Origin of the sequence: Acidovorax sp. Root219 (genome assembly GCF_001428665.1) — a bacterium.
In the GTDB taxonomy this organism is placed as follows: Bacteria; Pseudomonadota; Gammaproteobacteria; order Burkholderiales; family Burkholderiaceae_C; genus Acidovorax.
Map to the genome: position 1 here is coordinate 281906 of NZ_LMIJ01000023.1, position 83327 is coordinate 365232.

An 83327-nucleotide genomic window follows, 5' to 3' on the forward strand; every position below is an offset into this window, starting at 1 on the left:
AACCTGCCGCTGGGCACCACGCTGCGCCAGCTGTTCGCCGCCCCCAACGACAAGCCCCTGGAGTCCTACCAGCAATGAACGCCGCCATCCCCGCCACGGCCTTTCGCGCGGCCGACCGCATCAGCGCCATCGGCGTGTCGGACATCGTGCGCATCACCCAGGCCGCCAACGAGCTCAAGCGCCAGGGCCAGCCCGTGATCGTGCTGGGCCTGGGCGAGCCGGACTTCGATACGCCGATCCACATCCAGGAGGCCGCGCAGCAGGCCATGGCGCGGGGCGACACGCACTACACGGTGCTGGACGGCACGCCCGCACTCAAGGCGGCCATAGCGCTCAAGTTCCGCCGCGACAACGCCCTGGAGTTCGCCGCCAACGAGATCACCGTGGGCGCGGGTGCCAAGCAGGTCATCTACAACGCGCTGATGGCTAGCCTGAACCCCGGCGATGAGGTGATCCTGGCCGCACCCTACTGGACGTCGTACGCCGACATGGTGCTGATCGCGGGTGGCGTGCCCGTGGTGGTGCCGTGCAGCGAGGCCAATGGCTTTCGCATCACGGCCGAACAGCTCGAAGCAGCGATCACGCCGCGCACCCGATGGGTGTTCATCAACTCTCCCTCCAACCCCAGCGGCACGGCCTACAGCGCCGAGCAACTGCGGCCCATCCTGGAGGTGGTGCTGCGCCACCCGCAGGTCTGGGTGCTGGCGGACGACATCTATGAGCACATCCTTTACGATGGCCATGCGTTTGCCACGCCGGCGGTGGTGATGCCCGCGCTGCGCGAGCGCACGCTCACCGTGAACGGCGTTTCCAAGTCGTATGCCATGACGGGCTGGCGCATCGGCTACGGCGCGGGCCCGCGTGCACTGATTGCGGCCATGGCCGTGGTGCAGAGCCAGGCCACCTCGTGCGCCTCGTCCATCAGCCAGGCAGCGGCCGTGGCGGCCCTGACCGGGCCGCAGGACATCGTGGCCGAGCGCTGCCGCGAGTTCCAGGCGCGGCGCGACTTGGTGGTGGCCGCGCTCAACGCTTCGCCCGGGCTGCGCTGCCGCGTGCCCGAAGGCGCGTTCTACACCTTCGCCAGCTGCGAAGGCGTGCTGGGCCGCACCACGCCGGGCGGCGCCACGCTGCGCACCGATGCGGATTTTTGCGACTACCTGCTGCGCGAGTTCCACGTGGCGGTGGTCCCTGGCAGCGTGCTGGGACTGGCGCCGTACTTCCGGATCTCGTACGCTGCGTCCATGGCCGACCTGCAGGAAGCCTGCGCGCGCATCCGCCGTGCGTGCGATGCGCTGCGCTGACGGTTTGCCGATTTCTTTTTTGTTTGTTTCTCTCGTTCCGGAACCCTGACATGACCACGCCCTCCACCTCCAGCACCGCCGCCAGCCGCACGGGCGGCCAGATCCTGGTCCAGCAGCTCATCACCCATGGCGTGAAGCAACTCTTCTGCGTGCCCGGTGAAAGCTACCTGGCCGTGCTGGATGCGCTGCACGACGCCGACATCGCCGTCACCGTCTGCCGCCAGGAGGGGGGCGCGGCCATGATGGCCGAGGCCCAGGGCAAGCTCACGGGCCAGCCCGGCATCTGCTTCGTCACGCGGGGGCCGGGGGCCACCAATGCCTCGGCTGGCGTGCACATCGCGCACCAGGACTCCACGCCGTTGATTCTGTTCGTGGGCCAGGTGGCGCGGGGGGCGCTGGGGCGCGAGGCCTTCCAGGAGCTGGACTACAGCGCCGTCTTTGGCACCATGGCCAAGTGGGTGGTGCAGATCGACGACCCGGCGCGCGTGCCCGAACTCATTTCGCGCGCCTTCCACGTTGCCACCTCGGGCCGGCCCGGCCCCGTGGTGGTGGCTCTGCCCGAAGACATGTTGACCGAGGCAGCGGTGGTGGCCGATGCGCTGCCCTACCAGGTGGCCGAAACCCACCCCGGCGCCACGCAGATGGCCGAGCTGGCCGAGCGCCTGGGCAAGGCCAAGCAGCCCGTGGCCATTCTGGGCGGCAGCCGCTGGTCCGAGCAGGCCGTGCGCGAGTTCACAGCCTTTGCCGAGGCCTGGTCGCTGCCCGTGTACTGCTCGTTCCGCCGGCAGATGCTGTTTCCGGCCAACCACGCCTGCTACGGCGGCGACCTGGGCCTGGGGGTGAACCCCAAGCTGCTGGCGCGCATCCGCGCGTCGGACTTGGTGCTGGTGGTCGGCGGGCGCCTGTCCGAAGTGCCCTCCCAGGGCTATGAGTTGTTCGCCATTCCCAACCCCGTGCAGCCCATCGTGCACGTGCATGCCGACGCCGATGAACTGGGCCGGCTCTACCGTCCCGCGCAACCGATCCATGCCACGCCCCAGGCCTTCACTGCGGCGCTGGCCACGGTACGCCCCACGGCCGCCGTGCCCTGGCAGGCCCATGTCGAGGCCGCCCATGCCGAGTACCTTGCCTGGAGCGATACCACCCCCATCCGCATCCCCGGCGAGCTGCAGATGGGCCAGGTGATGCAGCACCTCAAGGAGGTGCTGCCAGCCGACACCATCTTCTGCAACGGCGCAGGCAACTTCGCGACCTGGATCCACCGCTTCTGGCCCTTCACCACCTTTGCCAGCCAGCTGGCGCCCACCAGCGGCTCCATGGGCTACGGCCTGCCGGCCGGCGTGGGCGGCAAACGCCTGTGGCCGCAGCGCGAGGTGGTGATCTTCGCGGGCGACGGCGATTTCCTGATGCACGGCCAGGAGTTCGCCACCGCCGTGCAGTACGGCCTGCCGATCATCGTGGTGCTGCTGGACAACGCCATGTACGGCACCATCCGCATGCACCAGGAGCGCGAGTACCCGGGCCGCGTGAGTGCGACTGCCCTGAAGAACCCCGATTTCAAGGCCTATGCCCAGGCCTTCGGCGGCCATGGTGAGCGTGTCACGACCACCGAGGAATTCGCCCCGGCCCTGGCCCGTGCGCGCGCCAGCGGCCTGCCCAGCGTGCTGCACTGCCTGATCGATCCCGAGGCCATCACGCCCACGGGCACGCTGCAGGGGATGCGCAACGCGGCACTCGCCAAGAAGTAATTCCGCTGCCCCAACCCTGTTGTCGGCTGGGCGGCTGACAGCAGGGTGGCGGCCCTTTTGCGCACAATGGAGGCCGTGACCTCCCCACTGCCCGACGAACCTTCCGCGCCGCGCCTGCGCCGCATCGCGCACCTGGACATGGATGCCTTCTTCGCCTCCGTGGAGCTGCTGCGCTACCCGCAGCTCAAGGGCCTGGCCGTGGTGATCGGCGGCGGGCGTCGCAAGGTGGACGAACTGCTGCACCAGACGCCCGACGGCGAAGGCCTGCGCGAGCCGCATTTCATCCCGGTGGCTGACTTTCCCCTGCTCAAGGACTATGTGGGCCGCGGCGTCATCACCACGGCGACCTACGCGGCGCGGCAGTTCGGCGTGGGCTCGGCCATGGGCATGATGAAGGCGGCCAAACTCTGCCCCCAGGCCATCGTGCTGCCCGTCGATTTCGACGAGGTGCGCCGCTTCTCGCGCCTGTTCAAGAGCACCATCACCGACATCGCGCCCGTGATGCAGGACCGGGGCGTGGACGAGGTGTACATCGACTTCACCGACGTGCCCGGCGGCCAGCGCGAAGGAGGCCGGGTGCTGGCCCGGCTGATCCAGAAGAGCATCTTCGACGTGACGGGGCTGACCTGCTCCATCGGGGTGGCGCCCAACCGGCTCTTGGCCAAGATGGCCAGCGAGTTCAACAAGCCCAACGGCATCTCCATCGTCTATGAGAACGACCTTGAGACGAAGATCTGGCCGCTCAACGTGCGCAAGATCAACGGCATCGGCCCCAAGGCCGGCGAGAAGCTCGCGACCCTGGGCATACAGATCATTGGCCAGCTCGCCGCGCAGGACCCGCAATGGCTCATCGAGCGCTTCGGCAAGTCGAGCGGCGCCTGGATGCACCGCGTAGCCTGGGGCCGCGACGACAGCCCCGTGGTCACCGAGAGCGAGCCCGTGAGCATGAGCCGCGAGACCACCTTCGACCGCGACCTGCACGCCGTGCGCGACAAGGCCGAGCTCGGCCGCATTTTCACCGACCTGTGCGAACGCGTGGCCGGAGACCTGCAGCGCAAGGGCTATGTGGGCAAGACCATCGGCATCAAGCTGCGCTACGACGACTTCAAGATCGCCACGCGCGACCAGACGCTGGACCGCTACACCCAGGACGCGGCCACCATCCGCCGCACGGCCGGCCTGTGCCTCAAGCGGGTGCCGCTGGACCAGAAGCTGCGTTTGCTGGGCGTGCGCGTGGGCACGCTGGAGCGGGTAGGCGAGGTGCCCGACGGCCCGCTCGAACCACGCGCCCCCCGGGTGCGCCAGGCCGACCCGCACACCCGACCGCTGTTCTGAGGGCCGACGGGCGGGGGGGCTTGACGAAGTCTTACGTCAAACTTACATTGATCATTCCTCTGGCGGGAGATGGTCATGACGCTCAACGAGCTCCAGCGCATCAAGCAGTGGCATGTGGAACACCGGGTGGAGCATCCGCTGGAATACCACCTGTGGGATCTGGTGCTCACGCTCTGGCTCATGGGCTGGGTGGGCTGGCTACCCGCCTGTGCCTTTGGCGAGGCCTGGGCCATGCCCCTGTGTTTTGCCGGAACCCTGTTGCCCAGCCTGTATGTGGCGTGGCGAACCCGCGCGCACCGCCTGCACCGATTGCGGTGCGATTGGCTCGGCAATGGATAGGGCTACTGTAAGGCGACGCAATGACGCTAGCGCTCTGCCAAGGCTGGTATCGGCGTTCCATCGCGCTATCGCACATGGCGTATGCAACTGGCACGACTCAGGCCAGTGCCCCCGTGCAAGGGCCGCCCCGCCGCACTGGGGGCGTCCCCCTCCCAGATTGCGAAGCAATATGAGAGAGGGGGAAGGCGCGAAGCGACTCAGGGGGAGTCACTGCCTTGCCGTGCGTACGTTGCCCGGCAGGGCCTGCGGGTGGCTGGTGCGCAGCGGGTTGATGTCCAGGCCGCCGCGGCGTGTGTAGCGCGCGTAGACCGTGAGTTTGAGCGGCTTGCAGCGCGTCCACAGGTCCATGAAGATGCGCTCCACGCACTGCTCGTGGAACTCGTTGTGGTTGCGAAAGCTCACCAGGTACTGCAACAGGCCTTCCTGGTCGATGGGGGCACCGGTGTAGCGGATCTGCACGCTGCCCCAGTCGGGCTGGCCGGTCACCAGGCAGTTGCTCTTGAGCAGGTTGCTGGTGAGCACTTCGGTGACGGCGGGCTCGTCGTGCACGGCATGCAGCAACTGCGGCGCAGGCTGGTAGTGGGTGCACTCCACGTCCAGGCGGTCCAGGCTCAGGCCGTCGAGCTCGTGCACGGGTTCCTGGTCAAACAGTTCTGGCAGCAGCAGCCGCACGCCCACGGTGGCCGGGTGTTCAGCTCCGCGCCACACGGCCTCGCTCACGTCGGCACGGATGCGTGCCTGCACCTCGGAGGCATCAGCAAAGCGCGTGTTGTTGAAGCTGTTGAGGTAGAGCTTGAACGACTTGCTCTCGACGATGTTCGGCGTTTCGCAGGGGATGGTGATGTGCGCCAGGGCCACCTGCGGCTTGCCGCGCTGGTTGAGCCACGACAGCTCGAACGCTGTCCACAGGTCGGCGCCGAAAAAGGGCGGTGCGGTGGTGACGCCGATCTCGGCGCGCTTGCCCGCGCGCGGGATGGGGAACAGCAGCGAGGCATCGTACTGGTCCACATAGGCCGAGGCCTTGCCCAACTGGGATTGTTCGGGGGTGTTGTCGTTCATGGAGGGATCCCTTGGTGGCGAGCCTGCGGCGTGCCCGCAGGACTGGCGGCAGGCCTTTGGTTACTTGAATTCGCGTTCGCGCAGCCACTTGGTGGCAATCCACTTCTCGCCGGCGATCACGGGCGCGCCGCCGTGCAGGGTGCGGGTGGAGGGCGCTGCGCGCTCGTAGCTGAAGAACACGGCATTGCCGCGCTGCGGGCCGACTTCGACATGCACGTCGGGGAAGGTGGTGCCGCCGCCTTTTTCGGGCGTGTTGAGGTACATCACCAGGGTGCCCACGCGCTGGCCGCCGCGCTTGAGGATGGTCGCGGTACCGGGCTCGCCCGGGTCGAAGTAGTCGTAGTGCGGCTTGTATTCGGCGCCGGGGCGGTAGTGCAGCACCTGCAGGCCCTCGCCATTCTCGATCGGCCAGTCCAGCAGGCGGGCGATGCGCTCCTCGATGCGCTGCACCACGGGATTTTCGCCGCGCTGGAAGAACATGCCGTCGCTGGTGCGGTCGTCGTTGACTTCCTCGCCGCCGGTCTTGGTGGCCACCGTGAGCGAGCGCGCCATGCGCGGCTCGGCAGCGGCGATCAGGGCATCGCACTCTTCCGGCGAGAGCAGGTTGCCGAAGACCACGATGCGCGGCTTGGCCATCGCCAGCAGAATGCTCACCATGCGGTCGCCGGCATCGATCTGGGCGGGCGATTCACCCATTAGGGGCTCGGGCACCTTCACGGCGGACGGCTGGCCTTGCTGCTCGGCAAGCGCGTTGAGGTGGTCCTGCAGCGTGATTTCCAGCGCCTCGGCGGCTGTGTCCTCGTTCCAGCCGGCATCGCGCATGGACTGCAGCACCACGGGTGCGGCAAAGCCGGCCTCGGCCTGCTCGATGATCCAGCGGCGCAGCTCGGGCGTGATGGCCTGGCGTGCCGCTGCGGCGGTGGTTGCGGTGGACGGCGACTGTTCGGAAGACGATGCCATGGCAGATCTCACTCGTTGGTCTTGCGCCGGAACACCAGGCGCTCGGGTTCTGAGGCGGCGGGAGCAAAAGTGTAGCCCTCCAGGTCAAAGCCCTGGAGGGCATGCGGGGTCGCAAGGCGGTGGGTCACGGCGTAGCGCGCCATCAGCCCGCGTGCGCGCTTGGCGTGGAAGCTGATGATCTTGTAGGTGCCACCCTTCCAGTCCTCGAACACGCATTCGACCACGCGCGCCTTGAGGGCCTTGGTGTCCACCACCTTGAAATACTCCTGCGAGGCGAGGTTCACCACCACCGGCGTGGTGTCGGCCCGCAAGCGCTTGTTCAGGTGCTCCGCGATGCGGCTGCCCCAGAACTGGTAGAGGTTGCTGCCGGCATCGGTGGCCAGGCGTGTGCCCATTTCCAGGCGGTAGGGCTGCATCCGGTCCAGCGGGCGCAGCATGCCGTACAGGCCGCTCAGAATGCACACATGGTCCTGCGCCCATTGCAGGTCTTCGCTGTCCAGCGTGCGCGCATTCAGGCCTTCATAGACGTCGCCGTTGAATGCCAGCAGGGCCTGGCGCGAGTTGGCGGCGGTGAAGCGCGGCCTGAAGGCCTGGTAGCGCGCCACATTCAGGGCCGCGAGCGGGTCGCTCAGCGACATCAGTGTGGCGATGTCCTGGTGCGACTTCTCGCGCAGCACCTTGATCAGGGCCGTGGATTGGGCCACGAACTGCGGCAGCGTGTGCGGCATGTCCGGCGGCAGCGGGGTTTCATAGTCCAGCGATTTGGCGGGAGACAGCAGGAACAGCATGGAGGCGTGGTGGTTCGTCGAGGTCGAACAGAAGGAAAGTGAGACACCGAGGTCGTGGCCGCAAGGATACCGGCATCGGCCGTGCGCCAGCGCAAAGGCGGGGCCCAAAAAGCAAGAAGGCGGCCGAGGCCGCCTTCTTGCGCGCTCACCGCATCAAGCCGCTGGAGGCTGCTCGAAGGGGAGTTTCATCGCCGAGAGGTCGCGGCGGGTTTCCACCAGCACCAGCGGGCCCTCATCGGCCACCACCACGGGTGGACGCTCGCGCGGCACATGGATGGGCTTGGGTTCTGCCGCGATGGCGGCCTGCACGGCAGCGATCTTTGCGGCATCGGAGTTCACCCACTGCAGGCCCGACGATTCGGCGACCTGCTGCAGCGCATCCAGTGGCAGCGTGAACGCCTGCACACGGGGCAGACCCGCTGCGGGGGCCGGCGCTGCCACGGGGGCGGCGGCTGCAGGCGCAGGGGCCGCTACCGGTGCTGCCACAGGTGCTGCTACAGGTGCTGCTACAGGGGCGGGGGCCTGTACCACCGGTGCAGGGGCTGCCACGACCGGTGCAGCAGCAGGAGCCGGGGCCGGTGCGACGGGAGCGACGGCCACAGGGGCCGGGGCGCTCTCTTGCACTGGAGCCGCGACAGGTGCCGCCACGGGCGCTGCGGCTTCGGTGGCGGCAGCAGGGGCTGCTGCGCTGAAGTAGCTGCGGCGTGGTGGCTCGTCCTGGGGCTCGGCCGTTGCTGTGGCCGGTACATTCGAGGTATCGAAGTCCAGCAGGGGGGCTGCCGGTGCTGCGGCAGCTTCGGCGCCATCGCGTGGACCGCGCTCACCGCGTTCACGGCGGTCACGGCCATAGCGGTCGCGCGAGCGGCGCTCACGGCGCTGCTCTTCAGTGCCTGCGGCTGCGGACTCGTTGCCCGTCAGGTCCAGATCAGGCAGCAGCGCCAGCGGCGAGGTGTCGGCAAAGTCGCCTGCCGGTGCAGCGGCTTCCGTGCCCTCGGCGTTGCGGGGCGCACGCTCGCCACGTTCGCGGCGGCCGGTGCCGTCGCCGCGCTCGCGGCGGGGGCCGCGCTCGCCACGTTCACTGCGCGGTGCCTGGCCGGCGGCGGCGTCGGCGCCACTGCCGATCGGGCCTTCCACCTGGGCACCGGCGACTGCCGCTGCCTGCTCGCCATTCAGGGCGGCGCCATTGGCCTGGTTGCGGCCTTCGCTGTCGTTGCGGCCACCACGGCCGTTGCGGCCGCCGCGTCCTTCACGTCCCTCGCGGCCTTCACCCTCGGGGCGGCGCTCGCCGCCTTCGCGCGGTGGGCGGCTGCCCTGGACTTCGGCGTCGCGGGGTGCACGGCCTTCGGCCGGGCGTTCGCCACGGCGGCCACGTCCTTCTGTGGCGCCATCGCGGTTGCCGCCTTCACGGCCGCCACCTTCGCGCTGGCCATCGCTGCGGCCGGGCGCATCGCGGTTGCTGCGGCGTCCGCCACGGCCTTCGCCGCGGCCATCACGGCGGGGTTCGCGGGCGGTGGTTTCCGCGGCGGGTGCGGCTGCTGGTGCAGGGGCCGCCACCGGTGCAGGTGCTGCCGCCGGTGCGCCACCAAAGCCGAACAAGCCCTTGATGAAGGCAAGAATCCCTTGCTCCTGAGGTGCAGCAGGCGCTGCCGCAGCGGGTGCCGGTGCGGGCGTGGGCGCAGCAACTGGCGTGGCCGCAGGGCGCTGGCCCTGGCCGGCGCGCGGTGGGCGGGCCGCGCCTTCGGGGCGGGGCTCGACCTGCGGTGCCGGTGCGTCGGGCAGCACGCCCTTGATCACCGGGGTCTGCTTGTTGGTGGGCTCCTGCGAGCGGCGCGTCACGGCCGTGGGGTCTTCCACTTCTTCGGCGAGCTTGTAGCTGGCTTCGATGTGGTCCAGGCGCGGGTCGTCGTGCTTCAGGCGTTCCAGGCGGTAGTTGGGGGTTTCCAGCGTCTTGTTGGGAACCATCAGCACGGCCACGCGTTGCTTGAGCTCGATCTTGGCGATTTCGGTGCGCTTTTCGTTCAGCAGGAACGAAGCCACTTCCACCGGCACCTGGCAGTGCACGGCGGCCGTGTTGTCCTTCATCGACTCTTCCTGGATGATGCGCAGGATCTGCAGCGCCGAGGATTCGGTGTCGCGGATGTGGCCCGAGCCGCCGCAGCGTGGGCAGGGGATGGACGAGCCTTCGGACAGCGCGGGCTTCAGGCGCTGGCGGCTCATTTCCATGAGGCCGAACTTGCTGATGGTGCCGAACTGCACGCGGGCGCGGTCCTGGCGCAGCGCGTCGCGCAGGCGGTTTTCCACTTCGCGGCGGTTCTTGCTCTCCTCCATGTCGATGAAGTCGATCACGATCAGGCCGCCCAGGTCGCGCAGGCGCATCTGGCGGGCCACTTCGTCGGCGGCTTCCAGGTTGGTGCGCGTGGCGGTTTCCTCGATGTCGCCGCCCTTGATGGCGCGGGCCGAGTTCACGTCCACGCTGACCAGCGCTTCGGTGTGGTCGATCACGATGGCGCCGCCCGAGGGCAGTTGCACGGTGCGGGCGTAGGCCGATTCGATCTGGTGCTCGATCTGGAAGCGGCTGAACAGGGCGGCGTCGTCGCGGTAGCGCTTCACGCGGGCGGCATGCTCGGGCATGACGTGCGCCATGAACTGCTGCGCCTGTTCGTAGATGTCGTCGGTATCGATGAGGATGTCACCGATGTCGTTGTTGAAGTAATCGCGGATCGCGCGGATGACGAGGCTCGATTCCTGGTAGATCAGGAAGGCGCCCTTGCCACCCTTGGCCGCGCCGTCGATGGCGTTCCACAGCTTGAGCAGGTAGTTCAGGTCCCACTGCAGCTCGGGCGCGGTGCGGCCGATGCCGGCGGTGCGCGCGATGATGGACATGCCATTGGGGTACTCCAACTGGTCCATCGCCTCCTTGAGCTCGGCGCGGTCCTCGCCCTCGATGCGGCGCGAAACGCCACCGCCACGGGGGTTGTTGGGCATCAGCACCACGTAGCGGCCGGCCAGCGAGACGAAGGTGGTCAGGGCCGCGCCCTTGTTGCCGCGTTCTTCCTTCTCGACCTGGACCAGCAGTTCCTGGCCTTCGCGGATCACTTCATTGATGCGCGCCTGGCTGGGCGAGACGCCCGGGGCGAAATAGCTGCGCGAGATTTCCTTGAACGGCAGGAAGCCGTGGCGGTCTTCGCCGTAGTCGACGAAGCAGGCTTCCAGCGAAGGCTCGACGCGCGTGACGACGGCCTTGTAGATGTTGCCCTTGCGCTGCTCGCGCCCCTCGATCTCGATCTCGTAGTCGAGGAGCTTTTGTCCGTCGACGATGGCCAGGCGCCGTTCTTCGGGCTGCGTGGCGTTGATGAGCATCCGCTTCATGATGCGATTCCTTCTTGTGTTTCGCGGTGGGCAGCGGCGCAGCCGACAGGGCTCTCGCGGGCTGCCACCCGCAGTTCCAAACCATTGAACAAGCTCTACAGGAGCTGTGAATGCCTGGACTGACGCATCGAAACGAAGGGAATTGCCGGGGATGCCGAAAGCCTGCCGCGCGTTAGCGCGGCAGCGAAAGGCAGGGGCGCATGGAAGGGGGCGAGTGGGAGAGGCGCAGTTTTGCCACGAACAAGGTGGCTGGTTGCGCTGGCCGGACGGTTGTTGCAGGCAATTGCGCGCGCATGGCCAGGGGCATGCGCCACCGCCACAAGGTCACAATCCAAGCCATCAACAACCACATGCTCGCTTCGATCCGCTGGCAGACCTTGCCCTGGTGGGGCGCATCTGCCAGCTTGGGGGATTCCGTATCAGTGTTTCAATCTGTCAGCCCGCCGGCTGGCACCCAGGCCATTGCAGGCATCTGGCCTGCAATCTGCGTGGGCGACACCCGCTGGCATCGACCTGCCTGCGCCCGTGTGGCGGTCGTGTGGACTAAACTCCAGACAAATCAACCACTTACACAGCAACGCGCAGGTGAAACACATTATAGGGGGCAAACCGCCATCCGGCCCCGCCCCGGCTTCCAACGCGCCAGCCGCCCGCTTCGTCGAGGTTGACGAGGACTCGGCGGGCCAGCGGCTCGATAACTTTTTGATACGCCACCTCAAGGGCGTGCCCAAAACCCATGTCTACCGCATCATCCGCAGTGGTGAGGTGCGCATCAACAAGGGCCGGGCCAGTGCCGACACCCGGGTGGAGGCGGGCGACCAGGTGCGCCTGCCGCCGGTGCGCATCTCCGAGAAGGTGGCCGAGAAGGCCGAGCGGCCTGCGCCCGCGCGCGAATTCCCCATCCTGCTTGAAGATGAGCACGTGATCGCAATCGACAAGCCTGCGGGTGTGGCCGTGCATGGCGGCAGCGGGGTGAGCTTTGGCGTGATCGAGCAGCTGCGCCAGGCGCGACCCACCGCGAAGTTCCTGGAGCTGGTGCACCGGCTGGACCGGGACACCTCGGGCATTTTGCTGGTGGCCAAAAAGCGCTCGGCGCTCACCCACCTGCAGGACCAGTTCCGCGAGCGCGAAACCGGCAAGACCTACCTGGCGCTGGTCACCGGGGTGTGGACCGCCAGCAACAAGGTCATCGACCTGCCACTGCACAAGTATTTGCAGGCCGATGGTGAGCGCCGCGTGCGCGTGACCACGGCCGACGATCCCGACGGCATGCGCTCCATCACCCTGGTCAAGGTGCGCCAGGCCGTGCCGGCGCGCCAGGAAAAGGGCCTGCCGGCCATGACGCTGCTGGAGGTGACGATCAAGACCGGGCGCACGCACCAGATCCGGGTGCACTTGGCGAGCCAGGGCCACGCCATCGTCGGGGACGACAAGTACGGCGATTTCGAGTTGAACAAACGCTTGCAGAAGCTGGGCATGCGGCGCATGTTCCTGCACGCGTGGCGGTTACAGTTCAACCACCCGGCCAGTGGCGAGCGCGTGGCGCTCAACGCCCAACTGCCGCCCGAGCTGGCCGATTTCGTTCCTTCTGCCTGAGTGCCTTGTCCCATGCGTCCCACGTCCCGTCCCCGCCGTTTCGACCTGATTGCCTTTGACTGGGATGGCACCCTGTTCGACTCCACGCAGATCATCGTGCGCTGCATCCAGGCGGCCGTGAAGGACGTGGGCGGCACCGTGCCCACGGACCAGGCGGCCTCGTACGTGATCGGCATGGCCCTGATGCAGGCGCTGGCCCATGCCGCGCCCGACGTGCCGCCCGAAAAGTACCCTGAGCTGGCCAACCGCTACCGTTTTCACTATGTGCAACACCAGGACGACCTGAGCCTGTTCGAGGGCGTGCTGCCGATGCTGGCCGACCTGCGCGATGCCGGGCACCTGATCACGGTGGCCACGGGCAAGAGCCGGCGCGGCCTGGACGATGTGCTGCATTCCAAGGACCTCAAGGGCGTGTTCGACGGTTCGCGCACCGCCGACCAGACGGCCGGCAAACCCCACCCGCTGATGCTGCAGGAGCTGATGGCCGAGTTCGACGTGCTGCCCGAGCGCGTGCTCATGATCGGCGACACCACGCACGACCTGCAGATGGCGCTCAACGCCGGCTGTGCCAGCGTGGGCGTGAGCTATGGGGCGCACGAGCCCGACGCCTTCCACGTGCTGCAGCCGCTGGCCGTGGCGCATTCGGTGCGCGAGCTGCACGACTGGCTGCGGGCCAACGGATAGCCTCTTCATCGGTCACTTTCTTCATCTGCCACTGCCGTTGTCCTCCCATGAGCACTGCCGAGCCTGCCTCCATTCCCTTGTGCAACAGCGCCGATCTGGTGGATGGCGGGCTGGCTGTGCCCTTTGATGTGAAATACGCGGGCCAGACCTGCAGGGCCTTTGCCATCCGCTACCGCGGAGCGCCGCATGCCTACCTCAACCGCTGCACGCATGTGGCGATGGAGATGGACTACCAGCCCGACCGGTTTTTCGACGATTCCGGCAACTGGCTGCTGTGCGCCACGCATGGAGCGGCCTACCTGCCCGACACCGGCCAGTGCGCGGGCGGGCCGTGCCGGGGCGGGCTGGTGAAGATAGCCCTGTCGGAGTCCGATGGTGCAGTGCACTGGCATACTGCATACAACCTCCAGCCCGTCGAGTTTTAGGGGTGTTCCCTGGCTCGTCCTGTTTTTTGCATATTTGCCTGTGGCGGCCTGCCCGCCAAGGGCCGCATGGTGTCTCAAAAGGCCTGAAATGACCGATCCCCAACAGCCTGGAATCCCGGGTTCCGACAAGAATTTCCCCCCGTCGCAGGACCTGTGGTCGCAATCAGCCGCCCCGTCCGGCGCCCGCGCGGCTGTGCAGGAGCCTGGGTGGGAGCGCGCCACGCTGGAGAAGCTGGCCTTTGCGGCCCTCAGCGAGCAGCGCTCGGCCCGCCGCTGGAAAATCTTTTTCCGCTTTGCCTGGTTGTTCCTGATCCTCGCGCTGGCCTGGGGCGCCATGCGCCAGGCATCGACCGGCGCAAGCAAGAGCACGCCGCACACGGCGGTGGTGGACATCAAGGGTGAAATCGCCTCGGGTGCCGAGGCCAGTGCCGAGTTCGTGGTGGCCGCCATGCGCAGTGCCTTCGAGGACGAGGGCTCTCAGGCGGTGGTGCTGCTGATCAACTCGCCGGGCGGCAGCCCGGTGCAGGCCGGCATCATCAACGACGAGATCGTGCGCCTGAAGGCCAAGTACAACAAGCCCGTGTATGCCGTGGTCGAGGAGACCTGTGCCTCGGCCGCCTATTACATCGCTGCGGCGGCGGATGAAATCTTCGTGGACAAGGCCAGCATCGTGGGCAGCATCGGCGTGCTGATGGATGGCTTTGGCTTCACCGGCATCATGGAAAAGCTCGGTGTCGAGCGCCGCCTGCTCACCGCCGGCGAGAACAAGGGTTTCCTCGATCCCTTCAGCCCCCAGACCGAGAAGCAGCGCGAATACGCGCAGGCCATGCTCAACCAGATCCACCAGCAGTTCATCGGCGTGGTGAAGGCGGGCCGGGGCGACCGGCTCAAGGTCACGCCCGAAACCTTCAGCGGCCTGTTCTGGACTGGCCAGCAGGCCGTGGAGATGGGCCTGGCCGACAAGCTCGGCAACCTCGACTACGTGGCGCGCGAGGTGGTCAAGGCCGAGGAGATCATCGACTACACGCGCCGTGACAACGTAGCCGAGCGCCTGGCCAAGCGCTTCGGCGCGGCCATGGGCATCGGCGCCGCCAAGGCGATGATGTCTGCCGGGCCGCAGCTGCGCTGATCAGGAATCCAGTCCGCCAGCCTTGCGCTGGCGCGATCCGTCTTCCAGGATGGTGTCGTCGGCCAGCAGCTTGCCGGATTCGTCCCACTGCTTGCGCGCTTCCAGCCGCGTGCGGCCCCGGTTGTCCGGTGCCGTGTATCGGTCTTCCTGGGCCACGCGGCCATTGGCGTGGAACTGCTGCTGAATGCCGGTGCGCTGCTGCTGTTCGGTGAGCAGTTCCCGGCGCGTGAGCCGGCCCTCGTCATCGCGCAGTTCGCGCTGGATGCGGGTGGACTCCCCGATGCCGGTCATCGTCGAGCGTTCGCGTGCTGCCCCGTTGAGGTACCAGCGCTCAAGCAGCACTTCGCGCCTATCGGCATAGCCATGCTGTTCGATCAGCTGGCCCGTGCTGCCAAAACGGCGCAGGCTGTGCAGCGGGCCGCGCGTGTCGCGCAGGAAGCGCTGCTCATCTGGCGTGAAGATGCGCTCTTCGCGCAGCACGCTCTTGCCGCCTTCGGTGAAAAAGCTGCGGTGCACGCGCCGCCCTTCCTCGTAGAGCATCTGCTGCGCCACCACGCCATCGCTCGTCCATTCGGTGGACAGCAGCAGCCGGCCCTGGTCGTAGCGCACCTGGCCGGCCTTGGTGCCAGCACTGGTATACAGCGGGGTGTCCGCAGCGCCTTCGAAGCCGCAGGGCTTGCGGTCTTCGGGCAGGACGCTGGCGCGCGGGCACTGCAGCCGCGTGGGCTGGCCGGTAGCGTTGTATTCGATGACGAACTGCTCCTGCCCTCCCGTATGGAAAGAAAGGCGTTCGGGCCGGCCATTGGCATCGAAGCGGCGCACTGCCCCGACCGTGCTGCCGTTCTCGGCGAATTCCTCGCGCTTGAGCTGTCCGTTGGGCCAGAACTCGGCCACGCGGCCCTGGCTGTTGCCGCGCTCGTTTACGCTGCGCTCGCGCGTGAGCTTGCCCTCGCGGTCGAAAAAGCGCTCCCGGCCCAGGTACTTGCCGTCCTTGAGCTCCTGCTCGCGCTGCAACTGGCCGGTGTTTTCGTCGCGGCAGCGCAGCAAGCCGGTCAGTCCCGCGGTTTCGGCGCCGTTGGACGGGTTGACACTCCTGCCGTTGAATTCGCAGCGGACGATGGCGTGTGCGCCCGTGGCACAGGTGCCCAGGGCAAGGAGCAGAAGGGCTGCTGAGAGGCTTTGCATGGCATGGAGCGGGCTCAGCGGCCCAGGGCAAACACGATGGGTGTGCGGTTGCTGGGTACCAGGGGCTGGGCGCGCCACTGGCGCACGAGCTGGCTGCGGATCTGGGCGCTGGGCAGCGTCAGGCCACTGGCCAGTGCCAGGCGGGTGTGGGGCTGAAGGGTCTGCACCAGGGCCTGCCAGAGCGCGGGGTTGCGGTAGGGCGTCTCGATGAACAGCTGGGTCTGGCCGGTCTTGAGGGCCAGGGATTCGAGCTCGCGGATGCGCTGCGTGCGTTCCTGCCCGTCCTGTGGCAGGTAGCCGGCAAAGGCAAAGCTCTGGCCGTTCAGGCCGCTTGCGGCCAGCGCCAATAGCAGCGAGACTGGGCCGACCAGTGGCACCACGAGAATGCCCAGGTCGTGCGCGGCGCGCACCACGGACGATCCCGGGTCGGCCACCGCCGGCATGCCGGCCTCGCTGACCAGGCCCATGGCGTGGCCAGCCAGTGCCGGGGCCAGCAGGGGCTTGGCGTCGAACGTGGCGGAGCCCTTGTCGCCGTGGTCGCCTTTCTTGTGCACCTCGCGTGGTAGCTCGGTGATCTGTTGCTGCTGCAGAGGTGTTGCCAGTGGGTGCAGGGCATCGATGCGCTTCAAATATGCGCGGGTGCTCTTGGCGTTCTCGCAGATCCAGTGGGTGAGCTGCGCGGCCTGCTGCAGGGTGCCGGCGGGCAGGGCGTCCTGCAGGGGGGCTTCCACCTCGCAGCCGAAGTCGAGGGGGGCGGGTACCAGGTACAGCGTGCCGCTGGCGGCGGCGCCTGATGGTGCATCCGTGGGGGTGGCGGGGCGGGTGCTCATGGCAGAACCACTCCGGCAGCGCGCAGCATGCGGCAGGTGCGGATCAGCGGCAGGCCGATGAGGGCTGTGGGGTCGTCGCTGTGGATGGCGTCGAGCAGGGCGATGCCCAGGCCTTCGCTCTTGGCGCTGCCGGCGCAGTCGTAGGGCTGCTCGGCGCGCAGGTAGCGCTCGATTTCGTCGTCCGACAGGTCGCGAAAGCGCACTTCCACGGGGGCGATGTCCACCTGCTCGAAGCCGCTGGCCTGGCACACGGTGGCCACGGCGGTCTGGAAGATGACGGTCTGTCCGCGCATCTGGCGCAGCTGCTGAACGGCGCGCTCGTGGGTGCCGGGCTTGCCCAGCGGCTGGCCGGCCAGGTCGGCCACCTGGTCGGAGCCGATGACCACGGCCTCGGGATAAAGATGTGCCACGGCCCGGGCCTTGGCCAAAGCCAGGCGCAAAGCCAGATCGCGCGGGGCCTCGCCCGGGCTGGGGGTTTCGTCCACATCGGGAGAGGCGACCTCGAAAGGCAGGTTCAGGCGCGAGAGCAGTTCGCGGCGGTAGCGCGAGGTGGAGCCCAATACCACAGGGCGTTGCAGGGCAGGGGATTGATGCATTCGCTGATTCTCTTACACTGCCGCCATGACCAAGGAATTCTCAGTGGACCGGCTCGACGTCAAAGCGTTTGCTTTGGCCGGCGCGCGCCTGGCCGGCCATGATTCCCTTTTGAAGTATGAGCGCCTGGCCCAGGAGGCCCGGGGGCTGCACCCCGACCTGCTGGTGGACTGGCAGGCGCAGGGAGAGGTGCGCACGGCGCTTGGCGGCGCAGGCCAGGTGTGGCTGGTGCTCAAGGTGCGTGCGTCCTTTCCCATGGAGTGCCAGCGCTGCCTCACGCCGGTGGATGTGCCGCTGGAGGTGGACCGCGCGTTTCGCTTCGTGGCCGACGAGGCTACCGCCGAAGCCCTCGACGACGAGAGTGAAGAGGACTTGCTGGCAATGACCCGTGAGTTCGACCTGCACGAGTTGATCGAGGACGAGTTGCTCATGGCGCTGCCCGTGGTGCCCAAGCATGACGAGTGCCCGACGGCTGTGCCGCTGGCATCGACGGACGATGATTTCGAGGCGGCAAGCGCCGACAAGCCCAATCCTTTTGCAGCGTTGGCAGGCCTCAAGAAAGACCGCAAGGGACACTGAATCCATTTGGGATATAATCGAGGGCTTCGCGCGAATCCCCTCGTGTCTTCTATGGGCTCATCGCGTATTTACCAACCTATTTAAGACCAGGAGCCATCATGGCCGTTCAGCAAAACAAAAAGTCCCCTTCCAAGCGCGGTATGCACCGTTCGCACAATGCCCTGAATGTGCCAGGCATTGCAGTGGAGCCCACCACCGGCGAAACCCATCTGCGCCACCACATCAGCCCCAACGGTTTCTACCGCGGCCGCCAGGTGCTCAAAAACAAGTCTGAAGCCTGATCTTCAGTACCCTTCAAAGGCCCGTAGCTACGGATTCTGTAGCGCGGGCCTTTGTTTTGACCGTTGTATCCATCTTCCGGCCAGCGCAGTTGGCCGGACAAGTCGCCCATGATCACACTGGCTGTTGACTGCATGGGGGGCGATCACGGCCCCCGCGTCACGCTCGCGGCGTGCCGTCAGTTCCTTGGCAATCACCCGGATGCCCGCTTGCTGCTGGTCGGCCTGGCGGACAGCCTGAAGGATTTTTCCCATGACCGCGCCACCATCGTCCCCGCCACCGAGGTGGTGGCCATGGACGATCCGGTCGAGGTGGCCCTGCGCCGCAAAAAAGACTCTTCCATGCGCGTGGCCATCCAGCAGGTCAAGGATGGAACTGCGGGAGCGGCGGTTTCTGCTGGCAACACCGGTGCCCTGATGGCCATTGCGCGCTATCTGCTCAAGACCCTGGACGGCATCGACCGGCCTGCCATTGCCACCCAATTGCCCAACAACCAGGGGCGCGCCACCACGGTGCTCGACCTGGGTGCCAATGTGGACTGCTCGGCAGAGCATCTGCTGCAGTTTGCGGTGATGGGTTCGGCCTTGGTGTCTGCCTTGCGCGATGATGGCGGCGAGCCCACCGTTGGGTTGCTCAATATTGGTGAAGAGATCATCAAAGGCAGCGAAGTCATCAAAAAAGCGGGTGAACTGTTGCGATCTGCTGCCGAAGCGGGCGATCTCAATTTCTACGGCAACGTCGAAGGCAATGACATCTTCAAGGGCACGGTGGACATCGTGGTCTGTGACGGATTTGTCGGCAACGTGGCGCTCAAGGCCAGCGAAGGGGTGGCTGCGATGGTGATAGGAGGGCTCAAAAATGAGTTTTCTCGCAACATTTTCACAAAAGCTGCTGCTATCGTTGCCTATCCGGTGCTAAAGGCGCTCATGATCCGCATGGACTACCGGCGTTACAACGGCGCGGCACTTTTGGGGCTGCGCGGACTGGTGTTCAAGAGCCATGGCTCGGCCGATGCCATGGCCTTCGAGCAGGCCTTGAACCGGGCGTATGATGCAGCCCGCAACAACCTGCTCGACCGTGTCCGGACCCGGATTGCGCATGCGGCGCCGCTCTTGGCCCCCGCCGATGCCCAGCCCAGGCCTGCTGCGGCGACGACGACACATTAATGAGACGCTATTCCCGCATAACCGGCACTGGCAGCTATCTGCCACCGCGCCGGCTCACGAATGCCGACCTCGTGGCCGAGTTGGCCCGCGATGGCATCGAAACCTCGGACGAGTGGATCGTTGAGCGCACGGGGATCCGGGCGCGGCATTTCGCCGCCCCTGATGTGACGGCCAGCGACCTGGGTCTCGAAGCTGCTCGCAATGCCTTGCAGGCTGCGGGCCTGCAAGCGCAGGACATCGACCTGATCATCGTCGCCACGTCCACGCCGGACATGGTGTTTCCCTCGGTCGCTTGCATCTTGCAGCACAAGCTGGGTGCCAATGGCTGCCCGGCGTTCGATGTGCAGGCCGTGTGCAGCGGTTTCGTCTATGCATTGGCCGTAGCCGATTCGATGATCCAGACCGGCGCGGCGAACCGTGCCCTGGTGATTGGCGCCGAAGTCTTCAGCCGCATCCTCGACTTCAAGGACCGGACCACCTGCGTGCTGTTCGGTGATGGTGCCGGTGCCGTGGTGCTGGAGGCGTCCGAGACGCCCGGCATCCTGTCGAGCGACCTGCATGCCGATGGCAAGCATGTCGGCATCCTGTGCGTGCCGGGCAATGTCTCGGGTGGCCAGGTGCTGGGCGACCCGGTGCTCAAGATGGACGGCCAGGCCGTGTTCAAGCTGGCCGTGGGCGTGCTGGAAAAGGCCGCCCATGCCGCGCTGGCCAAGGCGGGCATGACCGAAGCCGATGTGGACTGGCTGATCCCCCACCAGGCCAACATACGCATCATGCAGGGCACGGCCCGCAAGCTCAAGCTGTCGATGGACAAGGTGGTGGTCACGGTGGACCAGCATGGCAACACCTCGGCAGCGTCGATTCCCCTGGCGCTCGACCATGCGGTGCGCAGCGGGCAGGTCAAGAAGGGTGAAACGCTGCTTCTGGAAGGCGTGGGCGGTGGATTCACCTGGGGTGCCGTGCTCCTGAAGCTGTAGCCCGCCGCCTTTTGGGCGGCCTGCAGAACCCGATTCCTCTTATCTATCTGTGCTGGCATGAAGTCATTTGCATTTGTTTTTCCCGGGCAGGGCTCGCAGTCGGTCGGCATGCTCGATGGCTGGGGTGGCCACCCTGCGGTTGCCGAGACCCTGCGTGAGGCCTCGGATGCCCTGGGCGAGGACATTGCCCTTTTGATCAAGGCAGGCCCCAAGGAGGCGCTGGCCCTGACCACCAACACGCAGCCTGTGATGTTGGCCGCCGGTGTGGCGGCATGGCGCGTGTGGCGTGCCGAGGGTGGTGCGGCGCCCGTCGCGCTGGCTGGGCACTCGCTGGGTGAGTATTCGGCGCTGGTTGCGGCAGGTGTGCTGACGCTGTCGCAGGCTGCGCCCCTGGTGCGTCTGCGCGCTGCCGCCATGCAGGAGGCTGTGCCTGTGGGTACCGGTGCCATGGCGGCCATTCTTGGCATGGATGCAGCCAAGGTCATCGCCGGTTGCGCCGAAGCGGTGGCCACATTTGGCCCTGGCAGCGCCGAGGTGGTGGAGGCCGTGAATTTCAACGACCCCATCCAGACCGTGATCGCCGGTACCAAGGCGGCGGTGGACAAGGCCTGCGAGGTGCTCAAGGCCGGCGGCGCCAAGCGTGCGCTGCTGCTGCCGGTGTCGGCGCCTTTCCATTCGAGCCTGATGAAGCCCGCAGCCGACAAGCTGCGCGAGGCCCTGGCTGCGGTGGTGCTGGCGGCGCCCGCCATTCCCGTGGTCAACAACGTGGATGTGGCAGTGCACAGCGATGCCGACGCGATCCGCGACGCCTTGGTGCGCCAGGCCTTTGGCGCCGTGCGCTGGGTGGAGTGCGTGCAGGCGCTCAAGGCGCGCGGCGTGACGCACATTGTGGAGTGTGGCCCCGGCAAGGTGCTGGCGGGTCTGACCAAGCGCATCGACCCCGAGTTTGTCGGTGCTGCAGTATTTGACACGGCCTCGCTGGCCGAAGCACGGGAGTTGCTGGCATGACGGATTCTGTTCAACCCACCCAGGTGGCCCTGGTCACTGGCGCATCGCGCGGCATTGGCGCGGCGATCGCGCTGGAGCTGGCCGTGCGCGGCTACCAGGTGGTCGGCACGGCCACTACCGATGACGGCGCTGCCCGCATTTCGGCGGCCCTGGCGGCCTACCCGGGCTCCAAGGGGGTCAATCTGAACGTGAACGACGGTGCGGCCATCGAGGCCACCATCGATGCCATCGTGAAACAGCAGGGTGGCCTGCACGTACTGGTGAACAACGCCGGCATCACGCGCGACACCCTGGCCATGCGCATGAAGGACGACGATTGGGATGCGGTGTTGGACACCAACCTCAAGGCGGTCTTTCGCGTGAGCCGCGCCGCCATCCGTCCCATGATGAAGCAGCGCTTCGGGCGCATCATCAGCATCACCAGCGTGGTCGGTGCATCGGGCAACCCAGGCCAGGCCAACTACGCGGCCGCCAAGGCCGGCGTGGCCGGCATGACGCGCGCATTGGCGCGTGAACTGGGCAGCCGCAGCATCACGGTGAACTGCGTGGCCCCTGGATTCATCGAGACCGACATGACCGCCGGCCTGCCCGAAGAGCAGCAAAAAGCCCTGCAAACGCAGATCGCTTTGGGTCACCTTGGCAAGCCTTCGGACATCGCACACGCGGTCGCCTACCTCGCATCTCGCGAAGCGGGCTATGTGACCGGGCAGGAGTTGCATGTCAATGGCGGCATGTACATGTAATTATTGAAAGATAACGCCGGTTCATCCGGACGGCGGGCTGCTGAGGGGCTTCTCCTTAAGCGGCTAGAATCGCGGATTCATTCACAACCCCCAGAGGGAAACCATGAGCGATATCGAAGCACGCGTCAAAAAAATCATTGCCGAACAACTCGGTGTGGAAGAGTCCCAAGTCACCAATGAAAAGGCCTTCGTGGCAGACCTCGGTGCCGACTCGCTCGACACCGTGGAACTGGTGATGGCCTTGGAAGACGAGTTCGGCATCGAGATCCCTGACGAAGACGCCGAGAAGATCACGACGGTGCAAAACGCCATCGATTACGCCAACACCCATCAGAAGGCCTGAGCCGGCGCACTGCGCCTGACTTGAGCGATCAGCAGAAGGTTTTTACGCATGAGCCGTCGTCGCGTTGTCGTGACCGGCCTGGGTTGCGTCAGCCCCGTGGGAAACACGGTGGCCGATGCCTGGGCCAATGTCCTCGCTGGAAATTCCGGCATTGACCTCATCACCAAGTTCGATGCGTCGAACTTTTCCTGCAAGATCGCAGGGGAGGTCAAGGGGCTTGACCTGGAGTCGTACATCAGCGCCAAGGACGCGCGCGCGATGGACGCCTTCATCCATTTCGGCATTGTCGCGGCAGCGCAGGCCATACAGGATGCCGGGCTGCCCACCGGAGAGGCGCTGGACGACGAGTTCGCCACGCGCATCGCCTGCGTGATCGGATCCGGAATCGGCGGCCTGCCGCTGATCGAGGACACCCATGCCGAGCTGACCAACCGCGGACCACGGCGTATCACGCCGTTCTTCGTGCCGGCATCCATCATCAACATGGTGGCGGGCCATGTGTCCATGCGTTTTGGCTTCAAGGGCCCGAACCTGGCGGTGGTGACCGCCTGCACGACGGGCCTGCACTGCATTGGCGAAGGCGGGCGCATGATCGAGTACGGCGATGCCGATGTGGTGGTCGCTGGCGGTACGGAATCGACGGTGTCCCCGTTGGGCATTGGTGGCTTTGCCGCGATGCGTGCGCTGTCCACCCGCAACGATGACCCCAAGACGGCGTCGCGCCCCTGGGACAAGGACCGTGACGGCTTCGTGCTGGGTGAGGGTGCGGGGGTGCTGGTGCTCGAAGAGTACGAGCACGCCAAGGCCCGTGGCGCCAAGATCTATGCCGAGCTCAGCGGCTTTGGCATGAGTGCCGATGCCGGGCACATGACCGCGCCGAACATGGACGGCCCGCGTCGCGCCATGATCAGCGCCATGCGCAATGCCGGCATCAATCCCGGCGATGTGGGTTACCTGAACGCGCACGGAACCTCCACACCCCTGGGCGACCTCAACGAGACCAATGCCATCAAGGCGGCCCTCGGCGAAGCCGCATACAAGACGGTGATCAGTTCCACCAAGTCGATGACGGGCCACCTGCTCGGCGGGGCGGGCGGGATCGAAAGCGTGTTCACCGTGCTGGCACTGCACCACCAGAAGGTGCCGCCGACCATCAACCTGTTCAACCAGGATCCCGAGTGCGATCTCGATTACTGCGCCAACACGGCCCGTGATGTGAAGATGGACTATGCGCTCAAGAACAACTTCGGCTTCGGTGGGACCAACGGTTCCCTGGTATTCAAGCGGGTTTGACGGCTTGATGCCAGTGCCCTTGCGGGTACTGGCATGCTGTTTGCGGCAAACTGCAGGACGATGATGCACCTGCATTCCCCCTCCTTTCCATGAATTCCATGGCGCGCCAGGCCCCTGCCGTGCGCTTGCCCGTGCGGCGCAGCCGCGCCGTGGGCGCTGTGCTGGCCGCCGTGGCGCTGGCCGGTGCTGCGGTGCTTTGGGCCTGGTGGCTGCTGGGGGCCGGGCAGGGGCTGATCCCTGCACTGGCCGGTTCGAGCGCCTGGCTGGCCGCCGTGGCAGGTGCCTGGCACTGGTGGCTGGGCCAGTTTTGCGGAGAGTTGCATTGGGATGGCCAGCAGTGGTGGCTGGATGCGTTGCTTCCAGGAACCTCGCCGGTGATGCTGCAAGGTGCTCCAGAGGTGCAGTGGGACCTGCAAGGCCACTTGTGGGTATGCGTCCAGGAGGCGCAAGGCCGCCAGCGCTTCTGGCTATGGCTGGAGAGCCGCCAGCAGCCCGAGCGGTGGACCGATCTGCGCCGTGCGGTATATTCGCGCGCCGGAACGGGCACTGTGAGTGCCGGAGAGTTCGCGCCGATCCACAGCCGAGAGGCGTGAACCCAGAGATTCGATGACAGCCCAAACGCCGCCTCCCACACCCGACAACAGCGATCTTCTCCTGGTGGAGCGCGCGGTGGCGGGCGATCAGCGGGCGTTCGAGCTGCTGGTCATCAAGTACCAGCGCCGTATCGAGCGCCTGATCGGCCGCATGGTGCGCGACACCGACATCATCCCGGACATCGCGCAGGAAACCTTCATCCGCGCCTACCGGGCCTTGCACCAGTTCCGGGGCGACGCCCAGTTCTATACCTGGCTGTACCGGATTGCCGTCAATACCGCCAAGAAGGCGCTGATGGACATGAAGCGCAACCCGGTGATTTCAGAAAATGCCTTGAGGGGCTCTGACGATGAAGATGAAACTTCTCGTGTCGGGCATGAACTAACCAGCGACGAGACCCCTGAAACGGTGCTGGCTGCCCAGGAAATCGCCCAGGCGGTAAATGCTGCCATGGAGGCGCTGCCCGAGGATTTGCGCCAGGCAGTGACGCTGCGCGAGATCGAGGGGCTCAGTTACGAAGAGATCGCTGCTGCCATGGGCTGCCCCATTGGCACGGTGCGGTCGCGTATTTTCCGCGCGCGGGAGGCGATTTCGGCCCGCGTGCGCCCGATGCTGGAAAACCAGACGGGCAAAAGGTGGTGATGGTGCGGTGTACGGCAAGGGTAAAGCAGTGTCTGGTGACGGATATGCAGGTGAGACCATGAACAATGATGTGATGACGACGAAGCGCGAACAGATTTCGGCGTTGGCCGATGGCCAGTTGCATGGCGATGCGTTTGCGGATGCCATCGCCTGCACAGGCGATGACGAAGGGCTGGCCACATGGCAGCTCTACCACCTGGTGGGTGATGTGCTGCGCTCGAACGAGCTGGCGCGTGCCGACAGTGGCAATGTGCTGCTCTCGCGCCTGCGCGAACAGATGGCCCAGGAGGCGCCGGTGCGGCGCCCGGCCGCGTTGGTACCCGAACCGGCCCTGGGTGTGGTGGCGCAAGCCCGGTTGCCTGCGGCCAATGCCTCGGTGTTCCGCTGGAAGATGGTGGCGGGGGTGGCCTCGCTGGCTGCCGTGGCGGCCATCGGGTGGTCTTCCGTCGGCATGCTGCAGGGCGGCAGCGGGGTTTCGGGGGCCCAGATGGCTTCTGTGGGAGCGCCTGTGATCCAGACTGCTCCGGCACCGCAGGGTGTCACGCAGTCGGGCTCCATGATCGCCGTGGCCGAGAACGAAGGCCAGCAGGTGATGATCCGCGATCCGCGCCTGGACGAGCTCCTGGCGGCCCACAAGCAGTTTGGCAGCACGTCCGCGCTGCAGATGCCTGCGGGCTTCCTGCGCAATGCCACCTTTGCCACGCCCAGCCGCTGAATTTGCCTGACCTGACGCGCCACAATGGGATGGATCTCTGACTTTGCCCTGGCGCATGCCGCCGCACGGGTGTGGCGGCGTGCTGCGATCGCTGGCCTGGCCTTGTGGCTGTGCGCTGGCTTGTGGCCTGCTCCAGCGCATGCGCAGTCTGCGCAGAGTTCGGTAGCGTCCGCGTTGCCGCCCCTGTCTCCGGTGAGTCCCGTGCGCGACATCGGCCAGTGGATAGAGCGCATGCACCAGGCGCCCCGCAATCGCCCCTATGTCGGTACCTTCGTGGTGCTGTCCTCCTCGGGCGCGATGTTCAGCTCGCGCATCTGGAATGCCTGTGACGGCAAGCAGCAACTGGAGCGGGTGGATGGCCTGAGCGGCACGCCGCGCAAGGTGTTCCGGCGCGACGGTGAAGTGCGCACCTTCTTGCCAGAGGAGCGCACGGTGCGCACCGAGCGCGGTGACGCGCGCGGGCTGTTCCCGCAGTTGCCGTCGGTGCAGGGCACGTCCCTGGCCAGGCACTATGAGGCCCAGGTGCTGGGCCAGGAGCGCGTGGCCGGCCTGGATGCGGACGTGGTCTGGTTCAAGCCGCTGGATCCCCTGCGTTTCGGCTACCGCATCTGGAGCGAAAAGGAGTCGGGCCTGGTGGTCAAGTTGCAGACCCTGGCGACCGATGGCCGGGTGCTGGAGCAGGCGGCCTTTTCCGAACTCGACCTCAATGCCACCGTGCCTCTGGACAAGCTTTCGCGCATGATGGACGACGTATCGGGCTACAAGGTGATTGCCCCTGCGGCGGTGAAGACCACGGCGCTGGAAGAGGGTTGGCGCATGCGCCAGCCGGTGGCCGGCTTTGTGCCGCAAAGCTGCCACAAGAGGCTGGCGGCTGCGGGGCCCGCAGAGGCGTTGCCGGTGCTGCAGTGCCTGTACTCCGATGGCCTGGCGACTGTGTCGTTGTTCATCGAGCCCTTCGATGTGAAACGGCATGGCGCACAAGGCCAGTTGGGCAGTGTGGGCGCCACGCAGATGCTGGGCCAGCGCATGGCCTCCGATGCCTGGGTGACGGCCGTCGGTGAGGTGCCCATGCAGACGCTGCGCCTTTTCGTCGGTGCATTGGAGCGCGCGCGCTGACCTGGCGCGGCGAACAGCCCTGGTACTGCGTGGTTTTCGGGAACCAAATGCAGGCCCGCCTCTTCACAGGCTGTGACACTCTTTTTCGCGTTCCCCACAATTTGAAAGGTCGATGATGCCCAAGTTTGATTGGAGTATGCTGCGCGCCCTCGCCGTTTCGGGCGTGGTGGCGACGGTGGCCAGCGTGGCGGTGCTGCCCCAGGGCGCGGCCATGGCGCAGTCTGCCGTGGTCCGGGGCTTGCCGGACTTCACTGACCTGGTGGACCAGGTTGGTCCGTCGGTGGTGAACATCCGAACGCGCGAGAAGGCGTCCGAGCGTTCGGGCGCCAACGGCATGGACGAGGAGATGGCGGAGTTCTTCCGCCGCTTCGGCGTGCCGATTCCCAACGTGCCGCGCCAGCAGCGCCCTCAGCGTCCGCAGCAGGATGAGGAGGCGCAACCGCGCGGCGTGGGCTCGGGCTTCATCCTCACGGCCGATGGCTTCGTGATGACCAATGCGCACGTGGTCGAGGGGGCCGATGAGGTCATCGTTACGCTCACCGACAAGCGCGAGTTCAAGGCGCGCATCGTGGGTGTCGACAAGCGCACCGACGTGGCCGTGGTCAAGATCGAGGCCACCGGGTTGCCGGCTGTGAAGGTGGGCGACGTGAGTCGCCTCAAGGTGGGTGAGTGGGTCATGGCCATCGGCTCGCCCTTCGGCCTGGAAAACAGCGTGACCGCCGGCATCGTGAGCGCCAAGCAGCGCGACACGGGCGACTACCTGCCCTTCATCCAGACCGACGTGGCCATCAACCCCGGCAATTCCGGTGGCCCGCTGATCAACATGCGCGGCGAGGTGGTGGGGATCAACAGCCAGATCTACTCGCGTTCGGGTGGTTTCATGGGCATCTCGTTTGCGATCCCGATGGACGAAGCGATCCGCGTCAGCGAGCAGTTGCGGTCGTCGGGCCGCGTGACCCGGGGCCGCATTGGCGTGCAGATCGGCGCGGTGAGCAAGGACGTGGCCGACGCGATTGGTCTGGGCAAGTCGCAGGGTGCAATGGTGACGGGGGTGGAGTCGGGCTCGCCGGCCGACAAGGCCGGGGTCGAGGCAGGGGACATCATCACCCGCTTCGACGGCAAGCCCATCGAGAAGGTGGCCGACCTGCCGCGCCTGGTGGGCAACACCAAGCCCGGTACCAAGAGTGCCATCACGGTGTTCCGCCGCGGCAGCGCGCGCGACCTGACCATCACCATCGCCGAAATCGAACCCGACAAGCCGGTCGCCAAGGCCGTGGAGCGCGAGGAGAAGCCCAAGGCGTCGGCGGCAGCCCAGCAACTGGGTCTTTCCGTGCTTGAACTCACCGATGCACAGAAGAAGGAACTCAAGCTCAAGGGCGGCGTGGCCGTGGCATCGGCCACCGATGCCGCTGCGCGGGCGGGCCTGCGTGAAGGCGATGTGATTCTGTCTGTGGCCAATACGGAGATCGCGGGCCTCAAGGACTTCGAGTCGGTCGTGTCCAAGGCGGACAAGAGCAAGCCCTTGAGTCTGCTCTATCGCCGCGGCGAGTGGGCCCAATATGCGGTGATCCGCCCTCTGCGCTGAAGGAGGAGGTGGCCGAATTCCAGATGGGCAAAGGGGTAGTCCCATGGGCTATTCCCTCGGTATTTGATGGGTTTTCCCAAAAAAATCCCTGGAAGCGGGCCCCTGCTGCGGCCCTGAAAAAAACTTAGAGGTTAGCTTTCGCTAACTTCCGGAACGGGGCATCAACCAGTTTCGATAGAATGCAGGGGTCTGTTCAACCGTTATGTGCATATTGAACGGTTCCTGCTCCACCATGCGGGATGCACCGTGTTCATGCACAGCTGATCCACAGCTCACCCACAAGTTGTTCATCATCGCGCGGACTGAATCTGTGAATAAACTGTGTATAAAATCCCTGTTGCAGTCAGGCAACGACCCTTTTCGTGCCAGTGCCGGGCTGCTTCCGACCCGCTTTTTGCCTACAATGAAGATCCAACTATCGCAGTTGCCAATGATTGTTGGTTCAGGGCGCGTCGCCACTCGACGCGCCCTTTTTTCTTGTGCGCGCCGTTTTAATTCAATTACTTGACGCTTCCCGTTGATGAACCACATCAGAAATTTTTCCATCATTGCGCACATCGACCATGGCAAGTCGACGTTGGCTGACCGCTTGATCCAGCGATGTGGCGGCCTTGCAGACCGCGATATGGAGGCCCAGGTTCTGGACTCGATGGACATCGAAAAAGAGCGTGGGATAACCATCAAGGCGCAGACCGCTGCGCTGCAGTACAAGGCCCAGGATGGGCAGGTCTACAACCTCAATCTGATCGACACGCCAGGTCATGTCGACTTCTCTTACGAGGTGAGCCGTTCGCTGTCCGCATGCGAAGGCGCGCTGCTCGTTGTCGATGCCTCGCAGGGCGTGGAAGCACAGACCGTGGCCAACTGCTACACCGCGCTGGACCTCGGTGTGGAAGTTGTGCCGGTGCTCAACAAGATGGACCTGCCCAATGCCGATCCAGAGAATGCGAAGGCCGAGATCGAGGACGTGATCGGCATTGATGCAGAGCATGCAATTCCCTGCTCGGCCAAGACCGGCATGGGCATCGACGAGATCCTCGAAGCCATCGTGGCCAAGGTGCCCGCACCGCGTGGCAATGCCGACGGTCCGCTGCGCGCGATGATCGTCGACAGCTGGTTCGACAGTTACGTGGGCGTGGTGATGCTGGTGCGCGTGGTCGATGGCCGCCTGCTCAAGGGCGAGCGCATCAAGATGATGGCCAGCGAAGCGGTGTACAACGCGGACAACCTGGGCGTGTTCACCCCCGCCAACGAGCCGCGCAACTCGCTCGACGCGGGCCAGGTGGGTTACATCATCGCCGGCATCAAGGAACTGCAGGCCGCCAAGGTGGGTGACACCATCACGCTCGAAAAGAAGCTGCCCAACAATGCGGGGCCAGCCACCGAAGCGCTGCCGGGCTTCAAGGAAATCCAGCCCCAGGTGTTTGCAGGCCTGTACCCGACGGAAGCCAGCGAGTACGACTCGCTGCGCGACGCGCTCGAGAAACTCAAGCTCAACGACGCTTCGCTGCACTACGAACCCGAGGTCAGCCAGGCGCTGGGTTTCGGTTTTCGCTGCGGCTTCCTGGGCCTGTTGCACATGGAGATCGTGCAGGAGCGCCTGGAGCGCGAATTCGACCAGGACCTGATCACCACCGCGCCCAGCGTGGTCTACCAGGTGGTCCGCGCCGATGGCGAGACCGTCATGGTCGAGAACCCGTCCAAGATGCCCGACCAGGGCCGCATGGAAGAGGTGCGCGAGCCCATCGTCACGGTGCACCTGTACATGCCCCAGGACTACGTGGGCCCGGTGATGACGCTGGCCAACCAGAAGCGCGGTGTGCAGATCAACATGGCCTACCATGGCCGCCAGGTCATGCTGACCTATGAGATGCCGCTGGGTGAGATCGTCCTGGACTTCTTCGACAAGCTCAAGTCCGTCTCGCGCGGCTACGCGTCGATGGACTACGAGTTCAAGGAATACCGCGCATCCGACGTGGTCAAGGTGGACATCCTGCTCAACGGCGAGAAGGTCGATGCGCTGTCCATCATCGTGCACCGTTCGCAGTCGCAGTACCGCGGCCGGGCCGTGGTGGGCAAGATGCGCGAGATCATCAGCCGCCAGATGTACGACGTGGCCATCCAGGCCGCCATCGGCGCCAACATCATCGCGCGCGAGACCATCAAGGCCCTGCGCAAGAACGTGCTGGCCAAGTGCTATGGCGGGGATATTTCCCGCAAGCGCAAGCTGCTCGAAAAGCAGAAGGCGGGCAAGAAGCGGATGAAGCAGATCGGTTCGGTCGAGGTGCCCCAGGAGGCCTTCCTCGCCATTTTGCAGGTGGAAGATTGATGCAGTTCATGCAAATTCTCACGGCCGCCATCCTGGCCGCCTTTCTTGGCTACGTGGGGTCCTGGTACTTTGGCCTCATTGAGGGCAATTTTGCGCTGCTGTTGTTCCTGGCCACAGTGGTTACGGGGGCCTTCTGGCTGGCCGAGCGGCTGTACTTCCTGCCGCAGCGCCGCCGTGCAGCCCAGGCGATCGAAGACGCTGCCGTGCAGCGCCGGGCCGAACTGGACCGCATGGGCATCCAGAAGGTGGATCTGGATGTGCAGGAAGCCCAGGGGCGCCTGCTCATGCAGCCCTGGTGGCTGGACTGGACGGCCGGGCTGTTCCCGGTGATCGCAGCGGTGTTCGTGCTGCGCTCCTTTCTATTCGAACCGTTCAAGATTCCCTCCGGCTCGATGATCCCGACCTTGCTGGTAGGCGACCTGATCTTGGTGAACAAGTTCACCTATGGCGTGCGCCTGCCGGTGATCAACACCAAGATCATCGAGGGCAACAAGCCTGCGCGCGGCGATGTCATGGTGTTCCGCTACCCGCCGCAGCCCAGTCTGGACTACATCAAGCGCGTGATCGGCGTGCCGGGCGACGAAGTGGCGTACCTGAACAAGCGCCTCACGATCAACGGGCAGGTGGTGCCCACCACGGCCGTCCCGGATTTTCTGGACGAAGTGAAGTATTACCCGCAACTCGAAGAGCAGATCGATGGCAAGGCACACCGGTTGCTGAACTATCCGGATGCTCCCGCCTTCATCCAGGGTGCGACCAGTTTTGCGTATCGTGACAACTGCCGCTACAGTGTTGAAGGCGTGGTGTGCAAAGTGCCGGAAGGCCACTATTTCATGATGGGGGACAACCGCGACAATTCGCTGGATTCTCGCTATTGGGGCTTTGTGCCCGACGCCAACATTGTGGGCAAGGCCTTTTTCGTCTGGATGAATTTCAGCAACCCCAGGCGCATCGGGTCTTTCCAATGATCCATGGCCTGTTTTAATCAGTAAGCACGGAGAGGGGAGAGTATGTATTCCAACCGTTTTGCCAGCCGTTCGCGCCAGCGTGGTCTGTCGTTCATTGGCGTGATTTTCATTGGGTTGATCTGCGTGGCCGCGTTTGCCATCGGCGGGCAGTCTGTACCTATTTTCCTGGAGTACCAGGCGATCAATAAGGCTGCCACCAAGGCCGCGAGGGAAGAGACCACTGTTGCGGGGATCCGCGGTGCCTTTGATCGTGCAGGTGCTATCGACGACATCAGTTCCGTCAAGGGCAAGGACCTGGAGGTTACGAAGCGTGGCGATAAAAATGTGGTGAGCTTCAAGTATTCACGCGAGATCCCCCTCGCTGGTCCGGCTTATCTTGTCTACCGCTTCGAGGGACAGACCAAGTAGTGTCCCCCAGTCTTCTTGCGCTGCAGGACCGCTTGCAGCATCCCTTTTCCGATCCCTCGCTGCTGCAGCGCGCCATCACGCACCGCAGCTTTTCGGCCGACCACAATGAGCGGCTGGAGTTCCTGGGGGACTCCGTCCTGAACCTCGCGGTGGCGAGCCTGCTGTACCAGCGCCTGGGGTCCCTGCCTGAGGGCGATCTTTCGCGTGTGCGGGCCAACCTAGTCAAGCAGGACACCCTGCACCAGTTGGCCCTGCGCCTGCGTGTGTCTGAGGTGTTGCGCCTCGGTGAGGGTGAATCCAAATCCGGTGGCCACCAGCGCCCTTCGATCCTTGCCGATGCGCTGGAGGCGCTGATCGGCGCGGTCTACCTCGACGCCGGTTACATCCAGGCCGAAGCCCTGGTGCACCGCCTGTTCCAGGCCATGGAGATCAACCCGCAGATGCAGGCGGCCTCCAAAGACCCGAAGACCGCGTTGCAGGAGTGGCTCCAGGGCCGCAAAATGAAGCTTCCGCAGTATGCCGTCGTGGCCACCGTGGGGGCGGCGCACCGCCAGACCTTCGATGTCGAGTGCGATATTCCCGAACTGGGCCTGATAGAGCGTGGCATCGGCGGCTCCCGCCGTGCCGGTGAGCAGGCTGCGGCAGCGGCCATGCTGGCCACACTGAAAGCAAAGAATCTATGAACGACGACAACGCCACCAACGACACGGCGGGCGATGCCGGTACCCCTTCCGATCCCCAGACCCCGAGGGATCTGGACGCCATGCTGGCCGCCGCTGCCGGTGGGGCGCCAGCGGCCGTGCGGGGCCAGCGCTGCGGCGTGATCGCCATCGTCGGCAAGCCCAATGTGGGCAAGTCCACCCTGCTCAACGCCCTGGTGGGCCAGAAGATCAGCATCACCTCGCGCAAGGCGCAGACCACGCGCCACCGCATCACGGGCATCCGCACGCGCGAGCAGACCCAGTTCGTCTTTGTCGACACCCCGGGTTTTCAGACCCGGCATGCCACGGCCCTGAACAAGTCGCTCAACAAGACCGTGATGGGCGCCATCGGCGACGTGGACCTGATCCTCTTCGTCGTGGAGGCGGGCAACTTCACGCTGGCCGACGCCAAGGTGCTGTCGCTGTTCAAGCCCGGCATTCCCACCTTGCTGATTGCCAACAAGCTCGACATGGTCAACCGCCGTGCCGAGCTGGCCCCCTGGCTCAAGAGCATGCAGGAGCGCCACCCGTTCGCCGAATTCGTGCCCATGTCGGCCAAGAACAAGGGCGATATCGAGCGTCTCTTCGGTATCTGCGCCAAATACCTGCCCGAGCAGGCGTGGTGGTATGGCGAGGACGAACTCACCGACCGCAGCGAGAAATTCCTGGCCGGCGAAACCGTGCGCGAAAAGCTGTTCCGCTTCACGGGTGACGAGTTGCCTTACACCTCCACTGTGGTCATCGACAAGTTCGAGGAAGAGGCGAGCAAGCAGCACAAGCGCCTCGTGAAGATCGCCGCCACCATCGTGGTCGAGCGCGACAACCACAAGATGATGGTCATCGGCGACAAGGGCGAGCGCTTGAAGCGCATCGGCACCGAAGCCCGCCAGGAGCTCGAAAAGCTCATGGATGCCAAGGTGTTCCTGGAGCTATGGGTCAAGGTGCGCTCGGGCTGGGCCGATGACGAGGCACGTGTGCGCTCCTTCGGTTACGAGTGAGGATGGCCGCCGCGCTGCTCTGTGCAGAGGCGCTTCAACGCCTGCGGCCTGGCTGAAAGCCGCCCATGGCCGTTGCCAAGCGCATTTCCGATGAACCGGCCTTCGTACTGCACAGCTACGACTGGAGCGAGTCGAGCCTGATCCTGGAGGTGTTCTGTCGCCGCCAGGGCCGTGTCGCCCTGGTCGCCAAAGGCGCCAAGAAGCCCACCTCCAACTTCCGCCCCGTGCTGCTGCCGCTGCAGCCGCTCTTGCTCACCTACACCCTGTCGGGCGATGGCTCGGCCGACATCCACACGCTCAAGGGGGCCGAGTGGGTTGGCGGGCATGTCATGCCGACGGGTGATGCCCTGCTGTCGGGCATGTACCTCAATGAGCTGCTGCTGCGCCTGCTGGCGCGGGCTGATGCACACACTGCGCTGTTCGATGACTATGCCGGCGTGGTGCGCGTGCTCGCCAGCGAGCATGGCGATGCACTCGAGCCCGTGCTGCGCAGTTTCGAGCTGCTGCTGCTGCGCGAGATCGGGCTCTTGCCCAGCCTGGATGCGCAGACCATGACCCTGGAGCCCTTGCACCCCGGCACGCGCTACACGCTGGTGGCCGAAGGGGGGTTGCGTGCGGCCTCATCTGGCGATCGCGTCGCGCTGCCCGGCAGCCAGTGGCAGGCCCTGCAGGCGGCACTGGACAGCAATGCATCCAGCTACACCGCCACCTTGCGCGCCTGCGCTCCGGTGGCCGCCGAGCTCAAGCCCCAGTTGCGGGCGCTCTTGCAATACCATTGCGGCAGTCCCACGCTGCGCACCCGCCAGCTCATGATGGATCTGCAGTCTCTCTGACCTCTATACACCGCATGCCACACCCCACGCCGCACCGTACCGCCCTGTCGGTCAACGTCAACAAGGTCGCCCTGGTGCGCAACACGCGCCACCTGGGAATTCCCAGTGTCACGCGTGCGGCCCAGCTGTGCCTTGAAGCCGGCGCGCGGGGCATCACCGTGCATCCCCGTCCGGACGAACGCCACATCCGCAGCCATGACGTGTTCGAGCTGGCTGAGCTGATGAAGGCCTGGCCCGACCGGGAGTACAACATCGAGGGCAACCCCTCGCAGAACCTGATGGACTTTATCCGCCAGGTGCGCCCGCACCAGGCCACCTTCGTGCCCGACAGCGAAGACCAGTTCACCAGCGACCATGGCTGGAGCTTCCCGCAGGATGCCGAGCGCCTGGCGCCCTTGATCGCCGAGTGCAAGGCCCTGGGCGTTCGCGTGAGCCTGTTCATGGACCCGGTGCCCGAAGCCATGGCCGCCGCCAAGGCCGTGGGGGCTGATCGCGTCGAGCTTTACACCGAGCCTTATGCCGCCGCCTGGGGAACCTCCGGGCAGGCCTTGCAGTTGGAGCGCTACCGCACTGCCGCCCAGGCCGCGCTCGATGCCGGGCTGGGCGTCAATGCCGGCCATGACCTGAACCGCGACAACCTCACCGCTTTCGTGCGCGAGGTGCCCGGCGTGCTGGAGGTGTCCATTGGCCACGCGCTGATCGCCGATGCATTGGAACTGGGCTACGCCGCCACCGTGCAGGCCTACAACGCCTGCATCGCCCCAGCAGGCTGAGTGCCGTGCCATGATCTACGGCATCGGAACCGACATCTGCGACGTGCGCCGTATCCAGGCCAGCCTGGAGCGCCATGGCGACCGCTTCGCCGAAAAGGTGCTGTCCCAGGGTGAACTCGCCACCTGGCGTGCGCGCACGGCCCGCTGGCCGGACCGGGGCCTGCGCTACCTGGCCACGCGCTTTTCCGCCAAGGAAGCCTTCAGCAAGGCCATCGGCCTCGGCATGCGCATGCCCATGACCTGGCGCCACTGCGAAGTGGCCAAGCTGCCTTCGGGCCAACCGGTGATCGTGCTGCACGGTGCGCTCAAGGAATGGTTCGAAGAGCGTGGCCTGCAGGCCCACCTGAGCGTCACGGACGAGACGGACTACGCCGCCAGCTTCTGCGTGGTCGAAAAAGCCCCCTGATTTCCGCCGGCATGCAGCTCTCAGCGTGGCCGCCCAGTTTCCATCCCTTCTGATTTCACAAGCCCATGACCGAACACGCACCCGTCATCCTCGATGTGGCCGGCACCGCGCTCAGCGCCGACGACCGCCGCCGCCTGGCCCACCCGCTCACTGGCGGCGTGATCCTGTTCGCCCGCAACTGGGAAAACCGGGCCCAGTTGCTGGGCCTGACCAGCGCCATCAAGGCGGTGCGCGATGATCTGCTGGTCTGCGTGGACCATGAAGGCGGGCGCGTGCAGCGCTTTCGCACCGACGGCTTCACCCACCTGCCGCCCATGCGCGCCCTGGGCGCGATGTGGATGGACGATGGCAAGGGCGCCAAGGCGGTGCCCGGCAGCGGCGCCCTGCGCGCGACCAATGCCGCGACGGCCGCCGGCTATGTGCTGGGCACCGAGCTGCGCGCCTGCGGCGTGGATTTCTCGTTCACCCCGGTGCTCGACCTCGACTGGCAGGACGAAGACGCAGGCTCGCGCAGTGGCGTGATCGGCGACCGCTCCTTCCACCGCGATCCGCGCGTCGTGGCCCTGCTCGCCAAGAGCCTCATGCACGGACTGCTGCAGGCCGGCATGGCCAATTGCGGCAAGCACTTTCCCGGCCATGGCTTCGCCCGGGCCGATTCGCACACCGAGGTACCGGTGGACACGCGCAGCCTCAAGGCCATCCTGGCCGACGACGCGGCGCCATACCCCTGGCTCAGCAGCACGCTCACCAGCGTGATGCCGGCCCACGTGATCTACCCCAAGGTGGACAGCCGCCCCGCCGGGTTCTCCCAACGCTGGCTGCAGGACATCCTGCGCCGCGAGATGCGCTTTGATGGCGCCATCTTCAGCGACGACCTGAGCATGGAAGGGGCGCGCCGCCTCGATGGCCAACTGGTCAGCTACACCGATGGTGCCCTGGCCGCGCTGGAGGCCGGATGCGATCTGGTGCTGCTGTGCAACCAGAGCGTGGGCGATGGCAAGGCCGTGGACGAACTGCTGGGCGGCCTGGCGGATGCGCAGGCCCGGGGCCGCTGGCAGCCCAATGTGGACAGCGAGTCGCGCCGCATCGCCCTGCTGCCCGAGACCCTTCCCCAGGCCTGGGACGACCTCATGTACCAGCCGGCCTACCTTCAGGCGCTGGACCTGCTGCCCTGATCCGCGTTCGAGGCCTGCTGCCGCAGGCTCAGGGTGCTGGATACGCCGATGGAGAGCTCTGCGCGGGCAGTGCTGGAGCGGGTTCCGCCACAGGTGCCGCCAGGGGCGGGGGCGGCCCTCTCCAGCGCCGTATCACGCGCTGGAAGATCAGGGCGTTGGGTATCTGCAGCCAGGTGCCATCCGGGCCCGCATGGAGGTGGTCTTCGAGCGTGGTGTACAGCAGGTTGATGTCCACCACCCGGCCTTTGGCGCCGGGCTTCTCTGCCGTGTCCAGCACCTCGATGTAGTCGCCCACGCGGAACGGCCGCACCGTGAAGATCAGCAGCGCGCAGAACAGGTTGGACAACACGCTCCACGCCGCGAAAAAAGCCACGGCGCCCACGGTGGCAAAGCCCGTCAGGGCCGTCCACAGCACCGTGGCCGAAACCCCCATGCGTTCAAGCACCAGCAGGGAGGCGCTGGCCACGATGGTCCAGCGTATCAATCCCTTGATGGGTACCAGCAGCTCGTCGGGCAACTGGTAGTGGGCGGCGGCACGCGCCACCAGGCGCCGCAGCAGGCGCTGCAGCATCCAGGCCACAAAAACGACCAGCAGGATCTGCAGGCCGGGCACGATCACATCGAGCCAGTCCTGCACCCAGTCCGGGAGCCGCGCCTTCAAAACATGCAGACCGTTGGTGGCCATGAGAAAAGGGCGCGCTCGGGCGCGCAGAAAACGGAAAAGATCGCCATCAGCTGCGCAATTGCTCCACGGTGTCCATCTGCATCTCGAAACTGAAAAAGCGGTTGCGGCCCTGGGCCTTGGCCGCATACAGTGCCTGGTCGGCGCGCATGATCATGCTCTCGGCATTGGTGCTGTCGTCGGGCACGCAAGTGGTGATGCCACCCGACAGCGTGAGTGCATCGCCCAGGGGGGAGTCGGGGTGGGCAATGCCGCGCACCTTGAGCAACTGGCCCAGGGCCCTTGCAAAGGTCATGGCACCCGATCGCGGGGTGTTGGGCAGGATCAGTGCGAACTCTTCGCCGCCATAGCGCGAAGCCACGTCGCGCGGCCGCACGCACACCTCGCGCAGCAACCGGCCCACCTCTTTCAGGCAGGCGTCTCCCTGCACGTGGCCGCTGGCATCGTTGAACAGCTTGAAATGGTCCAGGTCGCAGAGCATCAGCGTGAGCGGCGTGCCGTCACGCCGGGCCGACAGGATCTCGCTGTGCAGCATGCGGTCAAAGCCCCGGCGGTTCACCAGGCCGGTCAGCGAGTCCACCTCCACCATCTCGTTGAGGCGCTGGTTGGCCAGGTGCAGCTCGGCCGATACCGACACCAGCCGCCGGCGCATGTCCAGAAGGCGCTGCATGGCGCGCAGCTTGGCCATCAGCACGATGGGCTTGACGGGCTTGACCAGGTAGTCGTCGCCCCCCACCTCAATGCCGCGCCATACGTCGAGCTCATTGTCCAGGCCCGACAGGAAGATGATCGGCGTCCAGTCGCCCGCCTCGCTCTCGCGCATCTGCTGGGCCACCCAGTAGCCATCCTTGCCGGGCAGCCGGATGTCCAGCAGCACCAGGTCCGGCCGATGTGTCTTGAACAGGTGCAGTGCCGCTGCGCCTTCGGGGGCCTCGAAGATCTCCGACACCCCTGCGCGCCGCAGCTCGGCCACCAGCGCAGCCCTCACCGAATTCTGGTCCTCCACCACCAGTACCGAAAAACTGTTGCGGGAGGACGCAGAAGTGTGCGCTGCAGGGTAGGGCGCGCTGCTGGGGGTGAAGGGCACGGTAGCTCTCCTTGAAGCGAAGGGCGTTGCGCAGCAGCCGCTCAGGACTCCCGCCGCAATGCGGGGAACAGTATCACGTCGCGGATGCTCGGGCTATCGGTCAACAGCATCATCAGGCGGTCGATGCCGATGCCGCAGCCGCCCGTGGGAGGCATGCCGTATTCCAGCGCGCGCACGAAGTCGTGGTCGTAGAACATGGCCTCGTCGTCACCGCTGTCCTTGGCGGCCACCTGGGCATGGAAACGCGCGGCCTGGTCCTCGGCGTCGTTGAGCTCGCTGAAGCCGTTGCCGAACTCGCGCCCCGTGATGTACAGCTCGAAGCGCTCGGTCACCTCGGGACGGGTGTCGTTGGCACGCGCCAGCGGCGAGATTTCCGTCGGATGCTCCATGATGAAGGTGGGCAGCCACAGCTTGTCTTCCACCGTCTCTTCGAAGTAGAGCACCTGCAGGCTGGCCAGCGAACGCGTGGACAGCTTGTTCTTTTCTTCGTTCAGGCCCAGCTTCTTCAGTGCACTGATCAGCCACGTGGCGTCGTCCACATGGGCGCCTGCCTCGGTGTACTGGAAGATGGCTTCGCGGATCGTCAGGCGCGCAAACGGCTGCGACAGGTCCACCGCGCGGCCCTGGTAGGTCAGCTGCAGCGAGCCCGTGGCCTTGAGCGCCACTTCGCGGATCAGCGTCTCGGTGAAGTCCATGAGATCCAGGTAGTTCCAGTACGCCGCGTAGAACTCCATCATGGTGAACTCGGGGTTGTGGCGCACCGAGATGCCTTCGTTGCGGTAGCTGCGGTTGATCTCGAACACGCGCTCGAAACCGCCCACGATCAGGCGCTTGAGGTACAGCTCGGGCGCAATGCGCAGGTACATCTCCTGCTCCAGCGCGTTGTGGTGCGTCACGAAGGGCTTGGCATTGGCGCCGCCCGGGATCGGGTGCAGCATGGGCGTCTCGACCTCCAGGAAACCGTGGTCCACCATGAACTCGCGCAGGCCGCTCACGGCCTTGCTGCGCGCGATGAAGCGCCTGCGTGCCTGTTCGTCGGTGATCAGGTCCACGTAGCGCTGGCGGTACTTCTGCTCCTGGTCGGCCATGCCGTGGAACTTGTCGGGCAGAGGGCGCAGGCTCTTGGTCAGAAGGCGCAGGCGGGTGACCTTGATCGACAGCTCGCCGGTCTTGGTCTTGAACGTCGTGCCCTCGGCGCCCACGATGTCGCCCAGATCCCAGTGCTTGAAGGCCGCATAGGCCTCCTCGCCCAGCGCATCGCGCGTCACGTACAGCTGGATCTGGCCGCCGGTGTCGCCCAGGGACCCGTCCTGCACCGTGGCAAAGCTGGCCTTGCCCATCACGCGCTTGAGCATCATGCGGCCGGCCACGCTCACCGTGGCGGGGTTGGCTTCCAGGGCCTCGGCATCGAGCGGGCCATAGGTCAGGTGCAACTCGGCCGCCTTGTTCGCTGGCTTGAAATTGTTGGGGAAGGCCACGGCGCCGCCCTGGGCCTGGGTTTCGCGCAGCGCGCGGAGCTTTTCGCGGCGCTCGGCCATGAGCTTGTTGTCGTCCGGGGGCACTGGTGGGGTGTTCTGTTCAGACATAGGTGCTGTCAATGCGGTGCGAGCGTGGTGCGTCGAAAATAAGGGGCTGTCAGGGAGTCTGCGGCAGCCAACCCTTGATTTTATCGGCTTGGCGGGCACAACCCGGTTTTTTACCCGTGCAGTGCCGGTTTTTAGGCACCGTGGGCGGCCCTGCGCGGTCGCTGCGGTGGTTCAGCGCAGCGTATCCTGACCCGGCGACGCATCCGGGCGCAGCACGGCGTGCACCGTCTGCGCCAGGATCCGCAGGTCCTGCCACACGCTGTGGTTGCGCGCATAGCGCGCGGCATAGTCCAGCTTCACGGGCAGGATCTCTTGCACGTAGGTGCGCTCGGGGTCGGCGCTCTGCGCCAGCAGCGCGCTTTCGTTGCGAAATGCGATGGAGGCCAGGTCGGTGATGCCCGGGCGCACGCTCAGCACGATGGCTCTGAGCTCTGCCGGGTACATCGCCACATAGCACGGCACCTCGGGCCGTGGGCCCACCAGGCTCATGTCGCCCTTGAGCACGTTGAACAGCTGCGGCAGTTCGTCGAGCTTGCTGTGGCGCAGCCACTGGCCCGCGCGGGTGATGCGCGCGTCCTCCCCCACCGTGATGGCCGGGCCCGCCCGGTCGGCCCCGGTGTGCATGGAGCGGAACTTGTAGATGTGAAAGCTGCGCCCGTGCCGGCCCACCCGCTCCTGGCGGAACAACGCCCCGCCTGCCGAATCCCAGCGCACCCATAGCGCGATGGCCAGCAGCACCGGGCTGAGCGCCAGCAGGGCGCCGCCCGAGACCACGATGTCCATCAGGCGCTTGAGCATCCTCATCCCAGCAGGGCCTGCAGGGCCGCGATCACGCGGTCCTGGTCGGCGTCGGTCATGGCCGTGAACAGCGGAATGCTCACCATGGCCTGGTAGGCCGCATCGGCTTGGGGAAACATCTCAGGCGCGAGCTGGTAGCGGTCGCGCCAGTAGGGGTGGCGGTGCAGCGGCACGTAGTGCACGCTGGTGCCGATCCCCATGTCCGACAGGCCCTGCACCAGCGCATCGCGCGACAGGCGTGCACCCGGAGCCAGGCGGATCACATACAGGTGCCAGGCATGCACGTCGCCCATCGGCGCCTCGGCCGGCAGCACCAGCGGCAAGCCTGCCAGCGCCGCGTGGTAGCGCTGTGCCAAGTACTGGCGCCGCTGCACGAAGGCCGGCAGGCGCGCCAGTTGCTGCACACCCATGGCCGCAGCCACGTCGGTCATGTTGTACTTGAAGCCCGGCGCCACCACCTCGTAGTACCAGGCGGGCGTCTTGGAGGTGAAGCGGTCGAAGGCATCGCGGTTCATGCCGTGCAGGCGCATCACGCGCATGCGCTTGGCGAGCTCGGGGTCGCGTGTCACAGCCATGCCGCCTTCGCCGGTGGTGATGGTCTTGTTGGCGTAGAAGCTGAACACCGTCACGTCGGAGGCCAGTTGGCCCACCAGCGTCCCCCTCCAGGTCGTGGGCAGGGCATGGGCGGCATCTTCCACCACCTTGAGGCCATGCTCCTGGGCTACGGCCAGGATCGTGTCCATGTCGCAGGCCAGGCCGCCATAGTGCACCGGCATGATGGCCTTGGTGCGCGGGGTGATCGCGGCACGCACCAGTGCCGGGTCCATGTTCAGCGTCACCGGGTCGACGTCCACCAGCACCGGGTCGGCCCCAAGGTAGCGCACTACCTCGGTGGTCGCCGTGAAGGTCAGCGTGGGGGCGATCACTTCGTCGCCAGGGCCGATGCCCAGGGCTTCCAGGGCCAGATGCAGGCCCGCGGTGGCCGAGTTCACGGCCAGGCTGTCCACGCCGCCGCCCAGGTAGTCGGTGAAGGCTTGCTCGAAGGCCCGGGTTTGCGGGCCGGTGGTGACCCAGCCCGAGCGCATGGCCTCGGCAACGGCGTTCACCTCGGCATCGCCGATATCCGGGCGGGCAAAGGGGAGGAAGGGCAGGGCGGTGGTTTCAGCGTTCGGCATGGTGGTCTGGCAAGGGGGTGGTCGGGACAGCGCCACGGCCGATGGCGTGGTATTCCAGCCCTGCGGCGCGCAGCTCGGCGGGCTCGAAGAGATTGCGGCCGTCGAACACCACGCGTTCGCGCAGCGTGGCGGCCAGGTGGGCGAAGTCCGGGCTTCGGAACTCCTTCCACTCGGTGGCGATGACGAGCGCGTCTGCGCCTTGCAGCGCTGCATCGGCCAATTGCACGAAAGAAAGGCCTGTGCGTTCGCCCAGGGCCTGGCGCGCCTGGTCCATGGCCTGCGGGTCGTAGGCAACGACCTCGGCACCCAGGGCCAGCAGCCGTTCGATGATGGCCAGGCTCGGCGCCTCGCGCATGTCGTCGGTGCCGGGCTTGAAGGCCAGGCCCCAGAGTGCAAAGCGCCGGCCCGCGAGGTCGGCGCCAAAGCGGGCGACGATCTTGTCGGCCAGCACCTGCTTCTGGCGCTCGTTCACGGCCTTCACGGCCTGCAGGATCTGCAGGTCCTGCCCGGCATCCTGTGCCGTCCGGATCAGGGCCGTGACATCCTTGGGAAAGCACGATCCGCCGTAGCCCGTGCCGGCGTACAGGAAATGCGTGCCGATGCGCGGGTCCATGCCGATGCCCGTGCGTACGTTCTCGATGTCGGCACCCAGCTTCTCGGCCAGCAGCGCCAACTCGTTCATGAAGCTGATGCGCGTGGCCAGCATGGCATTGGCTGCGTACTTGGTGAACTCGGCACTGCGAACGTCCATCACCACCAGGCGGTCGCGGTTGCGCATGAAGGGCGCATACACCGCACGCATGAGTTCGGTGGCGCGCTCATCCTGGGTGCCCACGATCACGCGGTCCGGCCGCATGAAGTCCTGCACCGCGCTGCCTTCCTTGAGGAACTCGGGGTTCGATACCACCGCAAATTCCGGCTGCACACCGCGGGAGGACAGTACGGCGGCCACAGCGTCGCGCACCTGGTCGGCCGTACCCACGGGCACCGTGCTCTTGTTGACGATGAGCTTGTAGCCCGCCATGCGCTTGGCGATCGATCGCGCTGCCGCCAGCACATGCTGCAGGTCGGCCGAGCCGTCTTCGCTCGGGGGCGTGCCCACGGCGATGAACTGCAGCAGGCCATGCGCCACGGCGTGGTCGATGTCGGTGGTGAACTCCAGGCGGCCGCTGCGCGCGTTGCGCAGCACCACGTCCAGCAGGCCCGGCTCATGGATGGGCAACTGGCCCTGGTTCAGCGATGCGATCCTGCGCGCATCGAGGTCCAGGCACACCACGTGGTTGCCCATCTCCGAGAGACAGGCCCCGGTGACAAGGCCCACATAGCCGGTGCCGATGACGGTGATTTTCATGGAGCGTGATTCAGTGCAGAACGGGGATGCCAACGGTCAAGCCGGCCTGGCCAGCCAGGTCACCCGGTGGGTGCGCAGCGGGTAGAGCAGGGCGGATGCAGGCCCGATGCAGACCGCAGGCAGCCTGCGCGCAATCGGCGGGGCCAGCGTGATCCGCCGCGACTGCACCTGCGCCCTGGAAAACAGCCGGTGCAGCTCGGCCAGGGGCACACCGCGCACATCCGGGTTGCGGGGATTGTCCACGATGAAATCGTAGACCAGCACACCGCCGCCCGGTGCCACCCAGCGCCACAGCACGTCGGCCATGTGCTGGCGGAACGCCGGGTCCAGCAACGAGCTGAACAGGGTGAAGGCCAGCACCGTGTGCTGGCTGCCCTCGGCCACGGGCGCCAGCGTGGCATCGCCTTCGGTGATGCGCACGGCGCTGGGCAAGATGCCGCGTGCCTGCGCGGCACGTTCGGCGATCAGCTCCAGCCCCTGCAGGCGTGCGGGGCTGGCACCCAGGCGCAACAGGTCCTGCAGGTTGCCTCCGCTGCCACAGCCCACCTCGGTGATGGATTTGTCCGCGAGGTCCGTCCAGCCATGCGCACTCCACAAACGCACCATGGCGCGCAGGCGCTCCTGCTGCGCCTGCAGGGCCGAGGCGCTGGCCATCAGTTGGTAGCGCAGGGCATCCTGCGCGGCATCGCGGCGCGCATAGCGCGCCTGCACGGCCTGGGGCTCGGTAGGGTCGCTCATCGCGTGATCCGGGCGAACCGGGCCGACGGCGCACGCGCGCGCAGCACGTCCCACAGGCCGCGCCAGGTGCCCAGGCCATAGGCCACATGGTAAGCCGCGATCACCACCGGCAGCCGCGCCAGCAATTGCCAGCGGCCTGCGCTGCGCGCGGCCGACACCGATGCCAAAGTCACGTAAGCCGCATACAGCGCGACCAGTGCCGCCAGCGGCAGCACGGTCCAGGGCAGACACAGCGCGAACAGGCCGAGCGCGGCCACGAAGGCCGCCGGCACCAGTTGCCGAACCGAGCCGGCCTGCCCGTGCTTGCGCATCACGAAGGGGCGCCAGTAGCCGTATTGCCGCTGCTGTGCGAACAACTGGCGCAGCGAATTGCGCGGGTGGTAGAGCGAATGGATCAGCGGGCTTTGCCAGATGCGCCCGCCCGCCAGGCGCAGGCGCAGGTTGTGCTCGTCGTCCTGGTTGCGCACCAGGGCTTCATCGAAACCGCCGATGCGCTCGAACACGGCACGCGGCCAGCAGCCCAGGTAGACCGTGTCCACCTCGCCATCGTGCTGCGTGTCGCGCGAGCGCGCGCCGCCCACCACCCAGCGGCACTGGAAGGCGGCGGCCACGGCCCGGCCCATGGGCCCCGTGCCTTCGGCCACCCAGGGGCCGCCCACATTGTCGGCACCGGTGCGTTGCAAGGTTTCGATGCAGCGCGCCACGTAGTCGGGCGCGAACCGGGTATGGATGTCCAGGCGCACGATGACTTCGCCACGTGCCCGGGCAATGCACGCATTGAGCCCGGTGGAGACGATGCGCCCGGGGTTGTCCACCCACTGCAGCCGCGCGTCCTGTGTGCTGCGCGCGACCAGCAATTCGCGCGTGCCATCGTCGCTGCAGCCATCGGCCACCAGCACTTCCATCTGCCAGCCGGGGGGCAGCACCTGCGCCAGCGCGCTGTCGCAAAAGGCGGCAATGTGTGCCGCCTCGTTGCGGCAGGGGGCGATCACGCTGACCCATGCCAGGGTGTTCTGGGGCCGGCTCATGGGGTGCCCATCCGTTCTCGGTAAAGTCGATCCATCGTGTCCATCTGTACGGCGCGGTCGCCGTCGCGCGCAATGCGCTGCACATTCTTCTGGCCGTGGCCCTGCATTCGGGCATCGTCGGCGGCCAGGGTTTCCAGGCAGCGCGCCAGCGCCGCCGCATCGCGCGGTGGCACAAGCAGGCTGGCGTCCAGCCAGGCGCGGTTGGCGTCCAGGTCGCTGGCCACCACGGCCAGCCCGCAGGCCATGCTTTCGAGCACCGAGACCGAGGTGGCGTCGCTCGTCGGTACCGAGGCCGACAGCTTGCACTGCGCCAGCACCCGCGCCATGCCCGCATCGTCCAGCCGTCCGTGAAAAACCACGTGCCTTTCCATCCCCTTGGCGGTTACCAGTGCGCGCAGCGCTGCTTCCATCGATCCTCCGCCCAGCAGGTGCAGTTGCACCCCTGCCTCGGGATGGCGTGCCACCAGGGTGGCCACGGCTTCGACGATGGTGTCGATGTTGTAGTTGGGCTCCCAGGAGCGCAGGCTCACGATCTGCAGGCCGGTCTTGCCGGCCCAGGGCGCGGGCGCAAAGCGCGCCAGGTCCACACCCCAGTGGATCTCCTGCACGGGGCAGGCAGGGCCATAGGCCTTGGCCGCGTCGATCAGGCTTTGCGAGTCACCGGTGATCAGGTCGGCCCGGCGCAGGCTCCAGCCCGTCAGCCAGCGCATCAGCGTGTTTTTTTGCGGCGTCACCAGCAGGTCGCTGCCCCAGGCCGTCATCACCAGCGGATGGCGGCCGCAGCGCGCGGCCAGGTAGCCGTAGGAGGTGATGTAGTGCGCGTGCACGATGTCGGGCGCCAGGGCCTGTACAAAGCGGCGCGCCTGCCCCACGCGCAGCAGCCAGTCGGTCGAGCGGCGCACGGGCGCCAGCACCTTCTGCTCCACCCCCTCGATGGGGGCCGGGCGGGCTGTGACCAGCGATACCCGGTAGCCACGCGCGCGCATCTCCACCGCCCAGCGCTGGATGTGCGGGCTGGTGGCATCGCCCAGCAGGCACAGATGCCTGTTTGCTTCAGCCATGGGTTCTTGCCTCCAAGGCCTGGGGCAACTCCCCCGCCCAGGCACGGTAGTGTTCGGCCCATTCGGGGAACTGCGCCAGTAGCGCCGCATCCGCCGTGCGCACGTCACCGACCTGGCGCGCAGGCGCGCCCGCCATCACGGCAAACGCCGGCACCTCTCCGCGTACCTGCGAGTAGGCGCAGATCAGCGCGCCCCGGCCGATGCGCGTGCCCGCCTCGATCAGGCTGTGTGGCCCCACGAAGGTGTAGGCGCCGATGTGCACGGCCGCTTTCACATAGCCGGGCATCTCGCCGCCCGCATGGGTGGCGTAGCCGCGCCCGAGCAGCCGGATGGAGCGGTGCGAGCTGTGCGTGACGATGCTCACGAAATTGGTGATCTGCACGCCCTCATCGATCGTGAGACCCGCGGTGGCATCGAGAAAATTGAACTGGCCGATGAACACGTGGTCCGCGAGCGTGAGGCCGTGCCCGCCCTCGATGCAGGTGCTGGGTGCAATCCGCGTGTGCGCCAGCAGCACGCCGCCCGGCGTGCGCTCGCCGAACACCATGCGGTACATCAGCGCCTGCCAGATCCGGCGCCGTGCGCGGTTAAGCCAGGCTTTCATCGGGGATGTTTTTCCAGTGCGCAAGGGTGAGAAAGTAGTAGGCGAAGTAGGGCAGCATGGATGCCGAGATGCCCCAGGCCGCGCCTTCCAGGCCGCCCAGGGCCAGCCCGGCCAGCAGCCCGGCAAAGAAGGCCAATTGTCCCACCAGCGCCAGCTTGAGCGCCCAGGCCTGTGCGCGCCAGGCCAGTGTGGTCACCGACAGCGGCGAGGCGATGAAGTGCAGGGCGATGTAGGGCGTGATCGCGCGCACCAGGGGGCCGGCCTCGCTCCACTGCGCACCGAACGCGGTGGTGAAAAGCCAGGGACCCCAGAGCATGAGCACCGCGGCCATCGGCAGCGCGATGGCCGCCAGCGCCAGCATGCTCTTGCGCACCAGGGTGCGGGCCTGTGCCGCGCTGGGGGCCTGCAGCAGCTGCGGGTACAGCGCCTGCGACAGGGCGCCGCCCAGCAAGGTGGCCGGCGCCTTGAGGTAGCGCAGCGACAGCGCCCACAGGCCCGCTGCCGCATCGCCCGCCCAGGCCGCCACGGCGATGAGCGTCAGCGTATCCTGCAGCGCCCCGATGAAGGCATGTGGCGTATTGAGCAGCGGAAAATCGCGGTGCTTTGCGGCCATGGCCCGCAGCGATGCCCAGGGCGTGCGCCACAGCACCGCCCAGCCCCCGGCAGGTGCCGGCCTGGCCAGGGCCGCCGCAGCCACCAGCCCTGCGGCCACCGCACCGGCCAGCAGCCCTGCCGCGCCCAGCTTGAGCAGGCCCAGCGCCAGCTGCAGCACGGCACCGCCGCCATGCTGCACCATGCGCGCAATGGACAGCAGGCCAAAGCGCTGCGAGCGCGTGGCCCACAGCGTGAGCCACTGCGTGGCGGCGATGGACAGCACGGCCAGGGGCAGGGTCCAGGCCAGCGGCATGCCCTGCAGCACGGCGATCACGCCGCCGGCCACCACCGTACCGGCCGTGACCAGCAGCAGCAGGCGCGCGCACAACGCCATGAGCTCGGCCGCGCCCGGCTCGGCTTTTTCCAGTGGTAGCGCGAATTCGTAGCGCGCACAGCCGACCACCGCCACGTTGGTGGCCAGGGCCCACAGCAACGCGAACTGGCCGAATTCGGCCGGCGTGTACAGGCGCGTCAGCGCCGGGCCCAGCAGCAAGGGCAGCGCATGGGCCACCACACTGCCGGTCAGCAAGGTGGCCGTGGCGCGCAGCAGGGTGGAGCTCACGTCAGTGATCCATGGCGCTGCGCGCCACCTGCGGCCCACGAAACCGGCACGGCCCAAGCCAGCGCCCCCGTGCAAGGGCCGCCAAGCCGCGAATGCGGCGCTTCGCTTGCGTGCACCGGGGGCGTCCCCCTCCCGACTCGCGCAGTGAGTCGAGAGAGGGTTGAAGGCGCGAAGCGACTCAGGGGGGGCTTCATGTCAGGCCTGCTGGGGATCCTGGTGGAAGCCCGGTACCAGTTCGTGCAGCAGGACCATCATGGCGGCGCCGTCCGCCTGGTGGATGGCACGCTCCAATGCCTGCAGGCGGCTCTCCAGCACCTCCCAAGCGAGGTGTTCCTCATGGGCGCGCAGGATGCGCGGGTGCGGCGTGGGCTCTGCGCCATCGCCGATCAGCAGTTCCTCGTAGAGCTTTTCGCCTGGGCGCAGGCCGGTGAAGACGATCTCGATGTCACCCTCGGGATGGCCCGGTGCGCGCACGCTCAGGCCCGACAGCGCGATCATGCGCTGCGCCAGCTCCAGGATGGGGATGGGCGCGCCCATGTCCAGCACGAAGACCTCGCCGCCCTGCGCCATGGCGCCGGCCTGCAGCACCAGTTGCGCGGCCTCGGGGATGGTCATGAAATAGCGTGTCACGTCCGGGTGCGTCACCGTGACGGGGCCACCCGCCGCGATCTGGCTGCGGAACAGCGGGATCACGCTGCCGCTGGAGCCCAGCACGTTGCCGAAGCGCACCATGGAAAAACGAGTGCGCGGTGTGCCGCCCTGCGAATCGGGCTGGCGGGTGCAGGACGCCACCGCCTGCAGCACCAGTTCCGCCACGCGCTTGCTGGCCCCCATCACGTTGGTGGGGCGCACTGCCTTGTCGGTGGAGACGAGCACGAAGTTTTCCACGCCACTGTCCATGGCCGCGCGCACCATGTTCAGCGTGCCGAAGGCGTTGTTGCGGATGCCTTCGCCCGCGTTGGCCTCCACCATGGGCACGTGCTTGTAGGCGGCCGCGTGGTAGATGGTGCGCGGGCGGTGCGCCTGGCACAGGTCGAGCATGTGCTGTGCGTGGCTCACGCTGGCCAGCAGCGGCACCAGCTCGCAGGCCATGGCTTCCTGCTGCACGATGGCCTGCAGCTCCTGGTGGATGCTGTAGAGCGCGAACTCGCTGTGGTCCACCAGCAGCAGGCGCGCCGCGCCTTCGCGCGCGATCTGGCGGCACAGCTCGCTGCCGATGCTGCCGCCCGCGCCCGTGACCATCACCGCCTGGCCGCGGATGTGGCGGCCCAGCAGCTCGGGGTCGGGCTCCACCGGCTCGCGGCCCAGCAGGTCTTCCAGGTCCAGGTCCTGGAAGTCGGTCACCGTCACACGGCCACTGGCCAGGTCCGTGAGACCGGGGATGGTGCGTATGCGCACGGGCAGCGAGCGCAGGTTCTCGATGATCTGGTGGCGGCGCTGGCGCGGCACGCTGGGCAGGGCCAGCAGCACGTCGGTGATGCCAAAGCGTTTCACCACCTCGGCCAGCGCGATGGGTGCATACACCCGCACGCCGTTGATGCTGCGGCCCACTTTGGCGCGGTCGTCGTCGGCAAAGGCCTCGAGCACGTAGTTGCGCGCGCTCACCAGCCCTGCCGCCGTCTGGGCGCCGGCCGTACCGGCGCCGTAGATCAGCAGCCGGTGCGGGGCCTTGGTGGTCTGCCCGGCCAGCCACATCCAGCCCAGCGAGCGGCTGGCGCCCACCAGCAGCAGAAAGATCACCGGCTGAAGAATGCCCACGCTGCGCGGGATGCCGATCCACTGGCCCGCCATCAGGATGGCGAACAGCAGCGCCCCGTAGATCGCCACGGCCTTGCCGGTGGTGACCAGGGCCGTGATGCCGGTGTAGCGGAAGATGGCGCGGTACAGCCCCAGGTTCACGAAGATGGGAAAGGCCAGCACGGGTGCCAGGGCATAGGCCAGCCACTGCATGCCTTCGGGCCAGTGCAGCACGTCCAGCCGCAGGGTGAAGGCCAGCCACATGGCGAACAGGCCCATGGCGATGTCCAGCGCCACCACCACCAGCCGCTTGACCGGGCGGGGCCACTCCAGAACGTTGCTCAGCACGGGCTGGCCGCTTTGCCGGATCCGCGGGTCACTGCGCGATGCCCGTGCGTTCCAGCACGTCGCCCACGAGCTCCAACCGCACCAGGGGGTTGTCCAGTTCCATCAGGCGCTGCTTGAGCTCCAGCGGCACGGGCAGCAGCTCGCACCAGCGGTTGGCCACCCAGCCGCAGTCGTCGAGCTGGGCGGCCGTAGGCACCAGCGCACCGGGGCTGTCCGGGTCGCGCTGCTGCAGGGTGTTGAGCACCTGCGCCAGGGCCTGCGACGCCTTTTTCAGGTCGTCGGGCACGGGCACCGACATGTCGGGATCGAGGTGCGTCACGTCGGCAATCCACAGGCCGTGCACCAGGTGGCTGCGCTGCACGATGCGAAAGCGCTGGCTGCCCCGGCACTGCAGGGTGATGAGCCCGGGCTGGGGCGTGTCGAGTTGGTCGATGACGGCCAGGGTGCCGATCTCGCTGAACTGCTCCTCCGGGGCGCCTGCCTGGCGCACCTCGTGGCCCTGGGTGAGCGACACCACACCGAAGGGGGCGCCCATCTGGTGGCATTTGCGCACCATGTCCAGGTAGCGCACCTCGAACACGCGCAGGGCCAGCAGGCCCTCGGGAAAGAGGACGGAACCCAGAGGGAAAAGGGGCAAAGATGACAGTGAAAGGGGTTGTGTCATAAGGCAGGTTCTTCGCCCGCTATCATCCCATGGCGCGGGCTGCTTTCGCACCGCCCGCTTTCCTTTTTGCCGCTCCCATGTTCTTCCAGATCGCTTCCTTCCTGCTCGATGTCGTCGGTGGCCTGCTCACGGGCGCCTGTCTGCTGCGCCTGTACATGCAGTTGCAGCGCGTGCCGTTTGGCAACCCCATCGGCGGGCTGGTCTTTGCGCTCACCGACTGGATCATCCTGCCCCTGCGCAAGCTGATCCCCCCGGTGGGCAAGTGGGACCTGTCCAGCCTGGTGGCTGCCATCCTGTTCCAGGTGCTGCAGTACGTGCTGTTCCTTCTGCTCGTCGGCGCGGCCGCCGCTTGGGCCTGGCTGCCCTGGCTGGTGCTGTTTGGCCTGGCCAAGGTGGCGGTGTCGGGGCTCATGGGCCTGCTCATCGTGCATGCGGTGATGTCCTGGATCTCCGCCCGCTCGCCGCTGTCCGATGTGGTGTGGCGCCTGTGCGCCCCCGTGCTGCGGCCGTTCCAGAAGGTGATTCCCCTGCTGGGCGGGGTGGATCTGTCGCCGCTGGTGGTGCTGGTGCTGCTGCAGGTGCTGATGATTGTGCTGGCCAACCTGCAAGCCAACGTGATGCGCTGACGGGGCCCGCAGAGCAAAAAAGCGCCTGTCGAAAGACCAGGCGCTTTTTTCATGGGGCATGCCAAGGCATGCCTGTCAGATTGTTGCGTGCTTACACCACGGCGTCTGCGGGCAGGCGCTGCAGCATGGCCAGGCTGCTGGCCACGGTATTGCGCAGCTCGCGGCGGTCGCAGATGAAGTCCACCGCGCCCTTGGTCTGCAGGAACTCGGCGCGCTGGAAGCCTTCGGGCAGGGTCACGCGCACGGTGGATTCGATCACGCGCGGGCCGGCAAAGCCGATCAGGGCCTTGGGTTCGGCAATCACGATGTCGCCCACGAAGGCGAAACCGGCGCTCACACCGCCCATGGTCGGGTCGGTCAGCACGCTGATGTAGGGCAGGCCCTTCTTGGCCAGGCGGGTCAGCGAGGCATTGGTCTTGGCCATCTGCATCAGCGACAGCAAGCCTTCCTGCATGCGCGCACCGCCGGTGGCGGTAAAGCACAGGAAGGGCACCTTCTGCTCGATGGCGGTTTCCACGCCGCGCACGAAGCGCTCACCCACCACGGAGCCCATGGAGCCGCCCATGAAGTCGAATTCGAAGCAGGCGACCACCACGTTGATGCTTTTGACCGCACCACCCATGACGATGAGGGCATCGGTCTCCCCCGTGTTCTCCAGCGCCTCCTTGAGGCGCTCGGGGTACTTGCGGCTGTCCTTGAACTTCAGCGCATCCACAGGCAGCACTTCCTGGCCGATCTCGTAGCGGCCTTCGGGGTCCAGGAAGGCGTCCAGGCGCGCCCGTGCACCGATGCGGTGGTGGTGGCTGCAGTGCGGGCAGACGTTCTGGTTGTGCTCCAGGTCGGACTTGTAGAGCACCGTTTCGCAGCTCGGGCACTTGATCCACAGGCCCTCGGGCACCTGGCGGCGCTCGGTCGGGTCGGTTTGCTGGATTTTGGCGGGCAGGAGTTTTTCAAGCCAGGACATGTGTTTTCCTCGTCAATGACAGGGTTTCAGGCCATTTCGACCGATCCAGGACCACCAGGGCAGGACGCGAAAAGACACAACCGTGTGTGCAACCATAGTGGGCGCCCGCCGGAGAGGGCGGGCGCCAAGGCCCACATTATGCGTCGAGTGCCTTGCGGATCCCGCGCAGGAAGTCGACCGTGATGGGGACGACCTTCTCGTGCGGCTGGTCCTCGATCAGCTGGATGATGCGCGTACCGATTACCACGGCGTCGGCCACCTTGCCGATGGCCTGGGCCGTGGCGGCATCGCGGATGCCGAAGCCCACGCCCACGGGGATCTGCACATGCTGGCGGATGCGCGGCAGCATCTGCTCCACGGCGGCCGTGTCGAGCGCGCCCGATCCGGTCACGCCCTTGAGCGACACGTAGTACACATAGCCGCTGGCCACGCGCGCCACCTGGGCCATGCGCTCGTCGGTGCTGGTGGGCGCCAAGAGGAAGATCAGGTCCATGCCGTGCGCGCGCAGGCTGGCGGCAAAGGCCTCGCATTCCTCGGGCGGGTAGTCCACCACAAGCACGCCGTCCACACCGGCCGCTGCCGCGTCGCGCACGAAGGCGCCCGCGCCATGCACCTGGTCATAGCGCTCCACAGGGTTGGCATAGCCCATGAGCACCACCGGGGTGGTGGTGTTGCGCTTGCGGAAGTCGCGCACGTGGTCGAGCACCTGGGCCATGCCGATCCCGAGGGCCAGGGCCTTTTCGCCCGCCTTCTGGATCACCGGGCCGTCGGCCATGGGGTCGGAAAAGGGCACGCCCAGCTCGATCACGTCGGCGCCCGCCTCCACCATGCCGTGCATGAGGGCCGGGGTGATGTCGGCGAACGGGAAACCGGCGGTGACATAGGGCACCAGGGCCTTGCGGCCCTGCGCCTTCAATTGGTCGAAAGTGGTGCTGATGCGGTTCATGGCTTGGCCTCTGCACCCTTCACGGACAGTCCGCGCATGGAGGGGCGGTCGTAGAAATCTTCGCCCGACAGGTCGGCCACCGTGCCGATGTCCTTGTCACCGCGCCCGGACAGGTTGACCAGGATGGACTGGTCGGCGCGCATGGTCGGGGCCAGCTTCATGGCATAGGCCAGGGCGTGGCTCGATTCGAGCGCGGGGATGATGCCCTCCACCCGGCACAGGTGGTGAAAGGCTTGCAGGGCCTCCTTGTCGGTGATGCCGACGTACTCGGCACGGCCGATCTCCTGCAGCCAGGCGTGCTCGGGGCCCACGCCGGGGTAGTCCAGGCCGGCGCTGATACTGTGCGTCTCGGTGATCTGGCCGTTGGAGTCCTGCAGGATGAAGGTGCGGTTGCCGTGCAGTACGCCCGAGCTGCCGCGCTGCAGCGATGCCGAGTGCTTGCCGCTGTCCAGGCCCTCGCCGGCCGCTTCCACGCCGATCAGGCGCGTCTTCTCGAACGGAATGTAGGGGTGGAAGATGCCCATGGCATTGCTGCCGCCGCCCACGCAGGCGATCACGGCATCGGGCTGCTCGCCCTGCACCTTCTGTTCAGCCAGCATCGGGGGCATCTGCGTGAGGCATTCCGTGCCGATCACGCTCTGGAAGTCGCGCACCATCATCGGGTAGGGGTGCGGGCCCGCCACCGTGCCGATGATGTAGAAGGTGTTGTCCACATTGGCCACCCAGTCGCGCATGGCTTCGTTCAGGGCGTCCTTGAGCGTCTTGCTGCCCGACTCCACCGGCACCACGGTGGCGCCCAGTAGCTTCATGCGGTAGACATTGGGGCTCTGGCGCTTGACGTCCTCGGAGCCCATGTAGACCACGCATTCGAGGCCGTAGCGCGCACAGATGGTGGCCGTGGCCACGCCGTGCTGGCCCGCGCCGGTCTCGGCAATGATGCGCGGCTTGCCCATGCGCCGGGCCAGCATGGCCTGGCCGATCACGTTGTTGATCTTGTGGGCACCGGTGTGGTTGAGGTCTTCGCGCTTCAGGTAGATCTGCGCGCCGCCCAGGTCGCGGCTGGTGCGCGCGGCATGGTAGACGGGCGAGGGCCGGCCCACGAAGTGCTTGAGCTCGTACTGGAACTCGGCCAGGAACTCGGGGTCGTGCTGGTAACGGGCGTAGGCCTCGCGCAGTTCGGCAATGGCATGGGTCAGCGTTTCGCTGACGAAGCTGCCGCCGTAGGAGCCGAAATGGCCCGAAGGATCAGGTTGCTGATAGGAACTCATGGGGATTCTTTGCAAGTTGTGCATCGGCCGCGCGCACGGCGGCAACGAAGCGATGGATTTTTTCGGCGTCCTTGATGCCCCTCAGGAGGCTTCCATCGGGCCCATGGGCCTCGACGCCGGAACTGACATCAACCGCCAGCGTGGTGCAACGCGGGCGTACTTGCAAAATGCCATCGGTCACGTTTGCAGGCGTGAGTCCACCAGACAAAACGAGGTGAGAGCCGACGCTTGGTGGAAGGAGTGACCAATTGAATGCCTTGCCGCCGCCGCCGTACCCCTCGACATGGGCGTCGAGCAGGATGGCCTGGGCGTTTGAAAAATCGTGTGCGTATTTTACGAGGTCGAATTGTGCCGCATCCGGGCCCAGGGGTATTCGGGCAGCGCGCAGGTAGGGTCGGGCACCGCCTCCGGTGGCTGCCTGGCATTGCTCAGGCGTTTCGTCGCCATGGAATTGCACGGTGGCGCCGGCAATCTGCGCGGTGGCGGCCACCACCTCATCGGTGCTGGCATTCACGAACAGCAGCACTGGCGTGACAAAGGGCGGCAGGCGCCGCGCCAGCTCGGCAGCGCGCGCTGCCGTGACGGCGCGCGCACTCTGGGCGAACAGCACGAAGCCGATGGCATCGGCACCTGCCGCCACGGCGGCGTCCACGTCCTGTTCACGCGTCAGTCCGCAGATCTTGATGCGGGTGCGGGCGGCAGGCAGGGGCGTGGTGTGGGAAGGCGATGAAGTGCTCATGGGAGCCAATCATACGCAGCCGTGCGCTGGGGCAGGCCCCACGCGGCGTCGTAGACCGGTCCCTGGAAGTACAGCCCGTCAGGCGAGAAGGTGGGCGCCGCGGCGTCGCGCGAGCGTGCCTGCAGCACCTGCTCTATCCACCCGGGCGGCTGGTCGCCCCGGCCGATCGCCACCAGGCAGCCCATGAGGTTGCGGATCATGTGGTGCAAGAAGGCATTCGCCTCGAACTCGAAGCGCCAGTAGCAGGGGCTCCAGCCCAGCTCGGGATGTGGCTCGCCCAGGCCACGCTGCGTGATGTCGATGCGCGACAGTGTCTTCACCGGCGACTTGGCCTGGCACGCCGAGGCGCGGAACGAGGTGAAGTCGTGCTCGCCCAGCAGGTGGTCTGCGGCCTGGCGCATGGCCGCATGGTCTAGAGGGTGGTAGACCCAGCCGACGCGGCCGGCGTCCACGCTCGGGCGCACGGGCGACTGCAGCAGCACATAGGCATAGCGGCGCGCCACGGCGCTGCCACGCGAGTGAAAGCTGTCGGGCACGTGGCTGGCCCATTGCACCGCAATGTCGGGGGGCAGAAAGGTGTTGGTGCCGCGCACCCAGGAGGAGGCTGGCCGGTTCAGGGGGGTATCGAAATGCACCACCTGCATCAGGCCGTGCACCCCCGCATCCGTGCGGCCGGCGCACAGGGTGCCCACGCGGTGCGTGGCAAAGCGCGCCAGGGCCGCCTCCAGCTTGTCCTGGATGGTGTTGCCGGACAGCTGGCTTTGCCAGCCGCTGTAGGGCTGGCCATTGTAACTGACACCCAGGGCCACCCTCATGGGCGGGCCTGGGCGGGGGTGGGGTAGCTCAGGGCCGTGGCAGCCGAGCGCATCAGCCCAGTTCGACCAGCATGCGCTGGGCGCGGGTGCGCAGGGCGCCGCTCGATTCGGCCACGACCTCTTCGATCAGTGTGCGGGCACCGTCGGTGTCGCCGATGGCGTTGAACTCTTCGGCCAGTGCCAGCTTGGTGGCCAGTGGGTCGTCCTGGGCGGCGGCCGAGCCATCGTCTTCCGAGATGGGCACGGCAGCCGTGGGGATTTCCGCTTCGCGCGAGGTGGGGGCGGCCATGGGCTTGGAGGGCGCCGTCAGGTCCAGCGACAGCTCGCCCAGATCGAAGTCCATCGGACCGGAGTCCTGGGCTTCGGCCAGGGGCATGGGGCCGGTGGGCGCCATGGTGAGTTCGTCGTTGGGCGCTGAACGGCCTGCAGGCGCTGGCGTGGGGGCTGGTGCGGGCGCATTCCACGCGGCATCGCCCGTCAGGTCAGGCAGGTCGAAATCTTCACTGGACAGCACAGGCTCCGTGCGTTGCGGTGCGCGCGGAGCAGGCGCTGCCGCGGTGGCGGCTGCAGCCGCTGCGGCAAACCCACCGGGAGGCGCGGGTGGTGCATCGGTGAGTGCGTCGTCGGGCAGATCGAGGTCGAGGTCCAGGTCCAGATCGGGCGGCAGGGCGGCGGAGGCCACGGGAGCGCCCGAGAAGGTGCTCACGAACGCGCCGGGAACCGATGGGTTCTCGTCCTCCACCATGCCGGGGCGGCCGCCGGGCTGGTACAGCGGGTTCTCTGGCTCGATGCCGCGGCCCAGGTCGACGATGCGCGCCCAGTCGGGGCCTTCGCCCTGCGTGAGCTTGAACACTTCGCCGGCCACCGACTCCAGGGCCTTGCGGTCCTGGCGCTTGGCATAGATCTCGGCCAGCTTCACGTGCACGGAGACGCGGGCCGGGTTGTGGCGGATGGCTTCCTTGAGGATTTCTTCGGCCTGCAGGTCGCGGCCATAGGCCAGGTACACGTCGGCTTCGGCCACGGGGTCCACGTCACCGCCGGCATCGAGCTGGCTGGGCGAGTAGGCCATGGACGAACCGGTGGTCATCTCGCTGTTGGCCGTGTCCACGCGCTGGCCGCCACTGGCGCCGAAGAACGAATCGGGCTGGATGCGGCTTTCCAGAAAGGAGCTGTCCACGCCGGCGTTGTTGCGGCGGCGCTGGATCATGCGGTAGGCGCCATAGCCCAGCAACAGGGCCAGCAGGCCGCCACCGACCGGAAGGGTCAAGGGATTATCCAGCAGGCTATCAAGGAAATCGGGTTCTGCCACCGGTGTGGGTGGGGGCAGCACGATGGGCTTGGAGGCGGGGGCTGCGGGGGCGGCAGGAGCCGCGTCCGACGCAGGGGCTGCGCTGGCCTCGGCCGATGCACTGCTGGTGGGTTCGGAGGCCGCCATTGCCGGTGGGGCTTCTGGGGCGGCAGGCGTGGCGGGAACGCCGGGCACGGCCACCTGGGCCGTGCTGGCTGCGGGGACTGCCGCTGCAGGAGCGGTTGCCGGTGCTGCAGGCGTGGCTGGCGTCGAAGGTGCTGCGGCCGATGCGGCGCCGAGCTTGTTCAGGTCGCTGATGTTCTTGGACAGTTCGGCCATGCGGGCCGATGCGTCGCTGGCCTGCTTGTCCTTGGCCAACTGGTCTTCGGCGGCCTTCTGGCCCTTGACCGAGCCCTTGGACAGCGTGAGCTTGTCGGGCGCCGTGGTGGCGGGCTTGCTGTCTTCCACCCGGGTCTGCACCGAGCCCTTGGCAGAACGCTCGGCCGATGCGACTGTGGCGGAGGGGGCTGATTCGGCCAGCTTGCGGCGGAAGGCGCCGAAGTCACGGCTCTGCGCTGCCAGGATCTGGCGGGCTTCGGGCGCAGGCGTGGCCTGGGCCGTGGCCTGGTCAGGGATCTGCAGCACGGCGCCGGCCTTGATGCGGTTGATGTTGCCGCCGATGAAGGCGTCCGGATTGGCGCGCTGCATGGCCACCAGCATCTGGTCGAGTGAGACACCGCCCTGGCGGTTGGCATTGGCGATGCGGCCCGCCGTGTCGCCGGCCTGCACGGTCACACTGCCTTCGGCGGGCGTGGCGCGGGGGGCGGCGGGTGCACGGGGCGTGGCGGCGGGTGCCGATGCAGCATTCGAAGAGCGCCCGGCGACGGCGGGCGGAACCTCGGGGCGTGAAGCGGGAGGGCTGATCTGCGGGGATGCCGTGACCGCTGGCGCCGGGCGGCGCATGGCGGGCGGGTCGAACAGCATGGTGTAGCTGCGCACCAGGCGGCCCGAGCCCCAGGACGCATCGAGCACCAGGTCGACGAAGGGGTCGTTCACCGGGCGGTCGCTGGACAGGCGCAGCACGGCCGAGCCATCGGCACGGCGTTGCAGTTGCACCTGCAGGTTGTTCATGGTGGGCGAGTACTCCATGCCCTGGGCGCGGAACACCTCCGGCGTGGCGGTGCTGGCCTTCAGGGTTTCTGCCTCCGCAGGGGTGATCTGCGGCAGGTCGATCTCGGCGCGCAGGGGCTCGCCCAAGGCGGATTGCACGGTGATGCGGCCCAGCGCGAGCGCGGACGCATCGGTGGCGTAGAGCCCGGCAGTGGCCACGGCCGCAGCCGCCAGCACAGAAAATTTCCAACGATGCATGTTTGCCATCAACTGATTGGGTTGTGCGGCTCGGTCGAGCGGTGCTGTTTTTCTCATGGTCTGGTCCCGCCCCGGCGCGTGAAAATATGTAAAAAGCACCATAGCATCAATGTTTTGCACTGACAAGCTGAGGTGGCGCGGAAGCTTTGCCCCCGGTGTCCATGCACCAGATTGGGGCATTCAGATGTTGCCAATTGCCAACGTCACGTAACTGGGTGTGTCAGGCTGCTGGGCACAAAAAAGCGCGCGCAATCTGCACTGCGCGCGCTTTTACGGGGCTTGCCGGGGCGTAGTTTACGCTGCCAGCAGGATGCGCAGCATGCGGCGCAGCGGTTCGGCAGCACCCCAGAGCAACTGGTCGCCGATCGTGAAGGCGCCCACGTACTCGGGGCCCATGGCCAGCTTGCGCACGCGGCCCACGGGGATGGTCATGGTGCCGGTGACGGCCACGGGCGTCAGGTCCTTGATGGTGGCCTCGCGCGTGTTGGGCACCACCTTCACCCACTCGTTGTCGGCGGCGATCATGGCCTCGATGTCGGCCACGGGCACGTCCTTCTTGAGCTTGAAGGTCAGGGCCTGGCTGTGGCAGCGCATAGCGCCCACGCGCACGCAGAAACCGTCCACCGGGATGGCGGGGGCGTTGAAGCCTTCGCCCTGGCCCAGGATCTTATTGGTCTCGGCCATGCCCTTCCACTCTTCCTTGGACATGCCGTTGCCCAGGTCCTTGTCGATCCACGGGATCAGCGAGCCGCCCAGCGGCACGCCGAAGTTGGCCGTCTCGGCACCGGAGAGGGCGCGCTGCTTGGCGATGACCTTGCGGTCGATCTCCAGGATGGCGCTCTTGGGGTCGTCCAGCAGGGACTTCACCTCGGCGTTCAGCGTGCCGTACTGCGTGAGCAGTTCGCGCATGTGCTGGGCGCCGCCGCCGCTGGCGGCCTGGTAGGTCTGGGTGCTCATCCACTCGACGAGGCCGGCCTTGTACAGTGCGCCCACGCCCATCAGCATGCAGCTCACGGTGCAGTTGCCGCCGACCCAGTTCTTGCCGCCCTTGGCCAGTGCGTCCTTTATGACGGGCAGGTTCACCGGGTCGAGGATGATGACGGCGTCCTTTTCCATGCGCAGCGTGGAGGCGGCGTCGATCCAGTGGCCGTTCCAGCCGGCAGCGCGCAGCTTGGGGAAGACTTCGGAGGTGTACTCGCCGCCCTGGGCGGTGATGATGATGTCGCAGCGCTTCAAGGCGTCGATGTTGAACGCGTCCTGCAGCGTGGTCTCGTTCCTGGCCACCGCAGGGGCCTTGCCGCCCGCGTTGGAGGTGGAGAAGAACAATGGCTCAATCAGGTCGAAGTCATTTTCTTCGGCCATGCGATCCATCAACACCGAGCCGACCATGCCGCGCCAGCCGACCAAACCTACCAACTTGCTCATTTCAACGCCCTTTCAGATTGAGAAACAGTGCCAGACCGGACTGCTCGCCTGGCTCGTCAGGCCAGGAGGGGCGCACGACGAACCAGGCTGAGTCAGCCCTTAATGGTCGTGGTTTTGGTGATGGTTGCGCGCGCAGCCACACCGGCCGTGGCGGCGGGTGCAATGTTCAGGGCGAACGTGTGGGCGGCAAACATAGGGTCAGGAGTATATCGCAAGCCCGGTACAGCGCTCAAGGGACCAGCGCGACGGCATTGCACAACGAAAAAGGGCGGCCCCGAGGCCGCCCCTTGCACCGTGCAGATGCCTGTTACTTGAGCGCCTGCACGACGGCGTCGCCCATCTGCGCGGTGCCGACCTTGGTCGTGCCTTCGCTCCAGATGTCGGGCGTGCGCAGGCCCTGGGCCAGCACCGCCTGCACGGCGGCTTCGATGCGCTGGGCGGCGGCTTCCTGGTTCAGCGAGAAGCGCAGCATCATCGCGGCCGAGAGGATGGTGGCCAGTGGGTTGGCCACGCCCTTGCCGGCGATGTCGGGTGCGCTGCCATGGCTGGGTTCGTACAGGCCCTGGTTGCTGCTGTTGAGCGAGGCCGAGGGCAGCATGCCGATGGAGCCGGTGAGCATGGAGGCTTCGTCCGAGAGGATGTCGCCGAACATGTTGCCCGTCACCACCACGTCGAACTTCTTCGGTGCGCGCACCAGCTGCATGGCGGCGTTGTCCACATACATGTGGTCCAGTTCCACGTCGGGGTATTCCTTGCCGACTTCGGTCACGATGTCCTTCCAGAACTGGAAGGTCTCGAGCACGTTGGCCTTGTCCACGCTGGTCACGCGCTTGCTGCGCTTGCGTGCGGCCTGGAAGGCCACGTGCGCGATGCGTTCCACCTCGGGGCGGCTGTAGCGCATGGTGTCGAAGGCCTCTTCGGCACCGGGGAAGTGGCCATCGGTGGCGATGCGGCGGCCACGCGGCTGGCCGAAGTAGATGTCGCCCGTCAGCTCGCGGATGATGAGGATATCCAGGCCCGAAATCAGCTCGGGCTTGAGGCTCGATGCGCCCACCAGTTGCTCGTAGCAGATGGCAGGGCGGAAGTTGGCGAACAGGCCCAGGTTCTTGCGCAGGCCCAGGATGGCCTGCTCGGGGCGCAGGGGGCGGTCGAGCTTGTCGTACTTCCAGTCGCCCACGGCGCCGAACAGGATGGCGTCAGCGTCCTTGGCCAGCTTCAGCGTGGCGTCGGGCAGGGGGTGGCCGTGCGCCTCGTAGGCGGCGCCGCCCACCAGGGCCGATTCCATCTCGAACTGGAGGTCCAGCACTTCGAGGACCTTGACGGCCTCCGCGACGATTTCGGTGCCGATGCCGTCACCCGGCAGAACTGCGATTTTCATGAAGAACTTCTTCTTAAAGTGAATGGCCGCGCCCCGGCGCCATTGCCGGGTGGACGGCCACTGGTCGATGAACTGGTGGTGTGGTCAGGAGACCATGCTGTGCGCAAGCCAGGGCTTGGTGGCCAGGCGCTGCGCCTCGAAGGCGCGAATCTTGTCGGACTGGCGCAGCGTCAGGCCGATGTCGTCGAAGCCGTTGAGCAGGCAGTACTTGCGAAACGCCTGCACCTCGAACGGAATCTCTTCGCCCTGCGGGCGCACGACCACCTGGCGGTCCAGATCCACGGTGAGCTGGTAGCCGGGGAAGGCCAGCACCTCGTCGAACAGCTGGGCCACCGTGGCTTCGGGCAGCACGATGGGCAAGAGGCCGTTCTTGAAGCAGTTGTTGAAGAAGATGTCGGCAAAGCTCGGCGCGATCACGGCGCGAAAGCCGAACTGGTCCAGCGCCCAGGGCGCGTGCTCGCGGCTCGATCCGCAGCCGAAGTTCTTGCGTGCCAGCAGCACCGAGGCGCCCTGGTAGCGCGGCTGGTTGAGCACGAAGTCGGGGTTGGGCTTGCGGCTGGCGGGGTCCTGGCCGGGCTCGCCGTGGTCCAGGTAGCGCCATTCGTCAAACAGGTTCACGCCAAAGCCGGTCTTCTTGATCGACTTGAGGAACTGCTTGGGGATGATGGCGTCGGTGTCGACGTTCTCGCGGTCCATGGGGGCCACGAGGCCCTTGAGCAAGGTGAATTTCTGCATGGTGGTGTGCCTGATTACTTGTTGGCAGCGCGCTCGAGGGCGCCGCCTGCCCGCTGTACGTCCTGGCCCACGCCCTTGACGGTGTTGCAGCCGGCCAGCAGGAAAGCCAGCGAAAAGGCGATGAATGCGGCGGTCTTTTTCATGACGGGGCTCCTAGGGGCGGTGGAAAGGCCAACGGGGGTTGGATCAATGGGGGGATGAAGGGTTCAGGCGAACTGGCGGATGTCCACGAAGTGGCCGTGCACGGCAGCGGCTGCGGCCATGGCGGGGCTCACCAGATGGGTGCGGCCGCCGGCGCCCTGGCGGCCTTCGAAGTTGCGGTTGCTGGTGCTGGCACAGCGTTCGCCGGGCTCCAGGCGGTCGGCGTTCATGGCCAGGCACATGGAGCAGCCGGGCTCGCGCCACTCAAAGCCCGCAGCCTTGAAGATCTCGTGCAGGCCTTCGCGCTCGGCCTGCTCCTTGACCAGGCCCGAGCCGGGTACCACCATGGCCAGCTTCACGTTGCTGGCCACCTTGCGGCCAAGCTTCTTGACCACGGCTGCGGCTTCGCGCATGTCCTCGATGCGGCTGTTGGTGCACGAGCCGATGAACACCTTGTCGATGGTGATGTCGTTGATCGGCTTGCCGGGGGTAAGGCCCATGTAGGTCAGCGCGCGCTCGATGGCGCCGCGCTTGTTGGCGTCCTTTTCCTTGTCGGGGTCGGGCACGCGGGCGTCGATGCCCAGCACCATCTCGGGCGAGGTGCCCCAGGTGACCTGCGGCAGGATGTCGGCTGCGTCGAGCTTGACCACGGCATCGAAGTGCGCGTCGGGGTCCGATTGCAGGGTCTTCCAGTAGGCCACGGCCTGGTCCCACTCCACGCCCGTGGGCGACAGGGGGCGGCCGCGCACGTATTCGATGGTCTTGTCGTCCACGGCCACCAGGCCGGCGCGTGCGCCGCCTTCGATGGCCATGTTGCACACGGTCATGCGGCCTTCGATGGACAGGCCGCGGATGGCCGAGCCTGCGAACTCGATGGTGTAGCCCGTGCCGCCGGCCGTGCCGATCTTGCCGATGATGGCCAGCACGATGTCCTTGGCGGTGATGCCCTTGGCGAGCTGGCCGTCCACCTGCACCAGCATGTTCTTGGCCTTCTTGGCCAGCAGCGTCTGGGTGGCCATGACGTGCTCGACCTCGGAGGTGCCGATGCCGTGGGCCAGTGCACCGAAGGCGCCGTGCGTGCTGGTGTGGCTGTCGCCGCAGACCACGGTCATGCCCGGCAGGGTGGCGCCGTTCTCAGGCCCGATCACGTGCACGATGCCCTGGCGCTTGTGCATGAACGGGAAGAACGCCGCCGGCTTGATCTGCGCCATGTTGTCGTTCAGCGTGGTGATCTGTTCCTTGCTGATCGGGTCGGTGATGCCGTCGTAGCCACTCTCCCAGCCCGTGGTGGGGGTGTTGTGGTCGGCGGTGGCGACGATGGAGCTCATGCGCCACACCTTGCGGCCCGCCTCGCGCAGACCTTCGAAGGCCTGGGGGCTGGTGACTTCGTGCACCAGGTGGCGGTCGATGTAAAGGATGGAGGTGCCGTCCTCTTCGGTGTGGACAACGTGCTCGTCCCAGATCTTGTCGTACAGGGTGCGTCCCATGGTGTGTCTCTTTCAGGTGGGTAATGTGATTTTAGTGGGGCGTGCCCGCAGGCAAAAGCGTGCCAGGGGCGGGATGTGCGTGGGCGCTCACCACGTCGGGCTGCAGCGGTGCCAGGTGCTCCACCAGCAGCCGCGCGGTCACCGGCAGGGCGTCGAAATCGCGGGCCACCACGCGCAGCTCGCGGTGGGCCCAGGCCTCGGCCAGCGGGATGGCGCGCAGGTGGCCCACGCCGCGCATCAGCTCGAAGGCGCGGTCGGGCAGCAGGCCCACGCCCAGGCCGTTGTCGATCATGCGGCACATGGCATCGAGGCCGGTGACCTGGATGCGCTGGCGCAAAGGGCGCCCGGTGGCTGCGGCCGCTGCGCGCATCGCCAGGCTGATGCTGCTGTTGGCGTGCAGGCCCACGATGTCCCAGTCCAGCACCTCTTCGAAGCCGATGGCGGCGTGCTGTGCCAATGCATGTGCCTCGGGCACCACCAATACCAGGTGGTCGGCGCGGTAGGGGCGGCTTTGCAGCCCGGTGCCGCCGGTGCCCGTGGCCATGCCGACGTTGCAGATGCCCAGGTCGGCTGCACCCTCGTGCACGGCGTTCAGCACGTCGCTGCTCAGGTGCTCCTGCAGGTCGATCTTGATCTGGCTGTGCGCACGCGCGAACGCCCCCAGGTCCTCGGGCAGGAACTGGAAGATGGCCGAGATGTTGGCGTGCATGCGCACATGGCCGCGCACCCCATCGGCGTATTCGCTGAGTTCGCCCTGCATGCGCTCCAGGCCGAAGAGCACCGTGCGTGCGTGGTGCAGCAGGCTCTCGCCGGCAGGGGTCAGCGTCACGCCCCGGCTGTGGCGGTAGAGCAGGGCCGTGTCCACGGCGGTTTCCAGGTCCGACAGGCGCTTGCTGACGGCCGAGGCCGCGATGAATTCGCGCTCCGCCGCGCGGCCGATGCTGCCGAGCTCGCACACCGCCACAAACAGCTGCAGCGAAGTGAGGTCAATGCGGCGCGCAAAACTGCGCTCGGAGCTTTTCATCGGGGGTGGGTGTGTTTTGCTTCTCGTTTCGAGAAGGTGTTTTTGTATTTTCCTATAAATGACGCCCGCGGGTCATCGTGAACCGCGATGTCGTCCATCGCGGGTGTGGTCTTCTCGGAGCGCGTGGGGTGGGCAAGAAAAAACCGCACAGGCCGGTGGCGCTGTGCGGTTGCAGGGGGGCTCTTGCTTGGGACGGTCAGCTGAAGAAGTTCTTCAGCCGGTCCGTCCAGCTCTCGCCGCTGGGCGAGTGGCGGGCGCCACCCTTCTTGAGCGAGTCTTCCAGCTCGCGCAGCAGCTTGCGCTGGTGCTCGGTCAGCTTGACCGGGGTCTCGACCGCGATGTGGCAGTACAGATCGCCCGGGTAACTGGCGCGCACGCCCTTGATGCCCTTGCCGCGCAGGCGGAACTGCTTGCCCGCCTGGGTGCCTTCGGGGATGTCGATGGCCGCCTTGCCCGCCAGCGTCGGCACTTCGATCTCGCCGCCCAGGGCCGCCGTGATGAAGCTTACGGGCACCTGGCAGTGCAGGTCGTCGCCGTCGCGCTCGAAGATGTCGTGCTTCTTCAGGCGGATCTCGATGTACAGGTCGCCCGGCGGGCCGCCGTTGGTGCCGGGCTCGCCATTGCCGGTGCTGCGGATGCGCATGCCGTCGTCGATGCCCGAAGGGATCTTCACTTCCAGCGTCTTTTGCTTCTTGAGCTTGCCCTGGCCGTGGCAGGTGGTGCAGGGCTCGGGAATGATCTTGCCCGTGCCGCGGCAGTGCGGGCAGGTCTGCTGCACGCTGAAGAAGCCCTGGCGCATCTGCACCGTGCCGCTGCCCGTGCAGGTGGCGCAGGTCTTGGCGCTGGTGCCGGGCTTGGCGCCGCTGCCGTGGCAGGTGTCGCAGGTCTCCCACGAGGGGATGCGGATCTGTGCATCCTTGCCGCGCGCGGCCTCTTCCAGGGTGATCTCCATGGCGTAGCTCAGGTCGCTGCCGCGGTAGACCTGGCGGCCTCCACCGGCGCCGCGCCCGCGCCCGCCCTGCTGGCCGAACATGTCGCCGAAGATGTCGCCGAACGCCTCGGCAAAGCCGCCAAAGCCCTCGGCGCCCGGCCCGCCTGGCCCGCGCATGTTGGGGTCCACCCCGGCGTGGCCATACTGGTCGTAGGCGGCCCGCTTTTGCGGGTCGGAGAGCATCTCGTAGGCCTCCTTGGCCTCCTTGAACTTCTCTTCCGCAGGCTTGGAGGCATCACCCTGGTTGCGGTCAGGGTGGTGCTTCATCGCCAGCTTGCGATAGGCCTTCTTGATTTCTTCGTCCGAGGCGTTCTTGGGAACGCCCAGGATTTCGTAAAAGTCTCGTTTGGACATGGTCTTTCTGGGCCCGGTTGGAACAGGAACGCCGCGCAAGCCCCCTGGTCAGGAAACTCGCGCGGCGGATCGGGTCAAACGGGGCGTGTTCAGCCCTTCTTGACTTCCTTCACCTCGGCATCGACCACGTTGTCGTCGTCGGGCTTGCTGTTGGAGGAGGATGCCTGCTGGCCGCCCGATGCGTCGCCCGCACCGGCACCGGCCGCCGCCTGCGCGGCTTGCGCGTCGGCGTACATCTTCTCGCCCAGCTTCTGGCTGGCGGCCATCAGCGCGGTGGTCTTTTCCTCGATGGCGGCCTTGTCTTCGCCCTTGAGCACGTCTTCCAGGGCCTTCGCGGCCGAGGTGATCGCTTCCTTCTCGGCGGCGTCGAGCTTGTCGCCATGCTCGGCCAGGCTCTTGTTCACGCTGTGCACGGCGGCTTCGCCCTGGTTGCGCGCCTGGATCAGCTCCAGCTTCTTCTTGTCGTCGGCCGCGTTGAGCTCGGCGTCCTTCACCATCTTCTGGATTTCTTCTTCCGACAGGCCGGAGCTGGCCTTGATGGTGATCTTGTTTTCCTTGCCCGTGCCTTTGTCCTTTGCGCCCACATGCAGGATGCCGTTGGCGTCGATGTCGAACGACACCTCGATCTGCGGCGTGCCGCGTGCAGCGGGTGGAATGCCTTCGAGGTTGAACTCACCCAGGGCCTTGTTGCCCGAGGCCATTTCGCGCTCGCCCTGGAACACCTTGATCGTCACGGCCGGCTGGTTGTCGTCGGCGGTCGAGAAGGTCTGTGCGAACTTCGTCGGGATCGTGGTGTTCTTGGTGATCATCTTGGTCATGACGCCGCCCAGGGTCTCGATACCCAGGGACAGGGGGGTCACGTCCAGCAGCAGCACGTCCTTGCGGTCACCCGAGAGCACCTGGCCCTGGATGGCGGCGCCCACGGCCACGGCTTCGTCGGGGTTCACGTCCTTGCGCGGTTCCTTGCCGAAGAATTCCTTGACCTTCTCCTGCACCTTGGGCATGCGGGTCATGCCGCCGACCAGGATCACGTCGTGGATGTCGGAGACCGACACGCCAGCGTCCTTGATGGCCGTGCGGCAAGGGGCAATGGTGCGCTCGATCAGCTCTTCCACCAGGGCTTCCAGCTTGGCGCGGGTCAGCTTGATGTTCAGGTGCTTGGGGCCGGAGGCGTCTGCCGTGATGTAGGGCAGGTTGATGTCGGTCGCGGCCGAGTTGGACAGCTCGATCTTCGATTTTTCGGCGGCTTCCTTCAGGCGCTGCAGGGCCAGCACGTCCTTGGACAGGTCCACGCCCTGTTCCTTCTTGAACTCGCTGATGATGTAGTCGATGATGCGCTGGTCGAAGTCTTCGCCGCCCAGGAAGGTGTCGCCGTTGGTCGACAGCACTTCGAACTGCTTTTCACCGTCCACGTCGGCGATTTCGATGATGGACACGTCGAACGTGCCGCCACCCAGGTCATACACGGCGATCTTGCGGTCGCCCTTTTCCTGCTTGTCCAGGCCGAAGGCCAGGGCGGCAGCGGTGGGTTCGTTGATGATGCGCTTGACGTCCAGGCCGGCGATGCGGCCGGCGTCCTTGGTGGCCTGGCGCTGGGCGTCGTTGAAGTACGCGGGCACGGTGATGACGGCTTCCGTCACGGGCTCGCCCAGGTAGTCTTCGGCCGTCTTCTTCATCTTGCGCAGGATGTCGGCAGACACCTGCTGGGCCGACAGCTTGTTGCCGCGCACTTCGATCCAGGCGTCGCCGTTGTCGGCGGGCACGATCTTGTAGGGCATCAGGTCGATGTCCTTTTGCACTTCCTTCTCGGTGAACTTGCGGCCGATCAGGCGCTTCACGGCGTACAGCGTGTTGCGCGGGTTGGTCACGGCCTGGCGCTTGGCCGAGGCGCCGACGAGGATCTCGCCGTCTTCCTGGTAGGCCACGATGGAAGGCGTGGTGCGGGCGCCTTCGCTGTTTTCGATCACGCGGGTCGTGTTGCCCTCCATGATGGAAACGCAGCTGTTGGTGGTGCCCAGGTCAATACCGATGATTCTTCCCATGATGTTCTTCTCCGCGATGTTTGAGTGATTTGGATAACTAGTAACGTGTGGATAACTTGGCTGGCTTCAAGCCGTTATCCACCATTTATTTGGGGGCGGTGACGGTCACCAGCGCCGGGCGCAGCACGCGGTCGGCGATCTTGTAGCCCTTTTGCAGCACGGCCACCACGGTGTTGGGCTCCTGCTCGACAGGCGCCACGCTGATGGCCTGGTGCTGGTGGGGGTCGAACTTCTCGCCGGCAGGCGGGTTGATGGCCAGCACCTTGTTGCGCTCCAGCGCCGAGGTCAGCTGGCGCAGGGTGGCGTCGGCGCCTTCGCGCAGCTGCTGGGGCGTGGCTTCCTTGATGCCCAGGGCGGCATCCAGGCTGTCGGCCACGGGCAGCAGGCTCTCGGCAAAGCTCTCGATACCGAACTTGCGGGCCTTGGTGACTTCGTCTTCGGCGCGGCGGCGGGCGTTTTCGGCCTCGGCCTTGGCGCGCAGGAACTGGTCGGCCAGCTCGGCGCTCTTGGCCTTGAGCTCGGCCAGCTCGCCTTGCAGGCGCGCCAGCTCGTCAGAGGCATTGGCGGCCATGGCGGCTTCAATTTCTTCGGGGGAGGCGTCTTGGGAGGTGGTTGGCTGGCTGTTGTCGGACATGTCTTGGTCTTCGTAAATAAAACAGTACGCGCACAAGGTTGGGCGTGTGTGTGGTATTTCAAGTTCGCGCGCAATGCTGGGGCATCTGCGGCGACCTGGGCGAGGGGATTGGCCGGGCGGCAAGCCTCTTGGAGCAGGGGTGAGTGTACAAGGTCGAAGATGCGGGCTATAATCTACGGCTTTGCCTTGCCACACCGCTTCTAGACGCAGCGGGTGGTCTTACCCAGAAGGAGTATGCATGCGTCATTACGAAATCATTTTGTTGATCCATCCGGATCAAAGCGAACAAGTTCCAGCCATGCTGGAGCGCTACAAGGGCATGATCACCGCTGGCGGTGGCAAGGTGCACCGCGTGGAAGACTGGGGCCGCCGTCAACTGGCGTACCTGATCAACAAGCTGGCCAAGGCCCACTACCTGTGCGTGAACATCGAAGCCGACCAGGCTGTGATGGCTGAACTGGAGCATGCCTTCAAGTTCAACGACGCTGTGCTGCGCCACCTGACGGTTCAGAAGAAGAAGGCCGACACCGGCCCATCTTCGATGATGAAGACCGTCGAGCGCGAAGAAGCCCGCAAGGCCAGCCAGGCGGAATACGCCGCTGCCGGCGAGCGCTGATCGTCCACAGCCCTCTCGGGAGTGGAGAACCGCGTCGTCTTGACGGCCTGTATCGCCGAGGCTGAGGCCCTGCGCTACACCCCCGCCGGTTTGCCTGCTGTTGCCCTGCGGCTCGAACACGAGTCCAGGCAAAACGAGGCAGGCGAGCCGCGGGACGTCAAGGCAGCCATGAAGGCCGTCGCATTCGGTGCGATGGCCGAGCGGCTTGCGAGGCAGCAGATTGGAAGTCGATGGACTTTCAGCGGCTTTCTCGCCACGCCGCGCAATGGCAGGAACGCTGTGCTCCACATCCAGGATATTCAACAAAATTAATTTTCCAAGGGGTCCGCAATGGCCACGTTCAAGAAGTTCAACAAAGACAAGCGCCCAAAGCGCAACACCCAGTCCCTGCTGTTCAAGCGCAAGCGCTTTTGCCGCTTCACGGTGACCGGTGTTGAAGAAATCGACTACAAGGATGTCGACACGCTGCGCGATTTCATCGCCGAAAACGGCAAGATCATCCCCGCGCGCCTGACCGGCACGCGCGCCATCTTCCAGCGCCAGCTGAACACCGCCATCAAGCGCGCCCGCTTCCTGGCCCTGGTGCCTTACAGCGACCAGCACAAGATCTAAGGAGCACAACCCATGCAAATCATTCTGCTCGACAAGGTTGTGAACCTCGGCAACCTGGGCGAAATCGTCAAGGTCAAGGACGGCTACGCTCGCAACTTCCTGATCCCTTCGGGCCGCGCACGCCGCGCCACCGAATCGGCCAAGGCTGATTTCGAAGCCAAGCGCGTCGAACTGGAAAAGGCTGCTGCCGCCAAGCTGGCGCAAGCCCAGGCCGAAGGCGAAAAGCTGGCCGGCACCACCGTCAAGCTGACCCAAAAGGCTGGCGTGGACGGCCGCCTGTTTGGTTCCGTGACCAACCAGGACATCGCCGAAGAGCTGAGCAAGCAAGGCTACAAGGTTGCCAAGGCCCAGGTTCGCCTGCCCAATGGCCCGATCAAGGTCGTCAGCGAAACCACGGTCAGCGTGGCTCTGCACACCGACGTGGTGGTGGAAGTCACCGTGTCGGTCTACGGCGAAACCGCCTGATCGCCAGCACGTAGTAACCTGCGTGACTTGCCGCGAAAGCCGCCCTCGGGCGGCTTTTGTCTTTTCGACCCCGCCATTTGTACAGGATTGCCCACCGGTAATCCACAGATTGCCCCAAGGTTTATCCCCGGTTGCCGCACTTGGCGGGTGGCCGGAATGCATCCATTCAGGCCCCTGCCCGGAGAAACCCCATGTCCGCTGTCTTCCCCCCGCTCGATGAACAGGGTTTCGTGCCGCCTTCCGGTTCCGGACAGGACCAGGAGATTGCCAAGCTGCGCACGCCACCGCACTCCATCGAGGCCGAGTCCAGCGTGCTCGGCGGCCTGCTGCTGGACAACAACGCCTGGGACCGGGTGGGCGACCTGCTGGTGGAGAGCCACTTCTACCGGCACGAGCACCAGATGATCTACTCGGCCATCGGTGCGCTGATCAATGGCAGCAAGCCAGCCGACGTGATCACCGTGTTCGAGCACCTGAAGAACCTGGGCAATGCCCAGGAAGCAGGCGGCCTGACCTACCTGAACAACCTGGCGCAGTACGTTCCGAGCGCGAGCAACATCCGCCGCTACGCGGAAATCGTGCGCGAGCGCGCCATTCTGCGCAAGCTGGTCACGGCCAGCGATGAAATCTCCACCAATGCCTTCAACCCCCAGGGCAAGACGGTGGAGCGCATCCTGGATGAAGCCGAGGCCAAGATCTTCGCCATCGGCGAAGAGGGTTCGCGCACCAAGCAAGGCTTCCAGTCGCTCGACAAGCTGGTGATCGACCTGCTCGACAAGGTGCAGGAGATGGCCGACAACCCGGTGGACGTGACCGGCGTGCCCACCGGCTTTGCCGACCTGGACCGCATGACCTCGGGCCTGCAGGCGGGTGACATGGTGGTGTTGGCAGCGCGCCCCTCCATGGGCAAGACCTCGTTTGCCGTGAACATCGCCGAGCACGTGGCGCTCAACGAGGGCCTGCCCGTCGCCATCTTCTCGATGGAAATGGGTGCCGCCCAGCTGGCCGTGCGTATCGTCGGCTCCATCGGCCGCGTGAACCAGGGCAACCTGCGCACCGGCAAGCTCACCGACGAAGAATGGCCGCGCCTGACCGAGGCCATCGAGCGGCTGCGCACCGTGTCGCTGCACATCGACGAAACGCCAGGGCTGACCCCCGGCGAGCTGCGTGCCAATGCGCGCCGGCTGGCGCGCCAGTGCGGCAAGCTGGGCCTGATCGTGGTCGACTACCTGCAGCTCATGAGCGGCTCGGGCGCCGGCAGTGCCGACAACCGCGCCACCGAGCTGGGCGAAATCTCCCGGGGCCTGAAGATGCTGGCCAAGGAGCTGCAGTGCCCGGTGATCGCGCTGTCGCAGCTCAACCGCTCGGTCGAGCAGCGCACCGACAAGCGCCCCATGATGTCCGACCTGCGCGAATCGGGCGCCATCGAGCAGGATGCCGACATCATCATGTTCATCTACCGCGACGACTACTACAACAAGGACAGCAAGGAGCCCAACGTGGCCGAGGTCATCATCGGCAAGCAGCGTAACGGCCCCACCGGCACCGTGAAGCTGTTCTTCCAGAAGAACCAGACCCGCTTTGAAAACCTCGCCATGGGCAGCGGTGGTGATGACTATTGACGCGCAAGGTTGAGGCGCCCCTATGCAAAAGGCCCCCGCCAATGGCGGGGGCCTTTTGCATTTTTAGCGCGGAATCAGTTTTTCAGTGTGTGCGGTATAGCCCGTGACGCATGAAACCGGCGCGGCCCAGACCAGTGCCCCCGTGCAAGGGCCGCCCCGCCGCACCGGGGGCGTCCCCCTCCCGACTCGCGCAGNCTATTTCTAGAGCACTTCGCTGGCAAAGTCCGCCAGGCGTGAGCGCTCACCCCGCGCCAGGGTGATGTGACCGCTGTGCGGCCAGCCCTTGAAGCGGTCCACCGCATAGGTCAGGCCCGAGGAGCCTTCGGTCAGGTAGGGCGTATCGATCTGCGCCAGGTTGCCCATGCAGATGATCTTGGTGCCGGGGCCGGCACGGGTGATCAGCGTCTTCATCTGCTTGGGCGTCAGGTTCTGCGCTTCGTCGATGATCACGTACTTGTTCAGGAAGGTGCGCCCGCGCATGAAGTTCATGCTCTTGATCTTGATGCGGCTCCTGATCAGCTCATTCGTGGCGGCGCGCCCCCATTCGCCGGCATTGCCGCCATCGCCCTTGGCCAGGAATTCGAGGTTGTCGTCGAGCGCGCCCATCCAGGGCCCCATCTTCTCTTCTTCGGTGCCGGGCAGAAAGCCGATGTCCTCGCCCACGCTCACCGTGGCACGGGTCATGATGATCTCGGTGTAGCGCCGGTCGTCCAGCACCTGGGTCAGGCCTGCGGCCAGGGCCAGCAGGGTCTTGCCGGTGCCGGCCGTGCCGGTCAGGGTCACGAAGTCGATCTCGGGGTCCATGAGCAGGTTCATGGCGTAGTTCTGCTCGCGGTTGCGCGTGGTCACGCCCCACACCGCATGCTTGGCTGAGCCATAGTCCTTGAGGGTCTGCAGCACCGCCGTCTTTTCGCGGATCTCGCTCACGCGCGCGAACAGGCTGGGCTCGCCGGGGGCCTCGAAGTACGCGAACTGGTTGATCATCAGCTGCGGCACGATGGGGCCGCCGATGCGGTAGTAGGTGTGCACCCCGCTCTGCCAGCTTTCCACGTTCTTGCCGCTCTTGACCCAGAAGTCCGGCGGCAGGGCCAGTACGCCGGAGTACAGCAGGTCGCCGTCTTCCAGGGTCTTGTCGTTCTGGTAGTCCTCGGCGTTCAGGCCCAGGGCGCGCGCCTTGACGCGCATGTTGATGTCCTTGGACACCAGCACGACCTCGCGCGGCGCGTGCAGCTTGCGCAGGGCCTCCACCACCCCCAGGATCTGGTTGTCCGCCTTGCCCTGGGGCAGGCTGGTGGGCAGGCTGTAGTCCAGCGGTGCAGTCTGGAAGAACAGGTGGCCGCCGGCGGCGCGCTGGCCCGTGGAGTCGAGCTTCAGGCCGTGGGCGATGTCGGCGCCGTGCACGCCGGCCAGGGCGTCCAGGGTGCGGCTGGTCTGGCGGCCGTTGCGGGCCACTTCGGTCATGCCCTTCTTGTGGCCGTCGAGCTCTTCCAGCACGATCATCGGCAGGAAGATGTCGTGCTCTTCGAAGCGGAACAGGCTGGTCGGGTCGTGCAGCAGCACGTTGGTGTCCAGCACGAACAGCTTGGACGGGCCACTGGGGCGCGCGCGCTTGGTGCTGCCGCTGGTGCGGCTGGCTGGCGCTGCGGCGGCCGTGGGAGTGGCGGCAGTGCGTGCGGTCTTGCGACCAGGCGGGGTGCTGCGCGCGGTGGCAGGGGTGGGCGCCGGTGCGGGGGCTGCAACCGGCTCGCTGCGGTTGCGGCCTGCGGTCCGTTGTGGTTCGGTCGCCTGTGCCGTGGTGGGCACAGCCTGCAGCGCTGCGCGGGCGGCGGTCTTGCGGGCGGGCGCGCGCGGGGCGGCGGCGGATTCGACGGCTTCGGAGGCGGCAGGTTGTGGGGTGCGGCCGGGCTGGGCCGTCACGTCATAGGCTTCGGGCGAGAGCAGGGCCGCGCGTCGTGCGGGAGCGGGAGGAAGGGGCATGGTGTGCAGGGCCTCGGGCAGTAGGGTATTCAGAAAACAAAAAGCCGCCTGGAGGCCGAGGCGGCTTTTATGGGGGAGGGAAGCGTTCCAGTTTCCAGGGGCATTGAACCATTATGCCTATTCCCCGAGGCGGTTCCCCGCAGTGCAGGGAGGGCCATGGGTGGCCGGCGATCAGGCGGCCTTCTTCAGGGTCTTGATGCCCTTGACGGCCTTGAGGACTTCGTCCACGTGGCCGGGCACCTTCAGGCCGCGCCATTCCTGGACCAGCAGGCCATCGGGCCCGACCAGGAAGGTGCTGCGCTCAATGCCCTTGACCTTCTTGCCGTACATGATCTTGTTCTTGACCACGCCGAACATGTGGCACATCTTCTCTTCGGTGTCGGCGATCAGCTCGAACGGCAGTTCCAGCTTTTCCTTGAAGTCGTCGTGCGACTTCATGTTGTCGCGCGACACGCCGAACACGGCGGCGCCGGCCTTCACGAAGTCCTTGTACTTGTCGCGGAACTGCATGGCCTCCGTCGTACAGCCCGGGGTGTTGTCCTTGGGATAGAAGTACAGAACCAGAACTTGGCCAAGGTGGGAGGTGTTGGAGACCTTCAGTCCACCAGTCGCGTTGGCTTCAAATTCAGGGAGGGGTTTGTTGACAACGATCGCCATATCACTTCAATCTCTCAGGATGTAGTCGTTGATAAGCCAGGGGAGTGGGAGTGTTATTGCTTTTGGAAGGCCCCTGACCGCAACCGGAGATTTTACCCTGAAACGGACTCTTTCGCGAATCGCATTCTGTAACCAAAGTACACAAGCCGGAACCTGTTCAGTACCTTGGGTGTCTTCGCGCACCCGACGTAGGGCATTTCAGGGCGCCGATTCAAGCAGCAGCGCGGCGACCACGTTGCGCCCCTCGCCCGCCAGGATGTTGTAGGTGCGGCAGGCGGCGGCCGTGTCCATGGTCTCCAGGCCCAGGCGGCGCGCCATCAGCGGCTGCAGCCATGCAGGCGGCACAAATCGGTTGCGCTGGCCACTGCCGAAGATGATGAGCTCGGTCTCGAGCTTCGCCAATTGTGCGAAATGCTCGGCCGTGAGGTCCTCGAAGCGCGTGCATGGCCATGCCTGGCGCAAGCCGTCCGAGCCGACGATCACGCTGTGGGTGATCTTTTCGCCATCCACCCCGATCCAGCCCGGGCCATAGCCCGTGACGGTTTGTGCATTGGCTTTGTCCGGCTGGAATTTCATGGTGTTCGGTGGGTGCGCGCGGCGCGGGCCCCGGGGCCCGCCTCGCAGGTGATCTGTGGTCAAATTATAGGTTTCGCCCAACCACTGGCCGCTTTGGCCGACCCTGGTGCGAACCGCACTTTGTCCACTGCACCTTCCTGCGCATGAAAACCGTCCAGAAATCCGCCAAGCTTGCCAACGTCTGCTACGACATCCGGGGCCCGATCATGGACGCGGCCAAGCAGATGGAGGAGGATGGCCACAAGATCATCAAGCTCAACATCGGCAACCTCGCGGTGTTCGGCTTCGATGCGCCCGAAGAGATCCAGCAGGACATGATCCGCAACCTGCCCAACTCGGCCGGCTATTCGGACAGCAAGGGCATCTTCGCGGCCCGCAAGGCCGTGATGCACGAGACGCAAAAACAGGGCATCAAGGGCGTGGCCCTCGACGACATCTACCTGGGCAACGGCGCCAGCGAGCTGATCGTCATGGCCACCAACGCCCTGCTGGACAACGGCGACGAGCTGCTGCTGCCCTCGCCCGACTACCCGCTGTGGACGGCGGCGGCCAGCCTCTCGGGCGGCACGCCCGTGCACTACCTGTGCGAAGAGGCCAATGGCTGGATGCCCGACCTGGCCGACATCCGCGCCAAGATCACGCCGCGCACCAAGGGCATCGTGGTCATCAACCCGAACAACCCCACGGGCGCGCTGTACTCGGACGAGTTGCTGCGCGGCATCGTGGCCATTGCACGCGAGCACGGCCTGGTGATCTTTGCCGACGAGGTCTACGACAAGGTGCTGTACGACGGCGCCACGCACACCGCCATCGGCTCGCTCAGCGAGGACGTGCTCACGCTCACCTTCAACTCGCTGTCCAAGAGCTACCGCTCCTGTGGCTACCGTGCGGGCTGGCTGGTGGTCTCGGGCGACAAGAAGCCTGCGCGCGACTACATCGAGGGCCTGAACATGCTCTCCAACATGCGCCTGTGCGCCAACGTGCCGGGGCAGTGGGCCATCCAGACCGCGCTGGGCGGCCACCAGAGCATCAACGAGCTGGTCGGCGATGGCGGGCGCCTGCGCAAGCAGCGCGACCTGGCGTACGAGCTGATCACCGCCATCCCGGGCGTCACCTGCGTCAAGCCGCGCGCTGCGCTGTACATGTTCCCGCGCCTGGACCCGGCCATCTACCCCATCCAGGACGACCAGCAATTCTTCCTGGAACTGCTGCAGGAGACCAAGGTCATGCTGGTGCAGGGCACGGGCTTCAACTGGGCGGCGCCCGACCACTTCCGCATCGTGTTCCTGCCCCACGAGGACGACCTGCGCGATGCCATCGGCCGCGTGGCCCGCTTCCTGGAGCAGTACCGCAAACGCCAGCAGACCGCCGCCTGAGGCGTGCGGGCTGTTGACCGGAGATCCTTTCCCATGCGTGTCTGCCCTGCCCACCGTGCCCTGGCACCCCTCGCGTGCGCGCTGGCACTGGCGTTGCCGGCAGCACAGGCGGCCGACAAGGAGCCGGTGGGCTTCACGCACAAGGACTGGGGCCTGCAGTGCGACAACACCCGGGCCTGCCGGGCCGTGGGCTACCAGTCCGAGGCCGGTGACTCGGAGCCGGTGTCCATCCGCCTGACCCGCGAGGCCGGGCCTGACGCCCCGGTGCTGGTGGACCTGCAGGTGTCGAGCGAGAAGGCCACGCCGCCATCGCTGAACCTCCAGGTGGGCAAGCTCGCGCTGTCCGGGCTTGCGGGAGAGATCCCCCGCGTTCCTGCAAGCCAGGTGGCGCCGTTGCTGCAGGAACTGCTGAAGAACGAGGAAGCCACCGTCACCGCCGGCAAGGACCGGTGGGTGCTGTCGCTGGCCGGTGCCAGTGCCGTGCTGCTGAAGATGGACGAGGCCCAGGGCCGCGTCGGCACGCCAGGCGCCCTGGTGCGGCGCGGCAACAAGGCCGAGGCATCGGTGCTGGGCCCGGTGCCTGCGCCGGTCCTCAACGCCGTGCGGCCGCTGCCCGAGCGCAAGGCCGATGCCGCGCTGGCCAAACCGCTGCTCGCGGCCATCGACCGCAAGGACGTGAGCGAGCGCTGCAACGGCGATGCCCCCCAAACCGCCGACGTGCAGGTGCATCGCCTCACGGAGCGCAAGGTACTGCTGTCCATCCCCTGCGCCATGGGCGCCTACAATTTCGGTGGACTGCACTGGCTGGCCAACGACCGCCCGCCCTACCAGCCGCAACTGCTCGACGCCGAAGGCGAATTCGATGCGGCAGACGGGTCGATCCGCTCCTCCATGAAGGGACGCGGCATCGGCGACTGCTGGTCCATGCAGGAATGGCATTTCGACGGCCGCAGCTTCGTGCTCACCGGCGAATCGGGCGACAGCCTGTGCCGCGGCTTTGCTGGCGGCGCCTGGCAATTGCCCGCCCGAACTTCCAAGGTGGTTCTGCCCACCAACCCCGTTTCCAGGAAACCCTGATTTTTATGACCATGAAACCCATCCAAGTAGGCCTGCTGGGCATCGGCACCGTCGGCAGCGGCGTGTTCAACGTGCTGCAGCGCAACCAGGAAGAAATCCGCCGCCGCGCGGGCCGCGGTATCGAGATCACCATGGTGGCCGATCTTGACGTGGAGCGTGCCCGGGCCGCAGTGGGTGCTGACATCCAGGTCGTCAACGACGCCCGCGCCATCATCGCCAACCCCGACATCGACATCGTCATCGAGCTCATCGGCGGCTACGGCATCGCACGTGCGCTGGTGCTCGAAGCCATCGCCGCCGGCAAGCATGTGGTCACCGCGAACAAGGCGCTTTTGGCCGTGCACGGCACCGAGATCTTCGCGGCCGCCTCGGCCAAGGGCGTGATGGTGGCCTTCGAGGCCGCCGTGGCCGGTGGCATCCCCATCATCAAGGCGCTGCGCGAAGGCCTCACGGCCAACCGCATCCAGTGGATCGCCGGCATCATCAACGGCACCACCAACTTCATCCTGTCCGAGATGCGCAGCAAGGGCCTCGATTTCGACGTGGTGCTCAAGGAAGCACAGCGCCTGGGCTATGCCGAGGCCGACCCCACCTTCGACATCGAAGGCGTGGACGCCGCGCACAAGGTCACGCTGATGAGCGCCATCGCCTTCGGCATCCCGGTGCAGTTCGACAAGGCCTACGTCGAGGGCATCACCAAGCTCGGCGCGGCCGACATCAAGTACGCCGAGCAACTGGGCTACCGCATCAAGCTGCTGGGTATCACCAAGCGCGCGGACAAGGGGATCGAGCTGCGCGTGCACCCGAGCCTGGTGCCCTCCAAGCGCCTGATCGCCAACGTCGAAGGCGCCATGAACGCCGTGGTGGTGCAGGGCGATGCCGTGGGCACCACGCTGTACTACGGCAAGGGCGCGGGCAGCGAGCCCACCGCCAGCGCCGTGATTGCCGACCTGGTGGACATCGCCCGCCTGCACACGGCCGACCCCGAGCACCGCGTGCCGCACTTGGCCTTCCAGGCCAACACGCTGACCGATGCCATGGGCACGCTGCCGCTGCTGCCCATGAGCGAAGTGGTCACTAGCTACTACCTGCGCCTGCGCGTGGCCGACCAGGCCGGCGTGCTGGCCAAGGTCACCGGCCTGCTGGCCGAAGCCGGCATCAGCATCGACGCCATGCTGCAGCGCGAAGCCGACGAAGTGGGTGGAGAAGGCACTGGACCGGAGGGGACACGTAGCGTCCCGCAGACCGACCTCATCATCCTCACGCACGATACGCGCGAAGGCACCATGGACACCGTGCTGGCCCAGATGCAGGCCCTGCCCACTGTGCTGGCCCCGATCACGCGCATCCGCAAGGAAGAACTCAACTGACGCAGCAGGCACCTGCGTTGTGAACGCAGACGGGACACCACCATGAAATACCTCAGCACCCGCGGCCATGCAGACCGCAAGCAGTTCTGCGACATCCTGCTCGAAGGCCTGGCCCCCGATGGCGGCCTGTACCTGCCCGAGCACTACCCGCAGGTCGACGACGCCATGCTCACGCGCCTGCGCAAGGCCTACCACGAGCAGGGCTACGCCGAGCTGGCCTTCCAGATCCTGTCGCTGTACATCGACGACATCCCGGCCGCCGACCTGAAGGCGCTGTGCGAGAAGACGTACACGGCCGAGGTCTTCGGCACCGGCGAGATCGTGCCCCTGCGCCACCTGGAAAACAGCCTGTGGCTCGAAGCCCTGTCCAACGGCCCCACGCTGGCCTTCAAGGACATGGCCATGCAGCTCTTGGGCAACCTGTTCGAGTACGAACTGAACCGCCGCGGCGAGGAGCTCAACATCCTGGGCGCCACCAGCGGCGACACCGGCAGCGCGGCCGAGTACGCCATGCGCGGCAAGAAGGGCGTGCGCGTCTTCATGACCAGCCCGCACGGCCGCATGAGTGCCTTCCAGCAGGCGCAGATGTTCAGCCTGCAGGACGAGAACATCCACAACATCGCCATCGAAGGCGTGTTCGACGACTGCCAGGACATCGTCAAGGCCGTGAGCAACGACCTGCCCTTCAAACGCAAGTACAAGATCGGCACCGTCAACTCCATCAACTGGGCGCGCCTGCTGGCGCAGGTGGTCTACTACTTTGCCGGCTACGTGCAGGCCACCGAGCGCAACGACCAGCAGGTCAGCTTCACGGTGCCCAGCGGCAACTTCGGCAACATCTGCGCGGGCCATGTGGCGCGCTCCATGGGCCTGCCGATCGCCAAGCTGGTGCTGGCCACCAACGAGAACGACGTGCTCGACGAGTTCTTCCGCACCGGTGTGTACCGCGTGCGCAGCAGCGCCGACACGCATGAAACGTCCAGCCCTTCGATGGACATCAGCAAGGCCAGCAATTTCGAGCGCTTCGTGTTCGACCTGCTGGGCCGCGACGGCGCACGCACCAAGGCCCTGTTCGGCGATGCGCTGGCCAAGGAGGGGAAATTCGACCTGAGCGCCGACCCGCTCTTTGCCGAGGCGGCCACCCGCTACGGCTTCGAGAGCGGCAAGAGCACCCATGCCGACCGTCTGGCCACCATCAGGGGCAACTTCCAGCGCCATGGCGTGACCATCGACACCCACACCGCCGACGGCGTGAAGGTGGCGCTGGAACACCACAGCGACCCGGCCGTGCCCATGATCGTGCTGGAGACGGCCCTGCCCATCAAGTTCGCCGAGACCATCGTCGAGGCCCTGGGTCATTCGCCCGAGCGACCTGCGAAGTTCGCCGGCATCGAGGACCTGCCCAAGCGCGTGCAGGTGATGCCTGCCGACGTGCGCCTGGTGCAGGCCTACATCGAGCGCCACTGCCAGTGAGGAGGTGCCGCCTGCCCAGCCGCGCCACGGCGCGCCGGACAGGGGTTGCCATTCGGGGCGCCCAGGGTGGCGCCCCTTTCGCTCTTTTGACGGAGCTTGGGTGGTCCATGGGTGCCATGGCCTTGTGCAGGAGCATGGGATGAAGGTTGTAGGTTTTGCAGGGTTCTCCGGCAGCGGCAAGACCACGCTGGTCGAGCAGCTCATTCCCGAGATGCGGCTGCGCGGCCTGCGGGTCTCGGTGGTCAAGCACGCACACCACAGTTTCGACATCGATCACGTGGGCAAGGACACCTGGCGCCACCGCGAGGCCGGTGCCTTCGAGGTGGTGGCCGCCTCCGACCGGCGCCTGGCGCTGGTGCGCGAGTTCGAGCGGCCTGCCGAACTCACCGTGCACCACCTGCTCGCCGAGCTGTACCAGGGCGTGGACTGGGTGCTGGTGGAGGGCTTCAAGGACAGCGACCTGCTCAAGGTCGAGGTCTGGCGCGCCCCCGAGGCCGGCCAGGCCCCCAAGCCCGTGCGTTACGCCGAAGACGACTTCGTGGCGGCGGTGGCCACCGATGCGCCGGGGCAGTTGCCTGTGCCCACCGGCCTGCCCCTGCTCGACCTGAACGACCCTGCGCAGGTGGTGGACTGGCTGCTGCAGTATGCCGAGCGCTTCGAATACGACTGGGACCTGCACCAATGAGACCTCTCACCGCTTTCAAGCCCCTCAAGTCCCTGGCCGACGCACTGGCCGAGCTGCTGGCGCGTGCCACCCCGCTGGCAGGCACCGATACGGTCACCACCTTCGAGGCGGACGGCCGCGTGCTGGCCCAGGACGCCGTCTCGTCCCTGCAGGTGCCGCCGAGCGACAACAGTTCCATGGACGGCTACGCCGTGCGCCGCGCCGACGTGGCGACTGCAGGCACGGTGTTGCCCGTGTCGCAACGTATCGCCGCCGGCAGTGCGGGGGCGCCTTTGCAGCCGGGCACGGCCGCGCGCATCTTCACGGGGGCTCCGATTCCCGACGGCGCCGATGCGGTGCTGATGCAGGAGGACTGCGAAGCCCTGGACGACGGTAAGGTGCGGATCAATGCCGTGCCGACTGCCGGCCAGTGGATACGCCGTGCTGGCGAGGACATCACCCGCGGCGCGGTGGTGCTGTCCGCCGGCATGCGGCTGACTCCGGCGGAACTGGGCCTGGCGGCGAGCATCGGCCTGCACCAGCTGCAGGTGGGGCGCCGCCCCCGCGTGGCGCTGTTCTCCACCGGCGACGAACTGGTCATGCCAGGGGACGTGCCGCCCGAGCAGATGCGCCCGGGCGCCATCTACAACAGCAACCGCTTCTTTCTGCGCGCCATGCTGCTGCGCCTGGGTTGCGAGGTAACGGACCTGGGCATCGTGCCCGACCGGCGCGATGCGACCATCGAGGCCCTGCAGCGTGCGAGCGAAGCCCATGACCTGATCCTCACCAGCGGCGGCGTGTCGGTGGGTGAAGAGGACCATATCAAGCCCGCCGTGGAATCGCTGGGAACACTGGACCTCTGGCAGATCGCTATGAAGCCGGGCAAGCCCTTTGCCTATGGGCGGATCGACAGCGCCCACTTCATGGGGCTGCCCGGCAACCCGGTATCGAGCTTCCTGACCTTTGCACTGCTGGTGCGGCCCTTCCTTTTGCGCCTGCAGGGCGTGCAGGCCGTCGCCCCGCGCGCGCTGGCAGCCACGGCGCATTTCGCCTGGCCCCGGGCCGACAAGCGCCGCGAGTTCCTGCGCGTGCGGCACAACGCGGCGGGGGGCCTCGATCTGTTTGCCAACCAGAGCTCGGGCGTGCTCACCTCCGCCGCCTGGGGTGATGGCGTGGTGGACAACCCTGCCGGCCAGACCATTGCGCCGGGCGATACGGTGCAGTTCATTGCCTTTGCGGAGCTGCTGGGATGAGGATCACGGTGCGCTACTTCGCCTCCATCCGCGAGGCCATCGGCCAGGGCAGCGAAGCGGTGGACACCGCTGCGGCGACCCTGGGCGAACTGCGCGACGAGCTGATCGCGCGCGGCGGCGCCCACGCCGCGAGCCTGGCCCGGGGCCGGGCCGTGCGCATGGCGCTGGAGCAGGTGATGAGCGGCGAGACCGCCGCCCTGCACGAGGGCGCCGAGGTGGCGTTCTTCCCCCCGGTCACGGGAGGCTGAACCGGTCTGCCGCGCACGCTCCTCATATGGTCGCCATTGTCAATACTGTCAGTGCCTCATTTGGTGTG

82 protein-coding genes (1 of these 82 cut by a window edge) are annotated in these 83327 nt (G+C 66.4%); 44 read left to right on the forward strand and 38 right to left on the reverse strand.

Going from position 1 to position 83327, the window contains the following annotated elements:
* The 5 genes from ASE28_RS21665 to ASE28_RS21685 form a co-directional block, all read left to right on the forward strand.
* Positions 1-78, forward strand: the 3' end of a protein-coding gene (locus ASE28_RS21665) for an amino acid ABC transporter substrate-binding protein (RefSeq protein WP_157422083.1). It extends 822 nt beyond the left edge of the window; the window shows 78 of its 900 coding nt (coding positions 823-900); its start codon lies off the left edge, out of view; its stop codon occupies positions 76-78.
* Positions 75-1301 carry a pyridoxal phosphate-dependent aminotransferase gene (locus tag ASE28_RS21670; RefSeq protein WP_057202082.1) on the forward strand — a complete coding sequence of 409 codons (1227 nt, stop codon included), beginning with the start codon at positions 75-77 and terminating at the stop codon, positions 1299-1301. Before ASE28_RS21665 ends, ASE28_RS21670 begins: the two co-directional genes overlap by 4 nt.
* A gap of 50 nt (positions 1302-1351) precedes the next feature.
* Positions 1352-3049, forward strand: a complete 1698-nt coding sequence (locus ASE28_RS21675; protein ID WP_057268429.1) for a thiamine pyrophosphate-binding protein — start codon at positions 1352-1354, stop codon at positions 3047-3049.
* Positions 3050-3115: 66 nt separating this feature from the next.
* Positions 3116-4384: a DNA polymerase IV gene (locus tag ASE28_RS21680; protein ID WP_057268430.1), complete on the forward strand. Its 1269-nt coding sequence runs from the start codon at positions 3116-3118 to the stop codon at positions 4382-4384.
* Positions 4385-4459: 75 nt separating this feature from the next.
* Complete coding sequence (locus tag ASE28_RS21685) at positions 4460-4723, forward strand: hypothetical protein (protein WP_057202555.1); 264 nt, start codon at positions 4460-4462, stop codon at positions 4721-4723.
* Positions 4724-4930: 207 nt separating this feature from the next.
* Here the strand turns inward: ASE28_RS21685 and queF are convergent, their stop codons facing one another.
* The 4 genes from queF to ASE28_RS21705 all read right to left on the reverse strand — a co-directional run bounded on the left by queF (position 4931) and on the right by ASE28_RS21705 (position 10899).
* Positions 4931-5782 carry an NADPH-dependent 7-cyano-7-deazaguanine reductase QueF gene (gene queF, locus ASE28_RS21690; protein ID WP_057268431.1) on the reverse strand — a complete coding sequence of 284 codons (852 nt, stop codon included), beginning with the start codon at positions 5780-5782 and terminating at the stop codon, positions 4931-4933.
* A 60-nt stretch (positions 5783-5842) separates the two neighbouring features.
* Complete coding sequence (locus tag ASE28_RS21695) at positions 5843-6742, reverse strand: 2OG-Fe(II) oxygenase (RefSeq protein WP_057202086.1); 900 nt, start codon at positions 6740-6742, stop codon at positions 5843-5845.
* Positions 6743-6750: 8 nt separating this feature from the next.
* Positions 6751-7530 (reverse strand): peroxide stress protein YaaA, encoded by a 780-nt coding sequence (yaaA, locus tag ASE28_RS21700; RefSeq protein ID WP_057202087.1) that lies wholly within the window; start codon positions 7528-7530, stop codon positions 6751-6753.
* 153 nt (positions 7531-7683) lie between these two features.
* Positions 7684-10899 carry an Rne/Rng family ribonuclease gene (locus tag ASE28_RS21705; RefSeq protein WP_057268432.1) on the reverse strand — a complete coding sequence of 1072 codons (3216 nt, stop codon included), beginning with the start codon at positions 10897-10899 and terminating at the stop codon, positions 7684-7686.
* 585 nt (positions 10900-11484) lie between these two features.
* Here ASE28_RS21705 and ASE28_RS21710 point away from each other — a divergent pair.
* From ASE28_RS21710 to ASE28_RS21725, 4 genes are all read left to right on the forward strand, one after another.
* Entirely contained in the window at positions 11485-12495 is a 1011-nt protein-coding gene (locus ASE28_RS21710) for an RluA family pseudouridine synthase (RefSeq protein ID WP_057268433.1), read from the forward strand.
* A gap of 12 nt (positions 12496-12507) precedes the next feature.
* Entirely contained in the window at positions 12508-13179 is a 672-nt protein-coding gene (locus ASE28_RS21715; protein ID WP_057202090.1) for an HAD family hydrolase, read from the forward strand.
* Positions 13180-13226: 47 nt separating this feature from the next.
* Positions 13227-13604 carry a Rieske 2Fe-2S domain-containing protein gene (locus tag ASE28_RS21720; RefSeq protein WP_057268434.1) on the forward strand — a complete coding sequence of 126 codons (378 nt, stop codon included), beginning with the start codon at positions 13227-13229 and terminating at the stop codon, positions 13602-13604.
* Between the two features lie 88 nt (positions 13605-13692).
* Positions 13693-14733: a S49 family peptidase gene (locus ASE28_RS21725; RefSeq protein ID WP_057268435.1), complete on the forward strand. Its 1041-nt coding sequence runs from the start codon at positions 13693-13695 to the stop codon at positions 14731-14733.
* Here the strand turns inward: ASE28_RS21725 and ASE28_RS21730 are convergent, their stop codons facing one another.
* The 3 genes from ASE28_RS21730 to ASE28_RS21740 are packed head-to-tail and all read right to left on the reverse strand — an operon-like array spanning position 14734 to position 17344.
* Positions 14734-15918 (reverse strand): toxin-antitoxin system YwqK family antitoxin, encoded by a 1185-nt coding sequence (locus ASE28_RS21730; RefSeq protein ID WP_082608195.1) that lies wholly within the window; start codon positions 15916-15918, stop codon positions 14734-14736.
* A 14-nt stretch (positions 15919-15932) separates the two neighbouring features.
* Complete coding sequence (locus tag ASE28_RS21735) at positions 15933-16748, reverse strand: SAM-dependent methyltransferase (protein ID WP_057268436.1); 816 nt, start codon at positions 16746-16748, stop codon at positions 15933-15935.
* On the reverse strand, positions 16745-17344 hold the full coding sequence (locus tag ASE28_RS21740; RefSeq protein ID WP_057268437.1) for a Maf family nucleotide pyrophosphatase: 600 nt from the start codon (positions 17342-17344) through the stop codon (positions 16745-16747). Before ASE28_RS21740 ends, ASE28_RS21735 begins: the two co-directional genes overlap by 4 nt.
* Before the next feature lie 25 nt (positions 17345-17369).
* On the opposite strand from ASE28_RS21740, the gene ASE28_RS21745 reads away from it, so the two are divergent.
* From ASE28_RS21745 to nagZ, 22 genes are all read left to right on the forward strand, one after another.
* Complete coding sequence (locus ASE28_RS21745; protein ID WP_057268438.1) at positions 17370-17921, forward strand: DUF177 domain-containing protein; 552 nt, start codon at positions 17370-17372, stop codon at positions 17919-17921.
* 98 nt (positions 17922-18019) lie between these two features.
* Complete coding sequence (gene rpmF, locus ASE28_RS21750) at positions 18020-18202, forward strand: 50S ribosomal protein L32 (RefSeq protein ID WP_005794249.1); 183 nt, start codon at positions 18020-18022, stop codon at positions 18200-18202.
* A 108-nt stretch (positions 18203-18310) separates the two neighbouring features.
* Positions 18311-19366, forward strand: a complete 1056-nt coding sequence (plsX, locus tag ASE28_RS21755) for a phosphate acyltransferase PlsX (RefSeq protein ID WP_057202096.1) — start codon at positions 18311-18313, stop codon at positions 19364-19366.
* Positions 19366-20343 carry a beta-ketoacyl-ACP synthase III gene (locus tag ASE28_RS21760; protein WP_057268439.1) on the forward strand — a complete coding sequence of 326 codons (978 nt, stop codon included), beginning with the start codon at positions 19366-19368 and terminating at the stop codon, positions 20341-20343. The genes plsX and ASE28_RS21760 overlap by 1 nt, the downstream gene beginning before the upstream one ends.
* Positions 20344-20400: 57 nt before the next feature.
* Complete coding sequence (gene fabD / locus ASE28_RS21765; protein WP_057268440.1) at positions 20401-21351, forward strand: ACP S-malonyltransferase; 951 nt, start codon at positions 20401-20403, stop codon at positions 21349-21351.
* Complete coding sequence (gene fabG, locus ASE28_RS21770) at positions 21348-22094, forward strand: 3-oxoacyl-ACP reductase FabG (RefSeq protein ID WP_057202099.1); 747 nt, start codon at positions 21348-21350, stop codon at positions 22092-22094. Before fabD ends, fabG begins: the two co-directional genes overlap by 4 nt.
* A 103-nt stretch (positions 22095-22197) precedes the next feature.
* Positions 22198-22437 carry an acyl carrier protein gene (gene acpP, locus ASE28_RS21775; RefSeq protein ID WP_003058049.1) on the forward strand — a complete coding sequence of 80 codons (240 nt, stop codon included), beginning with the start codon at positions 22198-22200 and terminating at the stop codon, positions 22435-22437.
* 48 nt (positions 22438-22485) lie between these two features.
* Positions 22486-23730 (forward strand): beta-ketoacyl-ACP synthase II, encoded by a 1245-nt coding sequence (gene fabF / locus ASE28_RS21780; RefSeq protein ID WP_057202100.1) that lies wholly within the window; start codon positions 22486-22488, stop codon positions 23728-23730.
* Positions 23731-23819: 89 nt separating this feature from the next.
* Positions 23820-24323 carry a hypothetical protein gene (locus ASE28_RS21785; RefSeq protein ID WP_157412462.1) on the forward strand — a complete coding sequence of 168 codons (504 nt, stop codon included), beginning with the start codon at positions 23820-23822 and terminating at the stop codon, positions 24321-24323.
* Positions 24324-24336: 13 nt separating this feature from the next.
* Positions 24337-24966 carry an RNA polymerase sigma factor RpoE gene (gene rpoE / locus ASE28_RS21790; protein ID WP_057202102.1) on the forward strand — a complete coding sequence of 210 codons (630 nt, stop codon included), beginning with the start codon at positions 24337-24339 and terminating at the stop codon, positions 24964-24966.
* Positions 24967-25024: 58 nt separating this feature from the next.
* Positions 25025-25681 (forward strand): sigma-E factor negative regulatory protein, encoded by a 657-nt coding sequence (locus ASE28_RS21795; protein ID WP_057202103.1) that lies wholly within the window; start codon positions 25025-25027, stop codon positions 25679-25681.
* Positions 25682-25705: 24 nt separating this feature from the next.
* On the forward strand, positions 25706-26797 hold the full coding sequence (locus tag ASE28_RS21800) for a MucB/RseB C-terminal domain-containing protein (RefSeq protein WP_057202104.1): 1092 nt from the start codon (positions 25706-25708) through the stop codon (positions 26795-26797).
* Positions 26798-26912: 115 nt separating this feature from the next.
* Positions 26913-28382, forward strand: a complete 1470-nt coding sequence (locus tag ASE28_RS21805; protein WP_057202559.1) for a Do family serine endopeptidase — start codon at positions 26913-26915, stop codon at positions 28380-28382.
* A 520-nt stretch (positions 28383-28902) separates the two neighbouring features.
* A complete protein-coding gene (gene lepA, locus ASE28_RS21810; RefSeq protein ID WP_057268442.1) occupies positions 28903-30711 on the forward strand; it encodes a translation elongation factor 4 in 1809 nt (602 codons plus the stop codon).
* Positions 30711-31679 (forward strand): signal peptidase I, encoded by a 969-nt coding sequence (gene lepB / locus ASE28_RS21815; RefSeq protein WP_057268443.1) that lies wholly within the window; start codon positions 30711-30713, stop codon positions 31677-31679. The genes lepA and lepB overlap by 1 nt, the downstream gene beginning before the upstream one ends.
* A 42-nt stretch (positions 31680-31721) precedes the next feature.
* Positions 31722-32087 carry a DUF4845 domain-containing protein gene (locus ASE28_RS21820; RefSeq protein ID WP_057268444.1) on the forward strand — a complete coding sequence of 122 codons (366 nt, stop codon included), beginning with the start codon at positions 31722-31724 and terminating at the stop codon, positions 32085-32087.
* The gene (gene rnc, locus ASE28_RS21825; protein WP_057268445.1) at positions 32087-32770 is read left to right on the forward strand and encodes a ribonuclease III; all 684 of its coding nucleotides are present in this window, start codon (positions 32087-32089) and stop codon (positions 32768-32770) included. Before ASE28_RS21820 ends, rnc begins: the two co-directional genes overlap by 1 nt.
* The gene (era, locus tag ASE28_RS21830) at positions 32767-33786 is read left to right on the forward strand and encodes a GTPase Era (RefSeq protein ID WP_057268446.1); all 1020 of its coding nucleotides are present in this window, start codon (positions 32767-32769) and stop codon (positions 33784-33786) included. Before rnc ends, era begins: the two co-directional genes overlap by 4 nt.
* Before the next feature lie 65 nt (positions 33787-33851).
* Positions 33852-34619, forward strand: a complete 768-nt coding sequence (recO, locus tag ASE28_RS21835) for a DNA repair protein RecO (protein WP_057268447.1) — start codon at positions 33852-33854, stop codon at positions 34617-34619.
* A gap of 14 nt (positions 34620-34633) precedes the next feature.
* Positions 34634-35392, forward strand: coding sequence for a pyridoxine 5'-phosphate synthase (locus ASE28_RS21840; RefSeq protein WP_057268448.1), 759 nt, complete (start codon positions 34634-34636; stop codon positions 35390-35392).
* Positions 35393-35402: 10 nt separating this feature from the next.
* Positions 35403-35798 (forward strand): holo-ACP synthase, encoded by a 396-nt coding sequence (gene acpS / locus ASE28_RS21845; protein WP_057202112.1) that lies wholly within the window; start codon positions 35403-35405, stop codon positions 35796-35798.
* Between the two features lie 65 nt (positions 35799-35863).
* On the forward strand, positions 35864-36973 hold the full coding sequence (gene nagZ, locus ASE28_RS21850; RefSeq protein ID WP_057268449.1) for a beta-N-acetylhexosaminidase: 1110 nt from the start codon (positions 35864-35866) through the stop codon (positions 36971-36973).
* Positions 36974-37001: 28 nt separating this feature from the next.
* On the opposite strand, the gene ASE28_RS21855 is transcribed toward nagZ, so the two are convergent.
* From ASE28_RS21855 to ASE28_RS21915, 13 genes are all read right to left on the reverse strand, one after another.
* Entirely contained in the window at positions 37002-37658 is a 657-nt protein-coding gene (locus ASE28_RS21855) for a mechanosensitive ion channel family protein (protein ID WP_057268450.1), read from the reverse strand.
* A 46-nt stretch (positions 37659-37704) separates the two neighbouring features.
* Complete coding sequence (locus tag ASE28_RS21860; RefSeq protein WP_057268451.1) at positions 37705-38742, reverse strand: diguanylate cyclase domain-containing protein; 1038 nt, start codon at positions 38740-38742, stop codon at positions 37705-37707.
* A 41-nt stretch (positions 38743-38783) separates the two neighbouring features.
* Complete coding sequence (lysS, locus tag ASE28_RS21865; protein ID WP_057268452.1) at positions 38784-40328, reverse strand: lysine--tRNA ligase; 1545 nt, start codon at positions 40326-40328, stop codon at positions 38784-38786.
* Between the two features lie 171 nt (positions 40329-40499).
* Positions 40500-41126 (reverse strand): sugar transferase, encoded by a 627-nt coding sequence (locus ASE28_RS21870; protein ID WP_057268453.1) that lies wholly within the window; start codon positions 41124-41126, stop codon positions 40500-40502.
* Positions 41127-41128: 2 nt separating this feature from the next.
* Positions 41129-42301: a DegT/DnrJ/EryC1/StrS aminotransferase family protein gene (locus tag ASE28_RS21875; protein ID WP_057268454.1), complete on the reverse strand. Its 1173-nt coding sequence runs from the start codon at positions 42299-42301 to the stop codon at positions 41129-41131.
* Positions 42288-43652 carry a UDP-glucose/GDP-mannose dehydrogenase family protein gene (locus tag ASE28_RS21880; protein WP_057268455.1) on the reverse strand — a complete coding sequence of 455 codons (1365 nt, stop codon included), beginning with the start codon at positions 43650-43652 and terminating at the stop codon, positions 42288-42290. The genes ASE28_RS21875 and ASE28_RS21880 overlap by 14 nt, the downstream gene beginning before the upstream one ends.
* Before the next feature lie 36 nt (positions 43653-43688).
* On the reverse strand, positions 43689-44390 hold the full coding sequence (locus ASE28_RS21885; protein ID WP_057268456.1) for a bifunctional 2-polyprenyl-6-hydroxyphenol methylase/3-demethylubiquinol 3-O-methyltransferase UbiG: 702 nt from the start codon (positions 44388-44390) through the stop codon (positions 43689-43691).
* Positions 44387-45418 carry a glycosyltransferase family 2 protein gene (locus ASE28_RS21890; protein WP_057268457.1) on the reverse strand — a complete coding sequence of 344 codons (1032 nt, stop codon included), beginning with the start codon at positions 45416-45418 and terminating at the stop codon, positions 44387-44389. Before ASE28_RS21890 ends, ASE28_RS21885 begins: the two co-directional genes overlap by 4 nt.
* Positions 45415-46479: a glycosyltransferase gene (locus tag ASE28_RS21895; protein ID WP_057268458.1), complete on the reverse strand. Its 1065-nt coding sequence runs from the start codon at positions 46477-46479 to the stop codon at positions 45415-45417. The genes ASE28_RS21890 and ASE28_RS21895 overlap by 4 nt, the downstream gene beginning before the upstream one ends.
* Positions 46472-47083, reverse strand: coding sequence for an acyltransferase (locus ASE28_RS21900; protein ID WP_057268459.1), 612 nt, complete (start codon positions 47081-47083; stop codon positions 46472-46474). The genes ASE28_RS21895 and ASE28_RS21900 overlap by 8 nt, the downstream gene beginning before the upstream one ends.
* A complete protein-coding gene (locus ASE28_RS21905) occupies positions 47067-48299 on the reverse strand; it encodes a lipopolysaccharide biosynthesis protein (RefSeq protein WP_057268498.1) in 1233 nt (410 codons plus the stop codon). Before ASE28_RS21905 ends, ASE28_RS21900 begins: the two co-directional genes overlap by 17 nt.
* Positions 48300-48494: 195 nt before the next feature.
* Positions 48495-50384: a nucleoside-diphosphate sugar epimerase/dehydratase gene (locus tag ASE28_RS21910; RefSeq protein WP_057268460.1), complete on the reverse strand. Its 1890-nt coding sequence runs from the start codon at positions 50382-50384 to the stop codon at positions 48495-48497.
* Between the two features lie 28 nt (positions 50385-50412).
* Entirely contained in the window at positions 50413-51048 is a 636-nt protein-coding gene (locus ASE28_RS21915) for an LON peptidase substrate-binding domain-containing protein (RefSeq protein ID WP_057268461.1), read from the reverse strand.
* Between the two features lie 77 nt (positions 51049-51125).
* On the opposite strand from ASE28_RS21915, the gene ASE28_RS21920 reads away from it, so the two are divergent.
* A complete protein-coding gene (locus tag ASE28_RS21920; RefSeq protein WP_057268462.1) occupies positions 51126-51674 on the forward strand; it encodes a YggT family protein in 549 nt (182 codons plus the stop codon).
* Positions 51675-51765: 91 nt separating this feature from the next.
* Here the strand turns inward: ASE28_RS21920 and accD are convergent, their stop codons facing one another.
* The 15 genes from accD to grpE all read right to left on the reverse strand — a co-directional run bounded on the left by accD (position 51766) and on the right by grpE (position 69273).
* Positions 51766-52638, reverse strand: a complete 873-nt coding sequence (gene accD / locus ASE28_RS21925) for an acetyl-CoA carboxylase, carboxyltransferase subunit beta (protein ID WP_057268463.1) — start codon at positions 52636-52638, stop codon at positions 51766-51768.
* A 136-nt stretch (positions 52639-52774) separates the two neighbouring features.
* Complete coding sequence (gene trpA, locus ASE28_RS21930; RefSeq protein WP_057202128.1) at positions 52775-53584, reverse strand: tryptophan synthase subunit alpha; 810 nt, start codon at positions 53582-53584, stop codon at positions 52775-52777.
* Positions 53581-54852, reverse strand: coding sequence for a tryptophan synthase subunit beta (gene trpB / locus ASE28_RS21935; protein ID WP_057268464.1), 1272 nt, complete (start codon positions 54850-54852; stop codon positions 53581-53583). The genes trpA and trpB overlap by 4 nt, the downstream gene beginning before the upstream one ends.
* Entirely contained in the window at positions 54830-55591 is a 762-nt protein-coding gene (locus ASE28_RS21940; protein WP_057268465.1) for a phosphoribosylanthranilate isomerase, read from the reverse strand. The genes trpB and ASE28_RS21940 overlap by 23 nt, the downstream gene beginning before the upstream one ends.
* On the reverse strand, positions 55588-56406 hold the full coding sequence (gene truA, locus ASE28_RS21945; protein WP_057268466.1) for a tRNA pseudouridine(38-40) synthase TruA: 819 nt from the start codon (positions 56404-56406) through the stop codon (positions 55588-55590). Before truA ends, ASE28_RS21940 begins: the two co-directional genes overlap by 4 nt.
* Before the next feature lie 52 nt (positions 56407-56458).
* Positions 56459-59071 (reverse strand): FimV/HubP family polar landmark protein, encoded by a 2613-nt coding sequence (locus ASE28_RS21950; RefSeq protein ID WP_057268467.1) that lies wholly within the window; start codon positions 59069-59071, stop codon positions 56459-56461.
* Positions 59072-59356: 285 nt separating this feature from the next.
* A complete protein-coding gene (gene asd / locus ASE28_RS21955) occupies positions 59357-60487 on the reverse strand; it encodes an aspartate-semialdehyde dehydrogenase (RefSeq protein ID WP_057268468.1) in 1131 nt (376 codons plus the stop codon).
* 307 nt (positions 60488-60794) lie between these two features.
* On the reverse strand, positions 60795-61865 hold the full coding sequence (gene leuB, locus ASE28_RS21960) for a 3-isopropylmalate dehydrogenase (RefSeq protein ID WP_057202134.1): 1071 nt from the start codon (positions 61863-61865) through the stop codon (positions 60795-60797).
* Between the two features lie 84 nt (positions 61866-61949).
* Entirely contained in the window at positions 61950-62600 is a 651-nt protein-coding gene (leuD, locus tag ASE28_RS21965) for a 3-isopropylmalate dehydratase small subunit (protein ID WP_057268469.1), read from the reverse strand.
* Between the two features lie 14 nt (positions 62601-62614).
* Entirely contained in the window at positions 62615-62743 is a 129-nt protein-coding gene (locus ASE28_RS21970) for an entericidin A/B family lipoprotein (protein ID WP_057202136.1), read from the reverse strand.
* 63 nt (positions 62744-62806) lie between these two features.
* Positions 62807-64228, reverse strand: a complete 1422-nt coding sequence (gene leuC / locus ASE28_RS21975; protein WP_057268470.1) for a 3-isopropylmalate dehydratase large subunit — start codon at positions 64226-64228, stop codon at positions 62807-62809.
* 31 nt (positions 64229-64259) lie between these two features.
* Complete coding sequence (locus tag ASE28_RS21980; RefSeq protein ID WP_057268471.1) at positions 64260-65252, reverse strand: LysR family transcriptional regulator; 993 nt, start codon at positions 65250-65252, stop codon at positions 64260-64262.
* A 196-nt stretch (positions 65253-65448) separates the two neighbouring features.
* Positions 65449-66597: a molecular chaperone DnaJ gene (dnaJ, locus tag ASE28_RS21985; RefSeq protein WP_057268472.1), complete on the reverse strand. Its 1149-nt coding sequence runs from the start codon at positions 66595-66597 to the stop codon at positions 65449-65451.
* An 89-nt stretch (positions 66598-66686) separates the two neighbouring features.
* Positions 66687-68639 carry a molecular chaperone DnaK gene (dnaK, locus tag ASE28_RS21990; RefSeq protein WP_057202140.1) on the reverse strand — a complete coding sequence of 651 codons (1953 nt, stop codon included), beginning with the start codon at positions 68637-68639 and terminating at the stop codon, positions 66687-66689.
* Between the two features lie 85 nt (positions 68640-68724).
* Positions 68725-69273 carry a nucleotide exchange factor GrpE gene (gene grpE / locus ASE28_RS21995; protein WP_057268499.1) on the reverse strand — a complete coding sequence of 183 codons (549 nt, stop codon included), beginning with the start codon at positions 69271-69273 and terminating at the stop codon, positions 68725-68727.
* A 238-nt stretch (positions 69274-69511) separates the two neighbouring features.
* Between grpE and rpsF the strand changes: the two genes are divergently transcribed.
* The 5 genes from rpsF (at position 69512) to dnaB (ending at position 72588) form a co-directional block, all read left to right on the forward strand.
* On the forward strand, positions 69512-69889 hold the full coding sequence (gene rpsF / locus ASE28_RS22000) for a 30S ribosomal protein S6 (protein WP_057202142.1): 378 nt from the start codon (positions 69512-69514) through the stop codon (positions 69887-69889).
* Between the two features lie 21 nt (positions 69890-69910).
* Positions 69911-70201 carry a primosomal replication protein N gene (priB, locus tag ASE28_RS22005; protein ID WP_057202143.1) on the forward strand — a complete coding sequence of 97 codons (291 nt, stop codon included), beginning with the start codon at positions 69911-69913 and terminating at the stop codon, positions 70199-70201.
* Positions 70202-70219: 18 nt separating this feature from the next.
* Complete coding sequence (gene rpsR, locus ASE28_RS22010; RefSeq protein WP_005795932.1) at positions 70220-70501, forward strand: 30S ribosomal protein S18; 282 nt, start codon at positions 70220-70222, stop codon at positions 70499-70501.
* 12 nt (positions 70502-70513) lie between these two features.
* A complete protein-coding gene (gene rplI / locus ASE28_RS22015) occupies positions 70514-70966 on the forward strand; it encodes a 50S ribosomal protein L9 (protein WP_057202144.1) in 453 nt (150 codons plus the stop codon).
* 191 nt (positions 70967-71157) lie between these two features.
* Entirely contained in the window at positions 71158-72588 is a 1431-nt protein-coding gene (gene dnaB / locus ASE28_RS22020; RefSeq protein WP_057202145.1) for a replicative DNA helicase, read from the forward strand.
* Between the two features lie 201 nt (positions 72589-72789).
* Here the strand turns inward: dnaB and ASE28_RS22025 are convergent, their stop codons facing one another.
* The 3 genes from ASE28_RS22025 to ASE28_RS22035 form a co-directional block, all read right to left on the reverse strand.
* A complete protein-coding gene (locus ASE28_RS22025; RefSeq protein WP_057268473.1) occupies positions 72790-74565 on the reverse strand; it encodes a PhoH family protein in 1776 nt (591 codons plus the stop codon).
* A gap of 171 nt (positions 74566-74736) precedes the next feature.
* On the reverse strand, positions 74737-75222 hold the full coding sequence (locus ASE28_RS22030; protein WP_057202147.1) for a peroxiredoxin: 486 nt from the start codon (positions 75220-75222) through the stop codon (positions 74737-74739).
* A gap of 198 nt (positions 75223-75420) precedes the next feature.
* The gene (locus tag ASE28_RS22035; RefSeq protein WP_057202148.1) at positions 75421-75798 is read right to left on the reverse strand and encodes an Mth938-like domain-containing protein; all 378 of its coding nucleotides are present in this window, start codon (positions 75796-75798) and stop codon (positions 75421-75423) included.
* Between the two features lie 143 nt (positions 75799-75941).
* On the opposite strand from ASE28_RS22035, the gene ASE28_RS22040 reads away from it, so the two are divergent.
* The 7 genes from ASE28_RS22040 to ASE28_RS22070 all read left to right on the forward strand — a co-directional run bounded on the left by ASE28_RS22040 (position 75942) and on the right by ASE28_RS22070 (position 83259).
* A complete protein-coding gene (locus ASE28_RS22040) occupies positions 75942-77174 on the forward strand; it encodes a pyridoxal phosphate-dependent aminotransferase (protein WP_057268474.1) in 1233 nt (410 codons plus the stop codon).
* 33 nt (positions 77175-77207) lie between these two features.
* The gene (locus ASE28_RS22045; RefSeq protein ID WP_057268475.1) at positions 77208-78251 is read left to right on the forward strand and encodes a DUF1176 domain-containing protein; all 1044 of its coding nucleotides are present in this window, start codon (positions 77208-77210) and stop codon (positions 78249-78251) included.
* An 11-nt stretch (positions 78252-78262) separates the two neighbouring features.
* Positions 78263-79621: a homoserine dehydrogenase gene (locus ASE28_RS22050; RefSeq protein WP_057268500.1), complete on the forward strand. Its 1359-nt coding sequence runs from the start codon at positions 78263-78265 to the stop codon at positions 79619-79621.
* A gap of 42 nt (positions 79622-79663) precedes the next feature.
* A complete protein-coding gene (gene thrC / locus ASE28_RS22055) occupies positions 79664-81094 on the forward strand; it encodes a threonine synthase (RefSeq protein ID WP_057202151.1) in 1431 nt (476 codons plus the stop codon).
* A gap of 139 nt (positions 81095-81233) precedes the next feature.
* Positions 81234-81779: a molybdopterin-guanine dinucleotide biosynthesis protein B gene (gene mobB / locus ASE28_RS22060; protein WP_057268476.1), complete on the forward strand. Its 546-nt coding sequence runs from the start codon at positions 81234-81236 to the stop codon at positions 81777-81779.
* Complete coding sequence (gene glp, locus ASE28_RS22065) at positions 81776-83011, forward strand: gephyrin-like molybdotransferase Glp (protein ID WP_057268477.1); 1236 nt, start codon at positions 81776-81778, stop codon at positions 83009-83011. Before mobB ends, glp begins: the two co-directional genes overlap by 4 nt.
* Positions 83008-83259: a MoaD/ThiS family protein gene (locus ASE28_RS22070; protein ID WP_057268478.1), complete on the forward strand. Its 252-nt coding sequence runs from the start codon at positions 83008-83010 to the stop codon at positions 83257-83259. Before glp ends, ASE28_RS22070 begins: the two co-directional genes overlap by 4 nt.
* Positions 83260-83327: the final 68 nt, after the last annotated feature.

Excerpts from the sequence above, each read along its gene's own strand:
- thrC (WP_057202151.1), top strand. The coding sequence starts at position 79,664 with ATGAAATACCTCAGCACCCGCGGCCATGCAGACCGCAAGCAGTTCTGC.
- ASE28_RS21685 (WP_057202555.1), top strand. The coding sequence starts at position 4,460 with ATGACGCTCAACGAGCTCCAGCGCATCAAGCAGTGGCATGTGGAACAC.
- ASE28_RS21705 (WP_057268432.1), bottom strand. The coding sequence starts at position 10,899 with ATGAAGCGGATGCTCATCAACGCCACGCAGCCCGAAGAACGGCGCCTG.
- ASE28_RS21840 (WP_057268448.1), top strand. The coding sequence starts at position 34,634 with ATGCCACACCCCACGCCGCACCGTACCGCCCTGTCGGTCAACGTCAAC.
- rpoE (WP_057202102.1), top strand. The coding sequence starts at position 24,337 with ATGACAGCCCAAACGCCGCCTCCCACACCCGACAACAGCGATCTTCTC.
- fabD (WP_057268440.1), top strand. The coding sequence starts at position 20,401 with ATGAAGTCATTTGCATTTGTTTTTCCCGGGCAGGGCTCGCAGTCGGTC.
- ASE28_RS21885 (WP_057268456.1), bottom strand. The coding sequence starts at position 44,390 with ATGAGCGACCCTACCGAGCCCCAGGCCGTGCAGGCGCGCTATGCGCGC.
- trpA (WP_057202128.1), bottom strand. The coding sequence starts at position 53,584 with ATGAACCGCATCAGCACCACTTTCGACCAATTGAAGGCGCAGGGCCGC.
- ASE28_RS21875 (WP_057268454.1), bottom strand. The coding sequence starts at position 42,301 with ATGCCGAACGCTGAAACCACCGCCCTGCCCTTCCTCCCCTTTGCCCGC.
- ASE28_RS21870 (WP_057268453.1), bottom strand. The coding sequence starts at position 41,126 with ATGCTCAAGCGCCTGATGGACATCGTGGTCTCGGGCGGCGCCCTGCTG.
- acpP (WP_003058049.1), top strand. The coding sequence starts at position 22,198 with ATGAGCGATATCGAAGCACGCGTCAAAAAAATCATTGCCGAACAACTC.
- leuB (WP_057202134.1), bottom strand. The coding sequence starts at position 61,865 with ATGAAAATCGCAGTTCTGCCGGGTGACGGCATCGGCACCGAAATCGTC.
- ASE28_RS22030 (WP_057202147.1), bottom strand. The coding sequence starts at position 75,222 with ATGGCGATCGTTGTCAACAAACCCCTCCCTGAATTTGAAGCCAACGCG.
- ASE28_RS22045 (WP_057268475.1), top strand. The coding sequence starts at position 77,208 with ATGCGTGTCTGCCCTGCCCACCGTGCCCTGGCACCCCTCGCGTGCGCG.
- ASE28_RS21800 (WP_057202104.1), top strand. The coding sequence starts at position 25,706 with ATGGGATGGATCTCTGACTTTGCCCTGGCGCATGCCGCCGCACGGGTG.
- dnaJ (WP_057268472.1), bottom strand. The coding sequence starts at position 66,597 with ATGTCCAAACGAGACTTTTACGAAATCCTGGGCGTTCCCAAGAACGCC.
- lepA (WP_057268442.1), top strand. The coding sequence starts at position 28,903 with ATGAACCACATCAGAAATTTTTCCATCATTGCGCACATCGACCATGGC.
- rplI (WP_057202144.1), top strand. The coding sequence starts at position 70,514 with ATGCAAATCATTCTGCTCGACAAGGTTGTGAACCTCGGCAACCTGGGC.
- ASE28_RS21740 (WP_057268437.1), bottom strand. The coding sequence starts at position 17,344 with ATGCATCAATCCCCTGCCCTGCAACGCCCTGTGGTATTGGGCTCCACC.
- ASE28_RS21695 (WP_057202086.1), bottom strand. The coding sequence starts at position 6,742 with ATGGCATCGTCTTCCGAACAGTCGCCGTCCACCGCAACCACCGCCGCA.
- fabG (WP_057202099.1), top strand. The coding sequence starts at position 21,348 with ATGACGGATTCTGTTCAACCCACCCAGGTGGCCCTGGTCACTGGCGCA.
- fabF (WP_057202100.1), top strand. The coding sequence starts at position 22,486 with ATGAGCCGTCGTCGCGTTGTCGTGACCGGCCTGGGTTGCGTCAGCCCC.
- accD (WP_057268463.1), bottom strand. The coding sequence starts at position 52,638 with ATGTCCTGGCTTGAAAAACTCCTGCCCGCCAAAATCCAGCAAACCGAC.
- ASE28_RS21715 (WP_057202090.1), top strand. The coding sequence starts at position 12,508 with ATGCGTCCCACGTCCCGTCCCCGCCGTTTCGACCTGATTGCCTTTGAC.
- ASE28_RS21725 (WP_057268435.1), top strand. The coding sequence starts at position 13,693 with ATGACCGATCCCCAACAGCCTGGAATCCCGGGTTCCGACAAGAATTTC.
- recO (WP_057268447.1), top strand. The coding sequence starts at position 33,852 with ATGGCCGTTGCCAAGCGCATTTCCGATGAACCGGCCTTCGTACTGCAC.
- ASE28_RS21950 (WP_057268467.1), bottom strand. The coding sequence starts at position 59,071 with ATGGCAAACATGCATCGTTGGAAATTTTCTGTGCTGGCGGCTGCGGCC.
- mobB (WP_057268476.1), top strand. The coding sequence starts at position 81,234 with ATGAAGGTTGTAGGTTTTGCAGGGTTCTCCGGCAGCGGCAAGACCACG.
- grpE (WP_057268499.1), bottom strand. The coding sequence starts at position 69,273 with ATGTCCGACAACAGCCAGCCAACCACCTCCCAAGACGCCTCCCCCGAA.
- ASE28_RS21940 (WP_057268465.1), bottom strand. The coding sequence starts at position 55,591 with ATGAGCACTTCATCGCCTTCCCACACCACGCCCCTGCCTGCCGCCCGC.
- ASE28_RS21890 (WP_057268457.1), bottom strand. The coding sequence starts at position 45,418 with ATGAGCCGGCCCCAGAACACCCTGGCATGGGTCAGCGTGATCGCCCCC.
- ASE28_RS22035 (WP_057202148.1), bottom strand. The coding sequence starts at position 75,798 with ATGAAATTCCAGCCGGACAAAGCCAATGCACAAACCGTCACGGGCTAT.
- lysS (WP_057268452.1), bottom strand. The coding sequence starts at position 40,328 with ATGTCTGAACAGAACACCCCACCAGTGCCCCCGGACGACAACAAGCTC.
- ASE28_RS21745 (WP_057268438.1), top strand. The coding sequence starts at position 17,370 with ATGACCAAGGAATTCTCAGTGGACCGGCTCGACGTCAAAGCGTTTGCT.
- ASE28_RS21820 (WP_057268444.1), top strand. The coding sequence starts at position 31,722 with ATGTATTCCAACCGTTTTGCCAGCCGTTCGCGCCAGCGTGGTCTGTCG.
- glp (WP_057268477.1), top strand. The coding sequence starts at position 81,776 with ATGAGACCTCTCACCGCTTTCAAGCCCCTCAAGTCCCTGGCCGACGCA.
- ASE28_RS21880 (WP_057268455.1), bottom strand. The coding sequence starts at position 43,652 with ATGAAAATCACCGTCATCGGCACCGGCTATGTGGGCCTTGTCACCGGG.
- ASE28_RS22050 (WP_057268500.1), top strand. The coding sequence starts at position 78,263 with ATGAAACCCATCCAAGTAGGCCTGCTGGGCATCGGCACCGTCGGCAGC.
- ASE28_RS21895 (WP_057268458.1), bottom strand. The coding sequence starts at position 46,479 with ATGGCTGAAGCAAACAGGCATCTGTGCCTGCTGGGCGATGCCACCAGC.
- ASE28_RS21680 (WP_057268430.1), top strand. The coding sequence starts at position 3,116 with ATGGAGGCCGTGACCTCCCCACTGCCCGACGAACCTTCCGCGCCGCGC.
- ASE28_RS21730 (WP_082608195.1), bottom strand. The coding sequence starts at position 15,918 with ATGCAAAGCCTCTCAGCAGCCCTTCTGCTCCTTGCCCTGGGCACCTGT.
- nagZ (WP_057268449.1), top strand. The coding sequence starts at position 35,864 with ATGACCGAACACGCACCCGTCATCCTCGATGTGGCCGGCACCGCGCTC.
- ASE28_RS21855 (WP_057268450.1), bottom strand. The coding sequence starts at position 37,658 with ATGGCCACCAACGGTCTGCATGTTTTGAAGGCGCGGCTCCCGGACTGG.
- trpB (WP_057268464.1), bottom strand. The coding sequence starts at position 54,852 with ATGAGTTCCTATCAGCAACCTGATCCTTCGGGCCATTTCGGCTCCTAC.
- ASE28_RS21920 (WP_057268462.1), top strand. The coding sequence starts at position 51,126 with ATGTTCTTCCAGATCGCTTCCTTCCTGCTCGATGTCGTCGGTGGCCTG.
- queF (WP_057268431.1), bottom strand. The coding sequence starts at position 5,782 with ATGAACGACAACACCCCCGAACAATCCCAGTTGGGCAAGGCCTCGGCC.
- asd (WP_057268468.1), bottom strand. The coding sequence starts at position 60,487 with ATGAGCAAGTTGGTAGGTTTGGTCGGCTGGCGCGGCATGGTCGGCTCG.
- lepB (WP_057268443.1), top strand. The coding sequence starts at position 30,711 with ATGCAGTTCATGCAAATTCTCACGGCCGCCATCCTGGCCGCCTTTCTT.
- rpmF (WP_005794249.1), top strand. The coding sequence starts at position 18,020 with ATGGCCGTTCAGCAAAACAAAAAGTCCCCTTCCAAGCGCGGTATGCAC.
- ASE28_RS21805 (WP_057202559.1), top strand. The coding sequence starts at position 26,913 with ATGCCCAAGTTTGATTGGAGTATGCTGCGCGCCCTCGCCGTTTCGGGC.
- dnaK (WP_057202140.1), bottom strand. The coding sequence starts at position 68,639 with ATGGGAAGAATCATCGGTATTGACCTGGGCACCACCAACAGCTGCGTT.
- ASE28_RS22025 (WP_057268473.1), bottom strand. The coding sequence starts at position 74,565 with ATGCCCCTTCCTCCCGCTCCCGCACGACGCGCGGCCCTGCTCTCGCCC.
- ASE28_RS21785 (WP_157412462.1), top strand. The coding sequence starts at position 23,820 with ATGAATTCCATGGCGCGCCAGGCCCCTGCCGTGCGCTTGCCCGTGCGG.
- leuD (WP_057268469.1), bottom strand. The coding sequence starts at position 62,600 with ATGCAGAAATTCACCTTGCTCAAGGGCCTCGTGGCCCCCATGGACCGC.
- ASE28_RS21670 (WP_057202082.1), top strand. The coding sequence starts at position 75 with ATGAACGCCGCCATCCCCGCCACGGCCTTTCGCGCGGCCGACCGCATC.
- ASE28_RS21915 (WP_057268461.1), bottom strand. The coding sequence starts at position 51,048 with ATGACACAACCCCTTTCACTGTCATCTTTGCCCCTTTTCCCTCTGGGT.
- ASE28_RS22040 (WP_057268474.1), top strand. The coding sequence starts at position 75,942 with ATGAAAACCGTCCAGAAATCCGCCAAGCTTGCCAACGTCTGCTACGAC.
- acpS (WP_057202112.1), top strand. The coding sequence starts at position 35,403 with ATGATCTACGGCATCGGAACCGACATCTGCGACGTGCGCCGTATCCAG.
- rpsR (WP_005795932.1), top strand. The coding sequence starts at position 70,220 with ATGGCCACGTTCAAGAAGTTCAACAAAGACAAGCGCCCAAAGCGCAAC.
- era (WP_057268446.1), top strand. The coding sequence starts at position 32,767 with ATGAACGACGACAACGCCACCAACGACACGGCGGGCGATGCCGGTACC.
- ASE28_RS21795 (WP_057202103.1), top strand. The coding sequence starts at position 25,025 with ATGAACAATGATGTGATGACGACGAAGCGCGAACAGATTTCGGCGTTG.
- truA (WP_057268466.1), bottom strand. The coding sequence starts at position 56,406 with ATGAGGGTGGCCCTGGGTGTCAGTTACAATGGCCAGCCCTACAGCGGC.
- ASE28_RS21720 (WP_057268434.1), top strand. The coding sequence starts at position 13,227 with ATGAGCACTGCCGAGCCTGCCTCCATTCCCTTGTGCAACAGCGCCGAT.
- ASE28_RS21675 (WP_057268429.1), top strand. The coding sequence starts at position 1,352 with ATGACCACGCCCTCCACCTCCAGCACCGCCGCCAGCCGCACGGGCGGC.
- dnaB (WP_057202145.1), top strand. The coding sequence starts at position 71,158 with ATGTCCGCTGTCTTCCCCCCGCTCGATGAACAGGGTTTCGTGCCGCCT.
- yaaA (WP_057202087.1), bottom strand. The coding sequence starts at position 7,530 with ATGCTGTTCCTGCTGTCTCCCGCCAAATCGCTGGACTATGAAACCCCG.
- ASE28_RS21970 (WP_057202136.1), bottom strand. The coding sequence starts at position 62,743 with ATGAAAAAGACCGCCGCATTCATCGCCTTTTCGCTGGCTTTCCTGCTG.
- ASE28_RS21980 (WP_057268471.1), bottom strand. The coding sequence starts at position 65,252 with ATGAAAAGCTCCGAGCGCAGTTTTGCGCGCCGCATTGACCTCACTTCG.
- rpsF (WP_057202142.1), top strand. The coding sequence starts at position 69,512 with ATGCGTCATTACGAAATCATTTTGTTGATCCATCCGGATCAAAGCGAA.
- ASE28_RS22070 (WP_057268478.1), top strand. The coding sequence starts at position 83,008 with ATGAGGATCACGGTGCGCTACTTCGCCTCCATCCGCGAGGCCATCGGC.
- leuC (WP_057268470.1), bottom strand. The coding sequence starts at position 64,228 with ATGGGACGCACCCTGTACGACAAGATCTGGGACGAGCACGTTGTCCAC.
- ASE28_RS21900 (WP_057268459.1), bottom strand. The coding sequence starts at position 47,083 with ATGAAAGCCTGGCTTAACCGCGCACGGCGCCGGATCTGGCAGGCGCTG.
- plsX (WP_057202096.1), top strand. The coding sequence starts at position 18,311 with ATGATCACACTGGCTGTTGACTGCATGGGGGGCGATCACGGCCCCCGC.
- ASE28_RS21760 (WP_057268439.1), top strand. The coding sequence starts at position 19,366 with ATGAGACGCTATTCCCGCATAACCGGCACTGGCAGCTATCTGCCACCG.
- ASE28_RS21735 (WP_057268436.1), bottom strand. The coding sequence starts at position 16,748 with ATGAGCACCCGCCCCGCCACCCCCACGGATGCACCATCAGGCGCCGCC.